The 115,343-nt window shown below is 39.7% G+C and carries 103 protein-coding genes, 4 pseudogenes and 1 riboswitch (1 of these 108 cut by a window edge); of the genes and pseudogenes, 42 read left to right on the top strand and 65 right to left on the bottom strand.

From position 1 onward, the window contains the following. Window positions 1-157, top strand: partial view of an aminotransferase-like domain-containing protein gene (locus tag EXE29_RS01330; RefSeq protein WP_120363722.1) — the final stretch only. The gene continues 1,259 nt to the left of window position 1, outside the view; 157 of the gene's 1,416 nt are visible here — the last part of the coding sequence; its start codon lies beyond the left edge, outside the window; it ends in the stop codon at window positions 155-157. Window positions 158-258: 101 nt separating this feature from the next. Here EXE29_RS01330 and EXE29_RS01325 read toward each other — a convergent pair whose 3' ends face one another. From EXE29_RS01325 to EXE29_RS01315, 3 genes are all read right to left on the bottom strand, one after another. After that, window positions 259-1,539 carry a DcaP family trimeric outer membrane transporter gene (locus EXE29_RS01325; RefSeq protein ID WP_171406239.1) on the bottom strand — a complete coding sequence of 427 codons (1,281 nt, stop codon included), beginning with the start codon at window positions 1,537-1,539 and terminating at the stop codon, window positions 259-261. Between the two features lie 123 nt (window positions 1,540-1,662). Continuing rightward, window positions 1,663-3,033, bottom strand: coding sequence for an MFS transporter (locus EXE29_RS01320; protein WP_120363720.1), 1,371 nt, complete (start codon window positions 3,031-3,033; stop codon window positions 1,663-1,665). A 330-nt stretch (window positions 3,034-3,363) separates the two neighbouring features. Continuing rightward, window positions 3,364-4,278, bottom strand: coding sequence for a LysR family transcriptional regulator (locus tag EXE29_RS01315; RefSeq protein WP_106984373.1), 915 nt, complete (start codon window positions 4,276-4,278; stop codon window positions 3,364-3,366). 115 nt (window positions 4,279-4,393) lie between these two features. Here EXE29_RS01315 and EXE29_RS01310 point away from each other — a divergent pair, with 115 nt between their 5' ends. The 12 genes from EXE29_RS01310 to pcaD all read left to right on the top strand — a co-directional run bounded on the left by EXE29_RS01310 (window position 4,394) and on the right by pcaD (window position 15,563). Then, entirely contained in the window at window positions 4,394-5,503 is a 1,110-nt protein-coding gene (locus tag EXE29_RS01310) for a muconate/chloromuconate family cycloisomerase (RefSeq protein WP_106984374.1), read from the top strand. 20 nt (window positions 5,504-5,523) lie between these two features. Then, a complete protein-coding gene (catC, locus tag EXE29_RS01305) occupies window positions 5,524-5,814 on the top strand; it encodes a muconolactone Delta-isomerase (RefSeq protein WP_106984375.1) in 291 nt (96 codons plus the stop codon). A gap of 110 nt (window positions 5,815-5,924) precedes the next feature. After that, window positions 5,925-6,845, top strand: a complete 921-nt coding sequence (catA, locus tag EXE29_RS01300) for a catechol 1,2-dioxygenase (protein ID WP_106984376.1) — start codon at window positions 5,925-5,927, stop codon at window positions 6,843-6,845. Window positions 6,846-6,938: 93 nt separating this feature from the next. After that, complete coding sequence (benA, locus tag EXE29_RS01295; RefSeq protein WP_117007367.1) at window positions 6,939-8,336, top strand: benzoate 1,2-dioxygenase large subunit; 1,398 nt, start codon at window positions 6,939-6,941, stop codon at window positions 8,334-8,336. After that, the gene (gene benB, locus EXE29_RS01290) at window positions 8,333-8,842 is read left to right on the top strand and encodes a benzoate 1,2-dioxygenase small subunit (RefSeq protein WP_120363719.1); all 510 of its coding nucleotides are present in this window, start codon (window positions 8,333-8,335) and stop codon (window positions 8,840-8,842) included. Before benA ends, benB begins: the two co-directional genes overlap by 4 nt. An 86-nt stretch (window positions 8,843-8,928) precedes the next feature. Beyond that, window positions 8,929-9,945 (top strand): benzoate 1,2-dioxygenase electron transfer component BenC, encoded by a 1,017-nt coding sequence (gene benC, locus EXE29_RS01285; RefSeq protein WP_120363718.1) that lies wholly within the window; start codon window positions 8,929-8,931, stop codon window positions 9,943-9,945. Between the two features lie 39 nt (window positions 9,946-9,984). Beyond that, window positions 9,985-10,770, top strand: a complete 786-nt coding sequence (benD, locus tag EXE29_RS01280; protein WP_120363717.1) for a benzoate diol dehydrogenase BenD — start codon at window positions 9,985-9,987, stop codon at window positions 10,768-10,770. Between the two features lie 47 nt (window positions 10,771-10,817). Beyond that, the gene (benE, locus tag EXE29_RS01275) at window positions 10,818-12,050 is read left to right on the top strand and encodes a benzoate/H(+) symporter BenE (RefSeq protein ID WP_120363716.1); all 1,233 of its coding nucleotides are present in this window, start codon (window positions 10,818-10,820) and stop codon (window positions 12,048-12,050) included. A 13-nt stretch (window positions 12,051-12,063) separates the two neighbouring features. After that, entirely contained in the window at window positions 12,064-12,735 is a 672-nt protein-coding gene (locus tag EXE29_RS01270) for a 3-oxoacid CoA-transferase subunit A (RefSeq protein ID WP_120363715.1), read from the top strand. Between the two features lie 14 nt (window positions 12,736-12,749). Continuing rightward, window positions 12,750-13,400: a 3-oxoacid CoA-transferase subunit B gene (locus EXE29_RS01265; RefSeq protein ID WP_120363714.1), complete on the top strand. Its 651-nt coding sequence runs from the start codon at window positions 12,750-12,752 to the stop codon at window positions 13,398-13,400. Between the two features lie 126 nt (window positions 13,401-13,526). Next, window positions 13,527-14,732 carry a 3-oxoadipyl-CoA thiolase gene (gene pcaF / locus EXE29_RS01260; protein WP_120363713.1) on the top strand — a complete coding sequence of 402 codons (1,206 nt, stop codon included), beginning with the start codon at window positions 13,527-13,529 and terminating at the stop codon, window positions 14,730-14,732. 48 nt (window positions 14,733-14,780) lie between these two features. Continuing rightward, a complete protein-coding gene (gene pcaD, locus EXE29_RS01255) occupies window positions 14,781-15,563 on the top strand; it encodes a 3-oxoadipate enol-lactonase (protein ID WP_106984384.1) in 783 nt (260 codons plus the stop codon). A gap of 78 nt (window positions 15,564-15,641) precedes the next feature. On the opposite strand, the gene EXE29_RS01250 is transcribed toward pcaD, so the two are convergent. The 9 genes from EXE29_RS01250 to EXE29_RS01210 form a co-directional block, all read right to left on the bottom strand. Then, window positions 15,642-17,009: an amidohydrolase family protein gene (locus tag EXE29_RS01250; RefSeq protein WP_120363712.1), complete on the bottom strand. Its 1,368-nt coding sequence runs from the start codon at window positions 17,007-17,009 to the stop codon at window positions 15,642-15,644. A gap of 29 nt (window positions 17,010-17,038) precedes the next feature. Then, window positions 17,039-17,959: an ABC transporter permease gene (locus EXE29_RS01245; RefSeq protein WP_120363711.1), complete on the bottom strand. Its 921-nt coding sequence runs from the start codon at window positions 17,957-17,959 to the stop codon at window positions 17,039-17,041. A gap of 17 nt (window positions 17,960-17,976) precedes the next feature. Then, on the bottom strand, window positions 17,977-19,068 hold the full coding sequence (locus EXE29_RS01240) for an ABC transporter permease (RefSeq protein ID WP_120363710.1): 1,092 nt from the start codon (window positions 19,066-19,068) through the stop codon (window positions 17,977-17,979). 20 nt (window positions 19,069-19,088) lie between these two features. Next, window positions 19,089-20,684 carry an ABC transporter ATP-binding protein gene (locus EXE29_RS01235; RefSeq protein WP_120363709.1) on the bottom strand — a complete coding sequence of 532 codons (1,596 nt, stop codon included), beginning with the start codon at window positions 20,682-20,684 and terminating at the stop codon, window positions 19,089-19,091. A 76-nt stretch (window positions 20,685-20,760) separates the two neighbouring features. Then, complete coding sequence (locus tag EXE29_RS01230; protein WP_120363708.1) at window positions 20,761-21,861, bottom strand: BMP family ABC transporter substrate-binding protein; 1,101 nt, start codon at window positions 21,859-21,861, stop codon at window positions 20,761-20,763. A 390-nt stretch (window positions 21,862-22,251) separates the two neighbouring features. Further along, a complete protein-coding gene (locus EXE29_RS01225) occupies window positions 22,252-23,241 on the bottom strand; it encodes an isopenicillin N synthase family dioxygenase (protein ID WP_120363707.1) in 990 nt (329 codons plus the stop codon). A gap of 88 nt (window positions 23,242-23,329) precedes the next feature. After that, window positions 23,330-24,403, bottom strand: a complete 1,074-nt coding sequence (locus tag EXE29_RS01220; RefSeq protein WP_120363706.1) for a BMP family ABC transporter substrate-binding protein — start codon at window positions 24,401-24,403, stop codon at window positions 23,330-23,332. Window positions 24,404-24,611: 208 nt separating this feature from the next. Next, window positions 24,612-25,097 (bottom strand): nucleoside deaminase, encoded by a 486-nt coding sequence (locus tag EXE29_RS01215; RefSeq protein WP_106984392.1) that lies wholly within the window; start codon window positions 25,095-25,097, stop codon window positions 24,612-24,614. A 102-nt stretch (window positions 25,098-25,199) separates the two neighbouring features. Then, the gene (locus EXE29_RS01210) at window positions 25,200-26,255 is read right to left on the bottom strand and encodes a Rieske 2Fe-2S domain-containing protein (protein ID WP_106984393.1); all 1,056 of its coding nucleotides are present in this window, start codon (window positions 26,253-26,255) and stop codon (window positions 25,200-25,202) included. 312 nt (window positions 26,256-26,567) lie between these two features. Between EXE29_RS01210 and EXE29_RS01205 the strand changes: the two genes are divergently transcribed. Continuing rightward, window positions 26,568-27,920, top strand: a complete 1,353-nt coding sequence (locus tag EXE29_RS01205) for an 8-oxoguanine deaminase (protein WP_120363705.1) — start codon at window positions 26,568-26,570, stop codon at window positions 27,918-27,920. Between the two features lie 91 nt (window positions 27,921-28,011). On the opposite strand, the gene EXE29_RS01200 is transcribed toward EXE29_RS01205, so the two are convergent. The 3 genes and pseudogenes from EXE29_RS01200 to EXE29_RS01190 all read right to left on the bottom strand — a co-directional run bounded on the left by EXE29_RS01200 (window position 28,012) and on the right by EXE29_RS01190 (window position 32,162). Then, window positions 28,012-29,247: a CaiB/BaiF CoA transferase family protein gene (locus EXE29_RS01200; protein ID WP_120363704.1), complete on the bottom strand. Its 1,236-nt coding sequence runs from the start codon at window positions 29,245-29,247 to the stop codon at window positions 28,012-28,014. Window positions 29,248-29,298: 51 nt separating this feature from the next. Further along, a pseudogene (locus EXE29_RS01195) lies at window positions 29,299-30,732 on the bottom strand (MFS transporter). A gap of 209 nt (window positions 30,733-30,941) precedes the next feature. Further along, entirely contained in the window at window positions 30,942-32,162 is a 1,221-nt protein-coding gene (locus EXE29_RS01190) for an acyl-CoA dehydrogenase (protein WP_117007374.1), read from the bottom strand. A gap of 246 nt (window positions 32,163-32,408) precedes the next feature. Between EXE29_RS01190 and EXE29_RS01185 the strand changes: the two are divergent. From EXE29_RS01185 to EXE29_RS01155, 7 genes and pseudogenes are all read left to right on the top strand, one after another. Further along, a pseudogene (locus tag EXE29_RS01185) lies at window positions 32,409-33,343 on the top strand (LysR substrate-binding domain-containing protein). A 104-nt stretch (window positions 33,344-33,447) separates the two neighbouring features. Continuing rightward, window positions 33,448-34,149, top strand: a complete 702-nt coding sequence (locus EXE29_RS01180) for an SIR2 family NAD-dependent protein deacylase (protein ID WP_117007375.1) — start codon at window positions 33,448-33,450, stop codon at window positions 34,147-34,149. 187 nt (window positions 34,150-34,336) lie between these two features. Beyond that, window positions 34,337-35,281, top strand: coding sequence for an ABC transporter permease (locus EXE29_RS01175; protein ID WP_120363703.1), 945 nt, complete (start codon window positions 34,337-34,339; stop codon window positions 35,279-35,281). Continuing rightward, entirely contained in the window at window positions 35,281-36,162 is an 882-nt protein-coding gene (locus tag EXE29_RS01170; RefSeq protein ID WP_120363702.1) for an ABC transporter ATP-binding protein, read from the top strand. The genes EXE29_RS01175 and EXE29_RS01170 overlap by 1 nt, the downstream gene beginning before the upstream one ends. 81 nt (window positions 36,163-36,243) lie before the next feature. Next, window positions 36,244-37,260: an isopenicillin N synthase family dioxygenase gene (locus EXE29_RS01165; protein ID WP_120363701.1), complete on the top strand. Its 1,017-nt coding sequence runs from the start codon at window positions 36,244-36,246 to the stop codon at window positions 37,258-37,260. After that, window positions 37,257-38,138, top strand: coding sequence for a hypothetical protein (locus tag EXE29_RS01160; protein WP_120363700.1), 882 nt, complete (start codon window positions 37,257-37,259; stop codon window positions 38,136-38,138). Before EXE29_RS01165 ends, EXE29_RS01160 begins: the two co-directional genes overlap by 4 nt. Window positions 38,139-38,145: 7 nt before the next feature. After that, window positions 38,146-38,475 carry a DMT family transporter gene (locus EXE29_RS01155; protein ID WP_120363699.1) on the top strand — a complete coding sequence of 110 codons (330 nt, stop codon included), beginning with the start codon at window positions 38,146-38,148 and terminating at the stop codon, window positions 38,473-38,475. 126 nt (window positions 38,476-38,601) lie between these two features. Here the strand turns inward: EXE29_RS01155 and EXE29_RS01150 are convergent, their stop codons facing one another. The 5 genes from EXE29_RS01150 to EXE29_RS01130 form a co-directional block, all read right to left on the bottom strand. Continuing rightward, the gene (locus tag EXE29_RS01150) at window positions 38,602-39,402 is read right to left on the bottom strand and encodes a sulfite exporter TauE/SafE family protein (protein WP_106984402.1); all 801 of its coding nucleotides are present in this window, start codon (window positions 39,400-39,402) and stop codon (window positions 38,602-38,604) included. Window positions 39,403-39,447: 45 nt separating this feature from the next. Beyond that, window positions 39,448-39,942 carry a flavin reductase gene (locus EXE29_RS01145; RefSeq protein ID WP_111884696.1) on the bottom strand — a complete coding sequence of 165 codons (495 nt, stop codon included), beginning with the start codon at window positions 39,940-39,942 and terminating at the stop codon, window positions 39,448-39,450. Window positions 39,943-40,045: 103 nt separating this feature from the next. Next, the gene (locus EXE29_RS01140; RefSeq protein WP_106984404.1) at window positions 40,046-41,074 is read right to left on the bottom strand and encodes a methionine synthase; all 1,029 of its coding nucleotides are present in this window, start codon (window positions 41,072-41,074) and stop codon (window positions 40,046-40,048) included. A 79-nt stretch (window positions 41,075-41,153) separates the two neighbouring features. Next, on the bottom strand, window positions 41,154-42,143 hold the full coding sequence (locus EXE29_RS01135; RefSeq protein WP_120363698.1) for a putative oxygenase MesX: 990 nt from the start codon (window positions 42,141-42,143) through the stop codon (window positions 41,154-41,156). A gap of 471 nt (window positions 42,144-42,614) precedes the next feature. Then, window positions 42,615-43,502, bottom strand: coding sequence for an NAD(P)/FAD-dependent oxidoreductase (locus EXE29_RS01130; RefSeq protein WP_117007383.1), 888 nt, complete (start codon window positions 43,500-43,502; stop codon window positions 42,615-42,617). 107 nt (window positions 43,503-43,609) lie between these two features. Between EXE29_RS01130 and EXE29_RS01125 the strand changes: the two genes are divergently transcribed. Next, entirely contained in the window at window positions 43,610-44,050 is a 441-nt protein-coding gene (locus EXE29_RS01125) for an Rrf2 family transcriptional regulator (protein WP_117007384.1), read from the top strand. Between the two features lie 140 nt (window positions 44,051-44,190). Beyond that, window positions 44,191-44,859, top strand: a complete 669-nt coding sequence (locus tag EXE29_RS01120; RefSeq protein ID WP_120363697.1) for an epoxyqueuosine reductase QueH — start codon at window positions 44,191-44,193, stop codon at window positions 44,857-44,859. Window positions 44,860-45,253: 394 nt separating this feature from the next. On the opposite strand, the gene EXE29_RS01115 is transcribed toward EXE29_RS01120, so the two are convergent. The 5 genes from EXE29_RS01115 to EXE29_RS17670 form a co-directional block, all read right to left on the bottom strand. Next, the gene (locus EXE29_RS01115) at window positions 45,254-46,648 is read right to left on the bottom strand and encodes a methylenetetrahydrofolate reductase C-terminal domain-containing protein (protein ID WP_106984408.1); all 1,395 of its coding nucleotides are present in this window, start codon (window positions 46,646-46,648) and stop codon (window positions 45,254-45,256) included. A 263-nt stretch (window positions 46,649-46,911) separates the two neighbouring features. Beyond that, window positions 46,912-47,934, bottom strand: coding sequence for an ABC transporter substrate-binding protein (locus tag EXE29_RS01110; protein WP_106984409.1), 1,023 nt, complete (start codon window positions 47,932-47,934; stop codon window positions 46,912-46,914). Then, on the bottom strand, window positions 47,931-48,131 hold the full coding sequence (locus EXE29_RS01105) for a hypothetical protein (protein ID WP_106984410.1): 201 nt from the start codon (window positions 48,129-48,131) through the stop codon (window positions 47,931-47,933). Before EXE29_RS01105 ends, EXE29_RS01110 begins: the two co-directional genes overlap by 4 nt. Window positions 48,132-48,146: 15 nt before the next feature. Continuing rightward, window positions 48,147-48,584: a CopG family ribbon-helix-helix protein gene (locus EXE29_RS01100; protein ID WP_106984411.1), complete on the bottom strand. Its 438-nt coding sequence runs from the start codon at window positions 48,582-48,584 to the stop codon at window positions 48,147-48,149. A 4-nt stretch (window positions 48,585-48,588) separates the two neighbouring features. Next, entirely contained in the window at window positions 48,589-48,711 is a 123-nt protein-coding gene (locus EXE29_RS17670) for a hypothetical protein (RefSeq protein WP_227865904.1), read from the bottom strand. 373 nt (window positions 48,712-49,084) lie between these two features. Between EXE29_RS17670 and EXE29_RS01095 the strand changes: the two genes are divergently transcribed. Then, window positions 49,085-50,161: a zinc-binding metallopeptidase family protein gene (locus tag EXE29_RS01095; RefSeq protein ID WP_117007386.1), complete on the top strand. Its 1,077-nt coding sequence runs from the start codon at window positions 49,085-49,087 to the stop codon at window positions 50,159-50,161. Between the two features lie 121 nt (window positions 50,162-50,282). Here EXE29_RS01095 and EXE29_RS01090 read toward each other — a convergent pair whose 3' ends face one another. After that, window positions 50,283-50,915: a nitroreductase family protein gene (locus tag EXE29_RS01090; protein ID WP_120363696.1), complete on the bottom strand. Its 633-nt coding sequence runs from the start codon at window positions 50,913-50,915 to the stop codon at window positions 50,283-50,285. 27 nt (window positions 50,916-50,942) lie between these two features. Continuing rightward, on the bottom strand, window positions 50,943-51,809 hold the full coding sequence (locus tag EXE29_RS01085; protein ID WP_120363695.1) for an SDR family oxidoreductase: 867 nt from the start codon (window positions 51,807-51,809) through the stop codon (window positions 50,943-50,945). Between the two features lie 128 nt (window positions 51,810-51,937). Between EXE29_RS01085 and EXE29_RS01080 the strand changes: the two genes are divergently transcribed. Then, complete coding sequence (locus EXE29_RS01080; RefSeq protein ID WP_202981942.1) at window positions 51,938-52,318, top strand: winged helix-turn-helix transcriptional regulator; 381 nt, start codon at window positions 51,938-51,940, stop codon at window positions 52,316-52,318. A 219-nt stretch (window positions 52,319-52,537) separates the two neighbouring features. Here EXE29_RS01080 and EXE29_RS01075 read toward each other — a convergent pair whose 3' ends face one another. The 14 genes and pseudogenes from EXE29_RS01075 to EXE29_RS01015 form a co-directional block, all read right to left on the bottom strand. Beyond that, on the bottom strand, window positions 52,538-53,377 hold the full coding sequence (locus tag EXE29_RS01075) for an SDR family NAD(P)-dependent oxidoreductase (RefSeq protein WP_120363771.1): 840 nt from the start codon (window positions 53,375-53,377) through the stop codon (window positions 52,538-52,540). 28 nt (window positions 53,378-53,405) lie between these two features. Then, a complete protein-coding gene (locus EXE29_RS01070; protein ID WP_120363694.1) occupies window positions 53,406-54,485 on the bottom strand; it encodes an amidohydrolase family protein in 1,080 nt (359 codons plus the stop codon). A gap of 310 nt (window positions 54,486-54,795) precedes the next feature. Beyond that, complete coding sequence (locus EXE29_RS01065; RefSeq protein ID WP_121530768.1) at window positions 54,796-54,978, bottom strand: hypothetical protein; 183 nt, start codon at window positions 54,976-54,978, stop codon at window positions 54,796-54,798. A 57-nt stretch (window positions 54,979-55,035) separates the two neighbouring features. After that, the gene (locus tag EXE29_RS01060; protein ID WP_120363693.1) at window positions 55,036-56,025 is read right to left on the bottom strand and encodes a hypothetical protein; all 990 of its coding nucleotides are present in this window, start codon (window positions 56,023-56,025) and stop codon (window positions 55,036-55,038) included. An 81-nt stretch (window positions 56,026-56,106) separates the two neighbouring features. Further along, window positions 56,107-56,252, bottom strand: a pseudogene (locus tag EXE29_RS17890) (hypothetical protein); the annotation flags it as partial. A gap of 33 nt (window positions 56,253-56,285) precedes the next feature. Further along, window positions 56,286-57,209, bottom strand: coding sequence for an Abi family protein (locus EXE29_RS01055; RefSeq protein WP_120363692.1), 924 nt, complete (start codon window positions 57,207-57,209; stop codon window positions 56,286-56,288). Between the two features lie 188 nt (window positions 57,210-57,397). Continuing rightward, window positions 57,398-61,003: an urea carboxylase gene (gene uca / locus EXE29_RS01050; protein WP_120363691.1), complete on the bottom strand. Its 3,606-nt coding sequence runs from the start codon at window positions 61,001-61,003 to the stop codon at window positions 57,398-57,400. A gap of 4 nt (window positions 61,004-61,007) precedes the next feature. Continuing rightward, window positions 61,008-61,670 (bottom strand): urea amidolyase associated protein UAAP2, encoded by a 663-nt coding sequence (locus tag EXE29_RS01045; RefSeq protein ID WP_120363690.1) that lies wholly within the window; start codon window positions 61,668-61,670, stop codon window positions 61,008-61,010. Between the two features lie 11 nt (window positions 61,671-61,681). Next, window positions 61,682-62,419, bottom strand: a complete 738-nt coding sequence (locus tag EXE29_RS01040; RefSeq protein WP_120363689.1) for an urea amidolyase associated protein UAAP1 — start codon at window positions 62,417-62,419, stop codon at window positions 61,682-61,684. A 29-nt stretch (window positions 62,420-62,448) separates the two neighbouring features. Further along, window positions 62,449-62,560: riboswitch (guanidine-I (ykkC/yxkD leader) on the bottom strand. Window positions 62,561-62,841: 281 nt separating this feature from the next. After that, the gene (gene tauD, locus EXE29_RS01035; protein ID WP_120363688.1) at window positions 62,842-63,687 is read right to left on the bottom strand and encodes a taurine dioxygenase; all 846 of its coding nucleotides are present in this window, start codon (window positions 63,685-63,687) and stop codon (window positions 62,842-62,844) included. 30 nt (window positions 63,688-63,717) lie between these two features. Then, window positions 63,718-64,584 (bottom strand): taurine ABC transporter permease TauC, encoded by an 867-nt coding sequence (tauC, locus tag EXE29_RS01030; RefSeq protein WP_120363687.1) that lies wholly within the window; start codon window positions 64,582-64,584, stop codon window positions 63,718-63,720. Continuing rightward, on the bottom strand, window positions 64,581-65,366 hold the full coding sequence (locus tag EXE29_RS01025) for a taurine ABC transporter ATP-binding protein (protein WP_120363686.1): 786 nt from the start codon (window positions 65,364-65,366) through the stop codon (window positions 64,581-64,583). The genes tauC and EXE29_RS01025 overlap by 4 nt, the downstream gene beginning before the upstream one ends. A gap of 10 nt (window positions 65,367-65,376) precedes the next feature. Next, a complete protein-coding gene (tauA, locus tag EXE29_RS01020; RefSeq protein WP_120363685.1) occupies window positions 65,377-66,411 on the bottom strand; it encodes a taurine ABC transporter substrate-binding protein in 1,035 nt (344 codons plus the stop codon). A gap of 180 nt (window positions 66,412-66,591) precedes the next feature. Further along, window positions 66,592-67,485, bottom strand: coding sequence for a LysR family transcriptional regulator (locus tag EXE29_RS01015; protein WP_120363684.1), 894 nt, complete (start codon window positions 67,483-67,485; stop codon window positions 66,592-66,594). Between the two features lie 293 nt (window positions 67,486-67,778). On the opposite strand from EXE29_RS01015, the gene EXE29_RS01010 reads away from it, so the two are divergent. Further along, window positions 67,779-68,534: an HAD family hydrolase gene (locus EXE29_RS01010; RefSeq protein ID WP_120363683.1), complete on the top strand. Its 756-nt coding sequence runs from the start codon at window positions 67,779-67,781 to the stop codon at window positions 68,532-68,534. 87 nt (window positions 68,535-68,621) lie between these two features. On the opposite strand, the gene EXE29_RS01005 is transcribed toward EXE29_RS01010, so the two are convergent. The 4 genes from EXE29_RS01005 to EXE29_RS00990 all read right to left on the bottom strand — a co-directional run bounded on the left by EXE29_RS01005 (window position 68,622) and on the right by EXE29_RS00990 (window position 77,266). Next, entirely contained in the window at window positions 68,622-72,320 is a 3,699-nt protein-coding gene (locus EXE29_RS01005) for a GmrSD restriction endonuclease domain-containing protein (RefSeq protein ID WP_120363682.1), read from the bottom strand. 309 nt (window positions 72,321-72,629) lie between these two features. After that, on the bottom strand, window positions 72,630-74,126 hold the full coding sequence (gene scpC / locus EXE29_RS01000; RefSeq protein WP_171406238.1) for a succinyl-CoA:acetate CoA-transferase ScpC: 1,497 nt from the start codon (window positions 74,124-74,126) through the stop codon (window positions 72,630-72,632). Between the two features lie 97 nt (window positions 74,127-74,223). After that, complete coding sequence (locus EXE29_RS00995) at window positions 74,224-75,399, bottom strand: thiolase family protein (RefSeq protein ID WP_117007151.1); 1,176 nt, start codon at window positions 75,397-75,399, stop codon at window positions 74,224-74,226. An 88-nt stretch (window positions 75,400-75,487) separates the two neighbouring features. Beyond that, the gene (locus EXE29_RS00990; RefSeq protein WP_117007150.1) at window positions 75,488-77,266 is read right to left on the bottom strand and encodes an acyl-CoA dehydrogenase C-terminal domain-containing protein; all 1,779 of its coding nucleotides are present in this window, start codon (window positions 77,264-77,266) and stop codon (window positions 75,488-75,490) included. A gap of 402 nt (window positions 77,267-77,668) precedes the next feature. On the opposite strand from EXE29_RS00990, the gene EXE29_RS00985 reads away from it, so the two are divergent. Further along, window positions 77,669-78,280 carry a TetR/AcrR family transcriptional regulator gene (locus EXE29_RS00985; protein ID WP_106985185.1) on the top strand — a complete coding sequence of 204 codons (612 nt, stop codon included), beginning with the start codon at window positions 77,669-77,671 and terminating at the stop codon, window positions 78,278-78,280. Between the two features lie 131 nt (window positions 78,281-78,411). On the opposite strand, the gene EXE29_RS00980 is transcribed toward EXE29_RS00985, so the two are convergent. The 4 genes from EXE29_RS00980 to cysK form a co-directional block, all read right to left on the bottom strand. Then, complete coding sequence (locus EXE29_RS00980) at window positions 78,412-78,609, bottom strand: heavy-metal-associated domain-containing protein (protein WP_106985186.1); 198 nt, start codon at window positions 78,607-78,609, stop codon at window positions 78,412-78,414. A gap of 90 nt (window positions 78,610-78,699) precedes the next feature. Further along, the gene (gene cueR / locus EXE29_RS00975; RefSeq protein ID WP_120363681.1) at window positions 78,700-79,095 is read right to left on the bottom strand and encodes a Cu(I)-responsive transcriptional regulator; all 396 of its coding nucleotides are present in this window, start codon (window positions 79,093-79,095) and stop codon (window positions 78,700-78,702) included. A gap of 3 nt (window positions 79,096-79,098) precedes the next feature. Next, the gene (locus tag EXE29_RS00970) at window positions 79,099-81,804 is read right to left on the bottom strand and encodes a heavy metal translocating P-type ATPase (protein ID WP_120363680.1); all 2,706 of its coding nucleotides are present in this window, start codon (window positions 81,802-81,804) and stop codon (window positions 79,099-79,101) included. A 145-nt stretch (window positions 81,805-81,949) separates the two neighbouring features. Next, window positions 81,950-82,948, bottom strand: a complete 999-nt coding sequence (cysK, locus tag EXE29_RS00965; protein WP_120363679.1) for a cysteine synthase A — start codon at window positions 82,946-82,948, stop codon at window positions 81,950-81,952. Between the two features lie 283 nt (window positions 82,949-83,231). Here cysK and EXE29_RS00960 point away from each other — a divergent pair, with 283 nt between their 5' ends. The 5 genes from EXE29_RS00960 (at window position 83,232) to EXE29_RS00940 (ending at window position 88,191) form a co-directional block, all read left to right on the top strand. Next, window positions 83,232-83,549 carry an ArsR/SmtB family transcription factor gene (locus tag EXE29_RS00960; protein WP_106985190.1) on the top strand — a complete coding sequence of 106 codons (318 nt, stop codon included), beginning with the start codon at window positions 83,232-83,234 and terminating at the stop codon, window positions 83,547-83,549. Between the two features lie 237 nt (window positions 83,550-83,786). Next, on the top strand, window positions 83,787-85,523 hold the full coding sequence (locus EXE29_RS00955) for a SulP family inorganic anion transporter (protein ID WP_120363678.1): 1,737 nt from the start codon (window positions 83,787-83,789) through the stop codon (window positions 85,521-85,523). Window positions 85,524-85,732: 209 nt separating this feature from the next. Beyond that, on the top strand, window positions 85,733-86,929 hold the full coding sequence (gene sstT, locus EXE29_RS00950) for a serine/threonine transporter SstT (protein ID WP_120363677.1): 1,197 nt from the start codon (window positions 85,733-85,735) through the stop codon (window positions 86,927-86,929). Window positions 86,930-86,963: 34 nt separating this feature from the next. Further along, complete coding sequence (locus EXE29_RS00945; RefSeq protein ID WP_106985193.1) at window positions 86,964-87,638, top strand: YoaK family protein; 675 nt, start codon at window positions 86,964-86,966, stop codon at window positions 87,636-87,638. Between the two features lie 16 nt (window positions 87,639-87,654). After that, window positions 87,655-88,191: a DUF2058 domain-containing protein gene (locus tag EXE29_RS00940; protein WP_120363676.1), complete on the top strand. Its 537-nt coding sequence runs from the start codon at window positions 87,655-87,657 to the stop codon at window positions 88,189-88,191. Between the two features lie 71 nt (window positions 88,192-88,262). Here the strand turns inward: EXE29_RS00940 and EXE29_RS00935 are convergent, their stop codons facing one another. Continuing rightward, window positions 88,263-88,901: a nucleotide-binding protein gene (locus EXE29_RS00935; protein ID WP_120363675.1), complete on the bottom strand. Its 639-nt coding sequence runs from the start codon at window positions 88,899-88,901 to the stop codon at window positions 88,263-88,265. 287 nt (window positions 88,902-89,188) lie between these two features. Between EXE29_RS00935 and EXE29_RS00930 the strand changes: the two genes are divergently transcribed. The 4 genes from EXE29_RS00930 to gcvH all read left to right on the top strand — a co-directional run bounded on the left by EXE29_RS00930 (window position 89,189) and on the right by gcvH (window position 93,141). Next, window positions 89,189-91,018, top strand: coding sequence for an ABC transporter ATP-binding protein (locus EXE29_RS00930; protein ID WP_120363674.1), 1,830 nt, complete (start codon window positions 89,189-89,191; stop codon window positions 91,016-91,018). Between the two features lie 42 nt (window positions 91,019-91,060). Further along, window positions 91,061-91,504 carry a MaoC family dehydratase gene (locus EXE29_RS00925; protein WP_120363673.1) on the top strand — a complete coding sequence of 148 codons (444 nt, stop codon included), beginning with the start codon at window positions 91,061-91,063 and terminating at the stop codon, window positions 91,502-91,504. Window positions 91,505-91,653: 149 nt separating this feature from the next. Beyond that, on the top strand, window positions 91,654-92,682 hold the full coding sequence (locus tag EXE29_RS00920; RefSeq protein ID WP_106985198.1) for an AraC family transcriptional regulator: 1,029 nt from the start codon (window positions 91,654-91,656) through the stop codon (window positions 92,680-92,682). An 84-nt stretch (window positions 92,683-92,766) separates the two neighbouring features. After that, window positions 92,767-93,141 carry a glycine cleavage system protein GcvH gene (gene gcvH, locus EXE29_RS00915; RefSeq protein ID WP_117007140.1) on the top strand — a complete coding sequence of 125 codons (375 nt, stop codon included), beginning with the start codon at window positions 92,767-92,769 and terminating at the stop codon, window positions 93,139-93,141. Window positions 93,142-93,379: 238 nt separating this feature from the next. On the opposite strand, the pseudogene EXE29_RS00910 reads toward gcvH, so the two are convergent. The 5 genes and pseudogenes from EXE29_RS00910 to EXE29_RS00890 form a co-directional block, all read right to left on the bottom strand. Then, window positions 93,380-94,567: pseudogene (locus EXE29_RS00910) on the bottom strand (PilT/PilU family type 4a pilus ATPase). 272 nt (window positions 94,568-94,839) lie between these two features. Further along, on the bottom strand, window positions 94,840-95,895 hold the full coding sequence (locus EXE29_RS00905) for a 3-deoxy-7-phosphoheptulonate synthase (RefSeq protein ID WP_120363672.1): 1,056 nt from the start codon (window positions 95,893-95,895) through the stop codon (window positions 94,840-94,842). A gap of 612 nt (window positions 95,896-96,507) precedes the next feature. After that, the gene (locus EXE29_RS00900) at window positions 96,508-97,662 is read right to left on the bottom strand and encodes a fatty acid desaturase family protein (RefSeq protein ID WP_120363671.1); all 1,155 of its coding nucleotides are present in this window, start codon (window positions 97,660-97,662) and stop codon (window positions 96,508-96,510) included. Between the two features lie 22 nt (window positions 97,663-97,684). Further along, window positions 97,685-98,701 (bottom strand): flavin reductase family protein, encoded by a 1,017-nt coding sequence (locus EXE29_RS00895; protein ID WP_120363670.1) that lies wholly within the window; start codon window positions 98,699-98,701, stop codon window positions 97,685-97,687. Window positions 98,702-98,900: 199 nt separating this feature from the next. Further along, window positions 98,901-100,016, bottom strand: a complete 1,116-nt coding sequence (locus tag EXE29_RS00890; protein ID WP_120363669.1) for an S-(hydroxymethyl)glutathione dehydrogenase/class III alcohol dehydrogenase — start codon at window positions 100,014-100,016, stop codon at window positions 98,901-98,903. Window positions 100,017-100,181: 165 nt separating this feature from the next. On the opposite strand from EXE29_RS00890, the gene EXE29_RS00885 reads away from it, so the two are divergent. Next, a complete protein-coding gene (locus EXE29_RS00885) occupies window positions 100,182-101,693 on the top strand; it encodes a phospholipase D family protein (RefSeq protein ID WP_120363770.1) in 1,512 nt (503 codons plus the stop codon). A 49-nt stretch (window positions 101,694-101,742) separates the two neighbouring features. Here the strand turns inward: EXE29_RS00885 and EXE29_RS00880 are convergent, their stop codons facing one another. Continuing rightward, complete coding sequence (locus EXE29_RS00880; RefSeq protein WP_228198694.1) at window positions 101,743-102,447, bottom strand: class I SAM-dependent methyltransferase; 705 nt, start codon at window positions 102,445-102,447, stop codon at window positions 101,743-101,745. A gap of 154 nt (window positions 102,448-102,601) precedes the next feature. On the opposite strand from EXE29_RS00880, the gene EXE29_RS00875 reads away from it, so the two are divergent. After that, complete coding sequence (locus EXE29_RS00875) at window positions 102,602-103,039, top strand: hypothetical protein (RefSeq protein WP_120363668.1); 438 nt, start codon at window positions 102,602-102,604, stop codon at window positions 103,037-103,039. A gap of 83 nt (window positions 103,040-103,122) precedes the next feature. Here EXE29_RS00875 and EXE29_RS00870 read toward each other — a convergent pair whose 3' ends face one another. Further along, on the bottom strand, window positions 103,123-104,514 hold the full coding sequence (locus EXE29_RS00870; RefSeq protein WP_120363667.1) for an aminotransferase-like domain-containing protein: 1,392 nt from the start codon (window positions 104,512-104,514) through the stop codon (window positions 103,123-103,125). Between the two features lie 208 nt (window positions 104,515-104,722). On the opposite strand from EXE29_RS00870, the gene EXE29_RS00865 reads away from it, so the two are divergent. Continuing rightward, on the top strand, window positions 104,723-105,586 hold the full coding sequence (locus EXE29_RS00865) for a DMT family transporter (protein ID WP_120363768.1): 864 nt from the start codon (window positions 104,723-104,725) through the stop codon (window positions 105,584-105,586). A gap of 167 nt (window positions 105,587-105,753) precedes the next feature. Continuing rightward, window positions 105,754-106,233, top strand: coding sequence for a pyridoxamine 5'-phosphate oxidase family protein (locus EXE29_RS00860; RefSeq protein ID WP_120363666.1), 480 nt, complete (start codon window positions 105,754-105,756; stop codon window positions 106,231-106,233). 83 nt (window positions 106,234-106,316) lie between these two features. Here EXE29_RS00860 and EXE29_RS00855 read toward each other — a convergent pair whose 3' ends face one another. The 8 genes from EXE29_RS00855 to EXE29_RS00820 form a co-directional block, all read right to left on the bottom strand. Then, the gene (locus tag EXE29_RS00855) at window positions 106,317-106,913 is read right to left on the bottom strand and encodes a uracil-DNA glycosylase family protein (protein WP_120363665.1); all 597 of its coding nucleotides are present in this window, start codon (window positions 106,911-106,913) and stop codon (window positions 106,317-106,319) included. A gap of 33 nt (window positions 106,914-106,946) precedes the next feature. Continuing rightward, window positions 106,947-107,657 (bottom strand): SGNH/GDSL hydrolase family protein, encoded by a 711-nt coding sequence (locus tag EXE29_RS00850; RefSeq protein ID WP_120363664.1) that lies wholly within the window; start codon window positions 107,655-107,657, stop codon window positions 106,947-106,949. 172 nt (window positions 107,658-107,829) lie between these two features. Next, complete coding sequence (locus tag EXE29_RS00845; protein ID WP_120363663.1) at window positions 107,830-108,507, bottom strand: alpha-ketoglutarate-dependent dioxygenase AlkB family protein; 678 nt, start codon at window positions 108,505-108,507, stop codon at window positions 107,830-107,832. Then, window positions 108,491-109,345: a methylated-DNA--[protein]-cysteine S-methyltransferase gene (locus tag EXE29_RS00840; protein ID WP_106985212.1), complete on the bottom strand. Its 855-nt coding sequence runs from the start codon at window positions 109,343-109,345 to the stop codon at window positions 108,491-108,493. Before EXE29_RS00840 ends, EXE29_RS00845 begins: the two co-directional genes overlap by 17 nt. A 186-nt stretch (window positions 109,346-109,531) precedes the next feature. Continuing rightward, window positions 109,532-110,275 carry an SDR family oxidoreductase gene (locus EXE29_RS00835; protein ID WP_120363662.1) on the bottom strand — a complete coding sequence of 248 codons (744 nt, stop codon included), beginning with the start codon at window positions 110,273-110,275 and terminating at the stop codon, window positions 109,532-109,534. A 19-nt stretch (window positions 110,276-110,294) separates the two neighbouring features. Further along, window positions 110,295-110,993: a histidine phosphatase family protein gene (locus tag EXE29_RS00830; protein WP_106985214.1), complete on the bottom strand. Its 699-nt coding sequence runs from the start codon at window positions 110,991-110,993 to the stop codon at window positions 110,295-110,297. After that, window positions 110,990-112,111, bottom strand: a complete 1,122-nt coding sequence (locus tag EXE29_RS00825; RefSeq protein WP_106985215.1) for a phosphotransferase family protein — start codon at window positions 112,109-112,111, stop codon at window positions 110,990-110,992. Before EXE29_RS00825 ends, EXE29_RS00830 begins: the two co-directional genes overlap by 4 nt. 109 nt (window positions 112,112-112,220) lie before the next feature. Next, window positions 112,221-113,462, bottom strand: coding sequence for an acyl-CoA dehydrogenase family protein (locus EXE29_RS00820; RefSeq protein WP_120363661.1), 1,242 nt, complete (start codon window positions 113,460-113,462; stop codon window positions 112,221-112,223). 92 nt (window positions 113,463-113,554) lie between these two features. Here EXE29_RS00820 and EXE29_RS00815 point away from each other — a divergent pair, with 92 nt between their 5' ends. Further along, entirely contained in the window at window positions 113,555-114,472 is a 918-nt protein-coding gene (locus tag EXE29_RS00815; protein WP_120363660.1) for a LysR family transcriptional regulator, read from the top strand. A 229-nt stretch (window positions 114,473-114,701) separates the two neighbouring features. Next, entirely contained in the window at window positions 114,702-115,256 is a 555-nt protein-coding gene (locus EXE29_RS00810) for a thermonuclease family protein (RefSeq protein WP_120363767.1), read from the top strand. The last annotated feature ends 87 nt before the right edge of the window (window positions 115,257-115,343 follow it).

Genomic DNA, 115,343 nt, shown 5'->3' with positions numbered 1-115,343 from the left:
AAATATTGGCATAGCACCTAGTGTTTTGTTTCGGCTAGAAAAAAGCACACAAAATTATATCCGTCTGAACTGTTCCTTTGAATGGAACGATACGATGCAATATGCTATGCAACAATTATGTCTATCCATACATCAACATAGTGAATTGCGTTCCTAAATTTTGACTTAAAAGCTAAAAAGCCTGCATCAATACAGGCTTTTTATATATTTAGATTTTTTATTGTAAAACTATAGGCTTAAGCTAAGCGATTAAATCGACTAGAAGTTATACATTGCGACAGCATTTACTCGATTGTCTGTGCCTGTTTGACTACCATTTGGTGCGGGAGCAAAGGCTTCTCTTTCACCATAAACATATTCTAGTCCTAAACTGATCGGTTTAATTGGGCTATAAAAAAGATTGGCCCAAGCTTGCCATAAGTCTTTATTGGCTTTGGTTTTATCCGTTAATGCATTGATATACGCATCATTTTGATCAGCCTTCATATAACCATAACCGAGTGTGCCTCGTAGTTGTGGACTAAATTGCTGTGTAATACCTAAAGTGATCGAGTCAAATTCATTCCTAGCAATGATGTCTTTATTGGCATTCGTAACAAAACCTTGGTTACTCCAAGACACAAAACTACTATCGCCCTTCACATGGTAATAGTCTGCCTTAATCATCGTTTTGTCGGTCACATCCCATTTTGCACCTAAACCAACACCCCATGCCATTTCAGCATCGGTATCCGTTTTTTTCTCTGTGCCCATTGCACGTGCACTGAGTTGTACGCGCTCATTCAGTTGATGGTTTAAGCGTGCAGTTAAAGCAGGTAAACGCATATTTGAACTTTCATCCTTTGCATCTTCAGCCGCCAATACAACATTGGTGATTGGACTGAATTTGTGGCTATAACGGACTTGTGGAGTTCGTTTGACTGCACCACCAACATACCCTAAAGCATCTATTGTTTCAGGCATATAATCAGGTACGGCAAAGTTTGACCATGTTTGACCAATTAACCAATTGCCATAATTCATATAGGCATGACGAATACGAAGTGCATCATTGGTACCTAAAAAGTCGACCTCAAGTTTAGCGTTAATATCTTTGCCAGATGTAGCCGTTTTAAAGTCTAAGCCTAAACGTGTGGCAGCAAGCGAAGCTTTTAAGCGATCTGAACTTTCATTATTACCCGTTAATGGCACTGTATTTATTTGATTGTATAAACGCGCTGCGCTACCGCCTTCCGATTGGTATGACGCATCGGCTCGCACATTGCCATAAAAGGTCAATTCTGCACCTGCTTTGGTTTTGAGGCGCGTTCCTTCCACTTTTAATGCAGGTGTATTTTCAGTATTTATTTTAGCCGTGCTCGCTTGTATCTGTTGCAAGCTCTGTTGTTGCTGCGCATATTGCTGCATTAATAGCTTTAAAGCTTTTACTTCGTCACGTAGCTGTTGGATTTCGGCATCGGTAGTTGAGGCTGCAAAGCTCATTATTGGGAAACTACACGCACATGCTATGACAAGTCGGTTTAATTTGAAACTTAACATTTTTTGATTCATCCTGAGTTTGGGTATAACCCCATTTTCCATTTCATTGACACATTAAACCCATGATTTTTACCTTTCAAATCAATGTATAAACTTAATGTGTCATGTCAGTGTGTATTTAAATTAATGTGCGGTACTTTTGACTGGCGTGGCTTTTTCTGATGAAGTATGCGTACTCGTTACACCATCTACAGATGCCTTTAAGTTCACACAAAATATGGCAATTGCAGCAATTGCACCTGGTATTGCAATCGCAAGAAAATTCATTTGATGTGGTAATTCTAAGGTGAGTAATGCCCCAGTCAGTACAGGCCCGACAATTGCACCAATACGACCAATACCTGATGCCCAACCCATACCCGTCGAACGGACTGCAGCTGGATAGAACTGTGCCACAAAGGTATAAAGTAAGATTTGCGAGCCAATAGTCGCTGCTCCTGCAACCGCAATGAGCAAATACAATACAAATTGAGGACTATTAAAACCAAGTAACACCAGCGCAATCGCACCAACGGTAAACATAATGCTTAATACAGGTTTTAAGTGGAATTTATCTGCCAATGTGCCGCCACCAATTGCGCCTACCATGCCACCGATGTTGAGTGCAAATAAGAACAGCATGCTTGCACCAAGTGAATAGCCTGCTTGAATCATGAGTTTAGGCAACCAACTACCAAGTGCGTACACCATGAGTAAGCACATGAAAAATGCAATCCAAAACATGATGGTACTAAAGGTGCGACCTTGCTGGAATAAGGCTTTAAATGGTGCTTCATTGCTATTGCTTTCATTTAATACAAACTGCGTTTGTGCTGTGACAGCTTGTTCGGGTGCAATTTTTTGCACAATTTCTGCAACTGCTGTTGTTTGGCCTTTTTGGGTCAAAAACATCAGCGATTCGGGTAGAAACTTCCAAATCAAGGGTAAAGCTAAAAATGGAATACATGCGATATAAAACATGATTTTCCAGCCATAATCGGCAATCAGCCAAGCCCCGAGTAATGCAGAAGCCATACCACCAATGGCATAACCACTAAACATGAGTGCAACTAAGGTACTGCGGATACGTTTAGGTGCATATTCAGTCATGAGTGCAACCACATTCGGCATTACACCACCAATGCCAAGGCCAGCTAAAAAGCGCAGTAGGCCAAACTCAATGGGATTAGAGACAAATGCACCCAAAAAGGTAAAGCCACTAAATAGTCCAACGCAAATCATAATGGTTTTTTTGCGTCCTAATTTATCTGACAAAGTCCCAAATGACATGGCGCCAAACATCATGCCAAAGAGTGCTGTACTGGCCAATAACCCTGCTTGTACTGCACTGAGCGACCATTCTTGCATCAAAAGTGGTAAAGCGACGCCATAAATGACCAGATCATAACCGTCAAAAATAATAATCAGTAAGCACCAAATTAATACGCCCCAATGAAATGGGCTAAACTTGGCTTCATCTACAATCGAATTGATATTGAGTTGTTGTGTATTCACGCTAAGCCTCCTGCTTGTGAATTTTTTATTCACAAAAACAATGAAGCAAAGGTGTTTTTATGTCCAAAACTGATGAGCTCTATATTTATACCTTTAAAGTAAAGCCTAAATTTCTTTCTTTGAAACAAATAATTAAGTCACTAAAAGCCATAAAAAATAGCATAAAAATATTTTTAATTCGAAGTGCTTTACTAAACTGATTCATAAAAAAAGCAAATCTAAAATCAATATTAGATTTGCCTTAAAATATATATTTCACGTAATTAAAAAGGTATTTACGGTTTATTTTTAATTATTTTAATATAAGCATTCTATACATTTTCTCAATGATTAAATGGTTGCTCTGTCGTAGCTAATCGCTTCTAAGTCATATACTTGATAAATACAATCAAATAAGGAGCGAATATCATCGCTTTCATCCATACTTCGAATAGCAAGAAAAATAGGACTCACCGCCGAATCATCAAGGATAGGTAAATAATGTAAATGCGGAAATTTAATGGTTTGTGCACTTTCAGGCACTACACAGCAACCTTCTCCTGCTGCCACCAACCCTAGCGCCAACTGAATTTCACGGACTTCCTTTAAATTTTTGGGGTCTAAACTATGTTCAGCAAACAAATGTCTGACTTGTGTGGAAAAGTTGGGTTTTGGATGGCTTGGATATAAAAACATATGTTCATCGACAATATCTGCCAAATACACGCCTTGTGCTTGCTCGGCTAAAGGATGGCTGGCATGTACGGCCAACATTAAAGGTTCTTCTCTTAATAAGACCCGACGCACAGCTGAATCTGAAATTCTTAACCGTCCAAATCCAACATCAATACGCCCCTCTTTTAAAGCCGAAATTTGGTCTTTGGTGCTCATTTCAATGAGCTCAATTTTCAAATTTGGATGTTGCTTGCGAAACAAATACACAATTTTGGGCAATAAACCATAAAGCAAAGAGCCTACAAAACCCATTGTCACTGTTTTTTCGACCAGTCCAATACGCTGTGCCATGGTTTTTATTTCTTCAGCATTAGACAAAAGTTTAACAGCATGCTGATAGAAAAATTGCCCTGCTTCCGTGGTCTTTAATGGGCGGCTTCCACGCTCAAAAAGCTGTATACCAAGCTCTGCTTCAAGGTTCTGAATTTGACGGCTCAAAGGCGGTTGAGCAATAAATAATTTTTCAGAAGCTTTGGTAAAGCTTTGCTCCTCTACAACTGCAACAAAATAGCGAAGGTGTCTGAGTTCCATTCAATTCCATACCTTTTATGTATATAAAAATGCAAATTTGATCTTCGACAGTCAAATTTTATTCTTTTAAGGTATATCACAAGAGCCATGAAACGCAAGTTTGCGAAGAGTAAACATGTACAAATCAGTCGAAACACTTTTAGTCGAAATCCCGACCATCCGCCCACACAAAATGGCGGTGGCGACGATGCAAACCCAAACTTTGGTTCTAATTAAAATTACCACTGAAGATGGATTTGTCGGTTGGGGCGAAGCAACCACCATTGGTGGCTTAGGTTATGGTGAAGAAAGTCCTGAAAGCATCAAAACCAATATTGACACTTATTTTTCACCATTACTTAAAACTTTAAAAGTACACAACATTGCGCAAATTATGCGCGTGTTGAAAAAAAATATTAACGGTAACCGTTTTGCGAAATGCGCCATTCAAACTGCACTTTTAGATATTCAAGCACAGCGTTTGAATCTACCGCTATCGGAGTTATTGGGTGGCCGTTTACGTGAAAGTGTACCTGTGCTTTGGGTGTTGGCTTCTGGTGATACCAGCAAAGATATTGCCGAAGCGCAAAAAATGATAGCGATTAAACGTCACAACACTTTCAAACTCAAAATTGGTTCACGTCCTGTAGAAGCAGATGTTGAGCATGTGCTTGCGATTAAACAAGCTTTAGGTACAGATATTTCGATTCGCGTAGATGTAAACCGTGCGTGGTCAGAACTTGATGCCCTTAAAGGCATACAGCTTTTACAAGATGGTGGTGTTGATCTCATTGAGCAACCTTGTGCAATTGACAATATTGATGCCATGCAACGCCTAAGTCGCCGTTTCGATATTGCCATTATGGCGGATGAATCTTTAATGGGTCCAAGTTCGGCGTATCGCCTTGCACGTACCAATGCCGCCTCCGTATTTGCAGTCAAAGTTGCGCAGTCTGGTGGACTTTTAGAAGCTAAAGATGTTGCCACCATTGCCAATTTGGCAGGAATCGATCTTTATGGCGGCACCATGTTAGAAGGCCCTATCGGGACAATTGCATCTGCGCATTTATTTTCAACCTTTGAAAATTTGGCCGCAGGAACAGAACTTTTTGGCCCGTTGTTGCTTACCGAAGAAATTTTAAAAACCCCTTTGCAATATCAAAATTTTGAACTTGCTGTGCCAAAAACATCAGGTTTAGGCATTGAGTTAGATCAAGACAAACTTGATAACTTGCGTCGCAAATAAACTTAAATCAGGAGCTTCACATGCTTTTTCAAGTACGAATGGACGTGAATATTCCTCTGGACATGCCAGCGGAAAAAGCAAATGAAATTAAGGCTGTAGAAAAAGCCTATTCACAAGAATTGCAGACTCAAGGTAAGTGGCGTCACATTTGGCGTATTACAGGCCAGTACTCGAACATCAGTATTTTTGATGTGGAAAGCAATGAAGAACTGCACAACATTTTGCAGGGTCTACCGCTATATCCTTACATGAATATTGAAGTAATGGCTTTAAACCGTCATCCATCTTCTATCCGTGACAATGACAGTTAATTAAAACAGTCAATCACATCCAAAGGGTTATTTAACAAGGAATGTGGCAGCCAAGTGAAATTATAAAAATCACATCAGCCACCCAAAAAACATACTTAAGGAGCAATAGTATGAACCGTCAAGACATTGATACTTTAGTCAAAACAATGAATATAGATACGGCAACCAAACCTGTAGATGCACGTGTTCAGCAAGTTGTTGTACGCCTTTTAGGTGATTTATTTCAGGCCATTGAAGACTTAGATATTTCACAATCAGAACTGTGGAAAGGTTTGGAATATTTTACCGATGCAGGTCAGGCCAATGAATTAGGCTTATTGGCAGCAGGCCTTGGCCTAGAACATTACCTAGACTTACGTGCCGATGAAGCAGATGCCAAAGCAGGTATTACAGGCGGTACGCCGCGTACCATTGAAGGCCCGCTTTATGTTGCAGGTGCACCTGAATCTGTTGGCTTTGCTCGTATGGACGATGGTACTGAAACAGATAAGATTCCAACTTTATTTATTGAAGGTACAGTGAAGGATACTGCAGGCAATATCATTGAAGGTGCAAAAGTTGAAATCTGGCATGCCAACAGCTTAGGTAACTACTCTTTCTTTGATAAGTCACAATCTGACTTCAATCTACGTCGCACAATTTTTAGTGATCAAGACGGCAAATATATTGCACAAACAACGATGCCTGTTGGCTATGGCTGTCCGCCTGAAGGCACAACACAATTTGTATTAGACAAACTTGGCCGTCATGGCAACCGTCCATCTCATGTGCATTATTTTATTTCTGCACCAGGCTACCGCAAGCTAACGACTCAATTCAACATCGAAGGTGATCAATACCTATGGGACGACTTCGCTTTTGCAACCCGTGAAGGTCTCGTTGCAACGGCTGTTGATGTCACTGACGAAGCTGAAATTACCCGCCGTGGTTTAAACCAACCGTTTAAACACATCACGTTCAATGTTGAGTTGGTGAAAGAGCAAACAGAAGCTCCATCAACAGAAGTTGACCGCCGTCGCGCTAGCGCTTAATACCCATAGATTAGGAAACTCAGATGTCTGCAGGATGACATTGTCATGACATCTGTGTGACTTCCCCCAAATTTGGAAAGTTGGAGAAAGGATATGCCACGTATTCCAGTCATAAATACCAGCCACCTCGATCGTATAGATGAATTACTTGTAGACGATTTTGAAAGTGGTGAATTTAAACTTCATCGTTCTGTATTTACAGATCAAGCCCTGTTTGACCTAGAGATGAAATACATCTTTGAAGGCAACTGGGTGTACTTGGCACACGAAAGCCAAATTCCAAATAATAACGATTTCTACACCACCTATATTGGCCGTCAGCCGATCATCATTGCGCGTAACCGCCAAGGTGAACTGAATGCCATGATCAATGCTTGCTCACACCGCGGCGCACAGCTTTGCCGTCATAAAAAAGGCAACAAAGCAACTTACACTTGCCCTTTCCACGGCTGGACATTTAACAACTCAGGAAAATTGCTGAAAGTCAAAGATCCATCTGAAGCAGGTTATTCAGACTGTTTTAACCAAGATGGTTCGCATGACTTAAAGAAAGTTGCACGCTTTGAAAGTTATAAAGGTTTCCTATTTGGCAGCTTAAACCCTGATGTGCCTTCACTAGAAGAGTACTTAGGTGAAACCAGCAAGATTATCGACATGATCGTCGGCCAATCCGAACAAGGCCTTGAAGTGCTGCGCGGTTCATCAACTTATACCTATGAAGGCAACTGGAAACTGACTGCCGAAAATGGCGCAGATGGTTACCACGTGTCTGCGGTGCATTGGAACTATGCAGCAACCACACAGCACCGTAAAGAAGCGCAAGCAGCCGATAACATTCGTGCCATGAGCGCAGGCTCTTGGGGTAAACAAGGCGGCGGTTCATACGGTTTTGAACATGGCCACATGTTGCTTTGGACACAATGGGCAAACCCAGAAGACCGTCCAAACTATGTTAAAGCTGAAGAATATACCGAGAAATTTGGCGCACCGATGTCGAAATGGATGATCGAGCGTTCACGTAATCTTTGTTTATATCCAAACGTGTATTTGATGGATCAGTTTGGTTCGCAAATACGTGTGCTGCGTCCAATTTCAGTGAATAAAACTGAAGTAACGATTTACTGTATTGCCCCTGTGGGTGAAGCGCCAGATGCTCGTGCACGCCGTATCCGTCAGTATGAAGATTTCTTCAATGCCTCAGGCATGGCAACACCAGATGATCTAGAAGAATTCCGTGCCTGCCAAGCCGGCTATGCAGGCATTGAACTGGAATGGAACGATATGTGCCGCGGTTCAAAACATTGGATTCAAGGCCCAGATGAAGCCGCCAATGAAATTGGACTCAAACCAATCCTCAGCGGTATTAAAACTGAAGATGAAGGTTTGTATCTTGCACAGCATCAATATTGGTTAAAAATGATGAAGCATGCCATTCAAGCGGAAAAGGAATTGGCAGAAATTGAAGCTTCTGCAATGGGAGAAAGCGCATGAATGCAGCCGTTCAACAAGATGCGATCACGCTCGAAACTATTGCACAATTTCTCTACCGAGAAGCACGCTTTTTAGATGATGAACAATGGGACGATTGGATCGAGTGCTATGCCCCATCGGCCTCATTTTGGATGCCAGCTTGGGACGACGACGACAAATTAACGACCAACCCTCAGTCTGAAATTTCATTAATTTACTACCCTGACCGTCAAGGTTTAGAAGACCGCGTTTTTCGAATTAAGACTGAACGCTCATCAGCAACCATGCCTGATACCCGTACCAGTCACCACATTAATAATATCGAAGTCATTGAGCGTGATGGCACTAAAGTCACTGTGCGTTTTAACTGGAACACCTTGAGTTTCCGTTACAAAACCAATTACAGCTACTTTGGCATGTCACGTTATGAAATCGACTTTTCAGCAGAACAGCCGCAAATCTTAAGTAAATACGTGGTGCTGAAAAATGATTACATCAATCAAGTCATCGATATCTATCACCTCTAAGTATAGACAGCAATGTCACCTTTCAGCCAGAAGGATATTTGGCTGAAAGGTCTCAGTTACACCGATTTTTAAAAGGATATTCAGCCATGTCAAACCACAATGTTGCACTTCAATTTGAAGATGGCGTTACGCGTTTTATTTCAGTTGCACAGGGTGAAACGCTTTCTGATGCTGCTTACCGTCAAAAAATTAACATTCCGCTAGATTGCCGTGATGGCGCATGTGGTACTTGCCGTGCATTCTGTGAATCGGGCAGCTTTGATATGCCTGAAGAAACCTATATTGAAGATGCCCTTACACCTGAAGAAGCGGCTGAAGGTTATATCTTGGCTTGCCAATGTAAACCGACTTCAGATGCAGTATTCCAAATTCAAGCCACTTCAGATGTCTGTAAAACTGAAATTAAAGCCTTACAAGGGACTTTGGTCAGTGTAGACAACCTATCTGACTCGACCATTACATTTGATATCCAACTCGACGAAGGTCAGCCGGATATCAACTTCCTTGCGGGCCAATATGTCAATGTCGGCATTCCAGGTACCACAGAAACACGCTCTTATTCTTTTAGCTCAAAACCGGGCAACCGTCTGACAAGTTTTGTAGTACGTAATGTGCCGAACGGCAAGATGAGTGACTTTTTAAGCGCCAATGCCAAAGCGGGCGACAAAATGACTTTTACCGGCCCTTTTGGCAGTTTTTACTTACGTAATGTGGCTCGCCCTGTATTGATGCTTGCAGGCGGAACTGGCATTGCACCGTTTATGTCTATGCTACAAGTTTTAGAAGAAAAAGGCGCAGAACACCCTGTTCGTTTGGTCTTTGGTGTGACCAATGACTTCGATCTTGTTGCCATAGAAAAACTCAATGCCTTAAAAGCAAAGTTCAATTGGTTTGACTACCGCACGGTAGTGGCAAGCCCTGAATCTAAGCATGAACGCAAAGGCTATGTGACCAACCATATTGAAAACGAATGGTTAAATGCGGGTGATGTTGATGTCTACCTATGTGGCCCTGTGCCAATGGTAGAAGCTGTACGTGGTTGGTTAGATGGTGAAAACATTAAACCTGCTAGTTTCTTATTTGAAAAATTCTCTGCGAACTAAGCATCTGACTACGTTAGACATATAGAGGTAGAGACATAAATGAACCATAACAACCGTTTTGAAAATAAAGTGGTCATTGTGACCGGTGCAGCACAAGGTATTGGCCGTGGTGTCGCTTTACAAGTTGCAAGCGAAGGCGCTCAAGTTGTATTAGCCGATCTTTCTGACTATGTGGAAGAAACACTGGCTGAAATTGAAGCGCATGATGGCGATGCCATTATTGTTAAAGCCAATCTTGAAACTTTTACAGGTGCCGAATCCGTCGTAGCCCAAGCCATTGCAGCCTATGGCCGTGTTGATGTGCTCATCAATAACGTTGGCGGTGCAATTTGGATGAAACCATTTCAGGAGTTTTCTGAAGATGAAATCATCAAAGAAGTGAACCGTTCACTGTTTCCAACAATGTGGTGCTGCCGTGCGGTATTACCTGAAATGATCAAAAATCAGCGCGGTACGATTGTCAATGTGTCGTCTATTGCGACACGTGGAATTAACCGTGTGCCCTATTCCGCCTCCAAAGGTGGCGTAAATGGCTTAACGGCTGCACTTGCTTTTGAACATGCTCAAAATGGTATTCGTGTGAATGCTGTGGCAACAGGCGGTACAGAAGCGCCGCCACGTAAAGTCCCACGCAATGCCAATCCATTATCGGATGATGAAAAGCAATGGATGCAGCAAGTGGTGGATCAAACCATTGACCGTACTTTCCTCGGCCGATATGGCACGATTCAAGAGCAAGTGAATGCAATCCTATTTTTAGCATCCGATGAATCATCTTATATGACCGGAACTGTCGTACCAGTAGGTGGCGGTGATCAGGGCTAAAACTGATCGAGTTCAGGATCATTTTTGAAAGCATGGAGGCAACAACAATGGCGACCCTGTTGAAAACATTAAAAGAAGATTGGTCACTTTCAGCGACTGTTGCAGGATTTTTAGCTGTGCTGATTTCCTATTCAGGGCCATTAATTATCTTCTTTCAAGCTGCACAGAAAGCAGATGTTGCACCTGAGATAATGATTTCATGGATTTGGGGCATTTCTATTGGTGCAGCGGTTGCAGGTATTTTTTTATCCATTAAATACAAAGTACCTGTGATTACGGCTTGGTCTGCGCCGGGCACTGCACTTTTAGTCACGCTTTTTCCCAATATCAGTCTGAATGAAGCCGTCGCCGCCTACATTACTGCAGCAATTGTGATCTTAATCATTGGTTTAACAGGTTATTTCGACAAACTTTTAAAATGGATACCGCAATCCATCGCTGCAGGCATGATGGCAGGTATTTTATTTCAGTTTGGGCTTGGTCTGTTTAATGCCACTGACAGCATGCCATTGATTGTATTTGGCATGCTGATGGTATTTTTAGTGTCGAAACGACTCAACCCGCGCTATAGCATGCTTTGGGTACTCGTGACAGGCGTAGTGCTTAGTTTAATCTTTGGCAAAATGAACCCTGTCGACATCCACTTCAGTTTAGCCATTCCGCAGTGGATTAGCCCTGAATGGACAGTCAACAGCCTGCTTAATTTAGCCCTTCCCCTGATTTTAGTCAGCCTTTCAGGTCAATTTTTACCGGGCATGGCCATTATGAAACTCAGTGGTTATGACACACCTGCTAAACCCATTATTACCGTAACCAGCTTAGCGTCATTAGCTGTCGCATGTGTCGGCGGGATCACTATTGTTCTCGCATCCATCACTGCTGCTTTATGCATGGGCAAAGATGCACATGAACTTAAAGACAAACGCTACATCGCAGGAATTGCCAACGGCATTTTTTACATCTTCGGTGGTCTCTTTGCTGGAAGCATTGTTTTGCTCTTTAGCTTATTACCTAAAGAACTCGTTGCAGCCCTTGCAGGTCTAGCGCTTTTAGGCGCAATTGCCACCAATGTATCCGTGGCGATGAAAGATGAAAACCAAAGAGATGCGGCGCTCATTACATTTTTAGCAACAGCTTCAGGCATGCATTTTATGGGGCTGAGTTCAGTTTTTTGGGGGATTTGTATCGGGATTATTGCGCATTTGCTTTTAAGTAAACCGAGTACAAAAACAGCCTCTCAAACAGCTATGACAGGCTCAACAGATTCTAAAACTTTATAGTATAGGTACGTATATGATCGATAAAAGTCAGACTTCATTAACTGAAGTACTTTCACAAATCAAAAATGGTTCAACCATTATGATTGGCGGTTTTGGTACCGCAGGCCAGCCAGCAGAACTGATCGATGGCCTGATCGAACTGGGCATTAAAGACTTGGTTATTGTAAATAATAATGCTGGTAATGGTGATTACGGCCTTGCCAAATTGCTCAAAGCCGGTGCTGTACGCAAAATTATTTGTTCGTTCCCTCGTCAATCGGACTCATGGGTTTTTGATGAATTATACCGTGCCGGAAAAATTGAGCTTGAGCTGGTTCCTCAAGGAAACCTTGCCTGTCGTATACAAGCTGCAGGTATGGGACTTGGGCCAATTTATACACCTACAGGTTTTGGAACTTTACTTGCCGAAGCTAAACCTACGCTGAACTATGAAGGCAAAGATTATGTGCTAGAAAATCCAATTAAAGCCGATTTCGCACTGATTAAAGCCTCTCAAGGTGACCGTTGGGGTAATTTGGTTTATCGCAAATCTGCCCGTAATTTTGGGCCGATTATGGCAATGGCCGCGGATATTACCATTGCCCAAGTTTCTGAAGTAGTTGAACTTGGTGCTTTAGACCCTGAGCACATTATTACCCCAGGCATTTTTGTTCAGCATGTTGTTGCTGTCACACCTGAACAGTAATTGGAGATTTTTATATGAGCTATACCAAATTAACTCGCGACCAAATTGCTGAACGTGTGGCGCAAGATATCCCTGACGGTGCTTATGTTAACTTAGGCATTGGTCTCCCGACCAAAATTGCCAACTACTTGCCTTCAGATAAAGACGTATTTTTACATTCAGAAAATGGTTTATTGGCCTTTGGTGAAAAGCCCGAGGTTGGACAAGAAGACCCTGAACTGATTAATGCAGGCAAAGAATTTGTCACTATGCTGACAGGCGGTGCATTTTTCCATCATGGTGACTCATTTGCCATGATGCGTGGCGGTCACTTAGACATCGCAGTTTTAGGAGCATTCCAAGTTGCACAAAATGGCGATCTTGCCAATTGGCACACTGGTGCACCTGATGCAATTCCAGCTGTAGGTGGTGCAATGGACTTAGCTGTAGGCGCAAAAAAAGTCTTTATTACGACCGATCATGTCACTAAAAAAGGTGAACCAAAGATTGTTGCAGAACTGAGCTACCCAGCGACAGGCTTGAAGTGTGTAGACCGAATTTATACTGATTTATGTGTGATTGATGTGACTTCAGAAGGCATGAAAGTTCTTGAAAAAGTTGAAGGTCTTTCTTTTGAAGAATTGCAGTCGCTAACGGGTGCGAAGCTGATTGATGCGACAGCTTAAAGCAAAATATTCCCTCTTATTTAAAGGAGGTATTTAGGGAGGATTAATAATAAAAATTAACTTCCTGTAAATCCCTCCCAACCTCCCTTTTACAAAGGGAGGAGCTGTGTTTCTAGGATTTAAAAAATGAAAAATGCCTATATTATTGATGCTATTCGTACACCTTTCGGCCGCTATGCAGGTGGTTTAGCACCAATTCGTGCAGATGATCTCGGTGCTTTGCCAATCAAAGCCATTATGGAACGCAACCCAACTGTAAATTGGGAAAAAGTAGATGACATTATCTTTGGCTGTGCCAACCAAGCCGGTGAAGATAACCGTAATGTCGGCCGTATGTCTGCGCTACTTGCAGGCGTCCCTTACCAAGTCCCTGCTACCACAGTAAACCGCCTATGTGGGTCATCTCTTGATGCAGTAGCTATGGCTGCACGTGCGATTAAATCGGGTGAAGTAGATCTGATTATTGCTGGCGGTGTAGAGTCAATGTCACGCGCACCTTTAGTTATGGGTAAATCTGAAGCAGCCTATGGTCGTACTCAAAAAATTGAAGATACCACTATGGGTTGGCGCTTTATCAACCCTAAACTCAAAGAAATGTATGGTGTCGAAACCATGCCACAAACGGCAGAAAATGTCGCCGAGCAATTTAAGATCAATCGTGAAGATCAAGACAAATTCGCATTGAATAGTCAACTACGCACTGCAGCAGCCCAAGCACGTGGTTTTTTTGCCAATGAAATTATTCCCGTACACATCGCTCAGCGTAAAGGCGAGCCTGTTGTAATTGATACGGATGAACACCCTCGAGCATCAACCACACTTGAAGCTTTGACAAAACTTAAACCTGTGGTGAAAGCAGATGGAACAGTGACTGCAGGTAATGCTTCAAGCATTAATGATGGTGCGGCCGCTCTACTCATTGCATCTGATGAAGCCGTTACACGCTATGGTTTAAAACCACGTGCCAAAGTGATTGCTGCAACAGTAGTTGGGGTTGAACCTCGGATTATGGGCTTTGGCCCTGCACCTGCGATTAAAAAACTACTTTCGCAAACTGGCTTAACACTTGCACAAATGGATGTAATTGAACTGAATGAAGCTTTTGCAGCCCAAGCACTTGCAGTGACACGTGACTTAGGACTTGCTGATGATGATGCTCGCGTCAACCCGAATGGTGGTGCGATCGCCATTGGACATCCACTCGGTGCATCAGGCGCACGTTTAGTTACCACTGCTTTGAATCAACTCGAAGCAATCAACGGCAAATTCGCGCTTTGTTCGATGTGTATTGGTGTCGGTCAAGGGATTGCTTTGATCATAGAAAAAATTTAACTAATTTAAAATCCACTCCCTTTATCAAGGGAGTTTGGGAGGGATTCAATGCCAACATTCAATTCAAATGATGCTCAGATTAACTATCAAACTTTTGGCAATAATACAAAGCCAACCTTGATATTTTCAAACTCATTAGGCACCAATTTTTCGATGTGGAAACCGCAAGTTGATGTGCTGAAAAAACTATTTTATATCATTTGTTATGACACCCGTGGTCATGGTGAATCAACTGCACCCAAAGGCCCATATACATTGGCGCAACTCGGCCAAGATGTTATTCACTTGATGGATCATCTCTCCATTAAAACGGCATCATTTTGCGGTATTTCTATGGGTGGGCTTACAGGCCAATGGTTAGCCATCCATCATCCTGAACGTTTTAATCATGTGATTGTATGTAATACGGCAGCCAAAATTGGGCAAGAACACGCATGGACTGAACGCGCAAAACTCGTGCGTGAACAAGGCCTAGAACCGATAGCTAGTACAGCTGCATCGCGCTGGTTTAGTGAACCCTTTATCCAAAGTAACACAGCAGTGATTGCAAAACTTTCTAACGACTTAGGTGCTGGCAGCCCTGAAGGTTATGCAAGTTGTTGTGAAGCTTTGGCTAAAGCGGATCTAACGACAGAGATTTCACAAATACGAATCCCACTTTTAGTCATCGCGGGTACGCTCGACCCCGTAACAACTGTTGCAGATGGACAATATTTAGTGAATCAAATTCGTAGTAGCGCACTATTTGAAATTGAAGCTTCACATATTTCAAATATTGAACAAGCACAGATCTTTACTCAAACAATTTCAGAATTTTTAGAGCAAAGTTAAATACAAGTTCATCTAAACACAATATAAAATGCCTGCTTAAAACAGGCATTTTTTTAATAGAAATTAGATTAGAAAGTACTAAATGCGTTGTAACTCATTAACAGATGTACCACTTTGCGCTAACCATGTGGCACGGCGTTTAAACAGTTTAGGTGCAGCCATATTTACGTCATCAATCAATTTTTGTAAATCTGCATTCAATAACTGGCCATTTTTAACCAATGTTTGCCCTGCTACCATCGTCATGACAACATCTTGACCTTGTACAGCATGAACCAAATTGTGATGTAGGTTAAATAATTGACCTTCTTTAATCAGTGGCGTCATACGTGGTGTTGCCGTATTTACCACAATCATATCTGCCTGTTTTCCCGTCTCTAAAGAGCCAATTTTGTCTTGCATACCTAAGGCTTTCGCTCCTAAAGAAGTGGCCATTTTGCACACAGACCATGCGTCTAAAGATGCCGCATTTAAATTGGAGAATTTTGCCAATAAAGACGCTGTTTTCATTTCTTCAAACATGTCTAAATTATTATTCTCTTTTTCACCGTCTGTGCCTAAGCCCACGGCCAAACCTTTGGCCAGCATTTGCGTAATAGGTGCTGCACCAGAAGCCAACTTCATGTTTGAAATTGGGTTATGTGCCACACCTACACGGTAATTTTTTAAAATATCTATTTCTGTCACATCTGCCCAAACACAGTGTGCAAGTAAGCACTTAGGTACATCAAATAAGCCTAACTGCTCCAGAGTTTGGATGGGGCGCACACCATAACGCTTCAAATTTTCTTGCACATCAAACTGACTTTCATTGCTATGGGTATGAAATCCCGTTTGATAATCCTGACAGAGCTTTTGTATGCGATCTAATGCTGGTTCTTGTGCATAAAATAAATGCTCTAGCCCCACCCACACCTCTATACGACCTTGTGCGCTTTGGTGCCAACGGTTGAGTAAAGCCTCATTACTTTTGAGCGTTTCAAAGTAGTTGTGGTCAGGGTGCTCTGCCACATAAGGCACCAATACCGCTCGAATGCCAAGTTCTTTAGCTGCTTCAGCACTACCATCCATAAAACGCCACATATCAACTATTGTGGTCGTACCCGACAGAAGTGCCTCTGCATAACACAAGTAAGAGGCAATTTTGGCATCTTCAGGCAGAAGTACGCGGTGCATTGGATCAATAAACTGTTGCAACCAATCCCATACGGCCAAGCCTTCTGCAGTCCCTCGTAAAAAACCAGAGTGACAATGTGTATTCACTAAACCTGGCATGAGTAAGCCATTTGCATAATGTTCAACTATTGCGTCTGGATACTGCGCTTGAAGTATTGCTAATGTCCCAACTTGCTGAATGATTTGACCATCGATGAGCACTGCCCCTTGTTCAATACAGTCTAATTGCTCATTCATAGTCAGAACATAATCTGCACTGATAATTTTCATTCGTATCTCTATTGTTATAGCTGTGGGAGTTATGGCGTAAATGTCTTACCTAATGATGCAGGTAAGTTCATTTTCAATAATTTTTTGTCACGTGAAATTATGACGAGCACGACAATCGTAGCCACATAAGGCAATGCAGAAAGCAGCTCATTTGGCACGTTTAAACCCAATGCTTGCGCATGAAATTGTAAAATTGTGACGCCACCAAATAGGTATGCACCCAACATAAGACGTGTAGGTTTCCATGTCGCAAATACGACTAAGGCAATTGCAATCCAACCACGTCCTGCCACCATGTTTTCAATCCACATTGGTGTATATACCGTTGATAAAAACGCACCGCCAACGCCTGCCATTGCACCACCAAACAACACGGCACAATAACGAATGGCCAAGACGTTATAACCCATTGCATGTGCACTTTCTGGTGACTCACCCACTGCTTTTAATAGCAAGCCTAAACGTGTTTTTGCCAATACCCACCAAATCACGACAAAGGCCAAAATCGACAAATACACCACATAGTTTTGCTGAAATAGCACAGGGCCTATAAATGGAATATCTGCTAATCCTGGAATATTCATATTTTGTAAGCCAGGTAAAGCCATGCTCACGTAGTTTTGACCAATAAATGCCGAAATACCAATCCCAAAAATAGTCAGTGCCAAGCCACAAGCTGACTGGTTTGTACTTAAGGACAGGGTAAAAAATGCGAAAATGAGTGACATAAACATGCCAGCCAAAGCCCCAACCAATAAGGCACTGGCAACGCTTGCTTCATAGTGGGCAGCAAATGCAAAACCTGCGATTGCACCTACTAACATCATGCCTTCTACACCAAGGTTAATTACCCCTGTACGCTCAGCAACTAATTCACCTAAACCTGCAAAAATCAGAGGTGTTGCAGCTGCAATCGTTCCCGCTAAAATCGCGGTCATTTCAATACTCATGATTTATTCCTTTTGATTTAAGCCACGCCAGCATTTGGTACGGGTGCAGTTTTCTTTTTGGCAAAACGGTAGCGCTTTTCAATTAGCACATCCGACGCCAATAAGAAAAAGAGTAATAAGCCTTGGAAAATACCGGTAATTGCGACAGACAGTTGTAATTGCATTTGTGCCATTTCTCCCCCAAGGTAAAGTAGTGCCATCAATAGACCAGCAAGCACAATTCCGATCGGGTTTAAACGGCCTAAATACGCCACAATAATGGCTGCATAGCCATAACCCGGTGAAATATTTGGATTTAACTGACCAATTGGGCCCGCAACTTCACAAATACCTGCAATACCTGCCATCAGACCAGAGATCCCTAAACTTAACCACACTGCTTTTTTAGATGAAAATCCTGCATATTGTGCAGCCAAAGGCGCCTGACCACTGACTTCAAGTTTGTAAGCCGTCATGCTTTTTTTAATAAAAAACCAAAATACAATCACGGCTAAAAGCGTTAAAAAGATGGATACATTGACACGGGTGCCTTCCACAATAAAAGGCAAAGTGGCACTTTCACCAAACATTACAGACTGCGGAAAGTTCATGCCATCTGGGTCACGCCATGGTCCATTCACCAAATACAATAGAACAAATAAAGCCACGTAATTCATCATGAGCGTGGTCAGTGTTTCTTCTGCATTAAAATGTGTTTTGAGAAAGGCAGGAATAAGCCCCCAAAATGCACCACCAATTGCACCCATGACAATCATTAGGGGTAAAATCCACCAGCCCATTTGGTCATGAAATAAAATGGCAATACCACCACCAAAAATGGCGCCCATGGTGAGCTGTCCTTCGGCACCAATATTGAAGAGCTTGGCGCGAAAGCCAATGGCAAGGCCGAGCGCAATTAATATGAGCGGGCTGGCTTTAATCACCAATTCACTTAAGCTATAGAGCGAAGTTAAAGGCTCAATAAAAAAGATATACAACGCTTTAGCGGGGTCTACCCCCAAAATAAAAAACAACAAACTTCCAACAACCAGCATGGCAATGAGTGCGATGAGTGGTGACAACCATCTCATCAGTTGTGAGGGCTTTTCCCTCGGTTCTAATAAATACATGGATTCACCTCTATGCCTTGCTAAGCATGTGATTCTGGCTGTTTGCCATCATGTACATCGGATTGTTCTGATGCAATGCCCGACATGAGCAAGCCAATTTGTTCCGCATTTGTGCTTGTAGTTGCTTGTGGCACCGAAAGCTTGCCTGAAGCAAGCACACAAATTTGGTCACTAATTTCGAATAACTCTTCCAATTCTTCTGAAATCACTAAAATAGCCACGCCAGTGCGCGACAGATCGATTAAAGTTTGTCGAATAAACATGGATGCACCAACATCTACGCCCCAAGTTGGCTGAGAAATAATTAAAAAATTGGGTTGTTGTAAAATTTCACGACCGACAATAAATTTTTGTAAATTACCACCAGACAGTGATCGTGCTTCTGCATGTGCGCCAGCAGCCTTGACGCCAAATTTTTGAATACAATGCTCTGCAAATGCTTTAGTTTTGGAAAAATTAATAAAGTTAAAACGCGTCAACCCATGACGAAATGCCGTGAGTAAAGCATTTTCCGCTAAGGTCATCGCAGGGACTGCACCTCGGCCTAAACGCTCTTCTGGGACAAAGCCCAAACCTAAATCACGGCGTTCACCAGCATTTAATTTGGTAATATTCTGACCTTTTAGCCATATCTCACCTTGCTCAGAAAATGATTCGCCAGAAAGCAAAGCCAAGAGCTCAGCCTGACCATTGCCCGATATTCCCGCAATCCCCATGATTTCGCCTGCTTGAATATTTAGGTTAATTCCAGCTAAAGACACGCCAAAAGGATCATCAGAAGTTTTGGATAAATTAGAAATCTCAAAGCAAATAACTTTCTTACCTTCATAATCCGCATGTACATAGGTCGGCAATTCACGCCCAATCATCAGTTTGGCTAAATCACTGGTCGAGTTATTTTCGGGTAAAACATGACCTGTCACTTGACCATTTCGAAGAATGGTCGCTTCGTCACAAAGTTCTTTAATTTCATGTAACTTATGACTGATATATAGAATAGATACACCTTGAGATGCTAAGAGTTTTAGCGTTTTAAATAACTGCTGTACGGCTTGTGGTGTCAGGACAGAAGTTGGTTCATCCAAAATAATTAACGATGGGTTTTGCAGTAGGCATCGAATAATTTCGACACGTTGTCGCTCACCTACAGATAAAGAATGGACTTCACGTCTTGGATCTACAGGTAGGCCATATTGCTTGGAAACCTCTAGAATTTTTTGATGTAGGTCGTCCAAATCAATTTTATCGTCCAGACCTAACAAAATATTTTGTGCAACGGTTAAGGTTTCAAACAAAGAAAAATGTTGATAGACCATGCCAATACCTAGCTTACGGGCCATCGATGGATTATCAATTTTTACTTCTTTACCATTCCAAATGATTTGCCCTTGATCAGCTTTGGTCGCACCATAAATAATCTTCATCAAGGTACTTTTTCCAGCACCATTTTCACCCAATATTGCGTGAATATGTCCTGCTTGTACTTTCAAGTTAATGTTGTCATTGGCTTTCAATGAATTGTAATTTTTACAAATATTGAGGAGCTCAAGACGAGGAATGGCTGTACTTGGTGCTCGATTTAGTTTTATGTCAGGTTCATGTTGAAATGCATTCATACCTCAAGCTCTCATTTTTAAAATCTAGGGTGTATGGCTTGAGCCTAGATACTGCGTATCTAGGCTAAATTCGGCTTTATTTAGGTAGAGCGCCTTCTACACCTTTAACATAAAAGTTCATTTTGCTAAGTTCAGCATCAGTCATAGACTTACCTTTAGCCACGACTAAGCTGCCATCTTGTTTATAAATAGGGCCTGTAAATGGGTGCAATGTGCCTTTCTGAATCGCACTTTGTACGTTAAGCACTTTTTGTTTTACATTGGCTGGGACAAAAGGTGCAAAGTTTTCAATTTTTACAGCATCTTGTTTTACGCCATACCACATTGCGCTCGGTTTCCATGTTTTATTCGCCACTTGTTGCATGACAGGCGTATAAATTTTTTCCCAATGTAAAACCGATGCTGCCAGTTGCGCTTTGGCACCAAATTTACTCATGTCCGAATCCCAACCAAAGGCATAAACACCTTTTTGTTCGGCAGCTTGCACCACCGCTGGTGAATCTGTGTTTTGCATGAGTACATCTGCATTTTGCGCAATGAGCGCCAAAGCGGCATCACGCTCTTTACCAGGATTAAACCAAGAGTTCACCCAAATCACTTTGGTTTTAATTTTTGGATTGACACTTTGAGCACCTAAGGTATAGGCATTAATGTTGCGTACCACTTCTGGAATTGGGAAAGACCCCACTACGCCTAGGGTATTCTTTTTAGTTTGTTGACCGGCAACCACACCTAACATATAGGCACCTTCATAGGTACGTACGTCATATACCCCTAAATTTTTGCCTTGCTTATAGCCAGTTGCATGCATAAATACAGTATTAGGAAATTGTTTCGCCACTTTCTCCATTTGGTTCATATAACCAAAGGACGTCCCAAAAATCACTTTATTCCCTTGCTGTGCCAAATTTCGAATAACACGTTCTGCATCAGCAGTTTCAGGAACATTTTCAATATGAGAGGTTTTATATTTTCCAGCCAATGCTTTTTCAGCTTTAATACGGCCTTGGTCATGTGAATATGTCCAGCCATGATCACTGGTTGGACCAATATAAACAAAGGCTGCTTTATCCGTAGCATTGGCAGCAGTAATAAACGAAGTCCCCAAAAGCGTCGCTGTACTGAGTGTTAGAACGATTTTTTTTAACTGTGTTTTAAAGCTATATTCTTTTGGCATGAAGCTACTCCTACTCATTAAATGCATTTCTAAATTGATGTAATTACAAGGCATTAGAAATATAAAAATTGAACATCGGTTTAAATGTCTGTGTTCACTTTCTGTTAATTAGCAAGTTCCATTCCAAAGTTAATAAAAATTAGAACATAGACACTTTGTTCGATTTTTTAGAACGCATATATGAATTTTTAAACAATAAATACAATGACTTATGATTTTATAGACAATGCAATTTGTGAGTTTTTCGTATCCATTTCAAAACACTTTTTTTAAATTTTAACGATTAAAACAAAAGTGCATTTTTTTAGCGCAAGTGCTTTTTTGTATGCACCCAAAATAAAAAAAGCCCTGTACCATCAATCGTACGGGGCTGTTTTTAAAAATTTTTAGTTAGATTTGTTCTAGTATTTTCTGTTCATCTTGGCTTAAGTCATAAGCTTTCATATACATTTCTTCCATGTGTTCACCTGCCGTACATGGGCGGTATCGATATACCTCGCCATCATTCAATGTGCCGGGTAGCGCATTAATCGCAGTCATATAATTTGGCCCATAAAAAAATGGAATTGAATAACGAGACTGCCCACTAGCATATACATTACGCACCCGATGTGGATTAGATTTAAATAAACCATTACTCCAACGTGGAATAAGATCTCCTAAATTCACCACAAATGTTCCATCAATGGGCGGTGCTGTCACCCATGTGCCATCAGGTAAACATACTTCTAAACCACCACAACTGTCTTGCGCTAAAATGGTAATTGAACCCCAATCTGTATGTGCACCTACGCCATAACTGTCTATATCTGCATCTGCAGGATGTGGCGGATAACGGAGCATTTTTAGCGTGATCATTGGGTCAAGATAGCTTTCATCAAAATAATGCTCGTCTAAATTTAATGCCAAGGCCAAAAGTTGCATAATGCGTTTGGCTAATTCGCTTAGTGCCTGAATATATTCCTGACAATGTTGCTCCATTTCTGGCACTTCGGCATGTGGCCATTGGTTAATGCCATAACCTTGATAATGAGCCAAAACGTAGGGATGATCACTGGCATAATTTTTCCCGCAGTAAAATCCTTCCTTAAGATCAGGTTTACCACTGTAATCGGACTTTTGCGCAGCGAATTGTTCGAATCCCAAATGACTAGCATTTAAACTTTGGTCATATTTCAGTTTTGTAGCTAAGGGTAAATCGAATATTTTTTGACAGAGTACAAATTGGCGCTGAATAATTTCAGCAGAAATGCCATGATTTTTAACATAAAAAAAACCGGAATGCGTGGCTGCTTCACGTAGTAAAGCGACAACTGCATGGGCCTGATTTGAATCAGATACAAGCGCTTCACTCAAATCTAAAACTGGAATACTGGTCATGTTTTTATTACCTGTAAAAATCAATGTGCGCTTGGAACAGCGCACAAAACAATATTGAAATTACGCCCGAATAGCTGATCTATTTGTTTTATTTAGGAAATGTTCCTTCTACACCTTTAACGTAATAATTGGTTTTCGCTAAATCTGCATCTGTTAAAGACTTCCCTTTTGCAATCAACAAACTGCCATCTTGCTTATAGATTGGGCCACTAAATGGATGTAATGTCCCTTTTGCAATCGCATCGCGTACAGCCAAAGCTTTAGCTTTCATTTCAGGTGTGGTATTTGGGCCAAAGTTTTCAATATTCACAGCGCCTTGTTGAGCACCATATTTTATAGCACTACTTTTCCATTTATTTGCGAGTACATCTTTCATCACAGGCTCATAAATTTTTTCCCAATGTAGTACTGCGGCTGCCAAGTGTGCTTTAGGGCCAAACTTAGTCATATCGGAATTCCAGCCAAAGACATACACGCCTTTTTGCTCTGCCGCTTGGACCACTGCAGGCGAGTCCGTATTTTGCATGAGTACATCTGCTTTTTGAGCAATCAGTGCCAAAGCAGCTTCTCGCTCCTTACCAGGGTTAAACCACGTATTGGCCCAAATCACTTTGGTTTTTACTTTCGGGTTTACGCTTTGTGCACCTAAAGTATAGGCATTAATATTACGTACAACCTCAGGAATAGGAAAAGAAGCCACCACACCAATGGTATTGGTTTTGGTTTTTTGCCCAGCCACTACGCCTAACATATAAGCGCCTTCATAGGTACGTGTTTCATACACACCTAAGTTTTTGCCCTGCTTATAGCCCGTTGCATGCATAAATACAGTATTTGGAAATTGCTTTGCGACTTTTTCCATCGCATTCATATAGCCAAAGGAAGTACCAAAAATAATTTTATTGCCTTTTTGTGCCAAATTTCGAATCACACGTTCTGCATCTGCAGTTTCAGGTACATTTTCGATATAACTGGTTTGGTATTTACCCGCCAAGGCTTTGTCTGCTTTTATACGTCCTTGTTCATGTGAATAAGACCAGCCATGATCACTGGTTGGACCTAAATAAACAAAAGCTGCTTGCTCTTTGGCTTGGGTTAAACTCGAAATGCCAATAGCTAAAATAGTTAAAGCCCCCACAAACACTTTCTTGTTAAATTGCATACAGACCACCCTCACCTTTTATGATTGATCACTTGATTTTTGACTTTCTAGACATTTTTTAAATATGCAATTAGCATTCCAAATATAATTAGGTTTGATTATTTTATTAAAATATTAAAAGTTACCAATAAAATAATTTAGTTCTATTATATTTAAGTGATTAAAACCCATTAAAAATATGAATAATATAAAATTAAAATAAACCTATTTAACGATTTGACCAAAATTCAGCTTGTACTTGTATTATTTCTGGCTCTAATTCTTCCATAGGACCAATCAATTCAATGTCTTTTTGACCATGTGCAAATACATAAGATGCAGGAATGCTCAGGGTTGGATTTTCATGATGATTTCCAGTGCATGCCAAAAGTTTTTCTTCAGTCATGGCAAAAACCACACGCCCAATATTGGCCCAATAAATGGTTCCTGCACACATACAGCACGGTTCTACGCTGGTGTACAAAGTACAATTCCATAAATATTCAGCTGTATAATTAGTGCTAGCGATACGTGCTAAAGTTGATTCCGCATGATTAACACTGTCAATATTACACTGAGTGAAAAGCACCGTTTCGTGATCTGGCGCAACCAATACTGCACCAAATGGGTGATGCCCTAAAGATATTGCACGCTCAGCGACATCATTAGAAAGTTTTAAAAAATTAATCATCTGTTCATGAGTCGGTTTATTCATCAAAATGACCCCAAATAAATATATTTAAATTTAATAAATAATCAAAAATACTGTCTAAAAATAAAAAAGCACTTTTAAATAAAAGTGCTTCATATAATCAAATTAAACAGTATATCGTTTACTCAATCCCCATTCGGCTAATATACGGCGATATGTTGTCGATGAGCGATCAGCTTCAAAATGCGCCTCCATACTAATGTCAAGCGGAAGCTCCTCAGGTTTTTGACTTTCAACCATGTCTTGATCTTCAGCAAAAATCTGTGCATTAAAGTCATATACCGCTTGCAAGTCGCCTGTGGTGTCAAAATTACGTGTAAGTGGTACAAATAATCGGGTTTGATTATGTGAAACAGGACAGCAAGCATTTAAAATTTTCAAAATGCCATCATTTGGAAAATACACCGTCAACGTTGCTGAAAATGGCGGATAGACATCAAATTCACGCGTCCATAAAAAGTCTTCTGGCGCTAAATGTTGCATCCCATGCGGATAATTGCTGACATCAGAAATATAGATGCTTTTCAGTCCATAATCAGTTCGCTCAGTGTGATATTTGGGTACAACAGGATTATCACGCGTAGCAAAAGCTTCATGATGCACCCATGCAAAATGCGCTACATCAATAAAACCTTCTAATTGACGGCCACTTGAACCTGCAATATCAACATAAGGCGGCAAAATAGCTTGATGATCGGCATCATCCCAAGTTTCAAGAATTGGAAAATTGGCTTCGCTTTCATTTCGGCTAAATAAACTGGTCCAAATCAGGCCATATTTTTCTACAACTGGAAATTTCGTTAAGCTAAAACGATCTGATATTTTCGTTAGTTCTGGTTGCGCAGGAATTTTGCTGCATTTACCATCGGTGTTATAGCGTAAGCCATGATATGGGCAAACAATCTCTTCACCTTCAACCCAGCCTTTACTGAGCGGTACACCACGATGTGGACAAATATTTCGTACCAGATGAATTTGACCACTTTCGGTTTTGTATAAGGCCATTTTCACATCAAGCAAAATAACTTGTTGAGGCTCAATCGTGACATCTTGAACACGTGCAACAGGATACCAGTGCTGTGCCAAAATATTCCAATCCGATGCTTCAAATTGGCTACATTGCGGTTGGCTAAATAAATTGAGGACTGGAATAGCGTTCATAATAGACTCACGAATAGCATTAATTTTGCAGAAATTCTGATGTAAAACGAAACATACTGACTTCTGCCTGATGCTTTTAAATTAATGTTTTTATTAATTTTCTGTCTATTAGAATGTTTCTAACATTTTGTTCTAATAATTAGAACACCTGAGTATTCACTTCATTTTCTGCAACATTGCTTCAGATACATTTTTAGCTGTGAAATAAATTGCTCATTCCAAATAATAAATTGTTCAATTTTTGATAAATTTGAATGGTTGGTACAAAAATTGTATGCATGAACGTCATAATGATTTGTGTATGGTTACTTTATGACAACGCTCTGGATTAAAAACCCCATGGCTATTTTTACCGCCAATGATCAAGATGCACGTGGCGGTCTGCTTATTTCAAACGGTAAAATTACTGAGTTAGTTGCGCTTGGACAAAGCCCTAAACAACCTTATGACACTTTTTTTGATGCATCACAGTTGGTAATTACTCCGGGTTTAATTAACAGCCATCATCATTTTTATCAAACCCTAACACGTGCTTGGGCACCCGTGGTCAACGCGCCACTTTTCCCTTGGTTAACCACTTTATACCCAGTGTGGGCCAAGCTAAATCCTGAACAACTCCATTTAGCCACTCAAATTGCCCTTTCAGAGCTTTTGCTTTCTGGCTGTACATTTGCAGCTGATCATCATTATTTATTTCCACAGCAATTAACAGATGCCATAGACATACAAGTCAATGCCGCTAAAGAAATTGGCCTTCGCGTGATGCTCACGCGCGGTTCAATGAGTTTAGGTCAAGATGCAGGTGGTTTACCACCCCAACATACTGTGCAAGATATTGATATTATTTTAAAAGACTCAGAACGCTTGGTGAAAAAGTATCATCAGCATAGCCCTGATGCGATGGTGAATATGGCGCTGGCACCGTGTTCGCCTTTTTCAGTTACGCAAGACATTATGAAAGAAAGTGCTCAATTAGCACAGAATTTAGATGTCCGCTTACATACGCACTTGGCTGAAACCATAGATGAAGAAAATTTCTGCTTAAATATGTTTGGCATGCGCACGGTAGATTATTTGGAAAGCGTCGGTTGGCTGAGTGATCGTACTTGGTTAGCACATGGCATTCATTTTAATGCTGATGAAATACGGCGTTTAGGACAAGCCAAAGTAGGCATTTGTCATTGCCCACATTCCAATATGCGTCTTGCTTCTGGTATTTGCCCAACCATGGACTTATTACACGCTGGTAGCCCAATTGGTTTAGGCGTAGATGGCTCGGCGTCGGGTGATGCGTCTAATTTAATCCTTGAAACACGCCAAGCAATGTATTTACAGCGCCTCAAATATGGTGCAGAAAATATCACACCTGAGCTTGCATTGAGCTGGGCAACCACAGGTTCCGCACAGCTTCTTGGTCGTGAGCAACATTTAGGGCAATTACAAGTAGGCTTTCAGGCGGACTTAGCCTGCTATGCATTGAATGATGTGAAATTTTCAGGTGCACATGATCCAATCGCTGCTTTGCTACTGTGTGGTGCAGACCGTGCTGAACATGTCATGGTAAACGGTGAATGGGTCGTCAAAGACCAAAGCTTAGTCAATGTTAATATTGATGAACTGCAAGCTAAACACCGCGTTGCTGCCAAAGCCTTACTGGCAGCATGATCAAAAAGACCGAAGTCATGTGCTTCGGTCTAAATTTTAATTCTAGCGATACTTTTAAAGCCCATATATTTCAAGATTAAATGAGGAGATATTAAGCTACAGGATGATTGAGTTGATCAATGATACCTTGTGCGGCCAATTCATTTAATTCAGATTCAGTTCTAAATTGGGACAAAATTTCTGTCGTGTGCTGCCCTAACTGTGGTGGTGCATGACGGTATTCCACTGGTGTATCAGATAATTTCATCGGTGATCCAATCACTTTAAAATCATGATTTAAAGCATGTGGAATATTTACCACCATTTGACGATGTTGAATTTGCGGTTCATTTAATGCGTCTTCTACAGAGTTGATTACACCCACTGGCACTTTTACCGCATGAATCGCATCAACCCAAACTTGAGCATCTTGAGTGAGAAAATAAGCACTCAATAATGGAATTAATTCTTCACGGTGTTTCACTCGATCTTGATTACGTAAATAGTTCGGCTGATCTAGCAGTTCTGTATAGCCAATCGCAATACACAAGTCTTTAAATTGTTTGTCATTACCACAGGCAATAATAAATTCCTTATCTTTGGCTTTAAAAGTTTGATACGGCACAATATTCGGGTGATTATTTCCCATACGCTTAGGTGCTTTACCTGAGGTCAAATAGTTCATACCTTGATTGGCTAAAGCTGCCACCTGTACATCGAGTAAAGACATATCAATATATTGACCGCGTCCAGTATGCTGCCGCGCCAACAATGCCGCCTGAATGGCAATGGTTGAGTACAATCCCGTTTGAATATCGACCACAGCGACCCCCACCTTTTGTGCTCCACCCATCACATCATCTGCTTCACCAGTAATACTCATCAAGCCAGACATGCCTTGAATAATAAAGTCATAGCCTGGTTCTTCCGCACGTGGACCATCCTGACCAAAACCTGTAATTGAGCAATATACGATATTTGGATTTAGCCCACTGAGCGATGCATAGTCCAAACCATATTTGGCAAGTGAGCCTGCTTTGTAGTTTTCAATCACGACATCTGCCGTTTTAGCAATTTCACGGACTAGGGCTTGCCCTTCTTCACTGGCAATATCAATGGCTACAGAATATTTATTACGGTTCGCACATTGGTAATAGCCTGATTCTTTTGTCGCTTGACCTTGCTGATTTGGCATCCAAGGTGGTCCCCACATACGGGTATCATCACCGACTTTAGGACGCTCAATTTTAATTACCTCTGCACCTAAATCCGCCAATATTTGACCGCACCAAGGACCTGCCAAAACACGGCTTAAGTCCAATACTCGAATTCCTTTTAATGCACCCATAGTTCACTCCAGATGTGCCATAGTATTGAGCTATGGCACAGATCTTTTTATTTATTTTGCTGTTGCAGTTTTTGCATTAGTTTTTTGCGCTGCATCAGCAGCATGTGTATCTAAACTTAAACTGGTCAGTTTTTCTTTTTCTGCATCTGAAGAAAACGATGCTTGCTGCGGGTCATATTGGCGTTCGCGAATAAACAAGCCAGGAATAACACCTGCAATAAAGTACGCAGCACCCATCACAATAAAGGCCATGGTGAACGATCCGCCAGCGGCAATCATACCAATGGTTGCTGGTGCAATGGCTGCGCCCAAACGTCCCATATTGTAAGCCCCGCCAATGGCTGTTCCGCGTACATCCGTAGAGAAACTTTCTGCCATGTAGGTTGCATTTACACCGTATGGAATACCGTATAGGAAACCGAAAGTTACAAGTAAATAGGTGATATTGGCTGGTGTGTTATAGAAAATGATGATTGGTAAGAAGGCTGCCGTGGCTACCGTACCAAACACAAAGGTAATACGACGTCCGAACTTGTCAGCAGCATAGCCTGCTAAAATTTTACCCAGAATCATGGTCGTATATGCACCTACCATATAGCCAGTCATGGCTTTAAAGTTCATGCTGAGTTAGGTTTCTAAATACGTCGGCATCCAGTTGTTAACACCGTAATAACCGAATTGTAGAAATGCGGCGGTCGACATCCAAAGGAAGAACATTTTGCGATGATTGGTATGGCCAAAAATACGTTTGTAAATACTTTCAGAAGGCGCGTTTTGAGTGACTGCAGCATGTTGCTGTACAGGCTCAAGTTTTAATTCACGGCGTTTTAGCTGCTCAATTTTTGCTTCCTGCCAAGATTTTGGTTCAGGAACAAAACGCATAAAGATAAGGGCAAAAGCAGCAGGAATAATGGTGACATAAAATAGCATGCGCCAGCCATGATCTGGAATAATAGCACCCGCCATCAGCGTTGCAACGATATACCCCACGGTTTGACCCGTTTGCAAAGTCCCGAGTACTGTTGTGCGGTATTTGGTTGGTACATATTCTGCCATCAGCGTATTACACGCCATATAAAGTGAGCCCAAACCAAATGCGCCAATAAAACGTAAAATTAAAAATTGTTCATAGCTTTGGGTAAAGCCTAAAATACAGGTCATGATTGAGAAAAATACTACCGACCAAGCAATAGTTTTCACACGGCCGAATTTATCGCAGGCCCATCCACCAGAAATACCACCCAGCGCCATCCCTGCTAAAGAAGAGCTACCAAGCATTCCTGCTTGAAATGTACTTAAACCAAACTCAGCCTTTAAACTGGTGAGGCTGAATGACAGCAACATAATGTCTACACCATCAATCACCAAAGAAATAAAGGCAAAAATAAAGGCCATTTTCCAAGTGTTGCTGGTAATACGATGCATCGTGCCCACGTTAGAAGGCAATTTGAGCGTTCCTGCTCCGTTTTGCATTTCGTTATTCATTTCCTTGTTCCTCATTTTCCCAAATGAGTCATCGGCATTCCTATGTCTGCACATTTGCCTTTTTTATTCTTTTTATTTCATCACTGCTCAGGCTATTGCACAGAGTTACAAGAGTGTTTCACGATGAATCCTTTATTGATTAAGTTTATTTTTGCATAAAAAGTCTCTAAGGCACTCTATGTAGAGCACCTTATGGATATATAATTCAATTAGTTACAAAAAGACGCGATGCCTGTTTGCGCACGACCAAGGATCAGCGCATGTACATCATGCGTTCCTTCATAAGTGTTGACGACTTCGAGGTTAACCAAATGGCGGGCAACACCAAACTCATCAGAAATGCCATTTCCACCCATCATGTCACGCGCTACACGGGCAATATCTAAAGCCTTGCCACAGTTGTTACGTTTAATGAGTGATGTGCCTTCTACAGCAGCTAAACCTTCATCTTTCATACGCCCAAAGCGAAGCGCAGCTTGTAAACCTAAGGCAATCTCAGTTTGCATATCCGCCAATTTCTTTTGAATCAGCTGATTCGCAGCTAAAGGTCGGCCAAACTGTTTACGGTCCATAGTGTATTGGTGCGCTGTATGCCAGCAAAATTCAGCTGCGCCCATTGCACCCCAAGCGATACCATAACGTGCACTATTTAGGCAGGTAAATGGACCTTTTAAACCACGTACTTCTGGAAAAGCGTTTTCTTCAGGAACAAAGACATTGTCCATGACAATTTCACCGGTAATCGAGGCACGTAAGCCAACTTTACCGTGAATTGCTGGAGCAGATAGACCATCCCAGCCTTTTTCCAAAATAAAACCGCGAATGTCACCCACATTGCCTTCAGCCGAAACCTCTTTCGCCCAAACCACAAAAACATCGGCAATTGGGCTGTTGGTAATCCACATTTTTGCGCCCGTTAGACGGTAGCCACCATCCACTTTTTTTGCACGCGTAATCATGCTACCTGGGTCAGAGCCATGATCAGGTTCAGTCAGGCCGAAGCAGCCAATGTATTCACCCGTTGCCAGTTTTGGCAGGTATTTTTGTTTTTGCTCTTCCGAGCCAAATTCATTAATCGGCACCATCACCAAAGAACTTTGCACGCTGGCCATTGAACGGTAGCCAGAATCAACATATTCAATTTCACGTGCAACTAGTCCATAGCTAACATAGTTTAAACCTGCGCCGCCGTATTGCTCTGGAATGGTTGGGCCAAGTAAGCCCAGTTCACCCATTTCACGGAAAATTGAAACGTCTGTTTTTTCATGACGAAATTGTTCGAGTACACGTGGTTGCAAACGCTCTTGGCAATAAGCATGTGCAGTATCACGGATCATGCGTTCTTCTTCTGTTAATTGCTGTTCCAAAAGAAATGGGTCTTGCCAGTTAAATTGTACTTTTGCTTTTTTTACATTGACCATTTGATTCATCGCATCCTCTGCTTTTTCGGGTTTTCGTTGTTTTATTTGATGCTATGTGTGAAAAGTGATTCATTCAAACGATTAATTTGCATGTAGATATGCACCTTTCGCATACCTGAGCTTGACCCACAGTGCGTTAAGCACTTTAGCCACTGATTTAAGCGCTGGATTGCTTTATTTATAGACTATAGTGGTATATGAAAATCATTCTTATATGCCATTTTGTGATATCTATCGATAAAAAGGACTTTATCTATGCGGCGCAATATTCCGTCATTGCAAAGCTTAATTTGCTTTGAATCTGCTGCGAAACACGCAAGTTATACGCATGCTTCTCAAGAGTTATTTATTACGCAAAGTGCCGTGTCGCGCCAAATTCAACAGCTTGAAGAATATTTAGGTGTAATGCTATTTAGCCGAACACGTCACGGTGTAGATCTCACAGAAGCAGGCAAGCAATATGCAAAAAGTATTAAACCATTTTTGCAAGGCATCGAAAAAAGCACCTCAGATATCATGACGCACAAAGGCTTGGGCGGTACTTTAAAGCTGGGCGTTGTGCCAACCTTTGCCACACGTTGGCTGTTGCCAAAATTACATAAATTAAATGCGCAACATCCTGAAATTACAGTGCATTTGGAAACCAGTACCAAACCTTTTTTGTTTAATGAAATGTCTTTGACGCGGCGATTTTTGCAGGAACGCAACAGCAAATTGAGCATTGGCTGGGCATTCAAGCACATTATTTAATGGATGAAGAAGTGGTTCCCGTTTGTTCCCCCAAATTGATTGAAAACAACTTTCCACATGCGGAAATGACGGATGATCACAGTTTTAATTTAAGCGATGAAGAGTTACTTCAATTGCCCTTATTACAGCAAACCACCCGTCCAAGTATTTGGCAAGAATGGTTTCAAGCCCATCAGCTTCAGCATCCCAAACCATTTGATGGTCAGCGACATGAACTATTTTCTATGCTTTCTGTGGCAGCCAGTCATGGCATGGGTATGGCTCTCATTCCACAAATGCTGATTGAAGCAGAACTGAGAAAAAAAGAATTGGTGATTGCATCAAATAAAAAATTGCACGGTAGCCGAAAATATTATTTAGTCCACTCGAGCCAAGACAGCTCACCGCAAATAAAAAAATTTGTCGATTGGGTGCTACAAGAATTGCATCAGCTAAGTTGAAGTAATCGCTATATTTTGAGTACAGTAAATTCGCTGAATCATCCATTCAATACATGCAACCGTACGCATTGGACTCATCAATTAAAATATAAGGCTAAATATCTATGCAAAAAATTGTGGTGTTTTCAGGTGCTGGCATGAGCGCAGAAAGCGGCATCAATACCTTCCGTGACAGTGATGGTCTTTGGGAACAGCATCGTATTGAAGATGTGGCCACACCTGAAGCTTGGGCACGCGACCCAGCTTTAGTACAGCGATTTTATAATGAACGCCGTAAACATATTTTAGCCGCAGAGCCAAATGTAGCGCATAAATTAATTGCTGAACTCGATGATTTTTTTGATGTTCAAGTCATTACACAAAATATTGATGATCTACATGAACGTGCAGGTAGTCACAATGTACTACATCTGCATGGCAATATTCGTTACGCAAAAAGCTCTGGCCCTCAGGCGCAATATACGCAGGAATTGTTTCCCATTGAAGGTGCAGATTTAAACTTAGAGACCGATCAATGCCCTGAAGGATATCCTTTACGGCCACATGTGGTGTGGTTTGGCGAAGCAGTTCCTGCCTATGAAGATGCCAGTGTGAGTGTGCAAACGGCAGATATTTTTATTGTGATTGGCACAAGTCTGGCCGTCTATCCTGTGGCTGGATTGATTCACGAAATCCCAGCCAACTGCCGTGCATTTTATATCGACCCGAAAGCAGATTATCAACGTGTACCTGAGCAGTATCAATTGATTAAAGCAGGCGCGAGTGAAGGAATGAAAAAACTGTTTTTGCAATTGGTTGCGCCATAAAAGCACATTTTGGCATCAGTTTTGATCAAAAAAATGATATCGCCTGCTTCTGTTGCAGGCTTTTTGCTGTTTATAGCCTATCTAACTTGACTTAAGTCCAATAAATCACGCCATACACGCGTTTGGCATTCAAATTGCTTAACAGTATTACGTTTTATTAAAAAAGTAATATTGGGGCTTGGTCAGTATGGGTTATGTCGCAAGAGAGCTCAGTCCAAAAAGTAAGCTTTTGCTTGGCTTAGGATCATTTTTAATTCCTGTGCTCATTTGGTGTGCAGTGAGTTATTTGCCATTTTTATGGCATCCGCAGGTACAAATTACGCAATCTGGCAGTGTGCCTTATTTTCAGGTTGATAGCCGTGTCGACAAAGCGGTGTTTTATGCCGAAGCGCAATCTGCAGTCAATGCTGGTTTAGCGCCACCTCAAGGTAAACTGGTCAATCCAATCTATCTACCTGCACCGCATGAAGTGGCAAAAGCGCTGGTTACAGCCTTTATTACCCCGCCTGCCCAACCTGATGCCCCATGGTTTCATCAAAGCTTATGGCACAGTATTAAAATTGTGTTCAGCGCTTTTTTTATTGCCTCTCTCATCGGTATTCCGCTGGGTATTCTTTGCGGTTTTTCTCAAAAAATATCACAACTGACCGAACCCTTTGTTGAGTTTTTTCGCTACTTGCCCGCCCCTGCTTTTGGTGCCTTAGCCGTTGCGATTTTAGGCATTAATGACGCACCTAAAATCGCCATTATCGTGATTGGTACGCTATTTCAGCAAATTCTAATTATTGCCAATACCACACGGATGGTGGACCGTGGCCTGATCGAAGCAGGTTTTACGCTAGGCACCAATAAAATGAAAAGCTTATTTCATGTGGTGATTCCAGCTGCGCTTCCTGACATTTACCGCGACCTACGTGTATTGCTGGGCTGGGCTTGGACCTATCTGATCGTATCTGAACTGATCGGCACAACATCTGGGATTACCTGGTTTATCACCCAACAAGCGCGTTACCAAAACTTTGACAATGTCTATGCCGCGATCCTCATCATTGGAGTGATTGGTTTGGTATGCGATGTGGTGCTAATGAAACTTGGTCAAGGTCTATTTAAATGGAAAGCAGGAGCAAAATAATGAACAGCACAGAGTTTAATGCCACCACTTATTTCGATGCAATTTATGCACGCCCTGTCATTTTAGAAGCAAAAAAACTCACACAAAGTTTTAAGCACGGCAAAACTGAACGCACTATTTTAAATCAGTTGGATTTAAAGATTCATAAGCGTGAATTTATCTGCGTGATTGGCCCATCGGGTTGCGGTAAATCGACCTTTAGCCGAATTGTGGCTGGTCTTGACCCATACAGTAGCGGTGAATTGCTGGTCGATGGCCAAGCCATTGAAGGCTCAAGCCCTGAGCGTGGCATGGTGTTTCAAGGCTACACGCTTTTTCCATGGAAAACGGTCAAAGAAAATGTGATGTTCGGCCCTTTAATGAAAGGTGCCAGCAATGCTTCGGCTGAATCCAGCGCCCGCGAATGGATTGATATTATTGGTTTAGAAAAATACCAAGATCAGTATCCGCATCAGCTTTCTGGCGGGATGAAGCAGCGCGTTGCCATTGCCCGCGCATTGGTCAATGAACCAAAAATATTATTGATGGATGAGCCGTTTGGCGCGCTTGACCCGCATACCCGTCAAAAAATGCAAAAACATTTAATGGATCTTTGGCAAAACATTGATATCACCATCATTTTTGTGACCCATGATATGGATGAAGCCATTTTATTGGCGGATCGTATTGTGGCGCTCAAAGCCAATCCTGGTGAAATTAAAGAAATAATTGAGGTCGATTTACCCCGTCCTCGTAATCCTGAACTCATGCTGAGTCCTGAATTTAAACAACTGCGCGAACGGGTGGATTTCTTGGTACATGCGCAGGAAGACGAGCTCGACCCAGCGATGGAAAACCTACCGAAAATTCCACGTATGACTCAAGTCAGTACGCAAAAATAACTGGATTAATCCCTCTTCATCTTTAGGACGGCCTAAATGATGTACTACAGCGTTGGACGGCCAACATTATAGGAATTGAAGATGAATGAATCTTATGTTTTGCCACTTGTTGATATATCGAAAATGCAAAGTACGGTACTGTCAGAACGCTTAGAAGTAGCCTCTGCATTGGATCAAGCCTGTAAAGATGTTGGTTTTCTATATTTAAAGGGTGATCAGTTCAATTTTGATTTTGCGACATCACTGATTCAGGTGGCAAAGCGTTATTTTCAACAAGATACCGCAAGTAAAATGCAACACTATATTGGACTGTCGAAAAATCATAGTGGCTATGTGCCAATTGGTGAAGAACAATTTGCAGGCAACAGCTACGACCTAAAAGAAGCCTATGACGTCAATTATGATTATCACGGCGAAACTACGGCATTTCCTTTGCTTGGCCCTACGTTATGGCCAGATGATGCCACATTTAAAAGTACGGTCAGTGATTATTACCACCATTTACGCAGTATCAGCGAAGAAATTTTTCAGGCCTTTGCTTTAGCATTGAATGTAGATGAGCATTTTTTTGATTGCAAAATTACCCATCCGACCAGCCAGCTGCGTCTAATCCATTATCCCTATAACCCTGAAGTGAAAGATGCCGAAGGTATTGGCGCGCATACAGATTATGAGTGCTTTACACTGCTCTTACCGACTGCACCAGGTTTGCAGGTGCTCAATAAACAAGGTGAATGGATGGATATTCCATTGATTGAAAATACCTTGGTGATGAATATTGGCGATATGATGGAAATTTTGTCGAATGGCAAATATTTGGCCACCAAACACCGTGTTAAAAAAGTCTCTGAAGAACGCTACTCTTTCCCCTTATTCTGCGCCTGCAATTACGACACGATCATTGAGCCAGTACATTCAACTGAAGCGCCTAAATATCAGCCCTTAATTGGTGGTGAACATTTATTTAATCAAACCGCGCAAACCTTTAGTTATCTTAAAAAACGTATCGCTTCAGGAGAGCTGAGTCTAAGAAATGCTGTGCCTTTGTCATCATTTGGTATGGATGAAAATACAGAAGTACAAGGAGCAAGCGCATGAATCTATTTCAGGCTTTAGCACAGCTTCCAGCCAGCCAAGAGGTTTCAGGTCCTATTCCAGACTATTTGTATGGTGCTTTTCGCCGTAAAAGTATCAGTTTTTCAAATGGTTTAACGGATGAAAAAACCATTGTGTATTGGTTTCAGTCACGTAGTTTCACCATCGATCTACGTTTAAAAAGCCAAGAAAATACGCCAGTAAATGATCGTCAAGGCTGGATTGGCAATACTCTTTGGGATGCTAAAAAACAATTATTATCTTGGGATGTTAAAGCACACTCAAATTATCAAAATCATGTGCAATGGCCAGAGCCTGCCAAGTTGCATGCGATTGGCAACTGTATTTTAGAATTCTCTCCAAGCAATGCGTATGTCGAAGACTGGCGTCAACAAGTGCATGAAGGGCTATTTTTAGGCCTACGGTTGAAGTCAGCCTTCGATGTAGAAAGTCATCAACCCTTGCAGATGGATGGTGGTTTAATTATTTGTGATAAGCATGTGGCATTCGCACTGAGCCGTTTACCTACAGATCAGCAAACAATTGCCAGCATAGACATATCATCTGCACCAGCTGGGTATGAAGCGTTGATTGAAAGCTTTGAAGTATCCATCGCTGTAGATGGTCTGCATAAGTACTACACAACGACTTCATCTCAGCAAGATCAAGCACTTAACTTTGATCATTTCGAAATTATTGATGAAACACATTTAATGCAAAACCTAATTATTAACGGTCAAGCAGTACAGCTGATGTTCGAGGTGGATATTTATGTTCCACATTATGCATTTCAGCATCGCACTGATACCACGACAGAAAGTGCAGATTGGTTGCGAAATGAAAAACAGCACCTCTTGCACCATGCCGTAGAATGCCTATAGGAAATCAATGTCATTTATATATTTACTCATTGCAATCATTGCCGAAGTGATTGCAACGTCCGCCTTAAAAGCCAGCAATGGCTTTACTGAACTTGTGCCAATTATTTTTACCGTATTGGGCTATGCCATTGCGCTTTTCTTTTTAGGTTTGACCTTTAAATCGATTCCTATGGGATTGGCCTACGCCATGTGGTCCGCTGCAGGCATTGTGCTTATTTCATGCGTGGGCTGGGTTGTGTTTAAACAAAATTTAGACCTACCTGCCATGATTGGTTTGGGCTTTATTTTATTGGGCATTGTGATTATCAATGTTTTTTCTAAAAGCACAGAGCTTTGAAATGTAGTTTTTAAATAATATCTCTGAAATTTTAAAGACTTAAATTGCTATAGATAAAAATGCTCTAGCTTGCTGTTGCACACTAGAGCATACGTTTCGAATGAATTAACTGTGATCAGTCGGCTTCTATAAAATGCCTTTCACTAGAAAAAAGCATCCAACAATACACAACAGCACCGCGAAACATTTTTTCAGTACTGCTGGTGAAAGCGCATGCGCAGTTTTCGCACCATATTTAGCAGTGAAGAAACTCATCACACTAATGCCAAAAAAGGCATAGATATGAATAAAGCCAATGGTATTTGGAATTTCAACTTGCTGCTGCATGCCAAAGAACATAAAGCCTAATGCACCCGCAATGGCAATGGGTAAACCGCACGCCGCAGACGTCCCGACCGCTTTTTGCATCACCACGCCATTTGCCGTTAAATACGGCACTGTAATACTGCCACCGCCAATTCCGAAGATTGCCGATGCAACGCCGATACCCGAACCCGCCGCAATTTGCTTAGCTGTAGATGGCAGTGTTTTGTTTGGATCGACTGGCTTTTTTGCTCCCATAAACATGGTATAAGCCACCCAAAGTAAAAACACACCGACAATCATTTGCAGATGTAAGCCCGACAGCCAGCCTGCAATGCCCGCGCCTGCAAAACAGCCAATCGCCATAGGTGGGGCTAAATTTTTAAATACAGGCCAAATCACAGCGCCATTCTTATTGTGCGCCATCAAGGAGCTGATCGACGTTACCACAATCGTAGCCAAGGACGTACCTAGCGCCAAATGCATAATCACATCGGGGCTATAGCCCATTTGGCTAAAAACAATATAGAGCAATGGCACAATGATAGTACCGCCGCCAACGCCAAACAGCCCCGCAGCAAAACCAGCAAATGCGCCAATAATTAAGAAAGTAATGAGTTCCACGAAATAGATACTTTTAAAAAGATGTATTGAAGAAGTCTGACTGGTTTAAGCCAACTCCACTTGACCTACAGCATGATAAGCACGGTTGAAATACACCAAACTTTCTTCCTGCTGACTTTGCTTGATTGCGACCACACGGCACATAAACACGCTGTGCGTACCCACTTCTTGAATCTGTTCAATCTGACAGTCAAAACTGACCAAAGCATCTTTGAGTATTGGTGAACCTGTTTCTAATGTGGTCCAAGAACCCAATTTAAACCGCTCTTCCGAATTAAATTTGCTTGAAGCAAAGGCATTGGAAATTTGCTCATGCTGTGCGCCCAAAACATTGACAGACAGAACTTTATTTTCAAGAAAATGCGCATGAGAACGAGATGATTGATTCATACAAACCAGCAAAGTTGGCGGTGTATCTGTCACACTGCATACTGCTGATGCTGTAAATCCATGCATGCCTGCTTCACCCTCAGTCGTAATCACGTTGACTGCAGTCGTCAATAAAGACATTGCATTTCTAAAATCAGTTGCTTCAATCATCTCTTCAATCTCAATGGTCTATATGGCTTATCTCTTTCTCATGTTTGGATAATAGGGATTTCATTTCCTTCTTGCTCCTACATGAAATTGAGTCAGCTCGAATTTATGCGGTCAATTCTTGGCGAATAATGGCAGCGCCTGCGCTTAGCGCATTTAGTTTGCCTTGCGCCACGTGGCGAGGTAAAGGCGCCATACCGCAGTTTGTTGAAGGATATAGCTTGTCGGCATCTACGAATTGCAATGCTTTGCGTAATGTATTTGCTACTTCTTCTGCTGTTTCTACTTGATTGGTTGCTACATCAATTGCACCAACCATCACTTTTTTACCGCGGATGAGTTCGATTAAATCCATTGGTACACGAGAGTTTTGGCATTCAAGTGAGATGATATCCAGCTTCGATTGTTGCAATTTCGGGAATGATTCTTCGTATTGGCGCCATTCATTACCCAAAGTCTGTTTCCAATCGGTATTGGCTTTAATGCCATAACCATAGCAAATATGAACGGCTGTTTCGCATTTCAAACCTTCAAGCGCACGCTCTAATGTCGCAATACCCCAGTCATTGACTTCATCAAAAAATACGTTAAACGCAGGCTCATCAAATTGAATGATATCCACGCCTGCCGCTTCAAGCTCTAACGCTTCTTGATTCAGGATTTTAGCAAATTCCCAAGCCAATTTTTCACGGCTCTTGTAGTGTCCATCATACAAAGTATCAATCATCGTCATCGGGCCAGGCAAAGCCCATTTGATCGGCTGATTGGTTTGGCTGCGTAAGAATTTTGCATCATCAACAAACACTGCTTTCTTACGCGATACTTCGCCCACCACAGACGGTACACTTGCATCGTAACGATTACGAATACGCATCGTTTCACGCTTTTCGAAATCTACACCTTCAAGATGTTCAATAAATGTGGTCACAAAATGCTGACGGGTTTGTTCACCATCACTGACAATATCAATGCCTGCATGGATTTGTTCATGCAAAGATAATTTCAACGCATCACGTTTTGCATCTAATAATTCTTCGCCTTCAAGTTTCCATGCTGACCACAATTTTTCAGGTTCAGCCAGCCAAGACGGTTTAGGTAAGCTACCAGCAGTTGAAGTTGGGAGTAAAATGGCCATATTCGATCTTCTATCTCTATTTTCTTTAAAACGGGTGGTTTAACTCACCCGCGTTTTCATCTATTTAAGTGATTTAAAATTAAGCTGCGTCTGCATTTTCAATACTAAAATTAGCCGCCCACTCATTCAGAATGTCTTTATATGGCTGAATAAAATTCTCTTCTGTCCATTTGCCCTGTTTAACTGCTAACTGACCACGTTCAACACGGTCATACACAATACGGGTTAATGAGTAATCGCCAAAGCTTAAGCTTGGTTGATACACTAAGCCTGCTGTCGCATTGGTATTGTAAATTTCAGGACGGTAGATTTTTTGGAAGCTTTCCATGGTGCTGATCGCGCTGATCAGTTCGAAATCTGTATAGTCGCTGAGCAAGTTATTTGCTGAATAGAATGCCAATGGCGCAGTCGCATTTTCAGGTTTGAAGTAACGAACACTTAAGCCCATTTTTGCGAAATAATCATCGGTACGTGAATAGTCATCATTGGTGTATTCCACACCTAAGATCGGATGCACATTTGCAGTACGGTAATAGGTTTTTGTAGTTGAAACACTTAAGCAAATAACAGGCTGTTTTTTGAATTCAGCTTTGAATACATCTGAATTGATCAAGTGTTGATATAGCTTGCCATGTAAATCACCAAAATCTTCAGGCTTTTCATTGAACTTACAACCTAGTGCAGGCAATACCACGCTGAAGTCATAGTCACGTACATACGATGAAAAACTGTTGCCGATCATGCCTTCAATGCGTTCATTGGTCTTATGGTCGATGATGGTGCTTTTTAAAGTTTCAATAAACGGGAAAGTTTGACCATTGCCCTCTACATCGAGTTCAGCAGAAATAATGTCAATTTCTAGTGAATAACGATCCGCATTTGGGTTGTCACAGCTCGCCAAAGTGTTGAAGCGGTTATTAATCATTGCCAAGGTACGGCGCAAATTTTCTTCACGGTGCTCACCGCGCGCCAAGTTAGCAAAGTTCGTTGTTAGACGTGTATTGTCTGCTGGTTTATAGTTTTCATCAAAGCGGATACGTTTGATTGAACATGCAAATTTATTACTCATGGAGATTCACTACCCTAAAATTAAAATAATCAAAATTTCTGTATGGAGTAATTTATACGTGAATCTTAAGATGAATAAAAATGATTTAACCTCAACACAAAGTGAGTGAAATTCATGTTTGGTAATTTTATAGGATGAATATATTTCAACTTGGCTCGATGAGAGCATTTAAAAAATAATCTGGATATAAATAATTTTAAATTAAATTAAATATAAACAATACTTTATGATATTTTTTAATAAGTATTTATATCTATATTCTACTGACTTTTTAGGATAAAATGAAAATCATCGATAAGTATGTCCGCTTTTAGAATATGATTATTTATCGTTCTAAGTGAATTAAACTCAGCTTAAACTGAGAAAAGATCAAATTATTAACTGGATTTTCATTTCTTATATTTAGGTCCAAGTACCCAAATTTATCATTTAGATACTTGCCCTATTTTTGTAAACTACTATGCAATCACTTTAAAAAATAAAAGATTTATGCGCGACAATCCCTGTCATTGCTCCATCACCTACGGATAAAGCAACTGAACCACCTGAACGTGTGACATCACCGCAAGCATAAATTCCTTTAACATTTGTTTCTTTTGCTGGCGAAGTTTTAATGGCCTCGCCATATTCATTGCAGTCTATCTCTAAACCTAACTGCTGAATCCAGTTCGATTGCAGACGAGTAACAGTAGAAACAAATAAGCCATCCAATTGAATTCGTTCACCATCTGCCATTACAACGTCACAATGACCTTCAATATGGTCAATTTTACGCGTTTCGATCTGAATTTGACGTTTAGAAAGCTTCGCTAATAACTCATCATCCAATTGATCTACAGCAATTGCATCATTTAAAAATAAAGTAGTATTTCCCCAATCTGGCAACATCAACGCCATGTGCAATGAGTGCATACCCGACACTAACATGCCAATTTCACCTAAGTTCAGTTCATAACCATCACAATATGGGCAGTGATAAATAGATTGCCCCCAACGTTCAGCCAAACCATTCACTTGAGGCAATTCGTCACGTACGCCAGTGGCAATAATCATTTTTTCAGCTTGAATGTGCTGATTACCTGCAACAATTAAATATTTTCCATCAAGCGCTTTTACATCAGTAACCGTTTCAGCAAGCCATGAAATCGTGGAATACTTTTCTAATTGTACTTTGGCTTCTGCTGCAATAGCACTAGGTGATCGGCCATCTTGCGTCAAAAAATTATGTGAATGTTCGGCAAAACGATTACGACGTTGCCCTGCATCAATAATTAAAATACGGCGGCGCGCACGTGCTAAAGGTAAAGCAGCAGAAAGTCCTGCATAACTGCCACCAATAATCACAACTTCATAATTCATATTCCTAATACCTATATGTAACTTTAAAAGTTACTATATCATTTAACATGTTTATAAGAAACTTTTAATGTTACAATATATCAATTACCCTAATCATCTATTTCCTCATGCGTAAAGACAGTAAACTTTCAAGAATGCTACATGTTCTGTTGCACATGGCACGTGAAAACAAGCCTTTTACTTCCGATCAAATCGCTGAGATGCTGGAAACAAATCCTGTTGTAGTGCGTAGAACCATGTCGGGATTAAAAAAGCATGGATTTGTTGATTCTGAGAAAGGTCCTGGTGGCGGCTGGAGTTTGATTAAACCCCTGCATGACATTTCACTGTATGACATTTACCTTGCTGTCGGTGAACCTTCAATTTTTGCGATTGGCAATGAAAATATGCAGCCAGATTGCTTGGTAGAACTGGTGGTCAATCGGGCACTTGATCATGCCTTTTTTGAAGCTCAAGAAGTGCTGATTAAAAACCTTAAAGCAACTCAATTAGACCAATTGGCACATGATTTTCAGATTGAATGGGATCAGCAGATGCAGGTGAAATAAATATGCCTTCTAATTTTTTTCAATTTTAAGTCTAGATACTGAATCTGACTCAGCTCAAACTTAGAAAAAATCAGCATATTCGAGCTTTGAAAGGTACATGAATCGCTAAAATATAAACTTTATATTTATAGCTTATGATTATGTCAAACAAACTTGAACGTCAGAAACTGACGCTTCCAACAGGTCATGACAAGCTTTTATTGCATTCTTGCTGTGCGCCCTGTTCTGGCGAAGTCATGGAAACATTAATTAAATCTGGTATTGATTTTTCGATCTTTTTTTACAATCCAAATATTCATCCAGTCAAAGAATATGAAATCCGTAAAGAGGAAAATATCCGCTTTGCAGAAAAACACAACATTCCGTTTATCGACTGTGATTACGACACAGACAACTGGTTTGAACGTGCCAAAGGCATGGAAAATGAGCCTGAAAAAGGTATCCGCTGTACCATGTGTTTTGATATGCGCTTTGAACGTACAGCATTATATGCAGCAGAACATGGCTTTAGCTTAATCAGCAGTTCATTGGGTATTTCACGCTGGAAAAATATGCAGCAGATTAATGACTGCGGACATAGTTCGGCTTCACATTATGAAGGAATTACATATTGGGACTATAACTGGCGTAAAAATGGCGGCGCTGTACGTATGCTGGAAATCAGTAAGAAAGAAGAATTTTATCAGCAGGAATACTGTGGCTGTGTCTATTCACTGCGCGATACCAATCGCTGGCGCATGAGCCAAGGCCGTGACCGAATTAAATTAGGGGTGAAGTTTTATTCCAATGCCATGGATGAAGGAGATTAATTCCTTTTATGAACTGATGTTACGCAGTAACATTTATAAATTTTAAACTTTGTAATAAAAATTGATACACGAAAACGTCATCCGCAATTGTTTGAGGCAGGACTACATCTAATTGATAAAGTTTCTGTGATTTATTGGTTATTTTGATGAAAGTGAACGAGTTCTGTCGGTGAGGAGTAACGCTCCGCAAGATGGTTTCCTTGCGCAGTTTCACTGCTCATTTTGCCGGAACAAAAGTACTTCGAGCCTGAGCAAGTTAAAGCAAGGCTTTAACGAAGCGCAAGACGCAGGGGCTATTCCCTAAATTTAAACTTTTGATGTAAGACTCCAAAGAGCAAGCCTATATTTTCGTCATTGGTAAATTAAATCCATACTCAGTGCGTAACATCAGTTATTAAGCTTCTGCCGCTAAATACCAATTTTTCCAAGAACTAGTGCCACGAACCTCAATAGGTACAGTGGGTATCAGCTTTTCTTTCAATACTTGTGTTTGCTGCACTGCTTTGGCAAGGCGCGCTTTCACAGAATGAATGCATTCGCGGTCACCAAATTCACAGCGGTCTAAACTTGTGCCACCACATGGCCCATTGGCGAGGCCTTTGGGGCATGTTTCTGGGCAAATATACAAAGTATCGCCCAAACGGCATTGTCCACAGCTTTCACAGCCTACAACACCATGTTTACTGATGTATTCAGTTTTTAACAAAGTTTTTGCAGCCGTGGCTTTTTGCCAAATTTGCGCTTTAAAAATAAAACGCCCTACACCTTTGCCAAGCTTTGAATCAAACAACGCATCATGCATTAAATGCAATTGATGATATTTAAAAAGCTGTCTGGATGATGGCGGACGGGAAAAATAGCTCAATTCAGGCTGAAACTCTGCGCCAGTGTGTATCTGCCAAAGTTCATTCCACAATTTCTCAAGTGCATCCAAATTTAAATGTCGATATTGCTCTATATAGCTTTCCAGCAGTGCCTGCTCTGCAGGTTTATGGCATGCAGATAAATCAACACCCGCAAAACCTAATTGTTTACAGATGAGTATCTGCAAAGCACAGCGCAAATACACCCGTTCTGAAAGCCCTGCTTGTTTTTCTTCCTCTAAAACCTTGAGCATATATGGCGTAATAACTATACCTGCCACTTGATTCTTCAGCATAAATTTAGCCCGCGCCAAACTAAGTGGCATTACGCAGGCAAGAATTTTTTGACTATAGTGATGCTGTGTTAAAAATGCCTTTGCTTGCTTGAGCGCCTGAATGTCGTAGCCCAATTGGGTAATAATAAAGTCTGCGCCAGCTTTTATTTTTTTATGCAGTTTTAAATACTGTGCATCACGTTCAGCTTCGGTATATTTGAACGGATTAAAGGCAACACCAATACAAAAACCGCCTGCTTTTTTGGCAGCCATGACCGCATTGACCGACTCTAAATATCGGCTACGCGCTGTGCCGTTTTCTCCGTTGCTGTGCTCTTTTAACTTATCACCTGTCAGTAAGAGTAAATTTTGAATATCTGCCTTTCGTGCTTGCTTTAAAAAGTTTTCAAAATCATGAATATCTCTGCCTTTACCAGCAAAATGCAATACTTTTTCTAGGTCTTGTGGATACAATTTACTGGCTTCAAGCGGTGACGTATCATGATCTGAATGCACACGGTCAGCTAAAGTCATTACGGCGGGATAGCCTGCGAATTGCTTTTTTACTGGAAAAATCTCATTCAACGACGTGAGATATTCCACCAAAATACAAAACTGGTTTTGCTGAAAATAGGAAGAGAGCAAAGACATAAAACAGTAAAATAAAATAGAAATATTTAGAAGCTCGCTATTATAGTTCTATGCTCACAACTATTCATATTACTTTTTTATAATTTAACTAAAGGCTTTAAATCAATATACATTTTGAGTAATGTACGGGCCTATATCATTTTAGAGTCAAATTTTTATATTTAGAACTAGTCGTATAAGCTCACCATTTCAAAAATAATCAAAAGCCCTACATCTGTAGAGCTTTGAATAGAAAATACTTAAATATCAGATCCAAAATGCAATTATTTTAGCTCTTGCACCAAGGCTGGATAAATCGAGCCATCTACATCCATTTCAGTTTTATAAATGCCATTGGTAACATTGAATTTATTTACGTGATAGCTCGACCCGTACAAGGAGTCAAAGCCTTCACCTTTGGTAAATACTTTTTTATTGGCATCTAAATCTAATAAATGTGTACCACCAATAAATTGTTCATATTGTGCAGGTTCTACACCTACACGGGTGGACATAATTTTAACTGCATCTGCATGTGTTGCTGGATCATTAATATATTTAACTGTTTTATCCCATACTTGAATGATTTTTTTCCATTCTTCTTTGTTGGCAGATAAATGCGTCATATTGACCGTCAAAGTGTCATAAATCAGGCCGGGCTTATCTTTAGAGCTGTAGATGATTTTTGAACCCGCAACTGCTTTCAATGCCTGATTTGCAACAGGTTGCCATACTGCAATGGCTGCAATATCTGGACTGGCGAATACTTGAGGTAATTCATTGGTCATAGTATTGATCAATTTAATATCAGATGCCTTAACCTTGGCATCTTCTAAAGCTGTGGCTAAAAGCAAATGATCGACCAAGCCTTTTTCAGTTGCTACGCTTTTGCCTTTCAGATCAGCAATCGACTCAATACCAGGTTTTGCAATAATGACATCATTTCCAGCAGAATAATCTGTCGCCATAATCATAACGCCTTTGGTACCACCCGAGCCTGTGACTAAGTTATCTCCATTGGTCACCAAAACAGCATCCAACTGGTTGGCAGCAAAAGCTGACAGTGAGGCTGAATAATCAAACCATTTAAAATCTACATTTACACCAGCTTCTTTGAGCCAACCTTTTTCAATCGCAACTTGCCAAGCAACAAAGCCAGGCCAATCACTGTAGCCAATCGTAATGGGCTTTGTGACAGCAGTTGTTTCGGTTTTATTTTGTGGTTCTGGCACTTTCGCCGTGTTATCACAACCCGCAAGTAGTATGACGCTCAGTATAGACGTCGATAAAAAAGCTGTTTTCATCATAGTGTGATTGCCCCAATTGCATTGCAGTTAAATTTTGTATTGGTACTTAAAAACGGTTGTGTAAATTGTGAATGACCCAATTTTGCTAGGTCATTTGCGCCTTTAAATGCATTAGGTTTGGCACTCCCGTTGCTTTGCTGATTTTCCTGTAGGGTTAGCGTGCCTGCTTTGCTATGTGAATGATTGAATTGGCCCATTTTTAAACTCCTTTATTATTTTTCGTTTTGCGGAATTGGCGGCATAACTGCATTCATCAATTCCAGATGCCCTTTGGTAACACCTTTTAAGGCAATAAAATGTTGACTAATGGCTTTTAGCTCAGTGCTTAGACCTTGCAAAATCATGACTTCTAAAATTTTATGATCATCCAGCTGAATATGCAGCGAACTCACCACTTGCTCTAAAAACTGCTGCTGTAAATCCAAAAGCTGAATACGTAGCGCCGTAACACTGGCGTCATACAGCAAGGTAAATGTGCCAACCATTACTTCATTGCGCTGCTCTTGATCTGCAATCAAATGCTTATTGATCATGTCTACAATGGCTTGTGAACGGCTTTCATAATGCTGATCCACAATCTTTTGATCTAAAGCATCTACCGTATTTTGTGGCACAGTAATGCTGATACGTGCCAGCTTTTGTTTAGGCATTACCTTATCCTTTATCAGCCTGATTTTGCTTGATATATAACCCTGCACGTGCACTGAACAGTTCCACCATAAATTGCTTGAATAACGGCAGTATTTTGATCATTAAGCGTAGATACGTATTTTTCATGCGCTACTCCTTTTGGTATTACCAAAATTATTTTTCGTAATACCCGATTAAATGCAGAATACATGCCAAGTTTTTTATTCTTGTAATGGCTGTTTTTTGTCTTTAATTGATGAATAATTGCGCAGTTTTAATGCGTATGCGCAAACTTAGGGCTTAGTTAACATTTTTGCTGTGCATACTGCCAAAGCTGTGCATGATTTCAGGCAAGTAAATAGTATCGGAATACAGCTAGAGTAAATCCCGTCAATTTTTTAGCTTGCTGTTCACGCTAAGCTGACAAAATACTGCTGTCGTACACTTTTGATTATGTAAAAATATCACGTAGATCGCTTGTACTTCGCTTTAGGTCATATCATGAGGACGGCAGTTATTTATGAAGTATTTTGCATGTACTACTTGTGGCAATCAGGTGTTCTTTGCCAACTCACACTGCGTAAATTGCAAAACAACCTTAGGTTATAGTGCCTCAGAAAAAGAAATGTGTGGTTTTACGAAGCACAGCGACACACTTTGGCTTGCACTTAATCCGTCTATTGCAGGTAAACGCTTCAAACCTTGCTATAACTATCAGCACCATCAAGTCTGTAACTGGGTTATTCCTGCCGAAAGTAGTGAAATTTACTGTGAATCTTGCCTGCTGACACATACCATTCCCTCCTTAGACAATCCAGATCATCTTGTCTATTGGGCACGTCTAGAACATGCCAAACGCCGTTTTTTATATTTAATGCAACGTTTAAATATCATGCCTCGCGCTAAACGATCCGATAACGATCGCTTTGGTCTCAGATTTGATTTTTTGATGCCACAAGCAGATTTTCCGGTGATGACTGGACACGCTCAAGGTGTGATTACACTCAATGCGAGTGAAGCAGATGTGATTTACCGTGAAACAACACGGGTCAAAATGGGTGAAAACTACCGTACGCTTCTGGGGCATTTTCGCCATGAAAGTGGTCATTATTATTTTGACTTAATGCAACATTTACACCCAGAGTTAATTGACGAATTCCGTGAACTATTTGGTGATGAACGCCAAGACTACAACGAAGCGCTTAAACGCCATTATAACGATGGTGCACCACAAAACTGGGCCGATTTTTATGTAAGCTCTTATGCCAGTACGCATCCATGGGAAGATTGGGCAGAAACTTGGGCACATTATTTACACATGATGGATACTTTAGAAACAGCCTACTATGCTGGCTTAGTGGTTAAAACCAATAAATCAGATTTAAACAATTTAGAACTTAAAGAAAATCCAATTGGCGCGCAGGATTTTGACCTTTTGCTACAACATTGGATGACATTAACTTTTAATTTAAATGCATTAAACCGCAGCATGGGCTTAGATGATGCATATCCGTTTACGCTGTCAAATCCGGTATTGGATAAATTGCGGTTTATTCATCATAAACTGCTCAATATGACACTTAAAAATCAGGCTTAGGCGACAGTCACAAGTAGCTACCACATTTAACAAATATGTATTTAGCAATATTTGGCAAATGCAGAAATGAATGAAGCAAATAACAAAGCCCCACTATGGGGCTTTGTTATTACCACTGTACTTAATGAATATCCGTTACAAACTCATCACGCGATATGCGGAATTTTTTCAAACCGAGTAACCAGTCTTTTTCAGGATTACGGCGCCCTAAAGCCAATAGCACAACAGATTTAAGTCCTTTTTCTTTTAAGCCTAGTAACTCATCTAAACCTTCTTTATCAAAGCGCTCCATAGGCGTTGCATCAATACCCAATTCAGCAGCCGCTGCAATGGCCACACCAAAGCCAATATGTGCTTGCTTTGCAGTATGGTGATATTGCTGCTCCTCAGTAAAACCAGCAAATAGATTTTTTAGGTTTTGCACCACATCCATTGTGGTATCAAGCGGTAAGTTGCGCTCTGTATTCATTGAATTATAACGCTCGTCAATTCGTTCATCTGGAATGCTATCCCATGCAGTAAAGACCAATAGATGTGAAGACTGAGTAATTTGCGGTTGATTCAACGCAACAGGTGAAATTTGCTCTTTCAGTGCTTGATTGCTAATTGAAATAATATGATATGGCTGTAAACCAGCAGAAGTTGGCGCTAAACGTGCAGCTTCTAATATTAAATCAACATCGGCTTGATCGAGCTTTTCACCCGTCATTTGCTTGGTTGCATAACGCCAGTTGAGTGCTTCTAAAAGCTTCATTGTTGTATTCCTATAAAGTTAAAAAAATTACGAATTTGTTGTATAAACGGTAGTTAAATAATCTGTGAGTGCTGGTGTTTTACGTCCAAGTAGCTTTTCTAAATCTGTGCTGTGAACTTCGTATTGATGCTGTTGAATGTCTGCAACTGTGCCATGCGTTAAATAAACTATAAAGTCTGGCAAACCGATGCTATGCAACATATCTCGATAACTAGCATCATCTAAATTTTGATAATTCACTTTTTGCTTTGAAATTTCTGACAGCAAATCTGCAATATCCTGATAGCTGTATTTACGACTACCCACCAGCGAGTAGATTTTATTTTCATGCCCATCCTGCATTAATGCATTTGCAGCAGCTTCACCAAATTCAGCACGTAATGCATAAGGCACTTTGCCTGTTCCGCCTGCCAAAGCTAAACCTGTTGCAATCGCCTGTTCACCAATAATTTGCGGAATGGCTTCTGCATACATGCTGTTACGTAAAATGGTGTATTTCAAACCGCTCGCTTTAAGATAGTCCTCGGTTTGAAAATGACTAATCATCAAATCTTTAACCGCAGAAGTCTCAATATTTTGAATTGCCAAGCTGGTATAAAATATGTGTTTTACGCCTGCTTTTTTTGCAGCATCAATAACATTTTTATGCTGTTCAAATCGGTTTTGCTCCATTGTTGAAATCAGCAACAGTTTGTTTATGCCTCGAAAAGCTTCCTCTAAAGTTTGTGGCTGATCAAAATCGCCATAGATCACTTTAATGCCTTGATTCAAATATTGCTGTGCCTTGTTTTGGCTTCTGGCCAAAACAGAAAATTCATTTAAAGGTAAATGTTGCTGTAATTGTTTAACGACGCTTTGTCCTAGGTTTCCTGTGGCACCTGTGACTAAAATCATCTGCTGTCCTATATTTCTTGTTTCGGTGTATAAAGTTATACGGCAGGCAAAATTTAAGTTCACTATACTGCTGTATAGTGATTATTATGGGAAATCCCCTTAGATTGAGCGCAAGATAGGATTTGTTTATGAGTGATTTTATGACCAAAGATGCGGATACCTTGAGCGAAGCCGATCAATGTAATGTGAAGTTTATTGTGGCGCTGAAAAATGCCATGAATGTGATCAATGGTAAATGGAAACTGGCTATTGTGGCGACTATGATTAAGCAACCACGACGTTTTAATGAAATTGAACGTCTGCTACAAGGCATCACGCCAAGGATGATTTCGAAAGAACTGAAAGAATTAGAACTAAATAATGTAATACATAAAATTGAAAGTATTGACCCTGAATCAGGCCGAATGACGACAATGTATGATTTAACGGAATCGGGTCGTAAGCTTGAAAAATTAATGGTGCAAATGGCGGTTTGGGGGCAAGAACATAGAGACCATCTCCAACTATAATATGAGTATCCCAAGCTCACATCCCACTAAGTTATAAAGTTCAATCTTTAAGCTAAAATTATAAATTAATGAATAATATTTAACTCTAAGTCTTTCAATATACGATTATTTTCCAGTGCTATTATTTTTTAAAATTGGATTTGATTCCTTTAAATGAATGAAGAAAAAAGACCGCTTTCAAAGCAGTCTAATCATATTCTTTGATCTTAAATTGAATTGCTATTTGCGCTTGGTTTTTTTGCGGGTTAAATAATTCATGGCCTGCGCATAACGTGTAGGCGTAATGCGCTGAATTAAATCTAATATTTTTGCATCATTACCAATTAATACACGCGCCTGATTGTGCTGAACTGCATTTAAAATCACTTTGGCAGCGTCTTCTGGCGGTGTTTTTAAAACTTTATTAAATGAACGGCTGGCCTTTTCAGGGTTTAAACCCAATGAGCGGATACTGTCACTCATTTTAGCATTGTTGGCGATATTGGTGCGGATACCGCCCGGATGCACACAGGTTGCACTCACATTACACGCTTCAATATCCAGCTCTTGTCGCAGCGCTTCGGTAAAACCGCGAACCGCAAATTTTGTTGCATTGTAGGCACTTTGTGTTGGCTGCGCCGTAAGGCCAAAGAGGCTTGAAGTATTGATGATATGGCCTTCACCGCTTTGTTTTAAATACGGTAAAAAGGCTTTGGTGCCATATACCACGCCCCAAAAGTTGATATTAAAGATCCACTCCATTTCATCGTAAGTCATACCTTCTACACTGCTCGCCAAAGCAACGCCTGCATTGTTAAATATCAAATTGATACGTCCAAAATGCAGAAAGCTTTCTTCAGCCCATGCATACACCTGATCTTTATTGGCCACATCTACACGTGACAAGCTGACTTCAACTGGATATTGCTTAAGTAAGGCTAAAGTTTCTGCCAAGCCTTGTTCATTCATATCTGACAAAGCTAAATGACAGCCTTGCGCAGCCAGCTGCAATGCCAATTGCTGCCCAATGCCAGAGCCTGCACCGGTAATGGCTGCAACTTTATCTTTAAAATTTTTCATTTCTATATTCACCATTAACCATATGTATTTAAGTCTTTTTTAAATCCATCTTATAAAATGCGATGGCATTATCTCTCATCATTTTTTGCAAATTTTCTGCCCCATAAGGCGACAGCATGTGTATATAAGCTTCTATCAAATCGGTCAGTTTGGCATTGGGTTTATCCATGGGATAATTTGATGCATATACAATCCGATCTGTACCAAACACTGCCACAGCATGTTCAATCATAGGACTTAATAGCTCGACCATTTCATTGACAGTTGCTGTTCGTTTAGTACGAAAATAACCATGACCTAGCACTGGCATCATTAAGCCTGAAATTTTGGCATGTACATTTTTCTGCTCTGCCAAATGGCTGATGTCATCTTTCCATTGCTGAAAAATAGCCTTTCGCTGTGAAGGTTTGTATCCCGTGGATTTTCCGACTTTCCCAAACAGCCCAACGGGTGTTGCCAAGTGGTCAAGCATGATCGGTGTATTCTGGAAATTTTGCGCTAAGCTTTTGATATCATTTATTTGGTTTGCATAGCCCCATGCATCAAAACTGAGCTGCATGTCCGTCAAATGTTCAAAGCCTTTTAAGAATGATTTCTGCGTATATAAATTCGACTGATCACACCAGCGGTGAATTCCAGCATCGGGGTGCCATGATGCCATTTTTCGAATACCGCGAAATAACGGACTGGCCTGCTGATGCGCCTCTAAGATTTTTTTAAATTTACGGTCGCGCGGATCAGCCGTGGCAACGATAGCGCCAAGTTTTAACTGTTGTGTATGGAATGGCAGCTGTTTGATCCACTGGGTTTCTTCCACCACACCAAATCCTTTGTGATGATGCCAACTGGCTTCTATATGCGCCACGGCTTCCACCATATAGTTCCCGCAATCTTTTTTATAATCATGTGGTAAATACGGTTTTAATATATGTTCTGGGTGGCCGACGGTTTCTAATAACGGTTTAGGCTTTACCGCATGAATCAACGCATACATAAGTTTGGGGTGTTTACCCAGTAATTTTACGAGGCGTCCTGCTGTATGCGGTGTGGTATATGGGTCCCATTGGTGAATATGCGGATCGACGATCGCGAAATTAATTTGGCTCATATTGTTCTATCCATGCTTTGAGCTTGTAACGGGAAATACATAAGTTGTATTTAGCGTAATAGATAGTGCCATATGAATGAAATGATTTATTTTAATGGTATTTCATGTATGAAATTCATAGTGACGAACTTAGTAAAGTTAAGACTTCTCTACGATCTTCAATCAATTGAAACACTAAGCGGTAGCCTGCCGATCTGAGTTTGTACTTGGGTATTCTAGGACTGTCTAAAATGGTTTCGAGCTTACGAATAAACTGTTCTGCAATTTGCAGATTTAGCTTATTTAACTTTTTAGCGTGGTTTTTGTGAACTTAATCTTGCAGATCGTCTAAAGTGATTTTTCCAGCTTTTTCACTTTTAGCTTCTTCTACTAGTTCTGTTAAATACACATCTTCCGAAAGACAATCATTCAAAATTATTTTTACATCTTCCAAAATTCGATTTCGACTTTCAGAGCTACGAGCATCTAAAAGTTCTTGTAATTTTTTAGCCATATTTGAAATCTCTTTAAGTTGTTTTTTTGGTATGAAAACTAGCAAAATGCGTTTCAATCAACCAATAATTGTTACGTATACATCATCTTGATCTTGTGTAGGAGCAGCATTTATTCCAAATAGATTAGCAATATCATCTAGTAATCGAGAAATTCTATTTAAATCAGAATCTTCAAATACATCATTTCGTATTTTATCGTATGCATCGGATAAGATTTCTTCGAGTTGAAGAATATGGTCAATAAACCAAGTATCTTGTAGATTGCGGTATAAATCAGTTCCTGTAAAGTTTTGATTTAATCCATGAATATGACCAAGAAAATAGGAACATGATTTTAATAAAACTGTGATAGGCATATAAATTTCATTCATCAAAACAGCATAATTACCAGTTTGATAGAATTTTTTGAATGCATTTTCTACTTCATTTGGACAATCGTTAAAATGGATTAATACGTTATCTTGAAGTGATCTATAAGTTTCGGGCTGGTTAATGCTAATTGAGGAGGATGCATATAGACAGGCAAGATATTCATTTATGCATGCTTTTTGGGTTGCATGATGAAATCGAGTATATAGATTGCGTGTGTCAAAATCCTTTTCTAAAACAACCTTAGAATTTAAAGCTAAGAGTCGATTGTTAAAATGAACGTGTCCTAACTCATGAACAGAAATATTCCATGCATGCTCTAACTGCACTAATCTTTCTTTTTCATTAATATCAAATAAATCATTAATATTTTTATCTAAAAATACGAGTCCTACAATTTTACTTACGTTATAAAATAAGTAATGTTTAACTCCATAATCAGTGTTGATATGATGCATGGCTACACCAACTACTTTTCCAGCACTAGGTTTTAATCCATGATCTTCTAAGGCTAGTGTATAGCTTTCTTCATCTGCAAATATAAAATTATTAGTTAATCCAGAAAAATCTGAATCTTTTTGTAAGTCAAAATATATTTGAGAAAAAAATTGGATTGCAAATTGATAGATATCATGATTTTGATTATTTACAGTTTTTAATCGTGCTGAAAAAGACATTACTACCCCTATTTTATATATTATTTCTTTGACTATTATAAGAAAAAACCGTCCTTATGGACGGTCTTTTTTATTACAATCTCAACAAGCCACAGGCGCTAACGTAAACAACACCTGCCCTGTTTTCACCGTTTGCCAACTTTCAATTGTAATTTCTAAAACCACCATACATTAGGCGTAATAATCGCAATCTCAATTTTAATGGCTTCAATCACGGCTAAACCTGCCTAAGAAGGTTTTTATTTATAATCGAGTATTCATTAAAGAATCCATATTGGATGGTTTTCCCAATGATTTGGAAAACCCATTGCCATACGCCAATTTTCATCCCTTAAAATCGGTTTAAGTATAGTATTCATTTGACTACACCACTCTGCGTCAAAACCTGTTGGGCGTAACATCGTTTTTAATATGAGCAATACATAAAAAATGCGTTTATTGGTTGGTGTGATGGGTGACTGCCAATTTTCATCTTTATCCAATTTCGCTTTAATGGCCAACTCTCTATTCCAAAGCCGTCCATGGTGGGCACATACATTTCGGACATACGTTAATATGTGTAGCCAATCTGCTAATTTCTCGTGATGAATATTAAAATGCTGTGAAATAGCTTTTTTATCTTCTTTATTTAATTTTTGGTTATTTTCCAGTCCATGATATAAAAATGACAATGAACCTAAGCTTAAAATTTCAGTCAGCATCCATATTGGAATGTGTGGATAGCCCTTATAATTCTGTTCAAAATGCTGAATAAACGTATCTTTAGAGCGTTCAACTTCTTTGTCACAATTTTTAATAAATGCCTTATGATTAAATTTTGGATGAAAATTTCCCTCACAATACACACCAAATGCACCATATTGATGAGCCATAAAATAAGTGATTTTTGTACGTAAGAAAGTTTCTATGACTTCAATTGCACTAAAAATATGTAATCTTAATTCTGTATCAAACTCATAAATTTGAACAACTTTTTCTAAATATGTTCCTGACCTAAAATGATCGGTAATTTGACCATCGATATAAATTCGATCAGGATGCCAATATGCACTCAATCGATAATAACCATATTTCGAAAGTACAGTTTCAGCCCAAGCATGATTATGAATAATCATTCCTTTGGCTTTCAGGTGATTGACCTGTTCCGTATAAGATAGTGGATTTTTATTATAGGTTTTCAGCATAATTCATTATATTTGAGCATAAAAAACCGCCAAGGTTGCGCGGACTTCCAAAGAAGAACTAAGCGTGGCGGCTGTATTAAATTTATCATATCGACAATTGTCGTTATAAGCAAGCACTAATCAAAAACCGCCCTTATGGACGGTCTTAAAATTGCCTCCATTTTGAAAGGAGGGTTAAGGAGGATTTTTTATGCCACTGGCGACAACGTAAACAACACCTGCCCTGTTTTCACCGTCTGCCCTTTTTCAATGGTAATTTCCGAAACTATCATGCGCTCAGGTGCAATAATTGGAATCTCAATTTTCATCGCTTCAATTACCGCTAAGGTTGCACCTTCTTCCACAATATCACCCGATTTACATTCAATTTTCCAAATACTTCCCGGCATGTGAGATTCTACCGCACAACCACCTTCTGGAATTTGAATATCACTATCATCAGTCACCGCATCCAAACTTTCAGAAACATACTCTGCAAGTCCTGCTTCATGCCAACGGCGGCGTTCTTCATCAAAATTGGCTTGTTGCACAGACTTAAACGCAGAAATAGATTCTGCATTTTCAGTCAGGAATTCGTTATATTCTTTCAGGTTCAGTATGCCTTCTTCCACACGCAGTTTTAAGCGGCCTGCTTTAAAGTCCTCACGCATTTGCATAAGCTCAGACTCAGAGACTTCATAAAACTTAATTTGGTCAAAGAAGCGCAATAACCACGGCATACCTTGTTCAAAGTCAGGGTTTTTACGGTAACGAGACCACATTTGCGTGGTACGACCGACAAACTGATAACCACCGGGGCCTTCCATGCCATAGACACACATATACGCACCGCCAATACCCACGGCATTTTCAGGCGTCCACGTACGTGCAGGGTTATATTTGGTGGTCACGAGGCGATGGCGTGGATCAAGCGGTGTGGCTACAGGTGCGCCTAAGTACACATCACCCAAGCCCATCACTAAATAGTTGGTGCTATACACCACATCTTTAACGGCTTGTTTAGATGCTAAACCATTGATACGGCGAATAAACTCAACGTTATCAGGGCACCACGGCGCATCTGGACGCACAGTTTGCATATAGCGTTCAGTCGCCAATTGCGTTTGCGAATCTTCCCATGCCAGCGGTAAATAAACCGTACGTGATGGCACTTCCATTTCCGTCACATCTGGCAATTCGCTTTCTGCTTGTTGTAATAATGCCAACAAAGCTTTTTGATCTAAAACCAAAGAATCAAAATGGATTTGTAGCGAACGAATGCCCGGTGTAAGGTCAATAATCCCTGCAATATTTTGATCTTTCACCCATTGCATCAATGCATGAATACGGAAACGCAGGTTTAGATCTAAAACCAATTCGCCATATTCTACCAGCATGTAGCTATTACCCGCAGGACGATACACTACATCAGGCGCAGCATTTTCACCTGCTTGGGTTGCTAAAATTGCATCCTCTAAGGTATCCATTTCTGCGCTAAAACTTGCAGAAAAATCGACCTGTGCAAGCTCAGTGTCTTTAAATCCTGCGCTGTATTTTTGATTCAGTATCTGCGCTTGATCATACGAAATCGGCACGAATTTGACTTTATCACCAGCTTTAAGCTGACCGACTTTCCACAGTTCAGAGCTAACAATCACTGCAGGACAGACAAAGCCACCCAAACTTGGGCCATCTGGGCCTAAAATAATCGGCATATCCCCAGTGAAATCAATCGCGCCAATCGCGTAGGCATTGTCATGAATATTGGATGGATGCAGACCTGCTTCACCGCCATCAATACGTGCCCATTCAGGTTTTTCACCAACTAAACGCACACCTGTACGGCTTGAATTAAAGTGAATTTCAAATTCTTGTTTAAAGAAGGTATCAATATCACGTTTGGTGAAGAAATCAGGCGCACCATGTGGGCCATACATCACCGCAATTTCCCAAGTATTTGAGAATGTTGGGATTTGATCTGCACTTAAAGCAGTAGTTTCAGTTGTTGTGTACGCTGTAATTGGCAACATATCACCAATCAATAAGTTACGTCCTGCATGACCGCCAAATTGCCCCAAAGTAAAGGTCGCTTGTGAGCCTAAATATTCAGGTACATTCAAACCGCCTTTAATCCCGATATAACTACGGCAACCTGTGGCAATTTTACCTGTTTTAAGCACCTGACCTTTGCGTACATTCACAGTCTGCCACATGGGTACGGCTGCACCATCAAGCGTTGCCACCATATCGCCGCCAGTAATGGCAATTTGACTATCGCAATGGAATTTTAAACTTGGGCCTTGTAGGGTACATTCCAAGCCTGCTGTATTAAATGCATTTCCTAACAATTGGTTAGCCACATTTAAGGACAATGGATCAATCGCACCTGATGGCGGTACACCGACATCCCAATAGCCCAAACGCCCTGTTACATCTTGCACAGAAGTCTGAATGCCTGATTGTAACACTTCAATTTTTTGGGTTTTCCAGTCGAATGTATTTAAGAAACGTGTGGTTTGCGTACCGGCTTTAAATACATCGCAGTCGATAATATTTTGTAGATATTCAAGATTGGTTTCGATACCTGCAACCGATGTTTTGCCGAGTGTTTCGGTCATTGCAGCAATTGCCGAATCTCGATCATCCGCTGTCACAATAATTTTCGCAATCATCGGATCATAGAATGACGATACATTCGAACCCGTTTCAACCCAAGTTTCATTACGTGCATTGGCATCAAAATCAACATGCGTTAAAAGCCCTGCACTCGGTTGGAAGTTTTTGATTGGGTCTTCCGCATATAAACGCACTTGAATCGAATGACCGTTAGACACAAGTTCTGCTGTTGGTGCAATCCAATCGCCACTACCGAGAGTGACCATCCATTCCACAAGGTCTACACCAAACACTTGCTCCGTCACGCCATGTTCAACTTGCAGACGGGTATTCACTTCTAAGAAATAGAATTCCTGTGTGTCGGTATCCATTACAAATTCAACTGTACCTGCCGAACGGTAATTCACCGACTGCATCAGCCCAATCGCGACCGATTGAATATAGGCACGTTGCTCATCATTGATATGTGGTGCTGGGGTTTCTTCCACCACTTTTTGGTTACGACGTTGTACCGAACAATCACGCTCGCCAAGTGCCAAGACTAAGCCATTACCATCACCAAAAATCTGAACTTCGATATGACGGGCATTCTGTACAAATTTCTCTAAATATAAACCTGCGTCTTTAAAGTTGGCTTGGGCAAGATATGACACTGTAGAATAAGCATCTTTCAGCTCTTCTTCATTCCACACCAAACGCATACCAATACCGCCACCGCCTGCTGTACTTTTCAGCATCACTGGATAGCCAATACGATTGGCTTCAAGCAGTGCTTCAGCTTCATCTGCCAAAAGCTGACTACCGGGAAGAAGTGGTACATTGGCTTGAATCGCGAGTTCACGCGCCGTATGTTTTAAGCCAAAGGATTTCATTTGTGCCGAATTTGGCCCTAAAAATACAATGCCTTGCGCTTCACAGAGATCACAAAATTCTGCATTTTCAGACAAGAAACCATAGCCGGGATGAATCGCTTCTACACCTGTTTGCTTTGCAACTTCTAAAATTTTATCAATATTTAAATAACTTTGGCTGGCAGGACTATCACCAATAAATACAGCTTCATCAGCTAAGGTCACATGCAAAGAATCACGGTCTGCTTCTGAATACACAGCAACAGATTGAATGCCTAATTTTTTAAGTGTACGAATCACACGGCAAGCAATTGCACCACGGTTGGCAATGAGGACTTTATTAAACATGGTATTACTCCTCACCTTCACGAATGATCAATTGAATTTTTGTTGGGTTATAGGCATTACATGGGTTATTCAGTTGTGGACAATTAGAAATGAGGACGATTAAATCCATTTCAGCTTTAATCTCGACATATTTACCCGGTGCAGAAATACCATCATCAAATTTAAGATGACCCTCCGCTGTCACAGGCACATTCATAAAGAAGTTAATATTTGGACCGATATGGCGCACATTTAAGCCATGTTTTTTGGCAATCGAATGTTGCGACAGAGCAATCATGAAATTATTACGGCAACTGTGCATTGGAAATTTGTCATGTGCATAGCGAACAGTGTTGCTTTCACATGAACATGCACCGCCTAAGGTGTCATGACGGCCACAATTATCGTCATGGATGGTAGCAATTTTGTTGCCAAAGTTAGTGTATAGCGCTGTGCCTTTTTCTAAATAAATCTGTTGGTTAATGGCTAAGGTATCCGTTGCGCTATAGCGCTCTTCAGGGTTTTGGCTAGAGATAAATAGCGTATCCACCGCTTGATTGCCTTCGAGGTCAACGATACGGAAATATTGCCCTTTTTTGACTTCGCACATCCATGCTTCGCCAGCAGGACATACTTCGCTTAACACTGATTTTTCAAAATTTTGTGTTGGATTTACTAATGCAGTCATGATCATTCCCCTCAAGCCGTTAAAGCGTAATAGCGTTTATTATTTTGAAAAGCACGTTGATTTTGCGGGCAAGAATCACGGCAAACATCTGTATCTGCCAAAGGCAATGCCTTAAATAAGCTTAGTTGTACATCGGCAGGGTTATATTCTTCTGCTTGAGATAATCCATGTGGTGCACTAGATAAAAAGACCAAACAATCCATTTCAAAGCGAAGTTCAATCACTTGATCAGTGTTGTCCGAAGCAACATAACTTAAGTTGCCATTGTCATCAGGTTGAACTTTAGAGAATAAATTTAAGGTACTGCTGAGGTCAGTTGCATATAAGCCAAACTTGGTCATTTCAAGCAATAAGCTATCTTTGCCATTACGGTACATATCATTACGGGCATCTTGGAAAGTTTTGCTGCCGTATTGTTTTTCAATTTGCGATGCCGTACTTGGTGCACAAAAAGCATCATTCCAAGCGTGATCATCTTTCACAATCGAAATCATGGCACGGCCTAAATCCGATGCCAAAATATGACCTGTACTTAAATATGCCGTGTGCTGCCCTTTAAGGCTATCTGGCATGTTGTAGCGTTCGAGCTTATCTTCACTATTTACACAGTAAAGCGCCACATTGGCATTTTGCCCTAGCGATTTAAGCTGTAATACAGCGCCACGCTGAATACGCGCTGACCAGTGGTGTCCACCCGGTAAAAGTTCAGTCCATAGTGCTTTATCGTCATGATAATGTTTTGTGCTCATTGCAGCCTCTGCCTAATTCTTAACTGTTTACCTCCCGGGCTTTTATCCCTCCGTGCAGCTTTGCTTTGAATTAAAACGAAGCCGTGAACTCTCGGTCGCGGTCATACATATAAATGCATCGGAACCCTAGATCACTTTATGATGTAAGTAGAAATGCAAAGGCTGTGCCAATTTAGTAATACGATTTAAATAAATCGTATTACTAAGGTTTTAGGGTTCGTTTTGATGCTTAAGCTACAGTATTGATTTTAAATTGCGCTATTTTTGAACTGTGCATCTGCTTAGGTATGCATCATCCTTGTGCATGTGCAATCATGGTTAAGTATTTTTGAATTTATCTTTTTTAGATTTCTTCAAAATAAAAAGGCCCAATGTCAGCATTGGGCCTTTCCTGTGATGTTTGCAAACAGCTGCTGTCGCTTTTAACCTGCTGCTTTATAAAATGGTATCGAGCCATTCACAGTTGCACGATGCATAATGCGGTGCGCATCGCCATAGTCAAACAGCGCTTTGTGCTGCGTACAGCGGTTGTCCCAAATGGCAACATCACCTTCTTGCCATTTCCAGCGTAAGTGAAATTCTTCCTTCACCGCATGTTCAAACAAGAATGTCAGCAACGCATCGCTCTCTTGTGCATTCAGTTCGTTAATATGCGTCGTAAAACCTTCATTCACAAACAACACTTCAGCACCAGTTTCTGGGTGTGTACGCACAACTGGATGCACTACTGGCGGGTTTTTACGGAAACTATTTTCAAGCCTTTCGCGGTTTACTGCTGTTGCGCCAAAGCGCTCTAATGGAAAAGATTTACGAATATCATGTGTTGCTGTTAAACCGCGTAGTTGCTGTTTTAAATCTTCACTGAGCGCATTAAAAGCAGCTGTACCGCTGGCCCACAGCGTATCTCCGCCAAATTCAGGGATTTTAATGGCTTGCAGCACACAGCCCAATGGCGGTGTTTGACTAAATGTCACATCAGTATGCCAAAGATCATTGTCTCTTAAATCTTGTCTATGGCTATCCAATACAATCACTTCCGGTGCATCATCCATCGCAGGGTAAATCGGATGAATATGCAAAGTACCAAAGGTTTTTGCCAACCTCACTTGCGACTGTGCGCTAAGCGCCTGCTTTCTAAAAAAGATCACTTGATGCTGCAATAGCGCTTGTTTTATTTCCAGCAGCAACGGTGTATCGGCATGGTTTAAATCGATACCTTCAATAACAGCGCCAATGTTTGGATTAATTTGCTTTGCTTGCAATGACATAATTAAATCTTCTTCAATCTCTAAATCTGTTTACAGCTGTTGGCCATACCAAGGCGCCAACTGCTTTTGCAGCCAACGTAAAAATAACTCAAAACTTACTGCGACAATCGCGATCACAATAATTCCAAGAATCACAGTATCTGTAATTAAGAACTGAGCAGCTGACTGCACCATAAAACCAATACCGCGATCAGCAGCAACTAATTCTGCAGCCACTAGTGTTGACCAGCCCACGCCCAAGCCAATGCGCACACCCGTTAATATGTGCGGCAAAGCTGTAGGTAAAATCACATATTGCAAAACCTGCAAGCGCGTTGCGCCTAAAGATAATGCTGCACGTTCACGGTTTTTTTGGTGGCTGATCACACCATGGGCACTGCTGATAATAATTGGCGCCAAAATTGAAAAGAAAATCAGCAACACTTTGGTGGTTTCACCAATACCAAACCAAATCACCAAAAGCGGTAAGTATGCAAGCGGTGGAATGGGACGGAGTAGCTCCACTAGTGGATCAAATACAGCGCGTACCCATTTATTCAGTCCCATCCATAAACCCAAAGGTACACCAATCACAATGGCAGCAATGAGTGCGCTAAACACACGGCCAATACTTTCAGCCAAATGCTGCCAAAGCGTGGCTTTCATAAAACCTTGCTGGCTGACTTCAATAAACTTCTGCCATACCGCTGCTGGGCTTGGTAAAAACAGCTCAGGAATAATTTTCAACGTGGTTACGACAAACCAAAGTACCAGTAAGCTCAGTACACTGCCGATGCTCACAATAAGTGGCAAATTTTTTCTAAATATAGAAATAGACGTACTTTTGTTTAATGCTACTGTTTCTGCACGATTTTCGCTTAGATGAGCCTTATTTAATTTTTGAATTTGCGTATTCATATTACCACCGCGTGTAATTTTTGCGCTTTTAAGCGTTCAAACAACATTTCACGCAGCTGAATAAACTGCGGATCAGATTTAATCACACGTATAGATTCACCTTTTCTATAGCGCTCAGCAAAATCCAGCTTGAGCGTTTCAACAATTGTCCCCGGGCGCGCTGTCATCAGTACCAATTGATTGCTTAACAAAAGCGCCTCTTCAATATCATGGGTAATTAAAAAGAAGCCCTTCTTCTCTTTAATCCATAAATTCAGCACAAACTCCTGCATGCTTTCTCGGGTAAATGCATCAAGTGCTGCAAAAGGTTCATCCAGCAAAATAAACGGTGCATGACTAATCAAGGCACGTGCAATACCGACGCGTTGTTTCATACCGCCTGAAAGCTCCCAAATATTGGCATTTGCTACATGCGACAGCCCGACGGTGTTTAAAATTGATGCAACTTGTGACTTTATCTCTGTACTTTTTAAGCCTTTTAATTTCAAGGAAAATGCCACGTTATCTGACACATTGAGCCACGGCAGCAAAGCATGTTCTTGGAAGACCACCGCACGTCTTGCATCTGGAGCTGTTAAAACTTCATCATCAATTTTGACTTGGCCTGCGCTCACCTGCTGAAAACCCGCCAAAATATTTAAAAGCGTCGTTTTACCGCAGCCCGATTCACCAAGTACAACCGTTAAAGTCGATTCAGGCACGTCCAAATTGATATTTTTTAGTACAGCCACCTCTTTTTCTGGATAGGTCAGGCTAATATTTTCCGCTTTTAAGATACTCATTTTCACATCCTTAAGGCTGAACAAATAAGGCTGTTACATTGCCCTTATAATCGGCTTTGACTTTATCTACTTTGCCTTGGGCTTTTAAAAAGGTCGCTGTATCTAAAATATTCTTGGCAAAATCTGTGCTGAAACTTTGAGCTTGCTGCTGCTGATTCAAATAAATATTGCCTGATAGCAGTAATGGAATATCTTTCGCATCAGAACCGGTTAATTGCGCAATGCTATTGATATAAGCAGTATTCGCTTCAAACGCTTTCGGATCTTGATTGTATTCATCTATTTTCTTTAAAGAAGTTTGAACGAAAGATTTTAAAAACTCTGGATTTTTCTCTGCAAAGTCTTTACGAACCACCCATACATCAAAGGTTGGCGCACCCCATTCTGCAACTTGCTTAGAATCGGTCAGAACTTTACCTGTGGCACTCGTCTTGCTTAAAGCAGGTTCCCATACATAAGTCGCGTCAATATCGCCACGCTCCCACGCCGCAGAAATTTCAGGCGGGCGCAAATTAATAATTTTGACCTCAGCATCAGATAAATTCCAATGCTTCAATGCAGAAAGCAGGCTGTAATGTGCTGTAGAAACAAAAGGCACAGCAATGGTTTTACCCTTTAAGTCTTCAGGTTTTTGAATGCCTGATTTATTGCTCACCACTAAGGCTTCTGAAGCACCAAGTTTGGCTGCCACAAAAAATACTTCAATAGGTAAATCACGGCTGGCAGCAGCCGCTAAAGGACTGGTACCAATATTGCCAATACTGACATCACCTGATGCCAAAGCATTTACAACGTCTGCGCCCGTATCAAATTTTTTCCACTCAATTTTTTGTTGGCTATCTTTTTCATAATCGCCATTGGCCTGTGCCACTTTGCTCGGATCAACGCCTGTTTGATACGCAATAACTACCGCTTTTTGATCTTTTTGCGCAATTGCAGCCGTTGAAGTGTCAGGAGTAGATTTTTTAGTTTGAAAATAAACAAAAGCAGCAATCGCCACAATGACGATCGCCGTAATAATTAAAGGTTTTGATTTGCTGCTCATATTTTTTCATTAAAAGTGATTACTAATTCACATATTAATGAGTCAGTCTTATGATGAAAAATAAGTTAATTGACAATGTTTAGCACAAATTTGCATTTATCTATTAGTGGAATACTTATGCTTTTATTCACTAAACATCTAGCAATCAATTCTCTGAGCGAGATCTTTTAATCGTACTTTTTACTTCACTAAGATTTCATGGAACATATTACGTAGCCATTGATGGCTCGCTTTATGATGACAAGACATGTGCCAATATTGCTTCACACCATAGCTTGGAAAAACAATAGGAGCATCAAAAATTTTTAAATTACCACGTGACAGTAAGACTTCACTGAGATAATACGGCACTGTAGCAATCGCATCTGTATCTTGCACCACCAGCCCAACACCCAAATAACTCGGCAAACGCATTAATATGTCACGCTTAAGGCCCAGACTCATTAATTCATTTTCAATATGATAGTGCCCCATCCCTGCATCAATATCTATATGAGATTCTGCCAAATACTGCTCTGTTGTTAGATGTTCACCTGTTAAACGTGGATGATCCTTGGCAGCAATAACCACATAATATTGCTCGAATAATTTTTGTTGATAAAAACCATTTTCCAAATGAGGCAAAAAGCCCAATGCCAAATCAATTTCACCATTGGCCATTTGATAACTGGTTTCTGTGGTAATTGGGCGAACATTGAGTCTGATATGAGAGGCATTTTTTTTTAAATATTGCGAAATTTTAGGCAATAAGACCAAATGTGATACATCGGTCATAGCTAGAGTAAATTGCTGATCTGAAATCGCTTGATCAAAATCAATACTAAAATTATTGATCGCCTCAATCTTACTTAAAGCTTCACTCACGAGTGGAAAAAGTTGCTTAGACAATTCTGTTGGCAACATTTCATTACCAATGCGCAAAAAAAGTGGGTTCTTATAATGCTGACGTATTTTATTTAAAATATTACTCACGGTCGGCTGACTCATGTCTAAATGCTCAGCAGCCAAAGAAACACTTTTAAATTTGTAAATATATAAAAATACACTTAGAAGCTTACAGTCCAATTCAAACACGTCAGCTTTTTTCCTCAGATTAAATCAGGTTAAACAATACATCCCAGTATTGTTGGTTTAAAGAATCTGTTGAAATAGTACTGCGAATAACCTGCTTTTTCTAGCATTGTTACACATGCTTTAGACTTAATACATCCTCATCTACATGCAGGTTATATCTTTATATTTTTCATACTAAGCCAACAAAAAATCAGCTAAATAATTCATTCAAATCATTTTAAAATACATTAGCTTTGATTGTTATTTATTGCATGTACACGAGATAATAGCGACAAATACAATAGGATGGAAACGTGCTAAAAGGTAAAAAATTAGTCTGTTTTGATTTAGATGGGACTTTAATTGACTCCGTCGGGATATGGAATCAGGTTGATGCCCAATTAATTCAACAATTTTCTCAGCAACAAATCGACTTACACAGCATACAACAACAACGTGACCAGCAATTAAAAAGCTATAAACATTGTTTAGACCCTTACTTAGAATACTGTAACTTCCTTAAAGAAAGTTATAGAATTTCACAGCTAAGTGCAGAGCAGATTAAAGTGCAACGCTATGCGATTTCTCAGCATTTTCTAGATCATATTGTTCGACTGAAGCCACAAGCAGATCAATATGTGAAAAGCTTAAAAGCCTGTGGCATAGCAGTTGCATTAACCACTACAACCAGTTTGAATAATGTGAAACGCTATGCTCAAAATAATCAGGCAATTTACAGCAAACTTAACTTTTTACACGATTTTGACTTAGTCTTAACTCGAGAAAGTGTCACCAATATCAAGCCACATCCAGAAATGTATTTAAAGGCGCTACAGCATTTTGGTATCAGCGCTACAGAATGCTTAATTGTAGAAGACTCACTAATTGGGGTTGAAGCTGCAAATGTTGCTGGTATCGATGTAATTGCAATTCAGGATGAGTATTCGATCCATGAAGCCACCGCAATAAAACAGCGCGTCAATTATTATGCCCCTCATTTTAAGGCTCTGTTGCAGTTCGTTGACATAAATGCCATTCATCTAGACCATAAAAAAGACATCTACTTTTAAAGCAGATGTCTTTGAATGCAATATTTATCTTTCACGCAATGCATTCATATCTGAAACAACGCGCAACTTATAAATGAAACAGCTGAATTAAATGACAGCTGCATTATTTCGAATATTATTCATCGCGTTATACACTTCAGTTTTGCCGACCAAAATCTGCTGATTAATAAAGCGATGTATTCCGTCTAAGTCATCAAGTTGCTTAAAGTTATCTCGAATCATCTGATGAATCGTAACACCATGAATGGTTTCATCTAAAGAAATCAGATTATGAAAAGTATGAATATTTTGCGCCTCCAAATCTTTACTACTGGTTTTAACCAAATGTAAATACCATGCTTTCGGATAATTGTAGTGATATTTTAGATTCACTTTTTCCGCAATAATGCCAATATCTACGGGCTTATTCACTAACTTCAAAAACGCTACAATATCTTGATGAAGTTTATGAATGTCCACATTTTTATAGGCTTTTTGCGGTGTGGTGTATTCCAATGCGGCTACACGTACTACAGAACCTGCTTGCATAAGCTCATTTAAATATAAAGATGCATGGTTTTGTGAACCACTACGGATTTTTTTAGCAATATCATCACGTGTGAGTGGACGGCTACTTTGTTCCAGCCAATTCAAAATGGTTTGTAATTGACTTTGAGGCTTAACTGCTTCATTTAAGCTAATCGTGTCGGCACCCGATTTACCTGTAAAGTAAATGCCATGCTCCACACCCCAGTTACGAATAAGGTGGCGAATTTTAAAATAATCATATTGTTTTAAAGTATCACTTACTTCATACGCTTCCATACGTAAATGCATAGACTGTTGCTGCGTTTGCTGTGACAAAATCGCTAATACTTCTTTAAAGATCAGTTCTTGATCCGCAAAACTGATATCAAATTCATTAATATGGCAGTACGCACCACGGTCAGACTGGTAGAGATAGTTTTCTTCAACAGCCTCATTGATTGAATGATCGAGGCGATGTGTGCTTAATTCAACTTTGCTATAGCCTTCTTGGTTCGCACGTTCCAAAATTTCTTTAAAATTTGCACCATCTTTAAAATGCAATGCAGCATGTACAACCGCATACATTTTATTTAAGTTCTTCGGGTAAATCCCTGGTGTTTTAGTTTGGTCAGAAAACAGAATATCTGCATTTTCAGCTGCATTATGTATTGCATTTTTTGCAACGCGTTCCGTACAACCTGCTAAATCTACAATCTGATGAATTGCGGTATCCCACGGCATAGGTGCCTTGTGATGAAGAAACCACTCTTGAAGTAGACTGTTTACATTAATGTTTGGCTTGATAATGTGTACCAGCTCATTTTTATCAAATGAACACAGAAGCTCTAAAAAGTTAAGTAAATCATTTTGATTAGAAAAATGCGAAGCTAATTTAGGATATAACTGCATAAATTCGCTGTCTGCATTTTGGTTTAAATTTTCCCAAATCACATCCACCGAGATACGAACTCGTTCACGTAAGTTCTGAAATGCATTTTTTTCGACTTGGCGAATTCGTTCACGTGTAAGGTCTAAGCTTTGCCCCACTTGTTCTAAAGTCTGCCCCACCACACCGTCGATCCCACAGCGTGCTTTAATAATCGTTACTGAGCGCTCTTCTGCATGGTTAAGAAATGCTTCTAAATCACGATTAATAAAATCATCCATTTCAAAGGACGTTAAATTGCTCGCATCATCTATCATGAAATAACCACTTTGATAAGCTTGCGGAAGTAAATCTTTCGTCTTATCAAAAGCATTGGTTACATCAAGCAATTGCATAATAATAGAGGCTTTGATTGAGTCGGCAGGTTGGCTATTCACTTTGGTGTTAAATGCATGATGCATCACCTCATTCATCATAAATTTAAGATCAATGCTTTCATTTTCTACATTTAACCAAACACCCAGTTTATCTAAAAATTTAATTTGATCAGATGAAAAACGTGCCTTAGATAATTTGAGCGCCCCCAATTCTGGATAGTCAAAAACAGAATTATTCACTGGTTTGACGTCAAGTAAGTTACGCAGTTTAGTACAAATTTTTTCTCGACGTTGCTGACAGAACCATTCAAATTGATTTAAATCTTGTGGAATTTGATCAATTAACTGACTAGTTAAATAAAGTTGCTGCGAACTGAGATTGCCCATAAAAAAGCTTTCGAGCCATTGAGCTGGTTGAGTCGCATTTTTCTGAATATTGACCGATGCAGGAATTAACTGCAAATTCACCACTGTATTGGCTAGGTTCTGTAGCTTATTACTCCCATCATTTACAATTTTTAACTTCTGCATTTTTTTAGGTGTAAAAATGCTTTTTGGATAAATATGATCGATATGTGTGCGTACAAGTTGACTATCAGGAAACACTAATAACAATAAGGCTTTAATTTCATTATCTTTGCCGTATCGTAACTGACATAAATTCTGCACATCTTCTTCGTTAAAGCTTAAGGCTTTATCTTTTTCTAACATAGCCTGTTTTACAGCTTCGTATGGGAATACTGTAGCAGTTTTTCCAATTGCCTTACGGATATGTAAAAGTAAACTCTCAAGATTACTCGACCAAATGCCTTTTTTAAGCAGACTTTCAATCAGCCAGCGCTTCATTAACTGAATATCATTGCTATCAATTTTGATTTTTGCTTTATCTAAATCCAAATTGACACAATATTTATGATAAACAAAATATACGATAGGCAATATCGCAACATCATGAATCAACGCTTTATGATCAAAGCCAAATTCTTTGAGTAATTCCGAACTGCTAATAAAGGCCAGTTTAATTTGTTCCCAATTATTTTCCATTACCCGCATATTGTCTTTATTAAAGTTGGATAATTTAAAGCTTAAATTATTGACTTCAGACAACATAAGTCCTGCACGTAAAATTAAATCTTTACTAAATTCAAATTCAGTATTTTCTTCAATCTCTTTTAATAGCTCATTAATTTCATCTCGCGCATTGAGAGTTGACCACTGGGTAACGGCAAATGAAAGTAATAAATCTGAATATGATAATGGCGTACCACCACTGTTCATACGGATAAAAATATTTAATACTTTTTCTAAGTTTTGTTCTTTTTCTTCATACGCAAAAATTAAATTTTGCATATTTAATGTACTAATTAAATGTGTAATTTTTTTGGGTATATTTAATTTTTCAACTTTTTCAGGATGCTGTGCATACTCAGGAAAAGTCCCAATAAATTTAGTAATGTCCATAAGAATGGGATAAAACTTACCATGTGCAGAACCCGGTTCTACGCCATCCAACATTTCACTGACTAAAATCCAATATTGTTGTTCATTTTTAACACTTGCTTCTTCTTGAGTTAAAAATTTGAAGTCATACAGTGCATTATGATCAGGATCACCTTGCCCTAAAACATTAAAATACAAAAACATTTCTTTGGTTTTGTGACCAACTTGGATTGTATATGATCCACGTAATGCAATATTTAAGGACGTAATACGTTGTTGGCCATCTAATACCGCAATATGATCTTTTTGAGGAATATTATCATAGACGCTACATAAATAATTATTTTTCTCGTCAAAATTTTGCATAAATTGATAAAATTTAAACTCATTGACTTTATCTTCTTTAACTTTCCAAAATAAGAATGTTCCAAAAGGATAACCCTGCATCATTGAATCAAATAATTGACAAATTTGCTCTGGCTTCCACACAAATTCGCGTTGAATAGCTGGCAAAATGTATTTTTTATCTTTTATTTCCAGTAATAAGTTATTAATAGTTCCTACTGATTGATACATATCACCCTCTGTTTACTTCTAAAATAAGTCTTTTTAGTTCGACTTTAATTTATTTAATTCAATCTAATATGATGATTTATTTTAATAAAAAACTCAACTTTCATTTTTAAAGATATTTATTTAATCGATTTTACTATTTTATGCACTATAAGTTAAGAATAACTAATTAATAAAATAATCTATACATCTTATTTTTAAATTTAAAACTTCATTCTGCTCCAGAATCAATTCTATAAAATACAATAAATGTATTCATACCCATATAAAAAGCCCGAAGAGTTCGGGCTTTTTATTAACTAAACAGTTTTATTAAGCTGTTTTCATACTACCAGTTTCTTCAAACTGTGCATGCCAAGACAGTGCTTCATTTAATAAGTGTGGGGTTTGTCCCCCATGCTCACATGCACGCTCGAAGTAACTTAATAAAGCTTCACGATAATCAGGATGTGCACAGCACTCAATGACTTTACGTGCACGCTCACGAGGTGCAAGTCCACGTAAATCTGCCAAACCTTGTTCAGTCACCAAAACATCCACATCGTGTTCAGTATGATCGGTATGACTCACCATTGGCACTACAGATGAAATTGCGCCAGCTTTTGCAATCGATTTAGTCACAAAAATTGCAATATGCGCATGGCGAGTAAAGTCACCTGAGCCACCAATGCCATTCATCATTTTAGTGCCCGTCACATGCGTCGAATTTACGTTGCCATAAATATCAAACTCAAGTGCCGTATTAATTGCAATAATGCCTAATCGACGAATAATTTCGGGATTATTTGAAATTTCTTGTGGACGTAAAACGATTTTGTCTTTGTATTGATCAAAATTTTGCATCACTTTTTGTGCACAAGATTCTGACAACGTCATAGAACAACCCGAAGCAAAAGTCATTTTTCCTGAATCAATCAGCTGGAAGGTGCAATCTTGTAAAACCTCAGAGTACATTTCTAAATTATTAAAATTAGAATGTTCAAAACCAGCAAACACGGCATTGGCAATTGAACCAACACCCGACTGTAATGGCCCTAAATTTTCAGGCAAACGGCCTTGTGCAACTTCTGCTTCAAAAAAATGAATCAGGTGTTTCGCAATTGACAGCGTATCTGTATCTGGCTCATCCATACCAAACTGTGTGTCGGGCAAATCATTCAGTACAATGGCTGCAATTTTTTCAGGGCTTACGTTAATTCCAATGGTACCGATACGATCACCCGCTTGAGTGAGTGGAATCGGGCCACGATTAGGACGCGCTTTCGGTAAATAAATATCATGTACGCCTTCAAGAACTGGATTGATCGTATTATCAATTTCGATAATCACTTGATCTGCCATTTCGATGAAGTTTGCTGAGTTACCACAAGAACCCGTTGGAATAATTTGTCCATCTTCAGTAATTGCAGTCGCTGCAATCACTGCAACATTAATACTTGGTAAGTTATGATGACGAATATTATCAGCCATTTCAGATAAATGCTGATCGATATACATCACTTCACCATTGTTAATGGCCTTACGTAATGTTGGGTCTGCCTGATATGGATAACGGCGTTGAATGGCATGTGCCTGACTTAAGCGCCCATCAATACTATTGCCTAAACTTGCACCTGTGGCCAAAGTAATACGTAAAGGATGAGCAGCCGCGTGATCTGCCAAAGCCAAAGGAACTGTCTTTGCCTCACCGGCACCACCAAAACCACTTAAACCCACTACCGAGCCGTCTTTAATTAATTCAATCGCTTGTTGCGCAGACATAACTTTGTCGCGAAGGGAGATTAAGCGAATGCGATCTAAACCGTTCATAATAAAAATCTCATAATAAACATCAATTATTCAACCACCCCAGCGTACTGAGACGGTGTTACAGCTTGCTTATCTAAAAATTTAAAACGATGATGAATTATATTAATTCAATTGCAATCGCAGTCGCCTCACCACCACCAATGCACAGTGCAGCGATGCCTTTTTTGCCACCCGTGCGCTTTAAAGCATGCATGAGTGTCACAATAATACGTGAACCTGATGAACCTAATGGATGACCGAGTGCGCATGCACCGCCATTTACGTTCACTTTCGCTTCGTCGAGCTTAAAGCCATCTATCGCAAGCATCGTCACCATGGCAAAAGCTTCGTTTACTTCCCAAAGGTCAACTTCGTCTGCTGTCCAACCTGCTTTTTGTAAAGCTTTCTCAATCGCGCCTACTGGTGCAATTGTAAACTCAGATGGATGCTGTGAATTTGTCGCGTAAGCAACAACCTTAGCCATTGGCTTCAAGCCACGTGCATTTGCTGTTTCTTCAGAAGTAATCACCAATGCCGAAGCACCATCTGAGATTGAACTCGCATTCGCAGCAGTAATCGTGCCGTCTTTTTTAAATGCTGGACGTAATGTTGGAATTTTTTCTGGTTTTGCACTCAAAGGCTGTTCATCAGTATCAACAACCACATCGCCCTTGCGTGATTTTACTGTAACAGGTGCAATTTCAGCCTTGAAATAACCACCATTTACAGCCGTTACCGCTTTATTCAAAGAGTTAATTGCAAATGCATCTTGCTGCTCGCGGGTATAGCCTTTTTTATCGGCCATTTCCTGTGCCAAAATCCCCATAGAAAGGCCAGTTTCAGCATCTTCTAAACCTTCTTGGAACATGTGATCCGTGGTTTTACCATGCCCCATGCGATAGCCTGAGCGTGCTTTTTCCAGTAAATATGGTGCATTTGACATAGACTCCATGCCACCTGCAACCACAATTTGTGCAGAGCCCGCTTTAATTGCATCGGCTGCTTGCATCACAGCTTTCATGCCAGAACCACAAATTTTATTAATTGTGGTCGCGCCTGTTGAATCAGGTAAACCTGCAAGTCGCATTGCTTGACGTGCTGGGCCTTGTTTTAAACCTGCGGGTAAAACACAACCAAAAATCACTTCATCAATATCAGTTGCCTGTAAACCTGAACGTTCCACAGTTGCTTGAATCGCAACAGCGCCTAGCTCTGGTGCTGTACATGATGAAAGTGAACCCTGAAAACCACCCATCGCTGTACGAACGCCATCAACAATAACAATCATTTTTATACCATCCTGTATTTATACATCTTGTTTACCCTAAGAAGCTTAATTCTTCTTAGGGCATTTCCATCTATAATCGTAAACTGTTTTTTAATTATGCTTGTGCAGTAAAGTAGTCTTGCGGTAATTGCATAATTAAATCAGCACCTGCGTAAATACGCTCTGCGCGTGCAGCCAAGTCTGGCAATACTTTTGCAACATAGTAATCAGCAAGCACAAGTTTATGTTGATAGAACGGCTCTGCTTTCACACGAGCAGCTTCATGAATGCGTGCATACATATAAACAAAGCTAAGTAAGCCCACAACATGTAAGTAATCCACTGCCACAGCGTTACTAAAGTTAGGATTTAACTTCGATTGTTCAACAACAAATTGCGTTAATGCTTCTACTTTCTCACATACATTCAAGGCTGCTTGTTTTACTTTTGAATCTGGCATGTTATTGCTAAATTCGCGAATTTCAGCCATATACTCTGCAACAAATGCACCTGAGCATTTCGTGGTTTTACGGCCAATCAAATCTATCGCTTGTACACCATTAGTGCCTTCATAGATTTGTGCAATACGTAAGTCACGAATACACTGTTCCATGCCCCATTCACGAATATAACCATGTCCACCAAAGCACATTTGAGCTTCTAAAGTAGCTTGCAATGCAGTATCAGTTAAATAGGCCTTAGCAATTGGTGTCAGTAATGCAACACGGTCATTGGCTTTACGAACAGCCTCAGCATCGGTTGAGTATTTTGTGATATCTAATTGCTGACCTACATATACGGCAAATGCACGTGATGCTTCATTATTTGCACGTACATTGAGCAACATACGGCGTACATCACCATGTACTAAAATTGAATCAGCTGGTTTTTCAGGACTTTGAACACCTGTAGCTGCGCGGCCTTGTAAACGATCTGTCGCATATTGTGCTGCATTTTGATAAGCATATTCTGAAGCACCAATACCCTGAATACCCATTGATAAACGTTCATAGTTCATCATAACAAACATACCAGCAAGGCCTTCATTTTCATTGCCAACCATGTAGCCTTTAGCACCATCAAAGTTCATCACACAAGTTGCAGAGCCTTTGATGCCCATTTTGTGTTCAATTGAACCTGCAGCTACAGCATTGCGCTCACCTAATGTACCGTCGGCATTGACCAAAAATTTCGGCACAATAAACAACGAAATACCACGTGAACCAGCAGGTGCATTAGGTGTTTTTGCCAACACTAAATGAATAATGTTTTCGCAAAGATCATGCTCACCGCTGGTAATAAAAATTTTGGTACCCGTAATATTGTATGAACCGTCATCATTCGGTTCAGCTTTGGTTTTAATAATCCCTAAATCTGTACCAGAGTGAGGCTCTGTCAAACACATCGTACCAGACCACTCACCTGTATAAAATTTTGGTAAATAGGTTTCTTTTTGTTCTTGAGAAGCACGGTCATTAATGGCCATACCTGCGCCAACTGTGAGTAGCGGATAAAGCATAAATGATGGGTTGGTACTCCAAATCATTTCATCTGCCAACACAGTGAGCATTTTTGGCATACCTTGGCCACCCCATTCTTCTGGAGCACCTAAACCGACCCAACCACCTTGCGCAAATTGATTAAATGCCTCTTTAAAACCTTCAGGTGTTTTTACTTCACCTAGGTTAAATTGAGCACCACCTGATTCATCAGCACTACGGTTAAGGTCTAAAATGACATTTTTAGAAAATTTAGCCATTTCTTCTAAAATTGCATTTGCGGTTGCAACATCTAAGTGCGCTAAATTTTCGTTGGCTTGCCAAAACTCATCAGCTTTAAATACATCATTTAAGATGAAGTCCATGTCTTTGAGTGGTGCGTTATAAATTGGCATTTAATAGTCCTTAATTTATTACATGCTGATGCGAGGCTTCAGCTTTTTGCAGATAACAGTCAGCTATAAGAAAATACTTGGCATTTCTTAGGCTTAAAATTTAAATTTCTGAGAGCTATACGGTCAGATAAATTGATCTGAAACAGTGTTAAAAACGTGCTAAGACAATAGAATAATTTATTTTAAAATGGAATTTTATTTGCCAAATATGACCTCAAGGGTTCAGTTTTCTTGACATTGGGCGCTAATACTACAAGATTGTTCACATATTCTTCATCTTTGTATTAAACGGCTATTTTTAGTTCAAAATAGAATACACTGCTCGACCTTAGTGTTATTTTAGCAAGCATTAAATCACCGTAATCTTCTATCATATTCTCCATTGATGTATTTGGAATAAAAATGACTACAGTACGCCAACAAAATTTTCTACAACGCAAAGAGAAAATTTTAGCGATGGCCGAAACGTTATTGCTAGACAACAATCAGGACATTACTTTAAGTGAATTAGCAGGCGAATTAGATATTGCTAAGGGCACGATTTACAAACATTTTAAAAGTAAAAACCAGCTGTATTTAGAATTAATTATTTTAAATGAGCAACGTTTGCTAGAGATTTCCAAAAAATATAATCACGATATTAAAACCTATGTTTCACAATACATGCTCTACAACATGCTGAATTCGAATCGAACGATTCTTTTGCATGTAATTGAAGAACGCTTAACCAATAATGAGCGTAAACTCAAAGACTTATTTGAAGAGCTTTATCATATTCGTGAGCAACGAATACTTGAAATCAAAGATTTATTTGCGCACCATCTCAAAGAAACCAACAGCATGATGTCGATTCGTGACTATTTATCCTATATTTGGACGGTCACTTACGGCGCTTCACTTTTATTAAACTCAACGCACTATCAAAAATCGATCGGTTCACGAGAGCGCTTAATTAAACTTTATGTCAATCAAGCACTGATGACACCAGATAAAATTGCAAGCCAAAACAATTAAGTCTTGTTCTTTCTACATTTATCAATGCTGTTCAAAGTAGCACAATTTTAAAAATGGCTAATTTTGCACACAATAAAGCCCAGTTAAACCGGGCTTTATTGACAACAGTTAAATTATTTAGCTCGTAACCATTAAGCCAATTGCACTGCTGGAAAGCCATCTTCCGCTAAAACCTCTAAAAGTTTTTGCTGTTCCGCAGTACTATCAACTTCCACAATTTTACTTGCAACATCAATATTTACTGTCGCATTTGGATCAAGGTCTTTAATACTCGCAGTCACGCTACGTGCACATCCGCCACAGGTCATTGCATCGATACGTAGTTTCATAGCATTTTTTCCTCATGTTTGTTGTGTTAAACAAAGCTATACAACGATATTTAAAAACTTAAAGCTTCCAATAGGGTGAAGGTCAAGCCCCTAATTCATTCCAAATTCAATTTTATTTAAAATTTCGCATTCAGATTGCTGATTTCCAGCACAACAATGGACAGACTGTTCTAAGTGATCCACCATGGTTTGTAAATCTACAATTTTTTGTTTTAACGCCAGAATATGCTTTTGAGTTAAAGCTTTTACTTCGGCACTTTGTCGGTCGTGGTTTTTCCACAGCTCTAGAAGCTCTTTCATTTGCTCTGTAGAAAAGCCAAGTTCTCTGGCATGTCGAATAAAATGCAAGGTTTTTAGGTCGTCTTCACTGTACATCCGATAACCTGCATCGCTACGTTTAGATGCTGGCAATACGCCAATGTCTTCATAATAACGAATCATTTTTGCAGAAATGCCCGAGTTTTTTGCAACTTGTCCTATATTCATGTGTTAAGACTCCAATTTCATTGGCTTACTATCAGCGATGCTCTGTGCCCATGTAGGCTGATAACGCTTTAAGCGTAGCGCATTACTAATCACAAATACTGAGGATAATGCCATCGCTCCAGCAGCAAACATAGGCGAAAGTAATATTCCAAAAAATGGATATAACAGCCCTGCCGCAACTGGAATTAAAGCCACATTATAAATAAAAGCCCAAAATAAATTTTGACGGATGTTATTCATGGTTGCGGTACTCAAGCCAATTGCAGTTGGTACTGCTTGTAAATTTCCAGACATCAGCACGACATCTGCAGCTTCAATTGCAATATCTGTTCCTGTGCCAATGGCTAAACCAACATCAGCCTGTGCGAGTGCTGGAGCATCATTAATACCATCCCCAACAAAAGCGGTAATGCCATATTTAGCTTGAAGCTGTTTTACGGCATGTACTTTCTCATCGGGTAATACTTCTGCAATCACCGTATCTATCTGCAGCTGTTGTGCAATCGCCTGAGCCGTATGTGCATTATCCCCAGTAATCATGGCAACTTTTAAGCCTTGTGCATGTAAAGCACGGATTGCACTAAAAGTGGTTTCTTTAATTGGATCTGCAACGGCAATAATGGCTGCTAAATGCTGATCAATTGCAACATACAGGGGTGTTTTCCCTTGCTCGCCCAGCTGTTGTGCCATGGCTGTAAAGACATCAATATTTAACCCTAAATCAAGCATTAAACGTGCAGCACCAATATGAATTTGCTTTCCATGTAATTCAGCACGAATACCCGCGCCTGTAATTGAATCGAAATGGTCTACATGAAGACATTCAAGTGATAAATCCTGAGCGGCTTGTACAATTGCATAAGCAATAGGATGCTCTGATTTTGCTTCTACAGAGGCCACCCATTGTAAAACTTCATGCTCATTAAAGCCTTCAGTCACCTGAAAATCAGTCAGTTGGGGTTTGCCTTCGGTCAGCGTCCCAGTTTTATCAACTGCAACGACTTGAGTTGCTTTAAGTTGTTGTAAGGCTTCGCCTTTACGAAATAAAACACCTAATTCTGCACCACGCCCCGTACCTACCATAATCGACATTGGTGTTGCCAAGCCCATTGCACACGGGCACGCAATAATCAGTACAGCCACAGCATTGACTAATGCATAGGTAAGACTCGGTTCGGGCCCAACTAAATACCAAACTACAAATGTGAATGTAGCCAATAACATTACGGCGGGTACAAACCATAAAGTGACTTTATCCACTAAGGTTTGAATTGGAAGTTTTGAACCCTGTGCCTTTTCAACCATGTGAATAATTTGTGAAAGCACTGAGTCTTGACCCACAGATGTTGCTTTTACTGTCAAATTGCCATTTTGATTAATAGTTCCCCCAACAACGTGTTGCCCTGCAACTTTTTCCACGGCTAAAGGCTCACCGCTAATCATGGATTCATCAATATAGCTAGCACCTGAAATCACTTCTCCATCTACAGGTACTTTTTCACCTGGACGAACTTCAAAGACCATACCAGACTGGACTTGCTCTATCGGCATTTCTATAAAAGTACCATCTTGCATAACACGTGCAGTTTTGGCTTGTATACCCATCAAATATTGTATGGCCTGTGAAGTTTTACCTTTGGCTTTGGCTTCTAAATAACGTCCCAATAAAATTAAAACAATAATGACTGCTGCAGACTCAAAATAAACATACACCGTACCTTGTGGTAATAACTGTGGCATAAAGAGTGCAATACACGAAAATAGATACGCAGAGAATGTGCCCACAGCCACCAAGGAATTCATGTCTGGGGCTAAACGTAATAAAGCTGGAATCCCATGCTGATAAAAACGACGTCCCGGTAACAGTAAAACCAAACTTGTGAATATAAATTGGATATACCAGCTATTTTGTAGGCCAATAGAACCATGTATCCAATGATGAAAAGCTGGAATCAAATGGCTACCCATTTCTAAGACAAAAACAGGAAGCGTAAAAATCAAAGCAATGATCAAATCACGTTTCAGTACCTGTATTTCTTGTTGTTTTTTTTCTGCTCGTGTTTCATCTAATGCTTGAGCAAGACGAGCTTCATAACCAGCCTTTTTTACTGCCTGTATTAATGCTTCGGGTTGACCACCGTACACCATGGCTTTTTCAGTTGCTAGATTAACAGTGGCATGACTCACACCATCTACTTTCATTAAAGCTTTTTCCACACGTGCAACACATGAAGCACAGGTCATCCCGACCAGATCTAATTCTATGGGTTGGGTTGCAATGCTATATCCAGCTTTTTCAATCGTTTTATACAGTTGCTGTATATTCAATGCGCTCAAGGCGTTTACGGTCGCTTTTTCCGTAGCCAAATTAACAGTGCTGTGCAGTACACCATCAACTTTATTAAGCGCTTTTTCTACTCGTGCAACACATGATGCACAGGTCATACCTTCAATAGGAATTTCTACTTGTTGGGTTGAAACATCAAATCCTGACCGTTCAATTGCTTGAACAACACGATTAAGCTCAATGGGTTGCTTACTCTCAATATGGGCTTGTTCAGTCGCCAAATTAACCGTAGCATTTTCTATCTGCTCGATTTTATTTAATGCTTTTTCTACTCTTACAGCACATGAGGCACAAGTCATCCCTTCAATATCTACAGTAAGTTGATATTGTTCTTGTTTTTTTTCAGCGCTTGCGGTCGACATATTAAATGCCTCATAAATGATTAAATTAATATCTATAGCTTAAACATTGCCATATTGGTAAGGTCAAGCCATCACCATAAAAAAACAGGCGCATCCGCCTGTTTTTTTATTTACACATCCAATCATTGATAATGATTGTACGGTCTTAGTCTGCAGAAATATCTTCAAACAGTACTGAAGATAAATAGCGCTCGCCACCGTCTGGTAAAATCACCACAATAGTTTTACCCGCATTTTCTGGTCGTGCAGCCAATTTGGCAGCAGCAGCCATAGCTGCACCACTCGAAATACCCACCAAAATACCTTCATGAGTCGCTGTTTTACGCGCCCATTCAATTGCTTCAGCACTCTCAATTGCAAGTACTTCATCAACTAAATCAAGGTCAAGGTTTTTAGGAATAAAGTTCGCACCAATGCCCTGAATTTTATGTGGCCCTGGTGTTAAAGTTTCCCCGCGTTTTGCCTGACCAATAATTGGAGACTCTGCTGGCTCTACCGCAACCGAATAAATAGGCTGATTTTTCACTTGCTCAAAATAACGTGAAATACCTGAAATCGTGCCACCTGTACCTACGCCTGATACTAAAATATCAACCTTACCGCCAGTTGCTTCCCAAATTTCAGGGCCTGTGGTTAATTCATGAATTTTAGGGTTTGCTGGATTTTCAAATTGCTGTGGCAGATAATAAGTTTCTGGATTTTCTGCAACCAAACGTTCAGCTTCTTCAATCGCACCTTTCATGCCTTTTGCAGGCTCGGTTAATACCAAGTTTGCCCCAAAAGATTTTAAAACTTTACGGCGCTCAATACTCATGCTGGCTGGCATCGTTAACGTAATATCATAACCTTTAGCAGCCGCAACAAAAGCCAAAGCAATACCTGTATTACCGCTGGTTGGCTCTACAATATGCATGCCCGCTTTTAACAAGCCTTTTTCTTCAGCATCTGCAATTAAAGCAGCACCTACACGGCACTTAACAGAAAATGCAGGATTACGGCTTTCTACTTTTGCTAAAACCGTTGCATCCGACTGAATAGCACGATTAATGCGTACAAGTGGCGTATTACCAATGGCCTCCGCATTATTGCTATAAACAGCAACACCTAAATTACTTGGTACTGGAAAAGCACTATCAGTTGTCATGAGTATTCCCTTAATTTTATACATCACTGCAATCTTAAGCATCATAACGCCAATTTGAAAGTGCTGTATATTTTTTGCCTAAAATACATAAATTTGTGCTAAATTTTTAATCGCCTTGTATATTCGTTATTCGATGTAGTAAATAAATGCATCTTTTTGATACATATAATTTTTATTGATATTTATTTTCACTAAAAACCATCAATTATCGGCATTTTTTTACAGCGCCTACGTCAGATAACCGTATACTTATTCCACGCCAAACCTATATGGATACTCTGAAATGAATACGGATCTAGAAATCACCAGTTTGCGTGATTCTGCAGATATCGTCGTCGGTGTTCTAAAATCCTTAGCAAACACTGATCGGCTACTTATATTATGTCACTTAGCACAAGATGAACTAAATGTTTCACAAATCGAGCAAATGACAGACATCTGCCAACCCACATTATCTCAACAACTGATGATGTTACGTAAAAGTGATGTGGTGAGCACACGACGTGATGGCAAGCAAATTTATTACTCAATTAAAGACGAAAATTTGGTTACCGTACTCAAAACATTGCAAGATTTATATTGCACCGCACCTGAAGTCTAAAAAAAATTCTTGGCTGACAGTACCTAAAAACAATTCTTCATTGACAGCCAATAGCCAGATTTTTTAGTCCCTTTATTCTACAAATCTCCATCCTCAGCAAAAAAACATATTTCACTTCGCTCTCTTATTACTTTAATTTTATCTCCATGCCTTAAAAATAAAGCATCAGAAATTTTGGCAGGACTTCTTAGCATTTTTTATGCATAATATATATTAAATTATGATTTAGAATTTTTTATGTCAGATTTAAAACAACGCATCTTGGGTTATTTTCCTGCGTGGCAATGGCTACAAGACTATCATTTAGGTAAATTTAAATCTGACGTATTGGCTGCATTAATTGTGATTGCCATGTTGGTGCCACAAGGGATGGCCTATGCCATGCTTGCAGGTTTACCACCCATCATGGGCTTATATGCCAGTATGTTACCCATGATTATTTATGCTATGACAGGTAGTAGCTCGACTTTATCAATTGGGCCCGTCGCCATTATTTCTATGATGACATTTGCTACCCTCAACCCTTTATTTGAAGCTGGCTCACCAGTTTACATAGATGCAGCTATGTTATTGGCGGTAATGGTCGGGGTGATTTCTTTTTTATTGGGTATTTTTAGGTTTGGTTTTTTAATCCAATTGATCAGCCATCCGGTTATCAAAAGTTTTATTATTGCTTCTGCACTTATTATTGCTTTAGGACAAATCAAATTTTTGCTCGATGTTCCTTTAAATGGCAATAACATTCCGCAATTTATTCAAAGTGCTTGGCAATATTTATCTTTCACTCATATATTTTCATTATGCTTTGGCCTGATCGCAATTTTATTTTTAATTTATGCGCCAAAATTACTCAATAGCCAAGCTATACAAGGGCGAATCGGCTCAACCAATTTTTTAATAAAAGCACTCCCCTTAATTTTGGTGGTCATTTCCATTGCACTGACCATAGGCTTTGGCCTAAAAGCCTATGGGCTTAAAACAGTCGGTGAAATTCCTTCAGGATTTCCCCCTTTACACATGCCTTTCTGGACATGGGATTTGGTGCTTAAATTGCTTCCTGGCGCAGCGATGATTGCCATGATCAGTTTTGTCGAATCATTGTCCATTGCACAAGCCACAGCACTACAGCAACGTAGCCATCTCAATAGTAACCAAGAACTAGTCGCTTTAGGGCTTGCAAATTTAAGTGCAGGCCTAAGCTCAGCATTCCCTGTAACAGGCAGTTTGTCTCGTACTGTTGTTAATGCCGATGCTGGTGCTAAAACGCCTATGGCTGGCGTTTTATCCTCAATCTTTATTATTATTGTAACGCTATACTTTACGAGCTTTTTTAAAGATCTGCCTTTGGTTATTTTGGCGGCCACTATTATTGTATCTATTTGGAAATTGGTAGATTTCAAACCTTTTGTGGATACTTGGCACTATTCAAGAGCTGATGGCATTGCGATGTGGATTACGTTCTTAGGCGTGATTGTTATTGACATTTCAACGGGCTTAATGATCGGTATTATCTCTACCTTTATTCTTATGCTTTGGCGTATTAGTCGACCACACATGGCCGTGATTGGCTTGGTTGAAGGCACACAACATTTTAGAAATATACAACGCCATCATGTGGTTACAACTGCAGATATTTTATCTGTTCGTATTGATGAAAGCCTCACATTCTTAAATGCCAATGCATTAAAAGGCTTTTTGATTAATGAAATTAGCCATCAAACTGAACTACGCCATGTAATTTTGAATTGCTCTAGTGTCAGTAGTATCGACTACAGCGCATTAGAAATGCTTGAGGAAATTAATGCTGAGCTTAATAAACTCAATATACGGTTGCATTTTTCAGAGGTCAAAGGCCCTGTCATGGACAAACTGCAACAATCTAAGTTGCTTAAGCATTTAAGTGGCCAAATTTATTTGACGCATTTTAAGGCTATACAAAGCCTTTCTCCTAAAATTCTTGAATATCAAATCTAAATGATAAAAAAGCCTCAGCTTATGAGGCTTTTTTATCAATAAGTCATGTATTTTATTCAAAATCCAATGTATTTTTGTAAAAAATGCAACTGAAAAACAATAACTTAATTTTTATATTCATTTTTCTTACTAGCTAATAATTTTTTCAGTATAAAATAGGCGCCTAATTTTCATCAATTTTGTCATTGTAATTCTGACAAGGCTCTCCTATGTTCACTGCTTTTACGCGTTTGAGTTTAGTAACCCGAATTATTATCGCCATTATTTTGGGCGTATTGGTTGCTGTTTTTTTCCCAAATGCAGCTCCTTATCTAAGTATGCTAGGTGATTTATTCATCAAAGCATTAAAATCTGTTGCGCCAGTTCTTGTATTTGTCTTGGTATTGGCTTCCATTGCAAACTTTAAAGTTGGTAGTAGCAATGCTTACATTAAGCCAATTATGTTGATGTATGCCATTGGTATGTTCTTGGCTGCTCTAAGTGCAGTCATTGTCAGCATTTTCTCGCCAAGCACTTTATTCTTGAATGTTCCAGCACAAGCTGATTTGACACCACCAGGAAGCCTTGCAGAAATCATGAAAAATTTGTTATTGAGTTTCGTTGCAAACCCAGTAACTGCTATTTCTGATGCTAACTTTATTGGTATCTTGGCATGGGCTGTAGCACTAGGCATTGCTTTTCGTCATGCTGCGGATACTACCAAAACTTTTCTTACCGATATGGCTAATGCAGTTAACAGTGTTATTCGCATCGTGATTAACTTTGCACCATTAGGTATTTTTGGTTTGGTGGCTGTGACATTTGCAGATGCGGGTTTAAGTACGCTTGCAAGCTATACACATTTGTTGGCCGTACTGATTGGCACAATGTTCTTTGTGGCTTTGGTAATCAACCCAATTATGGTGGCATTTGTAACACGCTCAAATCCATATCCATTGGTGTTCCAATGCTTACGTGAAAGTGGCATTACCGCTTTCTTTACACGTAGCTCAGCTGCTAACATTCCTGTGAACTTAGACTTAGCAAAACGTTTAGGTGTACCTGAATCAACTGCAAGCGTTGCGATTCCACTGGGTGCAACAATTAACATGGCAGGTGCCTCTGTAACAATTACAGTGCTTACACTCGCAGCAGTAAATACCTTAGGAATTAGTGTAGATTTCACAACGATGCTAATTTTATCCGTATTGGCTACTATTTCGGCATGTGGTGCATCTGGTGTTGCTGGCGGTTCATTATTATTAATTCCTGTTGCCTGTGGCCTATTTGGTATTTCATCAGATATTGCTATGCAAGTAGTTGCAATTGGTATGGTCATTAGTGTTTTACAAGACTCTACTGAAACAGCCCTAAACTCTTCGACTGACGTATTATTTACTGCAGCTGTAGACCGTGGTTTAAAGTAATATACTCATTCGTATATAAAATGCGCTGTTTATTATGCCATTTCAAACTTTACCAGCATGGATACAACTTGGCGCATTCTTTCTTGCGATGAATGCAGGCATGATCAATGTCATTGGCTTGGTCACTGTTCTGCATCAGTCTGTATCTCATATGACAGGCAACGTCAGTATGCTTGCTCAAGCCATCATCACATGGCAACCCGAACATGTGTTGTATTTGGTTCTGGTCATTCTTTGCTATGTGATTGGCTCATTTTATAGTGGGCTCATTCTGGGAAATAGTCACTTTCGCTTAGGTCGCCTTTATGGCATTCCCTTAAGCTTGGTGGCTTTTTTTATTTTACTCTGTTGGCTATTGGTACCTTATTTCCCAAGATATGCACTTTTATGGGCTTGTGTGGCAATGGGCGTACAAAATGCCATGGTTAGCCACTATAAAGGCACAATTATTCGCACGACGCATTTATCTGGTGTATTAACCGACTTAGGTTTAGCACTAGGTTATCAGCTACGTGGCCTTCCAGTAGAAAAACGCAGAATATTACTGCATGTACTCATCTTAATGGGCTTCTTTTTAGGCGGGATAGTTGCTTCTTTACTTTATCCTTTATTAAAATTGAATACATTCTTAATACCCGCAGCCTTAAGTCTTTGCATGAGTGCTGTGTACTGGGTCATTTATTTGCGCTATCGGCACATTCAACATTAGTTTGGACTTTTTTTTCATGGTTAAAAATGCATTACAAGCACAGCTACTCAAAGCTGGCTTGGTCGACAATCAAAAGGCAAAAAAACTGTCAAAACAAGCAGCTCACGCAAAACGTACTGGCGACAGCAATGAAGCAGAAATAAAGGCAAAAATTGCACAAGATCAGCAGCAAAAGCAAGCGCGTGACCAAGCTATCGAACAAGAGAAAAAGGCTGCTTTACAAGAAAAAGAGCTAAAAGCTGCCATTGTTCAAATGATCAATCAGCATAAAATTCGCCAAACCGATGGCGATTCTGTGTATCAATTTATTGATGAAAACAAAATTAAAAAGGTTTATATCAATCAACAAATTTATAATGCTTTGGTTGCAGGTAGTCTTGTTGTTGCAAAAGACAACGACAGCTATGCATTTTTACCTAAGCCATTGGCTGAACGTATTAACAGCAAAATGGAAGGCTTTATTATTGTCAATAATTCCGAGAAGCATGAACAAACCACTGAGGAAGAAGATCCTTACGCAGCGTACGTCATTCCAGATGATTTGATGTGGTAATTCTTGCTATAAGCAGTATTAAAGCCCCGTTGTTTTGCACATGGGGCTTTTTTAATAATATAAGCAGTAAATTAATCAGCCAGTAAGTCTGCCAATACTTGATCCATGAGCTCACCTTGTTGTGGTTGCGTTTTCCAAATGCATTGACTCGCCTGCATGGCCTGAACAAAACTTGAATCGCCATAAACAATCGTATTTAAAAATCGCATGCCTGGCATGTCTTGTAATAACTGGTTGGCTTGTTCGATTTTTTGCGCTTCAGTTTGCATGGGTATTTTGTTCAAAAGCACATATACACGTAATTGTGGATTGGATTGCTTCATGGCTATCGCCAGTTCCACCATCTCAGCAAGGAGCTTTAAATCTTGCGCTGTTACACCAGTTGGAATAATCATTTTATGCGCATGCTTTAATACTGAGCGTAGTGCTTTACTATCGTGTCCATCAATATCTACCACTATCTTATCGTATTGCTTTTGCAAATGCTGTATGCGCTGATCTAGTGTGATGGCATCATTTTCTGAGACATCAAGGTGCTCAAAAGCAAGATTTTTATCATGTTGTAGCGCCCATTCAAAATGGTCAGTGCTTAAATCTGCATCTAAAAGCATAGTTTTGTGATTTTGCTTTAAATATTCACACAAATGCATTGCAATGGTGGTTTTACCTGAGCCAGCTTTTAAACTGCTAATCACATAAATATTTGCCACTGTTTATCCCCCCTTTAATTATTTTAACGCCAGAGCAAAAACAGCACCTGCTCAATTATTTTTCTATATATATTTTCATGTGCCGATTCTCAAAAGTGAACCCTACTGACTCGTCATTCATCTCGTTTTATTTATTCATTACACTAAAATATATTCAAATTTAGTCAATTACTCTCACCAATCAAAACAGCTTTTAGATCGCAACTCTGCTATAAGTACAATTGCTATAAAGGTATGAATTTCAGTTAATATAGAGCGGTAACGCTACAAAGAAAGGTGATTGTCGTATGTTAAAGTGGTTTGAAAAATTGGTAGATCCCTACCCAACCAAAGGCTTAAATGAACCTTTGCCTACCACTTTCTTTGCCTTTGTTTGGAAAGCAGCAGATGGCGTAAAGCGCTATTTACTACTTTTGGTCTTATGTACAGCTGGTGCTGCCAGCTTTGAAGCACTACTCTATGCCAAAATTGGTGACTTGGTGAACTGGTTGAGCCAAAGCCAGCCTGAAACATTCATGGCGAATCATCAGCAAAATTTGATTATTTTAACCAGTATTTTACTGGCCAATGTTTTCTTCTCCAGCTTACAAACAATTGTTAAACATCAAATGCTCTATAGCAGTTTTCCGATGCGATTACGCTGGCGTTTTCATAACCTTTTACTACAACAAAGTCTCGATTTTTTTCACAATGATTTTGCCGGTCGTTTATCTGCCAAAGTCATGCAAACTGCATTAGCAGTACGCGAATTTTGGATTATTTTAGGCGACATGTTGGCCTATGTTTTAATTTATTTCGTCACCGTCAGCTTGGTATTTGCTGCCATTTCGCCAATGCTACTCATCCCACTGATGTTGTGGCTTGTTCTGTTTATTGCATCTGCAGCATACTTTATTCCAAGGCTCAGTAAAATTTCCAATCAACAAGCCGATGCACGTGCCGTAATGACAGGCCGAGTTACAGACGCCTACACCAACATTCAAACGGTGAAGCTGTTTGCACATGCTGGACGTGAAAGCCAATATGCCAAAAGCTCAATGCAAGAGTTTATGGTGACGGTGTTTAAACAAATGCGTTTAGGTGCACGCTATTCTATTAGTATTAGCATTTTAAATATTGTGCTATACGGCGGTGTGATTGGAACAGCCGTATATTTATGGCTACATGGCCAAGCTGAACTTGGTGTGATTGCAGCTGCAACAGCAATGATTTTAAAGCTGAGTAGTATTGCTGAATTTATTATGTGGCAAACTTCTGCACTGTTTGAAAATGTCGGAACAATTCAAGATGGTATGAAAACTTTAGGGCGCCGTATTAATATTCAAGACAAAGAAAATGCCCAAGAGCTACAAGTACCGCATGGTGAAATTAAATTTGAAAATTTAAGTTTTGCCTATAATGATAAAAAAGTAATTGATCAGTTCAATTTAACCATCCAACCTGGTGAAAAAATCGGTATTGTGGGGCGCTCAGGTGCAGGTAAATCCACACTTATTCAGTTACTTTTACACTTTTATCGTATCAACGATGGTCGTATTTCGATTGATGGCCAAAATATAGAAGATGTTACACAAGACAGCTTAAGAAAAAACATTGCTTTAGTCACGCAAGATACTTCGTTATTGCATAGAACTGTTGAAGAAAATATTAAATATGGTCGACCAGATGCTTCAGATGAAGAAATGTTTGATGCCGTACGTAAAGCCAAAGCAGAAGAGTTTATCCCACAATTGGTCGACTTACGTGGCCAAAAAGGCTATGACGCTTTTGTCGGTGAGCGCGGTGTAAAACTATCGGGTGGACAACGTCAACGTATTGCAATTGCACGTGTATTTTTAAAGGATGCACCTATTTTAATTTTAGATGAAGCAACCAGTGCTTTAGACTCTGAAGTTGAAGCAGCCATTCAGTCCAGTTTAGATGAATTGATGCAAGGTAAAACTGTGATTGCGATTGCACATCGTTTATCTACGATTGCACAAATGGATCGCTTGATTGTACTTGATCAGGGTCGCATTGCAGAACAAGGCACACATGATGAATTAGTTGCTTTAAATGGAATTTATGCACATTTATGGCAACGTCAAACAGGTGGTTTTTTACTCGAGCAGTCTTAATTTTTAACTATTCTGTATCGGAACATAAGGAAATTTAACCGCATGCTATATTTGGAAGATATTAAAATTGGCGATCGCTTTATCAGTCGTGAATATGAAATGACCCTTACGGAAATTAAACAATTTGCACAGGCGTATGATCCACAACCCTTTCATACCGACGAGGCACTAGCAGCCGAACACCCAATTTTCCAAGGTATTGCAGCCAGTGGTTGGCATACAGCAGCCGTCACTATGCGCTTATGGACAGAGTGCTTTCCGATCGCCAATGGCCTGATTGGCTCTGAAACCAGTGTGCGCTGGCCACGGCCGACCCGACCAGGTGATAAAATACATGTGGAAGTTGAAATTGTTGCGATCACGCCATCGCGTAGTAAGCCTGATCGTGCCATTGTGACTTACATTACACAAGCACTGAATCAAACGCAGGATGTAGTTTATATTTCCACCACAAAAATTGTGGTATTTAAAAAAGAAACATCTTAAATTCAGTACTGCTATTTTTAGTTTAGAAGCTTTACTTGAGCTCAACAGTCTGGATGCATATTGTCCAACAATTTTAATGGGCTTATCTTGGATTTCATGCCAATATAAGTCCGAATATAAAAATATAAAATGATTGCAATGGATCGCGCATGAAAACAAACGCCACACGTCAAGATCAAGGTATACCAGGTGTTTATGGCTTACTTCTTTTAGATGTAGTCTCTCGTTGGGGTTACAATGATCAAACTCTATTTTCGCCATTTGATCTCAATAGCGAACAACTTGCAGATCCTGATTATCGCATCCCTACACCTGTCGCGAATCAATTGATTCAACATGCTTTAAGATTAACGGGTGAACCAACTTTAGGGTATCACCTTGGCAACCAAATGCGGATTTCTATTCATGGTTTTATTGGTTATGCCATTATGACTGCTGAGAATATTACCGATGCATTAATCTTAGCCAATCGATTCATACAACTGCGTTTACCTTTTTTACAATTATTTTTTTCGACTTTTGGCAACAAGGCAACCATACAATTACAAACTGATATTGAACTTGAGCCAATCCGTTCAGAAATTTCGATCGCCTTAATGTTCGGTCTCGTCAGTATGGGTAAGGCAATTACCGGCGTAGATGATGCTTCAGGGGAAATTGATTTCGATTTTCCACAGCCCGAAGGCTTTGAGCGATTTATGGCCAAGTATCCAAATCATACTTTCCGTTTTGATCAGCCTCACCTACTCTTGAGTTTTAACAAAAACTATTTAAGCAATAAACTGGTCAATGCCGATCCGATCGCCAGCCAAATTGCAATTAATCAATGCGAAGCTGAACTTTCTGCTTTAGGTGAACGCCATCGAATTGCAATGCGTGTACGGGATATTCTAACGAACTCAGAGCAACATTATTTAAGCATTGAAGCCGTCGCTGAACGCTTATTTATGTCAGATCGAACGCTGAAACGTCAATTGGCAGCAGAAGGCACTTCTTTTTCTACCTTGGTCGATGAAGTTAGATACCGCCATGCCACCTCTTTACTATCCCGCACTGACTTTACCTTAGAGCAAATTGCCGATGAACTTGGCTATAGCGACGTTGCAAATTTTAGTCGTGCTTTTAAACGTTGGAGCGGTCGTAGCCCAAGTAACTGGCGTAAAGACCCTTATTTATAATTCTGACTGATTATTACTTTTTTTTTTAACTAAAAGCATGTATAAACATGCAAAAATGACTTTCACAGCTTTAAGGAGTTATCCATGAATCATCCTTCAGAACTAAAATATGCACGTACACATGAATGGGTGCGTATTGAAGGTGATCTTGTTGTAACGGGTATTTCAGACCACGCTCAAGACGCGTTAGGTGATTTAGTTTATGTTGAAGCACCTGAAGTAGGTCAAAAAATTACTGCTGGCGAACAAGCAGGTGTAGTTGAATCAGTAAAAACTGCATCTGATATTCATGCACCTATTACGGGTACTGTTGTAGAAGTTAATCCAGATTTAGAAGATGACCCTGATTTTGTAAATGATTCACCTTATGACAAAGGCTGGATTTATAAAATTAAACCAGACAATATTGCAGATGTTGAAGGCTTACTCAGCAGTGCTGATTACGAAGCTGGCCTTTAATTTAGTACTCTAAGTTTGAAACCAAATAAAATCAGCCAGATGGCTGATTTTATTTTTTCAGTGATAATAATTGGTTCGACTCAGCCTAACCTATCTCGTTTTGTTATGTTTAAAACCAATAGAATTCAGGTTTTTCTCAATATGAATTGTACAAATAACCCGAGTTTAAAATAATAAAGGCATGATTTTTATCATGCCTTTATTCAATAGCTAGATGTTTAGATGCGAGCAAATTTGCTTAGGATGCCTTCTCACCTTCAGCGGGCTCTTCTTCCTTGCTTTCACTCATCATACTAAAACTAGAGGTTGACTCGAGTGCAGGGTTTGCACGGCTACTTTTCAGTTTAATTTGTAAACGTAACTCATTGGTTGAATCGGCATTACGCAGCGCTTCATCATACGAAATTGCGCCTTCGTTATATAAATCAAATAATGCCTGATCAAAAGTCTGCATACCAAGCTCACGTGATCTTGCCATAATTCCTTTTAATTCATGGAATTCACCTTTTAAAATCAAGTCTGAAATTAATGGTGTATTCAACATAATTTCAACAGCAGCACGGCGCCCTTTACCATCTTCTGTACGAATTAAACGTTGCGAAATAATCGCCTTCATATTAGACGATAAGTCCATAAGCAACTGATTTCTAAGCTCTTCTGGGAAGAAGTTAATAATTCGGCCCAAGGTTTGGTTGGCATTATTGGCATGCAAAGTCCCCAAACATAAGTGCCCTGTTTCAGCAAAGGCAATCGCATGTTCCATGGTTTCCGTATCACGGATCTCACCAATTAAAATAACATCGGGTGCTTGGCGCAAGGTATTTTTTAAGGCGTTGTGCCAAGAATGACAATCCACACCAACTTCACGGTGGGTAATCATCGATTTTTTATGCTTATGTACATATTCGACTGGGTCTTCAACCGTAATAATATGACCAGCCGAATTTTCATTGCGATGGTCAATCATGGCAGCCAAGGAAGTTGACTTACCAGAGCCTGTACCACCAACAACCAATACCAAACCACGTTTTTCCATAATCACATGCTTAAGTGATTCGGGCAATTTTAACTGGGTAAATGTTGGAATTTCATTGGTAATGGTACGAATGACCATACCTACATTTAATTGTTGCTGAAATACATTCACACGAAAACGTGAAATTTCTGGCACGCTAATCGCAAAGTTACATTCTAGTTCCGCATCAAACTCTTTACGTTGCTTTTCATTCATTAAGCTATATGCAAATAATTTGGTTTTATCTGGTGTTAAAGCTTGCTAACCAAAAGGCTTCATTAAACCTTGGTGCTTAATACTCGGTGGAAAATCTGCCGTAATGAATAAGTCAGAACCGCCGTACTCAACAACTTTGGTTAACATGTGGAACATTAAGCGACGTGCTTCTTCAAGCAACTCAGCTGAGTACATAGTGGTTTTCCCCAAACACAAAAAGCAGTAGACTTAATCGAGTAAAGCCTACTCATGATTATTTTTTAAAATTCAATTGTGCATGTTTTTTATTATGCGCTCAATTATAAACATCTAATTTTAAAACATTTTCTAATAAAAAATGTCTATATCATCATATTTATAGGTAAAATATTGACTTATGACCTTTTGTCGCTGGACTAAAATGCAAATGTAAACACAAAAGTGGCCAAGTCAAATACTCAGCCACTTCCAAAAGTTGATCATAATCTTCACGCGCTACGCTTTAAACTTTGAGTACGTAATTGTTCGGCAACTTCAAGTAAAAGATCCTCGGTTTTGCTCCATCCTAAGCAACCATCAGTTACAGATTGTCCATAACACATCTGGTCAGAAATTTTTTGTGCGCCATCCACCAAAAAGCTTTCTAACATAACACCACGGACATTACTTAACTGACGTTCTAATACAATTGTGCGTAGCACTTCAGGCTGTAACATTGGATCTTTACGGCTATTTCCATGGCTACAATCAATCACTAAAGCAGGCATTTCATGTTTAATTTTGGCTTGGATTTTTTCTATTTCAGCTAAGGCATAGTTTGGGCCAGCATTTGAACCGCGTAAAATTAAATGTGCTTTTGGATTACCTTTAGACATTAAAATACTTGGTAACCCAGATTGACTCATGCCCATGAATTGATGCGGTTGCGATGCAGATTGAATCGCATCTAAAGCAATTTGAATTGAGCCATCTGTACCATTTTTGAAGCCAATGCTATAAGGCATGTGACTCGAGATTTCACGGTGAATTTGTGATTCACTGGTGCGCGCACCAATTGCACCCCATGCCAATAAGTCATCGAAATAGGCTGTGGCCATTGGGCTTAAAATTTCTGATGCAATAGGTAAACCCATTTCGATAATTTGCAAATAAAGCTCACGTGACTTTTGTAAACCTGATTGCATATCAGATGAATTGTCTAAATTTGGATCATATAGGAAACCTTTCCAACCCACTGTGGTACGTGGTTTCTCAATGTATGCACGCATCACAAGGAATATTTGGTCTTGAACTTGTACCTGAATTTTTTTGAGTTTTTCTGCATATTCAAGTGCAGCAACTGGGTCATGAATTGAGCATGGTCCAGTAATGACCATTAAACGGCGATCTTTGCCTTCGAGTATATTTTGTATAGTTTGACGCTGAGTCGCAATTTGCATTGCCAATGTATTTGAAAGTGGTAATTGCGCTTTCAATTGGTGCGGTAAGCTTAAAATAGTTTCTGTTGTAACAGTTTTTTCTAATGTGATATTTAAGGCATTCATTGGTCATTCCTTTGGACTGTGCGCATGACAGTCCGATCTTTTATTTGAGCGTTATGGGTCTAAGGGATTGCTGGCTGAGTGTCATAAATTGACTAAAGTAAAACCAATATGCGCTGCTAAAATATGAATAGTTAAAAGTCATCATGTCTAATCTTCCAAAAGTGTTATAAAAATCGAGATATAAAAAAACCTGATCAGGGTTGCCGATCAGGTATAAACTTGGTGGGCAACCATTTTCCGTGCCCGAACGCGTTCAGGCAATTATCTAAATTGCCAAAAATAATAGTAAGCGTTTGAGATTAATGGTTGCTTTAACATCTTGATTTCATCAAAAGGTATCTGTCTGAAAATTAAAATACGCTGTATTCAATACTTTGACAATAGCATTTCAATAAATTATTGCTAAATATTTACACTATTTTTTGCTCAAAAGCACATTTTAGCTATATTTATAGTTCATCTACTGTTTTTAATATTTAAATCATTTTTCTCGACGGGTCTAAATTATGCTGAACGACAAACAGGCTGATGTTTCTGTAGTATAAAAAGCATCAATCCTTCAAAAACTCAGAATTGATGCTTTCTCATCGAGTTTAAACTCTATTGCTTAATTTAACCGAATAAAGCCTGTAAACGTGTTTTGGCTTTAGTAGCATAATATTTTGCTTCTGCTTTCCAGTCATTAGGTAATGATGCTTTCGCCAAACGTACCCAAACACTGCCAAACTGCTTCATAAAGCTGGCTTCATTGTAGTTAATACCATATTCAGCACACAACGCTTTAATTTTTGGCGCAACTTCGGCATAACGGTTGGCTGGCATGTCTGGGAATAAATGATGCTCAACCTGATGGCTTAAGTTACCACTTAAAATATGCAACCACTGTGTGCCAGTGAAATTGCTCGAACCACGGATTTGTCGTAAATACCATTCTGCGCGGGTTTCGTTCTCGGTATTGTCCATTTCAAAAGTTTCAGCATCTTCTGTGAAATGTCCGTTAAAAATGACAGCAGATGCCCATAAACTACGAATCACGTTTGCAACTGCATTACCTGCAAATACTGGGATTGCATTAGGCCCAGCAATTAATGGAAAAAATACATAGTCTTTTAGAATTTGGCGTTTCATTTTTTTACGGACATCGGCCGCTTCTTCCCACACTTGTGCCCAAGTTTTGGTTTTATACGCTATTACATCTTCTAAGTGTAAGCGTTGAATTCCAACATACCATTCAAAAAACACCATCAGTTGAATCGCAAGTGGAATATTAAACAAGAAGCGTGGCTCCCATTTTTGCGAATCACTCACTCGAATCAGTCCATAGCCAACGTCATGATCCATACCGACAATATTGGTATAGGTATGATGGACGTAATTATGGGTATATTTCCAATCTTGACCTGTGGCCATTGTATCCCAATCATAATTGGCACCATTCAAACTAGGATCGTTCAGCCAATCAAATTGACCATGCATCACATTGTGGCCAAGCTCCATGTTTTCAACGATTTTAGAGATACCTAATAACCCTGTAGCCAAGAGCCATACTGGTGGCACCCAACCTGCAAACATGAGCATGCCACGCGATGCAATTTCGCTATAACGTACAAAGTTACGAATTTTATAGATATATTGCGCATCTTTTTCATTGAGGCTGTCCATCACTTCACGACGGATGGCTTCAATTTTTGCGCCCAGCTCTTCTACTTGTTCAGAACTTAAGTAATGAGACTTGCTTTTTTCATTAAAAAATACGGGTTTATTCATTTTTATTACTCCCCAAAATACTTTATAGATTAATTACAACTGGACTGATGGCCTGAGAAATACACAATTTAATTTGTGTGTTATTGCCTTGGTCAATTTCACCTGTCAGCACATTGCGTACGGCGCCTTGCACTTTGGTACATGAGCAAGTGTTACAGATGCCAATTCGACAACCATGCGCTGGTTTTAATCCGGCCTTTTCAGCACTTTCAAGCAAGCTAGCATCTGCCATAAAGGTCTGCTGTGCACGTGCAAAAGTCACTTGTTGCGCCTCTAATGTGGGATCAATCGTTAACTGAAAATATTCAGTTTTCAGTTGGTTTTGTCGCTCAGTAGATTCATACAATGCATGTAAGTCTTGCATCATGCCCGCTGTACCGCAGGCATAGCACATGCGACTTTCAAAATCTGGGACCAAATGCTTCAGTAATTTTTCACTGAAGTGCAACTTGGTTTTGCTTGTATCGATAAGATGATATGTAAAGTTTTGGAACTGTTGATGCAAACTTTCAATTTCATGATGATAAGCACTGTCACGGCTAAAATAGATCATTTCAATTGATTGATTTTGCTTTAGTGCATGCTTCAGGAGTGAATAAATTGCAGTAATTCCACTGCCTGATGCGATCAGTAAAACTGGCTCTGTAGATGGTGTGTTTAACGTAAATTCGCCTTGTACTTGCGAAATTTCAATCACCGAATGGATCGGCATTGCTGCCAACGCATTTGAAACTACGCCCTGTTGTTTTACAGCAATATGAATGCCATATTCATCAATATTGATAATGCTATAGCTACGTTGCTGGCGCACACCTTTCACCACAACGGTGACTAAAAGCGATTGACCAGCCTGAAACTTACTTGCATCAAAATTATGATTTGGACGCAATATAAACTCATGAAAATCTTGGCTTAAAGCACGCTTTGAAACCAGCTCGGCTTTGACCTTTTTCCATGCCCATGTTGGATGAAATTTTTCTGCAACAAAGTCAACAAAATCTTCGCGAACCCATTCAGGTGTATAGACTGCTGTGTTCATATTGCCCCCTGTAAACTTATTAATATACATTTGTTCTTTTATTACTGGATACAATATAGTCGTTCGAAAAAATGGACTATGTCATTTCAGGTCAAAACAGGTGTTTTTCACACTTTTTATCATTTTTGTCTAACAATCAATGTAAAAAACCAAGCCGAAGCTTGGTTTTTAAATTTGACTAAATCACTAAGATTTAAGCTTATTCTGCAAAATTAACCACTGAACGAATAGATTTACCCTCATGCATTAAGTCAAAGGCTTCATTGATTTTATCTAGGCCCATCGTATGGGTTACAAACGGCTCAAGTTGAATATCGCCGTTCATTGCTTCTTCGACCATGCCTGGTAATTGTGAACGACCTTTTACGCCACCAAAAGCAGTCCCTTTCCATGAACGGCCAGTGACCAATTGGAATGGACGCGTAGAAATTTCTTGGCCAGCACCCGCCACACCAATAATAATTGATTGGCCCCAACCACGGTGTGCACATTCCAATGCAGAACGCATCACATTGGTATTACCAATACATTCAAAGGAGTGATCTACCCCCCAACCTGTCATTTCTACAATCACTTCTTGTACAGGACGATCGTGCTCTTTTGGATTAACAAAATCGGTCGCACCAAAATCTGCAGCCAATTTGAATTTTTCTGGGTTGGTATCTACCGCAATAATGCGGCCAGCTTTGGCTTTTTTTGCACCTTGTACAACAGCCAAACCAATACCACCTAAACCAAATACTGCAACTGTGTCGCCTTCTTGCACTTTAGCGGTATTTTTTACAGCACCTAGACCTGTTGTTACACCGCAGCCCAATAAGCAGACATGTTCATGGTTCGCTTCTGGGTTGATTTTTGCCAAAGACACTTCCGCAACAACGGTATATTCAGAGAAAGTCGAACATCCCATATAGTGGTAAATAGGTTGACCTTGGTAAGAAAAACGAGTCGTACCATCTGGCATTAAACCCTTACCTTGAGTTGCACGTACAGAAACGCATAAGTTGGTTTTACCAGACTTACAGAACAAACACTCACCGCACTCTGCTGTATAAAGTGGAATAACATGATCACCAGGTTTAACACTGGTAACACCTTCGCCAACTTCGACTACAACACCTGCACCTTCATGACCTAACACAGCAGGAAAAACGCCTTCAGGGTCATCACCAGATAAAGTAAATGCATCTGTATGACAAACCCCTGTATGACTGATTTTAACCAATACTTCACCCGCCTGAGGTGGTGCGACATCAATTTCTACAATTTTTAAGGGTTGACCTGGCCCAAATGCAACAGCAGCACGTGATTTCATAAGGATAACTTCCTGTAGAGGCTAAATTAACAGATGAGCTACAGTAACCGCTTTTTATTCGCAGAAGCAACCTTTAACATGGTGATATTCTGATCATAAAATTTATAGCGAAATAAATCATTTATGTATAAAGACATCACGCTAAAAACAGTTGTACTGCCCATCATGCTATTACCATTAGTGGGATGTAGTTTAGCTATGAATCAAGCACCAAAAGATAAGCCAATTTCTGTTTCATCGGCACATTGGTTAAATGATGAAAATAGCGCAGCAGCACTAGCCCAAGGTCAAACTGCATTTTTAGCTTTAGATGATGCTTTTATGAGTATTGCCTCTCGTATACATCTTATTCGGAATGCTAAGCACAATATCGACTTGCAATACTATATTTGGAAAGATGATTTTATTGGCCACATGATGTTGCAAGAATTACTAAAAGCTGCAGATCGTGGGGTAAAAGTTCGTTTATTAATTGATGATCAAAATGGAACTCAATTAGATGACACGCTAAAAGCACTGGCATCACATCCTAATTTTTCTATTAAGATTTTTAATCCTTATAAATACCGAAATTTTCGTGTCATTGATTACGCATTTCGCTTAAAGCAGATTAACCACCGCATGCACAATAAATTGATTATTGCGGATGGTGCAATTGCTGTAACGGGTGGCCGAAATATTAGCCGAGAATACTTTGATGCAAGTGAAAGCTTTCAATTTACCGATTTAGATATTTTGTTTTATGGCACAGCCGTACAAGAAGCCAACGCGGTTTTTCTACAATTTTGGAATGATGATCTGAGCTATAGCGTAACTCAACTTTTAGGATCCAGTTCTACGGCTGAATTAGCTCAGTTACAGCAACATTATGAACTGGATGCTGTGCGTAAAAATAATGTAGAGAATCGCATTGAATATGCACAAAAAGTTCTGTCAGCAGAGTTAAAACAAAAACAAATTCGCTGGGCAAATGCGCACTTTATCGCAGACCATCCTAATAAAATTCGTGGAACAGCGCATGATCAACAGCTCATTTATAAACAAATGCAGCACTTAATGGGCAACCCAAAACACAACATGGAATTGGTTTCGGCCTATTTTGTGCCTACTGAAAAAGGTACAGCTTACTTAGGTGCTTTAGCACAAAATAAGGTAAAAGTTCGTGTACTCACCAATTCCTTAGCTGCCAATGATGTCGCGGTCGTACACTCTTTTTACCAAAAATACCGTAAGGATTTACTCAAAAATGGTGTAAAACTTTATGAGTTTAAACCGTATATTGAACGTAATAAGCGCACATGGTATGAAATTGTTACGGGGAATATTATCCCAGCCAAAGGTAAAAATGCATCGAGTCTACATGCAAAATTCTTTGATATAGATGGAATGGTCTTTATTGGCTCATTTAATTTCGACCCACGATCAGCAAACTTGAATACTGAAGTTGGCTTAGTCGTTGAGTCTGAGCAATTACAAAATGAAATTTCTGCATCATTAGATCAATACCTTCCACATATTGCCTATGAAGTTAAACTGGATCAAAACAATGATTTAATTTGGTTAGATCGACAGGCAAATGGAACGATAAAAGAATTAAAACAAGAACCTGAGACAACTAAATTCCAAAGATTGAGTATGAAGTTCGTGTCTTATTTGCCACTTGAATGGATAATGTAATTGCAAATGAATGACATAATTAATTTTTCAGTGGCAAAATCATGAAGAGTTACCGCTGAATTCTAAATAAAGCCAAGCCTTTTAAATTTTTGATAAAAGCAATATTTTGAAATCCAGCATGTTTTAAAGCCTCTTCATGCTCATCAATTGACATATAAAGATCATTATTTTGCATCGCGTCAGGCGCAAAAATATGATCACAGACAAAATAAATGCTCTGTTTATGCATTAAACTTCGGATCGTCTGATGAAATTTATGTGCATGGCATTTATGACGTAGTTCATGTAATGCTTGATGGATAATGATAATATCAAACCGATTTTGAAGCTCTTCAGCAGTTTGTATATTTACATTCACATCTTTGTGTTGCGATTGGCTCAAATTGTTCAGCAATATATTTTCCCAGCGCTGTTTTTTAAAATCGCCCGTTATAAATTGGATTCTGTTCAGTTCTGATGCTGATAGTCTATTTTTAGCCAAGGTATGCATGGCGTCTGAGAAATCAAAAGCGGTGTATTGGATATTCGGGCAATGTTTTAACACATGGGACGCCAAATAACCCGGATCTGAACCCAGCTCCAAAATGCGGGCATTTGGCGCATGCTGTGATATTTCAGCAACATAATCGTCAAATATTTCATATCGCCACAGCCGCTTTACGTTGACTTCATTGGCACACTGCACTGCATCCGCTTCATTTCTAAGGTCGATCGGACTTAAAACATCTTCTATTATTTTTATAATCCCCATCATAATCTGTAATGCGTATTTGAATGCAGACTGATATGTATATGTTTATTCTTTATATAAAATAAAGATCAGTTCATGCAATCGTTTTACAGCTATATTTCATTGCTTTAAAATTGTATTTTCTCTGTGCCCCGCTATTATTGCGATTCTCCCTCCTATGCAATTTTTTGATTTAAGCCGACAATTTAATTTAAGTGATATTTTAACGCCAAATAAGACTTTAAACGACTTAGAAGCGCAAGAATGGATGCTCTCTAAAGTCCGTGTTGAACATGACTGCCTCTCTGAAAATGAACTGATTGAAGGACAAGCTGTTTTAAAGTCGAGCCAAAATATTCAAATTGAATTGGAATGGCTGATTCAAGATACAGGCTTCGAGTTGCAAGTATTATTCAAAGGCATTGAAACACCCGCTTCGAGTGAAACGTTAGTGCTAGTTAAAGGCGCGCAGTTAATAGATGTAAATGAACAGCAACTTTCTGCGCAAGCGCTAAGTCTGTGGATTGATGGTACCTTGTTGCCAATGATGCCGAATATCCGTAAAGAAATTAAAGCCCGTTTAAATCTGTGGGATTATGTTGAATATGATGGCTAATCATGCATTTTTTGCACGATCATTTCATTATGTTTTGTCGAATCCCAAATGTATATCTTTAAGATTTTTTAAATCACATTCCCCTAACCTGCATGTAATATTTTTTGTGCATTCAGGCATGTGACCAAAACATCGTAGACTTTTTTATCTATACACTGTGCGACATTAAAACGCATAAACTGATGTGCATTTTTCGCTTGGCTAAATGAATTGCCCGGAGCAAGAATAATACCGTTGGCCAGACAGCTTTTAGACAGTTCAGCTGCATCTATATGCGCAGGCAACTGACACCAAAGGAACATTCCTGCTTTGGGCATTGCGATAGGATGTATATCCAATGTTGCTAATTGCTTGACCGTTGCCATCATGTGTTTTTGTAGCTGCTTTTTAATCCATTCAATATGTCGGATATAACTGCTGTCCGTCAGTGTCTGATAAATAATTTCAGCATTCAAATGACTGGTATTGAAATGCGTCGCAATGTTGAGGTCGATGAGCTGATCAATCATGGCCTCTTGCGCAATAATATAACCGCAGCGCACGGCTGCAGAGAGGGTTTTGGTAAAACTGCCAATCTGTATCACCTGTTTTAAACCCAACAAGGTCAAATAGCGCGGTGCATGAAAATATTCCAATTCAGCAAAAATATCATCTTCAACAATCATTAAGCCATTTTGTTCTGCCAATTTTGCAATCTCGAAGGCAGTTTGCATTGAAAGCGTTGCACCTGTTGGGTTATGAATACCCGAATTGGTTAAATACAGTTTAGGCTGAAATTGCAATGCGTGTTTGAATGCTTCAATCTCTGGGCCATACTTGCCAAATGGCACAGCAATACAATTGAGCCTGTGCGCTTTTGCTAAAGCTCTAAAATTAAAATAACACGGGTCATCAATAATGATGTAATCACCCGCTTGTAATAAGTTTCTGAAAATTAAATCAATAGAATGCGTTGCAGAATCACTAATCAAAATTTGCTGCAGATTTAAATGCACATCATAAGCCTCACGCTTACGTGCAATATAGCGCCGTAAATCGGCATGGCCGTGTGGCGTAGAATAATCTAATAAAAAATGGCTTTCAGATTTCGCGACCAGTTTAAGTGCTTTACGAAGTGTTTGCTCAGGTAGCCATTCTTTAGGAAGCCAACCACAGCCGGGTTTAAGCATATTGTCATGTGCATCTAAAGACTGCCGTGAAATCCAGAGCGGGTCTACTTCTCGGCTATACTCAATTGTATGTTCTGCCAATAACGGGTTTGTGTTCGAGTTTTTGCGCACATAGTAGCCTGCACCTACGCGTGATTCCAACACTCCTGTACTCACAAGCCTCGCATAAGCCTCCACAATAGTTGAAACCGAGCAGTCCAACTGTTTTGCATATTGACGAACTGAAGGCACACGGCTGCCTTCAAGCAATTTTTTCTGCTCAATTAACAGCTTGATCTGCTCCATTGCCCATTCAATTTTTGTCATGTTTCATGCCCAGTATTCAATTTTTTCAATATTCACCTATGCGCTAAAATTATAAAAATATGCGCTTCAATGCAAATTGTATGGGTATTTTTAGCATAACAGTTATTTAAAATTGTACTGGACTGTATGTGTTTTATCGTCATGCCATGATTTACATTTTACTCACTTACTTAACTAAAAGATGAATAGAGCGAAAATGAACTTCAGGATTCAAAACATTCAAACAGGCTGGCTGCATGGCTTCATTGGTGTCGCTATTTTTGCAGGCTCTATGCCGGCAACACGTGTTGCCGTACAAGGTTTCAGCCCTGAATCTCTGACCGGTGCACGTGCTTGCATCGCTGCACTTCTGGCATTTATTTTATTGTATATGCTTAAACAGCCCAAACCATCTGCCCAGCAAATTAAATCTTTGTGCATTGTATCGATTGGTGTCGTCATTGGTTTTCCGCTATTTACTGCGCTTGCTTTACAAACTCAAACAGCAGCCAATTCACTCATTTTTGTGGCTTTACTGCCCTTAGCAACTGCATTTTTTGCTGTACTTCGCGCAAAAGAAATACCGCAGTTGACCTTTTGGCTCTATGCAGGCGCTGGTAGCGCTTTGGTGATTTTCTTTATGCTACAACAGTCTGGCATGCATGGTCTGACACTCAGCGATCTTTATATGATTATTGCCGTACTGCTTTGCGGTTTAGGTTATGCAGAAGGTGGGGTACTGTCTCGGACTTTAGGCGGATGGCAAGTGATTTGCTGGGCGCTCATTATGGCCTTACCGCTCATGTTCCCAATGTTTTTGGTGTATTTGCCTCATAATTTTCAACAGATACCAATAGCTGCTTATATAGGCTTGGCCTATGTTTCTATTTTTAGCATGCTGATTGGATTTTTCTTTTGGTACAAGGGTTTAGCGCTAGGCGGTATTGCCAAAATTGGCCAAATTCAGCTGATTCAGCCTTTTATTGGCCTGATGCTTTGCGCCGTACTGTTAAATGAGCATATTAGCCTGCTGATGATTGCTGTATCTCTGGCTGTGGTCAGCTGTGTGGTAATGGCCAAAAAGCACGCATAAAAAATCACACGCTATGTTTAACTCAAAAACAATGGGATGACTGACCAATACATTGCTATTGTTCAGTCAAAATTTTGCTAAAAAAATTGATACAGTAAAGCGCATGGGCAAACAGCCTTTGCAGCTCCAAACAAAAGAATAAAATCCAAAAATAAAAAGGAAACACCATGAATCCACAAACTTGGCAAAAAATAAGAACGGTTTTTTCACATGCTCAACGTGCAGCCATGCACTGTTCAATTGCGAGTGTTGATGCAGCTATGCAGCCGAATATTACCCCTATCGGTACGCTTTTTTTGCATGAAACAGAATTTTCAGGCTTTTTCTTCGATAGCTATGCTGAAAGCTTAGGCCAAAACTTAGCAGTGAATCCCAAAGCCTGCATCCAAGCAATTAATAGCAGCAAATTGTTTTGGTTAAGTTCTTTGCTGAAAGGGCAATTTTTAGATTATCCAGGTGTACGTTTATCCGTGACTATTGGCGAAAAAAGATCTGCAACGACTGAAGAATTACACTTGGTACAGCAGCGTATCCGCATGCTGAAGTGGACAAAAGGCAGTAAATTAATTTGGAATGACTTTAACCATGTACGTGATTTTCAAGTCCATGCCCATAAATGGGTTGAATATCCCCAAATGATGCCATGAACATCATTCCATTTAGATCTGTACGCACCCAAAACTTACTAATAGTTTGTTTATTTCCAATAGTTACTTTAGTTGATAAAAGATTATATAAAACCAATCTCTTTAAAAAGCTGGTTATATGCTTCTGCCTTCTTTTCTAGCGCTAGTGGATATGCCCTGGAGGTAGATGGCATTCTATATAATCTAATAGGCCGATCTGCAAAAAAAGTATCAATCGCTTGGCCAATTTGCGGTTTTTCAGTCCCTGCAGGCATAGAGAGCATTAATGTATCTGTTGCTTTATCCCCCGTAGTCATAATGCTTTGGCAATGAGGCATCTGTTCCAACATATTTTTAATATCAGATGTTTGATGGATTTGCAGAAATTTATCAGATGCATTGCCTTTTAATCGGATCACTTGATATGCCGTATCAAAAATACCAATCCCTGTTTCAGTTAAAAAATCTCGGATTTTTTGTTCTTGAAACGTTTTATTTTCAACATTCAAAAAATAGTTTTTGTCCTGAAAAAAACATAAGCCAAATATTTTCCACATATCGTTTTGGAAGTTTGGGTAATAAAAGTCCATTTTCCAGCGATATTCAGGTGGCGGAAAACTACCAAGCATCAACAATTTTGCATTTTTTGGCAAAAAAGGCTCAAGCGGATGCGTTTCTATATAAGGTTCAGAATCAGACATAGGTGAGATAAATACATAAATAAGAAGTTTATATTAAATCGCTTGACGAATTTTTTCTGCAACTTGGGAACCCCAAATCTGGTAGACCTCTTTGCTGGGGTGAAAGCCATCTTCAGCCATACTCAAATTGAGCATTTTATATTGCGCCAAATCATATTCAATTAACTGCATATTCGAGTGCAGTTTAACGAAAGCTCTCAACTTTTGATTCATTTGAGCTGCATATTGACCAAACAACCAGCCTAATGGATTGGGAAGTGCCGGAAACTCATTCATCGGTGGTACGCCTGTTGCGACCACTAATTGGGGGCTAAATTTTGATTCAATTAATGTATAAAGTTGTTTTTGTTTGGCAATCCAATTTTTTGCACCCATGAATTGAGTAACATCATTTACGCCGACAGATGTAATTACGACATCGTAAGGAGTACTTGGCAAAGTATTTATATTTTGCATAATTTTAGTGCTGTTATCGCCAGATTTAGCCTGTAAACACCAATGCACAGTAAAATGTTTATCCAATTTTTGTAAAATGGCACCCAATAAGGCATCCTGCTGTGTTTCTACGCCTACACCTGCAGCCGCAGAATCACCAACAATTAATAGTGACAATATAGGGCCTGAACCTTGCTGCCCTTGGCGATCGCCTGTTGCTTCGGGTAAGCGGGGTGTATTTTTTTTAACACTTAGCCCTTGTACTACAATTGCTGGGAGCAAAGCTAAAGTCGCTACGCGTAGAAACATAATAAAGGCCTATATCAAAGTGATGGGTAAGTTTTGTGATCTATTATGACATAAGTGCCTATTTATACAGCCAAAGCAAATAAAACTCAGCATTCAGTTTCTAGTAATTTCGGGCGTTTTTCTGTCATTTACTCTCTTAATCATACTTCTTTGAGATACCAATAAAATAAACTTAGTTAAATTGTGATGGCACATTTTTCACAATATTTCGAAAAGTTAAATTAATCCTTGCACCTAAATTACGTTTAGTCGTGGGTAAATGATGGAGCCAATGACTTTGTGTACAACCTTTCATTAAAAGCAAACTGCCATGCATTAATTGAATTTCAATTTTTTCATGGCTGACTTTGTGTTTAAACAAAAAGCGACGAGATGCACCAAGGCTGAGTGATGCTATAGTTCCCTGCGGTTTTAAATCTTTTTCACCATCACTATGCCACGCCATACCTTCACTACCATCATGATATAAATTTAATAAACATGAATTAAACTGTTCAGCACACTGCGCTTCTACAATTGCCTTGAGCTCTAAAAGAACAGGCGTCCACAACATGGCTTTTTTCTCAATACCTGAATAGGTATAAGAATATTGCTGATTACCATACCAAGCGACTTTACGTTTAGTCTGTATGCATCGGCCAAAAATCATGGCTTGGTCATGTTGCCAACAAATGTCTTCGAATAATTGATTAAAATATTCATCTGCACATTTAGGCGTCAAAATTTTACCGAGATACTCAACACAACCATCATAAGGTAATAAATTATTGGGCTGTATAGGTGCTAAATTTGAGTCAAAATCAAATTCTGCTTGACTGGTAGGATGTAAGTTTTCATTCAGATTTTTCATGGGTTTTAACCCCTTCCCAACCAATGATTGCAGTTTTACGTGGTGCGCCCCATCGGTATTCCCCAATCACTCCTGTCGCACGAATAACCCGATGACATGGAATTAAAAACGCAATTGGATTGCGTCCAATTGCTGTACCTACTGCGCGACTGGCTGTTGGTTGTTGAATCTGTTGCGCAATATCACCATAGGTGCTTAAGTGCCCCATCGGAATTTTAAGCAAACTCGCCCAAACTTTAAGCTGAAATGGCGTACCTTTTAAATGCAGTTTAATTTGCGCCAAACTCTGATCTTTTGCAAATATGGCCAAAGCATCACGTTGAAACTGATCAGACTGCGCAAGAAAGGTGGCCTTCGGAAAAGATTGCTGAAGATTTGAGACTGCCAAATTTTGATCCGACTCAAATGCCATCCAGCACACACCTTTGTGTGTCGATGCGATGAGCACTTCACCAAATGGTGTGGCAGAAAATTGATAGTGAATGACTAAATTTTGGGCCTGTTTTTTGTACTCAGCAGGCGTCATCCCTTCAATTTGAATAAATAAGTCATGTAAACGACTAGGGCTAGATAATCCCGTGTCATACACAGTTTCTGTAAGAGAGTAATTTTTTAAGACGCTTTTGGCGTGTTCTACACTAATATATTGCAAAAATTTTTTCGGGCTGACTCCCACCCAATGTTTAAATTGTTTTTGAAAATGAATAGGACTCACGTGCACCGCAGAAGCAATCTGTTCTAAACTGGGTTGCTCTTGAAAATGTTGATGAATATAGCGAATTGCATCTGCAATACGATCATATTGATCTATTTGTGCAGTTTCATATTCATGATTCATAAAGTTGATCTCTTCGTCTCGCCTCATATTGGTATAACAACATATTCTGCATGAAGAAAAAATCCGAATCTTGTGTTTGTGCCATTCATTTGAATTTTACACTTGTGTCAGTTATTTAGATTATTGATGAATAGATAAAAAAGCACCTCTAAAGGTGCTTTTTATTCTGAAATTTATTGTGAACGCTTAGCCTAGCTTGTTCACAATTTTCAGTGGCAAAACTTTCATTGCTAAACCTAATGGTAGCCAAGGCCATTTTGGTACATAAGCTTTAACTGGCGCTTTTTCAATTTCAGCAGCTAATAAGCGTGAACCGGTTTTTTCATCAACTTCAAAGGGTAACTTTTTCGCACCTTCATTAATTTCAGTACGAATATAACCAGGGAAAATAGTGGTTACTTTAATTGGTGTATCAATCAACTCTGCACGAATACCTTCAGCCAAAGCAGCCACACCTGCCTTACTTGCGCCGTATGCGGTTAAATGTTTAGGCATGCCGCGCATAGCGCTCATTGAAGATATAACAACTAAATGCCCTGAATTTTGCGCACGGAAAATTTCAACGGCAGCTTCACACTGGGCTAATGCAGAAATAAAATTGGTTTCTACTGTTGCACGGTTGACTTCAAAATTTCCTTTACCAATTCGACGGCCTTCCCCAACGCCTGCATTGACAATGACACGGTCAAGAGTGCCAAAATCGGCTTTAAAGGCACGAAATACTTCAAAAACTTGGTCGTAATTTGTGACATCGAGTGTTTTTGCAATCACTTTGATGCCATATTGGCTTTCCAATTCTTGTTTGAGCGTTTCAAGACGCTCTAAACGACGTGCACAAATAGCTAAGTTATAGCCTTTTTGTGCAAACTCGCGTGCCATACCAGCACCAATCCCTGAGCTTGCACCTGTAATTAAAATTGTTTTCGCCATGATAGTTCCTTTGCTTAATTTAGATCCAAGTCAATAAGTTGGGATCAACTGTTTTTATAAAATGATGTTCATTTAAACTGAGTAATTGCGGTTCATTTCCAACCAAACGCAGCGTCGTTATACTGGTGTTGGCAATGGCCCAATTGAGTGCAAATGTTTTTTCTGGACTCAGCCCTAAAATTTTGCCGACGGCGACTGAAATTACCCCTCCAGATGTAAAAACAACTGCATAGCGCGGTTTGGTTTCAGCCAATTGATTGCACAAGTTTTCTAAAGCTGTTTCGACGCGATTTTTAAATTGTGGCCAAGATTCATCATATTCATGATGAAATTCACCGCCTGTCCAACGATCAATGGCGCCTTCAAATATTTTAGATAAATAAGCACGCGGGTTTTCATGCTTAGAAACATCTTCTTTTAATAAATGCGGTTGATTAAATCGTGGCTCATACTGTGCAAATACTTGCTGATGATTAAATTCATTCCACGATGAATCCGTAATGATGTCACTTTCAGGGAAACATTCATCTAAACAAAGTTGTGCAGTTTGCTGATGACGTTGCATTGAGCCTGCAATAACTTGCGGTGCTTCTTTTAAAATGTCATTAAAATAATGCCCAAGTACAATAGCTTGTTGCTCGCCATTAGGAGAAAGCTTGTCATAGCTTTCAGCACCAAAAGAGGCTTGCCCATGACGGATTAAATAAAGCGTGGTCATTTCCCTAAAAATTCCTTCATTTTTTCAATGTACTTTTGCGCGACTTCATTGGCTTCAATTTTTTGGACTCCAATGAGTTTTAGTGCACGAATATGCAAAGCGTGAATCACAATCCAAAAATCTTTAAATGCAGGATTATTGGTCTGTTTATGGTAGTAACGGTAATAAATTTGCTGTGCAATCACAGCCAAACGGAAAATACCGAACACTTCATAAAAGGTCCAATTGTCTGTTTTTAGCCCAGTTTTTTCTAAATAATATTCAACAACTTCTTTACGGCTAAACATTCCTTTAAGATTTGTCGGTTGACGGCGTGTCGCTTTAAAAATCGCGTTATCGCCATTTTCAACCCAATATGCCAATGCTGAACCCAAGTCCATCAATGGATCACCAAGTGTTGCCATTTCCCAATCTAATACTCCAATCACTTGGGTAGGATTATTTGGATCTAAAATCACATTATCAAAACGCCAGTCGTTATGAATCACACAAGTTTTAGAGTCAGCTGGAATATTGTCTTTAAGCCAATTACGGACGTATTTAAAAGAAGGAACATTTAAGGTTTTGGCTTTTTCATAGCGCGCATCCCAACCTTCAACTTGCCGACGACAGTATCCGTCGCCCTTGCCTATTTTTTCTAAATCTGTGCCTTGATAAGGCACTTGATGTAGCTCAATGAGTTTATCAATCACATTAATGCATAATTCCCGAACTTGGCTTTCATCAAAGTTTAATTCTTTGGGTAAATTTGCACGTGGAATAATCCCTTCTACGCGCTTCATCACATAGAAGTCACAACCAATGACTGATTCATCCTGACAAAGCGCAACCATTTCAGGGAGTACAGGATAAAACTCAGACAAGGCTCTTTGTACATGATATTCACGCGCCATGTCATGTGCAGACTTGGCTTTGGTTCCCTTTGGAGGACGGCGTAAAATTAAATCTTCATTACTATACTTTAAACGATAGGTCCAATTTGAAGCACCACCCGAATATTGAGTAACTTCAACTGGACCAGAAATTTCTGCACCATGCTCAATCAGCCAATTGCCTACGGCACGTACATCCAGCTCTTCTCCCTCGCGAACCGAACCACCTACATCAATCACTGACATGATTTTTCTTCCTAATTTTGAATCTATTACAAGCTAAAAATTTATTTTAGAACTGTTTATAGCATGGTCAACACGAGGCTGCCATGCTATTTGTTGCATACAAATTTGATTATTTTTTACGACGGCTACTATAACCACGTTTAGCCAATTCTAATTTTGCAATCATGCCTTTATGCACTTCATCTGGACCATCGGCCAAACGCAGTGAACGTGCTTGTGCAAAGAAACCTGTAAGTGGTGTATCACGTGAAACGCCAGCACCACCGTGAATTTGCATGGCCATATCGACTACTTTTTCCAATACACTTGGTGCAACTACTTTAATTGCAGAAATTTCAGTTAGGGCTGCCATGTTACCCATCGTATCCATTTTATATGCAGCATATAGAGTCAGCAAACGCGCTTGATCAATCGCAACACGGGCTTCTGCTACACGTTCTAAATTACCACCCAGCTTTAAAATTTCTTTACCAAAAGCAGTTCGACTCATACCTCGGTCAATCATCAATTCTAATGATTTTTCGGCAGCACCAATACAACGCATACAGTGATGAATACGGCCAGGACCTAAACGACCTTGTGCAATTTCAAAACCTTGACCTGCACCACCAATAAAGTTTGCTACAGGTACACGCACATTTGTGAAGCTAATTTCACCATGCCCATGTGGAGCATCGTAGTCACCTAATACAGGTAACATACGTTCAATTTTTACACCCGCCGTATCAATTGGAACTAAAACCATAGAATGCTGATGATGACGATCTTTACTTTCATCTGGTGTATGCGCCATAAAGATAATGATTTTGGCATTTGGATCACCTAAACCTGAAGACCACCATTTACGGCCATTTAACACAATTTCATCGCCTTCAACGACAGCCGTGGCTTGCATATTAGTGGCATCGCTTGAAGCAACTGCAGGCTCTGTCATACAAAATACCGAACGGATTTTTCCGTCAAGCAATGGAGTTAACCACTGCTGCTTTTGTTCTTCTGTACCATAGCGCCAAATCACTTCCATATTGCCGCTGTCTGGTGCATTACAGTTAAATACAATAGGTGCAAGCAAGCTACGGCCTGAAAGTTCTGCGATATGTGCATATTCTTGCACAGATAAACCTTGTCCAAGTTCAGGACAAGGTAAAAACATATTCCATAAACCTGCAGCTTTGGCTTTATTTTTAAAAACCTCTAACTGTGCTGGCCATTGCCATTTGGTCCAATCACCACCTTGGTTCAGTTCATGAACTTCTGCCCAAAACTCAGTTTCTACAGGCTCAATTTCATCTTTAATAAAACGTTTAGTTCTTTCTACATAGTCTTGTGCACGTGCTGACAGTTCAAACATGGCATGATCCCTTTCAATATTATGTATTGCTCTTTACAACAACATACCGCGAATTCTATTATGAACAAAATGATTTAATTCCATAGCAAAATATGAATACAGTGCATAGTAAAAAAACCATTGATATGAGTTCTTTCTATCGTATTGATATGAATTTATATCCTTTATTTGTAGCAATTTACGAGCAACAAAATATATCTAAAGCAGCTCAACTGATTTGTATTACGCAATCTGCAGCCAGCCATGCTTTGCAACGCCTTAGAACACATTTAAAAGATGATTTATTTGTTCGTACTGGCAGTAAAATGTTGCCCACACCTTTTGCTGAACAGATTTATCCAGATATCAAAGATGCTCTTTTTTGTATTCAAAAAATCTCCAATCAAAATCAAAAATTTGATTCAAGCCAATTACAAACTTTAAAAATCGCCGTACATGATGAAATTGAACCGCTGATTTTTCCTAAGCTTGTTGCACATTTCCAGCAGAGCCAATTTAATATTCAGTTCTCAAGTATTAAATTAGACCGTAAAAACATTGTGGCGGACTTGGCTTCTCAGCAAGTCGATTTTGTGATTGATTTAGAACAAAATTTTGGTGATAAAATTCAGTTTCACCGCTTACAGCAAGATCATTTTGTTGCATGCTCACAGCAACTCAGCATGAACAAAGCGGAATACATCTCCGCCGAACATATTGGTGTTTCTTCAAGACGTACAGGCACTTTGGTTGAAGATATTTTTTTGAACCGTAAGCATTTATCTCGCAATATTCGGTTACGTTGTCAGCATTATTCAACTGCCCTGCAAATTTTGGAAATTCAGCCACAGGCTGTGTTAACCATTCCGCAAAATATCCTTTCGCATTTGCAAATACATCCTTCCTTGAATATTTTTGAAGTGCCTGTTGAACTGCCTTTAATGAGCCTAGGAATTTTTTGGCATAAAGATGTGGAAATGAATGCTCGGCATAATTTTTTACGTGGTGAAATTTTTAAAATTTTTGCTTAGGCTATTTTAATTAGAAATAAATTCTGCTTAGGCTATTTATATCTACATGAAGTATTCATACGTTTGGATAATCTGCACTTTTATTGTGATGAATGTTTTCTAATCTATTGTTTTAATTATTGTTAGGTGAATAATTAAGCATTATAAAACTGCACTTTCATTTATAATTTACTTCAGTTTTAGCGCTGCTGTTTCGCTATATTTGTCCTGCGTATATCTCCTCTTTATGATGCTTTCTCAATTATCTTCAGGCTGGCTGATTGCTTTAGGCATGGTGCTGTGCCTGATCTTGCTTTACCTGCTTCGTAAGCTCTCAGTTTTTCTTTCAGAACTATTTACACCTTTTAAAAAAGGTAAACGCTATTGGTGCAGAGTTGTGCATGTCAGTGATGGGGATACCCTCACCTGCACACGATTTAACTTACGCCGTTCTGAAACTAAATTGCGTTTTGCATTTGTTGATGCCCCTGAATCCAAACAAAGTTTTGGTAAAGAGTCACAGCAAATGGTGAAAAAAATGGTGTACCGCAAGTTAGTCCGCGTTGAAATTACAGATGTTGACCGCTACGGACGTTGTGTCGGATTTATCCGTCGATATGGTAAAAATATTAACCAAGAGTTGGTTAAGCGTGGTGGCGCATGGGTATATGAAGAATATATTCGTAATCCTAGCCAAAAACAGCAATGGCTCGCACTGCAACAACAAGCAAAAAAACAGAAAAAAGGCCTTTGGAAAAATCCGAATGCGATGCGCCCAAGCAGATATAGAAAACAAACTAAATAAAGCCCTGTTTTTTAGCCCACATCCTATATACATGAAAAAGCAGTTTTTATACTGCTTTTTTCGTGACAAATAACGGCTGGATCTCAA

The organism is Acinetobacter sp. WCHAc060006 (assembly GCF_004209135.1).
In the GTDB taxonomy this organism is placed as follows: Bacteria; Pseudomonadota; Gammaproteobacteria; order Pseudomonadales; family Moraxellaceae; genus Acinetobacter; species Acinetobacter cumulans.
The sequence above is the reverse complement of the archived record's forward strand: the minus strand, read 5'-3'. Positions and strand labels throughout refer to the sequence as shown.

Bases quoted from the DNA above. Each gene is read 5' to 3' on its own strand.
- EXE29_RS01325 (WP_171406239.1), bottom strand. From the start codon at position 1,539: ATGTTAAGTTTCAAATTAAACCGACTTGTCATAGCATGTGCGTGTAGT.
- EXE29_RS01315 (WP_106984373.1), bottom strand. From the start codon at position 4,278: ATGGAACTCAGACACCTTCGCTATTTTGTTGCAGTTGTAGAGGAGCAA.
- EXE29_RS01310 (WP_106984374.1), top strand. From the start codon at position 4,394: ATGTACAAATCAGTCGAAACACTTTTAGTCGAAATCCCGACCATCCGC.
- catC (WP_106984375.1), top strand. From the start codon at position 5,524: ATGCTTTTTCAAGTACGAATGGACGTGAATATTCCTCTGGACATGCCA.
- catA (WP_106984376.1), top strand. From the start codon at position 5,925: ATGAACCGTCAAGACATTGATACTTTAGTCAAAACAATGAATATAGAT.
- benA (WP_117007367.1), top strand. From the start codon at position 6,939: ATGCCACGTATTCCAGTCATAAATACCAGCCACCTCGATCGTATAGAT.
- benB (WP_120363719.1), top strand. From the start codon at position 8,333: ATGAATGCAGCCGTTCAACAAGATGCGATCACGCTCGAAACTATTGCA.
- benC (WP_120363718.1), top strand. From the start codon at position 8,929: ATGTCAAACCACAATGTTGCACTTCAATTTGAAGATGGCGTTACGCGT.
- benD (WP_120363717.1), top strand. From the start codon at position 9,985: ATGAACCATAACAACCGTTTTGAAAATAAAGTGGTCATTGTGACCGGT.
- benE (WP_120363716.1), top strand. From the start codon at position 10,818: ATGGCGACCCTGTTGAAAACATTAAAAGAAGATTGGTCACTTTCAGCG.
- EXE29_RS01270 (WP_120363715.1), top strand. From the start codon at position 12,064: ATGATCGATAAAAGTCAGACTTCATTAACTGAAGTACTTTCACAAATC.
- EXE29_RS01265 (WP_120363714.1), top strand. From the start codon at position 12,750: ATGAGCTATACCAAATTAACTCGCGACCAAATTGCTGAACGTGTGGCG.
- pcaF (WP_120363713.1), top strand. From the start codon at position 13,527: ATGAAAAATGCCTATATTATTGATGCTATTCGTACACCTTTCGGCCGC.
- pcaD (WP_106984384.1), top strand. From the start codon at position 14,781: ATGCCAACATTCAATTCAAATGATGCTCAGATTAACTATCAAACTTTT.
- EXE29_RS01250 (WP_120363712.1), bottom strand. From the start codon at position 17,009: ATGAAAATTATCAGTGCAGATTATGTTCTGACTATGAATGAGCAATTA.
- EXE29_RS01245 (WP_120363711.1), bottom strand. From the start codon at position 17,959: ATGAGTATTGAAATGACCGCGATTTTAGCGGGAACGATTGCAGCTGCA.
- EXE29_RS01240 (WP_120363710.1), bottom strand. From the start codon at position 19,068: ATGTATTTATTAGAACCGAGGGAAAAGCCCTCACAACTGATGAGATGG.
- EXE29_RS01235 (WP_120363709.1), bottom strand. From the start codon at position 20,684: ATGAATGCATTTCAACATGAACCTGACATAAAACTAAATCGAGCACCA.
- EXE29_RS01230 (WP_120363708.1), bottom strand. From the start codon at position 21,861: ATGCCAAAAGAATATAGCTTTAAAACACAGTTAAAAAAAATCGTTCTA.
- EXE29_RS01225 (WP_120363707.1), bottom strand. From the start codon at position 23,241: ATGACCAGTATTCCAGTTTTAGATTTGAGTGAAGCGCTTGTATCTGAT.
- EXE29_RS01220 (WP_120363706.1), bottom strand. From the start codon at position 24,403: ATGCAATTTAACAAGAAAGTGTTTGTGGGGGCTTTAACTATTTTAGCT.
- EXE29_RS01215 (WP_106984392.1), bottom strand. From the start codon at position 25,097: ATGAATAAACCGACTCATGAACAGATGATTAATTTTTTAAAACTTTCT.
- EXE29_RS01210 (WP_106984393.1), bottom strand. From the start codon at position 26,255: ATGAACGCTATTCCAGTCCTCAATTTATTTAGCCAACCGCAATGTAGC.
- EXE29_RS01205 (WP_120363705.1), top strand. From the start codon at position 26,568: ATGACAACGCTCTGGATTAAAAACCCCATGGCTATTTTTACCGCCAAT.
- EXE29_RS01200 (WP_120363704.1), bottom strand. From the start codon at position 29,247: ATGGGTGCATTAAAAGGAATTCGAGTATTGGACTTAAGCCGTGTTTTG.
- EXE29_RS01190 (WP_117007374.1), bottom strand. From the start codon at position 32,162: ATGAATCAAATGGTCAATGTAAAAAAAGCAAAAGTACAATTTAACTGG.
- EXE29_RS01180 (WP_117007375.1), top strand. From the start codon at position 33,448: ATGCAAAAAATTGTGGTGTTTTCAGGTGCTGGCATGAGCGCAGAAAGC.
- EXE29_RS01175 (WP_120363703.1), top strand. From the start codon at position 34,337: ATGGGTTATGTCGCAAGAGAGCTCAGTCCAAAAAGTAAGCTTTTGCTT.
- EXE29_RS01170 (WP_120363702.1), top strand. From the start codon at position 35,281: ATGAACAGCACAGAGTTTAATGCCACCACTTATTTCGATGCAATTTAT.
- EXE29_RS01165 (WP_120363701.1), top strand. From the start codon at position 36,244: ATGAATGAATCTTATGTTTTGCCACTTGTTGATATATCGAAAATGCAA.
- EXE29_RS01160 (WP_120363700.1), top strand. From the start codon at position 37,257: ATGAATCTATTTCAGGCTTTAGCACAGCTTCCAGCCAGCCAAGAGGTT.
- EXE29_RS01155 (WP_120363699.1), top strand. From the start codon at position 38,146: ATGTCATTTATATATTTACTCATTGCAATCATTGCCGAAGTGATTGCA.
- EXE29_RS01145 (WP_111884696.1), bottom strand. From the start codon at position 39,942: ATGATTGAAGCAACTGATTTTAGAAATGCAATGTCTTTATTGACGACT.
- EXE29_RS01140 (WP_106984404.1), bottom strand. From the start codon at position 41,074: ATGGCCATTTTACTCCCAACTTCAACTGCTGGTAGCTTACCTAAACCG.
- EXE29_RS01135 (WP_120363698.1), bottom strand. From the start codon at position 42,143: ATGAGTAATAAATTTGCATGTTCAATCAAACGTATCCGCTTTGATGAA.
- EXE29_RS01130 (WP_117007383.1), bottom strand. From the start codon at position 43,502: ATGAATTATGAAGTTGTGATTATTGGTGGCAGTTATGCAGGACTTTCT.
- EXE29_RS01125 (WP_117007384.1), top strand. From the start codon at position 43,610: ATGCGTAAAGACAGTAAACTTTCAAGAATGCTACATGTTCTGTTGCAC.
- EXE29_RS01120 (WP_120363697.1), top strand. From the start codon at position 44,191: ATGTCAAACAAACTTGAACGTCAGAAACTGACGCTTCCAACAGGTCAT.
- EXE29_RS01115 (WP_106984408.1), bottom strand. From the start codon at position 46,648: ATGTCTTTGCTCTCTTCCTATTTTCAGCAAAACCAGTTTTGTATTTTG.
- EXE29_RS01110 (WP_106984409.1), bottom strand. From the start codon at position 47,934: ATGATGAAAACAGCTTTTTTATCGACGTCTATACTGAGCGTCATACTA.
- EXE29_RS01105 (WP_106984410.1), bottom strand. From the start codon at position 48,131: ATGGGCCAATTCAATCATTCACATAGCAAAGCAGGCACGCTAACCCTA.
- EXE29_RS01100 (WP_106984411.1), bottom strand. From the start codon at position 48,584: ATGCCTAAACAAAAGCTGGCACGTATCAGCATTACTGTGCCACAAAAT.
- EXE29_RS17670 (WP_227865904.1), bottom strand. From the start codon at position 48,711: ATGAAAAATACGTATCTACGCTTAATGATCAAAATACTGCCGTTATTC.
- EXE29_RS01095 (WP_117007386.1), top strand. From the start codon at position 49,085: ATGAAGTATTTTGCATGTACTACTTGTGGCAATCAGGTGTTCTTTGCC.
- EXE29_RS01090 (WP_120363696.1), bottom strand. From the start codon at position 50,915: ATGAAGCTTTTAGAAGCACTCAACTGGCGTTATGCAACCAAGCAAATG.
- EXE29_RS01085 (WP_120363695.1), bottom strand. From the start codon at position 51,809: ATGATTTTAGTCACAGGTGCCACAGGAAACCTAGGACAAAGCGTCGTT.
- EXE29_RS01080 (WP_202981942.1), top strand. From the start codon at position 51,938: ATGAGTGATTTTATGACCAAAGATGCGGATACCTTGAGCGAAGCCGAT.
- EXE29_RS01075 (WP_120363771.1), bottom strand. From the start codon at position 53,377: ATGAAAAATTTTAAAGATAAAGTTGCAGCCATTACCGGTGCAGGCTCT.
- EXE29_RS01070 (WP_120363694.1), bottom strand. From the start codon at position 54,485: ATGAGCCAAATTAATTTCGCGATCGTCGATCCGCATATTCACCAATGG.
- EXE29_RS01065 (WP_121530768.1), bottom strand. From the start codon at position 54,978: ATGGCTAAAAAATTACAAGAACTTTTAGATGCTCGTAGCTCTGAAAGT.
- EXE29_RS01060 (WP_120363693.1), bottom strand. From the start codon at position 56,025: ATGTCTTTTTCAGCACGATTAAAAACTGTAAATAATCAAAATCATGAT.
- EXE29_RS01055 (WP_120363692.1), bottom strand. From the start codon at position 57,209: ATGCTGAAAACCTATAATAAAAATCCACTATCTTATACGGAACAGGTC.
- uca (WP_120363691.1), bottom strand. From the start codon at position 61,003: ATGTTTAATAAAGTCCTCATTGCCAACCGTGGTGCAATTGCTTGCCGT.
- EXE29_RS01045 (WP_120363690.1), bottom strand. From the start codon at position 61,670: ATGACTGCATTAGTAAATCCAACACAAAATTTTGAAAAATCAGTGTTA.
- EXE29_RS01040 (WP_120363689.1), bottom strand. From the start codon at position 62,419: ATGAGCACAAAACATTATCATGACGATAAAGCACTATGGACTGAACTT.
- tauD (WP_120363688.1), bottom strand. From the start codon at position 63,687: ATGTCATTGCAAGCAAAGCAAATTAATCCAAACATTGGCGCTGTTATT.
- tauC (WP_120363687.1), bottom strand. From the start codon at position 64,584: ATGAATACGCAAATTCAAAAATTAAATAAGGCTCATCTAAGCGAAAAT.
- EXE29_RS01025 (WP_120363686.1), bottom strand. From the start codon at position 65,366: ATGAGTATCTTAAAAGCGGAAAATATTAGCCTGACCTATCCAGAAAAA.
- tauA (WP_120363685.1), bottom strand. From the start codon at position 66,411: ATGAGCAGCAAATCAAAACCTTTAATTATTACGGCGATCGTCATTGTG.
- EXE29_RS01005 (WP_120363682.1), bottom strand. From the start codon at position 72,320: ATGTATCAATCAGTAGGAACTATTAATAACTTATTACTGGAAATAAAA.
- scpC (WP_171406238.1), bottom strand. From the start codon at position 74,126: ATGAACGGTTTAGATCGCATTCGCTTAATCTCCCTTCGCGACAAAGTT.
- EXE29_RS00990 (WP_117007150.1), bottom strand. From the start codon at position 77,266: ATGCCAATTTATAACGCACCACTCAAAGACATGGACTTCATCTTAAAT.
- EXE29_RS00985 (WP_106985185.1), top strand. From the start codon at position 77,669: ATGACTACAGTACGCCAACAAAATTTTCTACAACGCAAAGAGAAAATT.
- EXE29_RS00980 (WP_106985186.1), bottom strand. From the start codon at position 78,609: ATGAAACTACGTATCGATGCAATGACCTGTGGCGGATGTGCACGTAGC.
- cueR (WP_120363681.1), bottom strand. From the start codon at position 79,095: ATGAATATAGGACAAGTTGCAAAAAACTCGGGCATTTCTGCAAAAATG.
- EXE29_RS00970 (WP_120363680.1), bottom strand. From the start codon at position 81,804: ATGTCGACCGCAAGCGCTGAAAAAAAACAAGAACAATATCAACTTACT.
- cysK (WP_120363679.1), bottom strand. From the start codon at position 82,948: ATGACAACTGATAGTGCTTTTCCAGTACCAAGTAATTTAGGTGTTGCT.
- EXE29_RS00960 (WP_106985190.1), top strand. From the start codon at position 83,232: ATGAATACGGATCTAGAAATCACCAGTTTGCGTGATTCTGCAGATATC.
- EXE29_RS00955 (WP_120363678.1), top strand. From the start codon at position 83,787: ATGTCAGATTTAAAACAACGCATCTTGGGTTATTTTCCTGCGTGGCAA.
- sstT (WP_120363677.1), top strand. From the start codon at position 85,733: ATGTTCACTGCTTTTACGCGTTTGAGTTTAGTAACCCGAATTATTATC.
- EXE29_RS00945 (WP_106985193.1), top strand. From the start codon at position 86,964: ATGCCATTTCAAACTTTACCAGCATGGATACAACTTGGCGCATTCTTT.
- EXE29_RS00940 (WP_120363676.1), top strand. From the start codon at position 87,655: ATGGTTAAAAATGCATTACAAGCACAGCTACTCAAAGCTGGCTTGGTC.
- EXE29_RS00930 (WP_120363674.1), top strand. From the start codon at position 89,189: ATGTTAAAGTGGTTTGAAAAATTGGTAGATCCCTACCCAACCAAAGGC.
- EXE29_RS00925 (WP_120363673.1), top strand. From the start codon at position 91,061: ATGCTATATTTGGAAGATATTAAAATTGGCGATCGCTTTATCAGTCGT.
- EXE29_RS00920 (WP_106985198.1), top strand. From the start codon at position 91,654: ATGAAAACAAACGCCACACGTCAAGATCAAGGTATACCAGGTGTTTAT.
- gcvH (WP_117007140.1), top strand. From the start codon at position 92,767: ATGAATCATCCTTCAGAACTAAAATATGCACGTACACATGAATGGGTG.
- EXE29_RS00905 (WP_120363672.1), bottom strand. From the start codon at position 95,895: ATGAATGCCTTAAATATCACATTAGAAAAAACTGTTACAACAGAAACT.
- EXE29_RS00900 (WP_120363671.1), bottom strand. From the start codon at position 97,662: ATGAATAAACCCGTATTTTTTAATGAAAAAAGCAAGTCTCATTACTTA.
- EXE29_RS00895 (WP_120363670.1), bottom strand. From the start codon at position 98,701: ATGAACACAGCAGTCTATACACCTGAATGGGTTCGCGAAGATTTTGTT.
- EXE29_RS00890 (WP_120363669.1), bottom strand. From the start codon at position 100,016: ATGAAATCACGTGCTGCTGTTGCATTTGGGCCAGGTCAACCCTTAAAA.
- EXE29_RS00885 (WP_120363770.1), top strand. From the start codon at position 100,182: ATGCTATTACCATTAGTGGGATGTAGTTTAGCTATGAATCAAGCACCA.
- EXE29_RS00880 (WP_228198694.1), bottom strand. From the start codon at position 102,447: ATGATGGGGATTATAAAAATAATAGAAGATGTTTTAAGTCCGATCGAC.
- EXE29_RS00875 (WP_120363668.1), top strand. From the start codon at position 102,602: ATGCAATTTTTTGATTTAAGCCGACAATTTAATTTAAGTGATATTTTA.
- EXE29_RS00870 (WP_120363667.1), bottom strand. From the start codon at position 104,514: ATGACAAAAATTGAATGGGCAATGGAGCAGATCAAGCTGTTAATTGAG.
- EXE29_RS00860 (WP_120363666.1), top strand. From the start codon at position 105,754: ATGAATCCACAAACTTGGCAAAAAATAAGAACGGTTTTTTCACATGCT.
- EXE29_RS00855 (WP_120363665.1), bottom strand. From the start codon at position 106,913: ATGTCTGATTCTGAACCTTATATAGAAACGCATCCGCTTGAGCCTTTT.
- EXE29_RS00850 (WP_120363664.1), bottom strand. From the start codon at position 107,657: ATGTTTCTACGCGTAGCGACTTTAGCTTTGCTCCCAGCAATTGTAGTA.
- EXE29_RS00845 (WP_120363663.1), bottom strand. From the start codon at position 108,507: ATGAAAAATCTGAATGAAAACTTACATCCTACCAGTCAAGCAGAATTT.
- EXE29_RS00840 (WP_106985212.1), bottom strand. From the start codon at position 109,345: ATGAATCATGAATATGAAACTGCACAAATAGATCAATATGATCGTATT.
- EXE29_RS00835 (WP_120363662.1), bottom strand. From the start codon at position 110,275: ATGGCGAAAACAATTTTAATTACAGGTGCAAGCTCAGGGATTGGTGCT.
- EXE29_RS00830 (WP_106985214.1), bottom strand. From the start codon at position 110,993: ATGACCACGCTTTATTTAATCCGTCATGGGCAAGCCTCTTTTGGTGCT.
- EXE29_RS00825 (WP_106985215.1), bottom strand. From the start codon at position 112,111: ATGTCAGTGATTGATGTAGGTGGTTCGGTTCGCGAGGGAGAAGAGCTG.
- EXE29_RS00820 (WP_120363661.1), bottom strand. From the start codon at position 113,462: ATGTTTGAACTGTCAGCACGTGCACAAGACTATGTAGAAAGAACTAAA.
- EXE29_RS00815 (WP_120363660.1), top strand. From the start codon at position 113,555: ATGAATACAGTGCATAGTAAAAAAACCATTGATATGAGTTCTTTCTAT.
- EXE29_RS00810 (WP_120363767.1), top strand. From the start codon at position 114,702: ATGCTTTCTCAATTATCTTCAGGCTGGCTGATTGCTTTAGGCATGGTG.